The 108001-nt window shown below is 68.6% G+C and carries 107 protein-coding genes (2 of these 107 cut by a window edge); 61 read left to right on the top strand and 46 right to left on the bottom strand.

The window, feature by feature from the left end; genetic code table 11:
- The 4 genes from egtD to FHY06_RS12420 form a co-directional block, all read left to right on the top strand.
- Nucleotides 1-135, top strand: the 3' end of a protein-coding gene (gene egtD, locus FHY06_RS12435; RefSeq protein ID WP_184605336.1) for an L-histidine N(alpha)-methyltransferase. The gene continues 885 nt to the left of window position 1, outside the view; only the last 135 of its 1020 coding nucleotides appear in the window; the start codon falls outside the window, past its left edge; it ends in the stop codon at nucleotides 133-135.
- Between the two features lie 956 nt (nucleotides 136-1091).
- Entirely contained in the window at nucleotides 1092-1376 is a 285-nt protein-coding gene (locus FHY06_RS12430) for a DUF427 domain-containing protein (RefSeq protein WP_019654936.1), read from the top strand.
- Complete coding sequence (locus FHY06_RS12425) at nucleotides 1373-2128, top strand: 2OG-Fe dioxygenase family protein (protein ID WP_184605335.1); 756 nt, start codon at nucleotides 1373-1375, stop codon at nucleotides 2126-2128. The genes FHY06_RS12430 and FHY06_RS12425 overlap by 4 nt, the downstream gene beginning before the upstream one ends.
- Nucleotides 2129-2258: 130 nt before the next feature.
- Nucleotides 2259-2699: a universal stress protein gene (locus FHY06_RS12420; RefSeq protein ID WP_007833935.1), complete on the top strand. Its 441-nt coding sequence runs from the start codon at nucleotides 2259-2261 to the stop codon at nucleotides 2697-2699.
- Nucleotides 2700-2784: 85 nt separating this feature from the next.
- Here FHY06_RS12420 and FHY06_RS12415 read toward each other — a convergent pair whose 3' ends face one another.
- Nucleotides 2785-3435 carry an RluA family pseudouridine synthase gene (locus FHY06_RS12415; RefSeq protein WP_184605334.1) on the bottom strand — a complete coding sequence of 217 codons (651 nt, stop codon included), beginning with the start codon at nucleotides 3433-3435 and terminating at the stop codon, nucleotides 2785-2787.
- An 86-nt stretch (nucleotides 3436-3521) separates the two neighbouring features.
- On the opposite strand from FHY06_RS12415, the gene FHY06_RS12410 reads away from it, so the two are divergent.
- The gene (locus FHY06_RS12410; RefSeq protein ID WP_207902275.1) at nucleotides 3522-4823 is read left to right on the top strand and encodes an MFS transporter; all 1302 of its coding nucleotides are present in this window, start codon (nucleotides 3522-3524) and stop codon (nucleotides 4821-4823) included.
- A 15-nt stretch (nucleotides 4824-4838) separates the two neighbouring features.
- Here FHY06_RS12410 and FHY06_RS12405 read toward each other — a convergent pair whose 3' ends face one another.
- The 3 genes from FHY06_RS12405 to FHY06_RS12395 are packed head-to-tail and all read right to left on the bottom strand — an operon-like array spanning nucleotide 4839 to nucleotide 5559.
- Nucleotides 4839-5126, bottom strand: a complete 288-nt coding sequence (locus FHY06_RS12405) for a 2Fe-2S iron-sulfur cluster-binding protein (RefSeq protein ID WP_126186027.1) — start codon at nucleotides 5124-5126, stop codon at nucleotides 4839-4841.
- Nucleotides 5123-5410, bottom strand: a complete 288-nt coding sequence (locus tag FHY06_RS12400; protein WP_184605333.1) for a VF530 family protein — start codon at nucleotides 5408-5410, stop codon at nucleotides 5123-5125. Before FHY06_RS12400 ends, FHY06_RS12405 begins: the two co-directional genes overlap by 4 nt.
- Nucleotides 5410-5559 (bottom strand): hypothetical protein, encoded by a 150-nt coding sequence (locus FHY06_RS12395; RefSeq protein ID WP_019654943.1) that lies wholly within the window; start codon nucleotides 5557-5559, stop codon nucleotides 5410-5412. The genes FHY06_RS12400 and FHY06_RS12395 overlap by 1 nt, the downstream gene beginning before the upstream one ends.
- An 86-nt stretch (nucleotides 5560-5645) precedes the next feature.
- On the opposite strand from FHY06_RS12395, the gene FHY06_RS12390 reads away from it, so the two are divergent.
- The 3 genes from FHY06_RS12390 (at nucleotide 5646) to FHY06_RS12380 (ending at nucleotide 7885) form a co-directional block, all read left to right on the top strand.
- Entirely contained in the window at nucleotides 5646-6164 is a 519-nt protein-coding gene (locus FHY06_RS12390) for a GNAT family N-acetyltransferase (protein WP_019654944.1), read from the top strand.
- A 15-nt stretch (nucleotides 6165-6179) separates the two neighbouring features.
- On the top strand, nucleotides 6180-6872 hold the full coding sequence (locus FHY06_RS12385; protein ID WP_184605332.1) for a PepSY-associated TM helix domain-containing protein: 693 nt from the start codon (nucleotides 6180-6182) through the stop codon (nucleotides 6870-6872).
- A 104-nt stretch (nucleotides 6873-6976) separates the two neighbouring features.
- Entirely contained in the window at nucleotides 6977-7885 is a 909-nt protein-coding gene (locus FHY06_RS12380) for a DUF808 domain-containing protein (RefSeq protein ID WP_019654946.1), read from the top strand.
- Between the two features lie 49 nt (nucleotides 7886-7934).
- On the opposite strand, the gene FHY06_RS12375 is transcribed toward FHY06_RS12380, so the two are convergent.
- The 3 genes from FHY06_RS12375 to FHY06_RS12365 form a co-directional block, all read right to left on the bottom strand.
- Nucleotides 7935-8147 (bottom strand): hypothetical protein, encoded by a 213-nt coding sequence (locus FHY06_RS12375; RefSeq protein WP_145760660.1) that lies wholly within the window; start codon nucleotides 8145-8147, stop codon nucleotides 7935-7937.
- 26 nt (nucleotides 8148-8173) lie between these two features.
- Entirely contained in the window at nucleotides 8174-9652 is a 1479-nt protein-coding gene (locus FHY06_RS12370) for a PPC domain-containing protein (RefSeq protein WP_145760659.1), read from the bottom strand.
- Nucleotides 9653-9748: 96 nt separating this feature from the next.
- Nucleotides 9749-10936 carry a YncE family protein gene (locus FHY06_RS12365; protein ID WP_184605331.1) on the bottom strand — a complete coding sequence of 396 codons (1188 nt, stop codon included), beginning with the start codon at nucleotides 10934-10936 and terminating at the stop codon, nucleotides 9749-9751.
- Between the two features lie 93 nt (nucleotides 10937-11029).
- Between FHY06_RS12365 and FHY06_RS12360 the strand changes: the two genes are divergently transcribed.
- The 3 genes from FHY06_RS12360 to FHY06_RS12350 all read left to right on the top strand — a co-directional run bounded on the left by FHY06_RS12360 (nucleotide 11030) and on the right by FHY06_RS12350 (nucleotide 12638).
- Entirely contained in the window at nucleotides 11030-11302 is a 273-nt protein-coding gene (locus FHY06_RS12360; protein WP_019654949.1) for a DUF2164 domain-containing protein, read from the top strand.
- Between the two features lie 75 nt (nucleotides 11303-11377).
- On the top strand, nucleotides 11378-11800 hold the full coding sequence (locus FHY06_RS12355) for a hypothetical protein (protein WP_019654950.1): 423 nt from the start codon (nucleotides 11378-11380) through the stop codon (nucleotides 11798-11800).
- 40 nt (nucleotides 11801-11840) lie between these two features.
- The gene (locus tag FHY06_RS12350) at nucleotides 11841-12638 is read left to right on the top strand and encodes an enoyl-CoA hydratase/isomerase family protein (protein WP_184605330.1); all 798 of its coding nucleotides are present in this window, start codon (nucleotides 11841-11843) and stop codon (nucleotides 12636-12638) included.
- A gap of 107 nt (nucleotides 12639-12745) precedes the next feature.
- Here FHY06_RS12350 and FHY06_RS12345 read toward each other — a convergent pair whose 3' ends face one another.
- Nucleotides 12746-13849 (bottom strand): M14 family metallopeptidase, encoded by a 1104-nt coding sequence (locus FHY06_RS12345; protein ID WP_132755385.1) that lies wholly within the window; start codon nucleotides 13847-13849, stop codon nucleotides 12746-12748.
- A gap of 37 nt (nucleotides 13850-13886) precedes the next feature.
- Nucleotides 13887-15227 (bottom strand): MFS transporter, encoded by a 1341-nt coding sequence (locus tag FHY06_RS12340; protein ID WP_184605329.1) that lies wholly within the window; start codon nucleotides 15225-15227, stop codon nucleotides 13887-13889.
- 147 nt (nucleotides 15228-15374) lie between these two features.
- Here FHY06_RS12340 and FHY06_RS12335 point away from each other — a divergent pair, with 147 nt between their 5' ends.
- Nucleotides 15375-16277 carry a LysR family transcriptional regulator gene (locus tag FHY06_RS12335; RefSeq protein WP_019654954.1) on the top strand — a complete coding sequence of 301 codons (903 nt, stop codon included), beginning with the start codon at nucleotides 15375-15377 and terminating at the stop codon, nucleotides 16275-16277.
- Here FHY06_RS12335 and FHY06_RS12330 read toward each other — a convergent pair.
- Nucleotides 16274-16930, bottom strand: a complete 657-nt coding sequence (locus FHY06_RS12330) for a glutathione S-transferase (protein ID WP_184605328.1) — start codon at nucleotides 16928-16930, stop codon at nucleotides 16274-16276. The genes FHY06_RS12335 and FHY06_RS12330 overlap by 4 nt on opposite strands.
- A gap of 69 nt (nucleotides 16931-16999) precedes the next feature.
- Between FHY06_RS12330 and FHY06_RS12325 the strand changes: the two genes are divergently transcribed.
- Nucleotides 17000-17869, top strand: a complete 870-nt coding sequence (locus tag FHY06_RS12325; protein WP_184605327.1) for a helix-turn-helix domain-containing protein — start codon at nucleotides 17000-17002, stop codon at nucleotides 17867-17869.
- 53 nt (nucleotides 17870-17922) lie between these two features.
- The gene (locus tag FHY06_RS12320) at nucleotides 17923-18825 is read left to right on the top strand and encodes an SDR family oxidoreductase (RefSeq protein WP_184605326.1); all 903 of its coding nucleotides are present in this window, start codon (nucleotides 17923-17925) and stop codon (nucleotides 18823-18825) included.
- Between the two features lie 36 nt (nucleotides 18826-18861).
- Here FHY06_RS12320 and FHY06_RS12315 read toward each other — a convergent pair whose 3' ends face one another.
- The gene (locus tag FHY06_RS12315) at nucleotides 18862-19296 is read right to left on the bottom strand and encodes a hypothetical protein (protein ID WP_184605325.1); all 435 of its coding nucleotides are present in this window, start codon (nucleotides 19294-19296) and stop codon (nucleotides 18862-18864) included.
- Nucleotides 19297-19396: 100 nt separating this feature from the next.
- Here FHY06_RS12315 and zigA point away from each other — a divergent pair, with 100 nt between their 5' ends.
- Nucleotides 19397-20590: a zinc metallochaperone GTPase ZigA gene (zigA, locus tag FHY06_RS12310; protein ID WP_184605324.1), complete on the top strand. Its 1194-nt coding sequence runs from the start codon at nucleotides 19397-19399 to the stop codon at nucleotides 20588-20590.
- Between the two features lie 7 nt (nucleotides 20591-20597).
- Here zigA and FHY06_RS12305 read toward each other — a convergent pair whose 3' ends face one another.
- On the bottom strand, nucleotides 20598-21071 hold the full coding sequence (locus FHY06_RS12305; protein WP_020723089.1) for a Fur family transcriptional regulator: 474 nt from the start codon (nucleotides 21069-21071) through the stop codon (nucleotides 20598-20600).
- A 203-nt stretch (nucleotides 21072-21274) separates the two neighbouring features.
- Between FHY06_RS12305 and FHY06_RS12300 the strand changes: the two genes are divergently transcribed.
- From FHY06_RS12300 to FHY06_RS12270, 7 genes are all read left to right on the top strand, one after another.
- Nucleotides 21275-22285 carry a Bug family tripartite tricarboxylate transporter substrate binding protein gene (locus tag FHY06_RS12300; RefSeq protein ID WP_019654961.1) on the top strand — a complete coding sequence of 337 codons (1011 nt, stop codon included), beginning with the start codon at nucleotides 21275-21277 and terminating at the stop codon, nucleotides 22283-22285.
- A 135-nt stretch (nucleotides 22286-22420) separates the two neighbouring features.
- On the top strand, nucleotides 22421-23083 hold the full coding sequence (locus FHY06_RS12295; protein ID WP_132755368.1) for an alpha/beta hydrolase: 663 nt from the start codon (nucleotides 22421-22423) through the stop codon (nucleotides 23081-23083).
- A gap of 30 nt (nucleotides 23084-23113) precedes the next feature.
- Nucleotides 23114-23431 (top strand): putative quinol monooxygenase, encoded by a 318-nt coding sequence (locus tag FHY06_RS12290; RefSeq protein ID WP_132755366.1) that lies wholly within the window; start codon nucleotides 23114-23116, stop codon nucleotides 23429-23431.
- Nucleotides 23432-23568: 137 nt separating this feature from the next.
- Nucleotides 23569-25128, top strand: a complete 1560-nt coding sequence (gshA, locus tag FHY06_RS12285; RefSeq protein ID WP_132797635.1) for a glutamate--cysteine ligase — start codon at nucleotides 23569-23571, stop codon at nucleotides 25126-25128.
- A 150-nt stretch (nucleotides 25129-25278) separates the two neighbouring features.
- A complete protein-coding gene (locus FHY06_RS12280; RefSeq protein ID WP_184605323.1) occupies nucleotides 25279-26205 on the top strand; it encodes an SDR family NAD(P)-dependent oxidoreductase in 927 nt (308 codons plus the stop codon).
- Nucleotides 26206-26305: 100 nt separating this feature from the next.
- Nucleotides 26306-26725, top strand: coding sequence for a nuclear transport factor 2 family protein (locus tag FHY06_RS12275; protein WP_184605322.1), 420 nt, complete (start codon nucleotides 26306-26308; stop codon nucleotides 26723-26725).
- A complete protein-coding gene (locus tag FHY06_RS12270) occupies nucleotides 26715-27191 on the top strand; it encodes a MerR family transcriptional regulator (protein WP_184605321.1) in 477 nt (158 codons plus the stop codon). The genes FHY06_RS12275 and FHY06_RS12270 overlap by 11 nt, the downstream gene beginning before the upstream one ends.
- On the opposite strand, the gene FHY06_RS12265 is transcribed toward FHY06_RS12270, so the two are convergent.
- The 3 genes from FHY06_RS12265 to FHY06_RS12255 form a co-directional block, all read right to left on the bottom strand.
- Nucleotides 27178-27537: an HPF/RaiA family ribosome-associated protein gene (locus FHY06_RS12265; RefSeq protein WP_019654968.1), complete on the bottom strand. Its 360-nt coding sequence runs from the start codon at nucleotides 27535-27537 to the stop codon at nucleotides 27178-27180. The genes FHY06_RS12270 and FHY06_RS12265 overlap by 14 nt on opposite strands.
- A gap of 103 nt (nucleotides 27538-27640) precedes the next feature.
- The gene (locus FHY06_RS12260; protein ID WP_019654969.1) at nucleotides 27641-28069 is read right to left on the bottom strand and encodes a CBS domain-containing protein; all 429 of its coding nucleotides are present in this window, start codon (nucleotides 28067-28069) and stop codon (nucleotides 27641-27643) included.
- 144 nt (nucleotides 28070-28213) lie between these two features.
- Entirely contained in the window at nucleotides 28214-28837 is a 624-nt protein-coding gene (locus tag FHY06_RS12255) for a SmpA / OmlA family (protein ID WP_019654970.1), read from the bottom strand.
- A 226-nt stretch (nucleotides 28838-29063) separates the two neighbouring features.
- On the opposite strand from FHY06_RS12255, the gene ylqF reads away from it, so the two are divergent.
- The 3 genes from ylqF (at nucleotide 29064) to FHY06_RS12240 (ending at nucleotide 31314) form a co-directional block, all read left to right on the top strand.
- Entirely contained in the window at nucleotides 29064-30020 is a 957-nt protein-coding gene (gene ylqF, locus FHY06_RS12250; RefSeq protein ID WP_019654971.1) for a ribosome biogenesis GTPase YlqF, read from the top strand.
- 45 nt (nucleotides 30021-30065) lie between these two features.
- Nucleotides 30066-30647, top strand: coding sequence for a Crp/Fnr family transcriptional regulator (locus FHY06_RS12245; protein ID WP_019654972.1), 582 nt, complete (start codon nucleotides 30066-30068; stop codon nucleotides 30645-30647).
- A gap of 64 nt (nucleotides 30648-30711) precedes the next feature.
- Nucleotides 30712-31314 (top strand): anthrone oxygenase family protein, encoded by a 603-nt coding sequence (locus FHY06_RS12240; RefSeq protein ID WP_260310320.1) that lies wholly within the window; start codon nucleotides 30712-30714, stop codon nucleotides 31312-31314.
- Here the strand turns inward: FHY06_RS12240 and FHY06_RS12235 are convergent.
- Complete coding sequence (locus FHY06_RS12235; RefSeq protein ID WP_184605319.1) at nucleotides 31221-32042, bottom strand: hypothetical protein; 822 nt, start codon at nucleotides 32040-32042, stop codon at nucleotides 31221-31223. The genes FHY06_RS12240 and FHY06_RS12235 overlap by 94 nt on opposite strands.
- 218 nt (nucleotides 32043-32260) lie before the next feature.
- Between FHY06_RS12235 and FHY06_RS12230 the strand changes: the two genes are divergently transcribed.
- The 6 genes from FHY06_RS12230 (at nucleotide 32261) to FHY06_RS12205 (ending at nucleotide 39110) form a co-directional block, all read left to right on the top strand.
- Nucleotides 32261-32716: a Fur family transcriptional regulator gene (locus FHY06_RS12230; protein ID WP_126186007.1), complete on the top strand. Its 456-nt coding sequence runs from the start codon at nucleotides 32261-32263 to the stop codon at nucleotides 32714-32716.
- Nucleotides 32717-32808: 92 nt separating this feature from the next.
- Nucleotides 32809-32958, top strand: a complete 150-nt coding sequence (ykgO, locus tag FHY06_RS12225) for a type B 50S ribosomal protein L36 (protein ID WP_019654976.1) — start codon at nucleotides 32809-32811, stop codon at nucleotides 32956-32958.
- 133 nt (nucleotides 32959-33091) lie between these two features.
- Complete coding sequence (locus FHY06_RS12220; RefSeq protein ID WP_132797647.1) at nucleotides 33092-33799, top strand: ABC transporter ATP-binding protein; 708 nt, start codon at nucleotides 33092-33094, stop codon at nucleotides 33797-33799.
- 164 nt (nucleotides 33800-33963) lie between these two features.
- A complete protein-coding gene (locus tag FHY06_RS12215) occupies nucleotides 33964-35364 on the top strand; it encodes a DUF3526 domain-containing protein (protein ID WP_132755347.1) in 1401 nt (466 codons plus the stop codon).
- Nucleotides 35365-35376: 12 nt separating this feature from the next.
- A complete protein-coding gene (locus FHY06_RS12210) occupies nucleotides 35377-36882 on the top strand; it encodes an ABC transporter permease subunit (protein WP_184605317.1) in 1506 nt (501 codons plus the stop codon).
- Nucleotides 36883-36929: 47 nt separating this feature from the next.
- Complete coding sequence (locus tag FHY06_RS12205) at nucleotides 36930-39110, top strand: TonB-dependent receptor (protein ID WP_184605314.1); 2181 nt, start codon at nucleotides 36930-36932, stop codon at nucleotides 39108-39110.
- A 10-nt stretch (nucleotides 39111-39120) separates the two neighbouring features.
- Here the strand turns inward: FHY06_RS12205 and FHY06_RS12200 are convergent, their stop codons facing one another.
- Entirely contained in the window at nucleotides 39121-40764 is a 1644-nt protein-coding gene (locus FHY06_RS12200; protein ID WP_184605312.1) for a DUF4139 domain-containing protein, read from the bottom strand.
- 224 nt (nucleotides 40765-40988) lie between these two features.
- Between FHY06_RS12200 and FHY06_RS12195 the strand changes: the two genes are divergently transcribed.
- Nucleotides 40989-41444, top strand: coding sequence for a PaaI family thioesterase (locus tag FHY06_RS12195; protein ID WP_184605309.1), 456 nt, complete (start codon nucleotides 40989-40991; stop codon nucleotides 41442-41444).
- On the opposite strand, the gene FHY06_RS12190 is transcribed toward FHY06_RS12195, so the two are convergent.
- Nucleotides 41347-42603, bottom strand: coding sequence for an acyltransferase family protein (locus tag FHY06_RS12190; RefSeq protein WP_184605307.1), 1257 nt, complete (start codon nucleotides 42601-42603; stop codon nucleotides 41347-41349). The two genes, FHY06_RS12195 and FHY06_RS12190, sit on opposite strands and share 98 nt — an antisense overlap.
- A 164-nt stretch (nucleotides 42604-42767) precedes the next feature.
- Between FHY06_RS12190 and FHY06_RS12185 the strand changes: the two genes are divergently transcribed.
- From FHY06_RS12185 to FHY06_RS12170, 4 genes are all read left to right on the top strand, one after another.
- Complete coding sequence (locus tag FHY06_RS12185; RefSeq protein WP_184605306.1) at nucleotides 42768-43721, top strand: LytTR family DNA-binding domain-containing protein; 954 nt, start codon at nucleotides 42768-42770, stop codon at nucleotides 43719-43721.
- Between the two features lie 151 nt (nucleotides 43722-43872).
- Complete coding sequence (locus FHY06_RS12180; RefSeq protein ID WP_184605303.1) at nucleotides 43873-45075, top strand: ammonium transporter; 1203 nt, start codon at nucleotides 43873-43875, stop codon at nucleotides 45073-45075.
- A 67-nt stretch (nucleotides 45076-45142) separates the two neighbouring features.
- Nucleotides 45143-46120, top strand: a complete 978-nt coding sequence (locus FHY06_RS12175) for an MBL fold metallo-hydrolase (RefSeq protein WP_184605301.1) — start codon at nucleotides 45143-45145, stop codon at nucleotides 46118-46120.
- Nucleotides 46121-46231: 111 nt separating this feature from the next.
- A complete protein-coding gene (locus tag FHY06_RS12170; RefSeq protein ID WP_132755331.1) occupies nucleotides 46232-47167 on the top strand; it encodes a M14 family metallopeptidase in 936 nt (311 codons plus the stop codon).
- Nucleotides 47168-47276: 109 nt separating this feature from the next.
- On the opposite strand, the gene FHY06_RS12165 is transcribed toward FHY06_RS12170, so the two are convergent.
- The 4 genes from FHY06_RS12165 to FHY06_RS12150 are packed head-to-tail and all read right to left on the bottom strand — an operon-like array spanning nucleotide 47277 to nucleotide 49500.
- Nucleotides 47277-47633: a HepT-like ribonuclease domain-containing protein gene (locus FHY06_RS12165; RefSeq protein WP_038114782.1), complete on the bottom strand. Its 357-nt coding sequence runs from the start codon at nucleotides 47631-47633 to the stop codon at nucleotides 47277-47279.
- Nucleotides 47630-47920, bottom strand: a complete 291-nt coding sequence (locus tag FHY06_RS12160; RefSeq protein WP_126185998.1) for a nucleotidyltransferase family protein — start codon at nucleotides 47918-47920, stop codon at nucleotides 47630-47632. The genes FHY06_RS12165 and FHY06_RS12160 overlap by 4 nt, the downstream gene beginning before the upstream one ends.
- Before the next feature lie 32 nt (nucleotides 47921-47952).
- Nucleotides 47953-48864: a M23 family metallopeptidase gene (locus FHY06_RS12155; RefSeq protein ID WP_184605299.1), complete on the bottom strand. Its 912-nt coding sequence runs from the start codon at nucleotides 48862-48864 to the stop codon at nucleotides 47953-47955.
- 60 nt (nucleotides 48865-48924) lie between these two features.
- Entirely contained in the window at nucleotides 48925-49500 is a 576-nt protein-coding gene (locus tag FHY06_RS12150) for a pseudouridine synthase (RefSeq protein WP_184605296.1), read from the bottom strand.
- A 92-nt stretch (nucleotides 49501-49592) separates the two neighbouring features.
- On the opposite strand from FHY06_RS12150, the gene FHY06_RS12145 reads away from it, so the two are divergent.
- Complete coding sequence (locus FHY06_RS12145; protein ID WP_184605294.1) at nucleotides 49593-49901, top strand: hypothetical protein; 309 nt, start codon at nucleotides 49593-49595, stop codon at nucleotides 49899-49901.
- 23 nt (nucleotides 49902-49924) lie between these two features.
- Here FHY06_RS12145 and FHY06_RS12140 read toward each other — a convergent pair whose 3' ends face one another.
- Nucleotides 49925-51742 (bottom strand): glutamine--tRNA ligase/YqeY domain fusion protein, encoded by a 1818-nt coding sequence (locus FHY06_RS12140; RefSeq protein WP_184605292.1) that lies wholly within the window; start codon nucleotides 51740-51742, stop codon nucleotides 49925-49927.
- Nucleotides 51743-51893: 151 nt separating this feature from the next.
- Here FHY06_RS12140 and FHY06_RS12135 point away from each other — a divergent pair, with 151 nt between their 5' ends.
- Entirely contained in the window at nucleotides 51894-52241 is a 348-nt protein-coding gene (locus FHY06_RS12135) for a hypothetical protein (protein WP_019654994.1), read from the top strand.
- A gap of 92 nt (nucleotides 52242-52333) precedes the next feature.
- On the opposite strand, the gene FHY06_RS12130 is transcribed toward FHY06_RS12135, so the two are convergent.
- Genes FHY06_RS12130 through FHY06_RS12110 form a run of 5 tightly spaced genes read right to left on the bottom strand, consistent with a single transcriptional unit; the run spans nucleotide 52334 to nucleotide 56101 of the window.
- Nucleotides 52334-53182 (bottom strand): LytR/AlgR family response regulator transcription factor, encoded by an 849-nt coding sequence (locus FHY06_RS12130; protein WP_184605290.1) that lies wholly within the window; start codon nucleotides 53180-53182, stop codon nucleotides 52334-52336.
- A gap of 33 nt (nucleotides 53183-53215) precedes the next feature.
- Nucleotides 53216-54286, bottom strand: a complete 1071-nt coding sequence (locus tag FHY06_RS12125) for a sensor histidine kinase (protein ID WP_184605288.1) — start codon at nucleotides 54284-54286, stop codon at nucleotides 53216-53218.
- Complete coding sequence (locus tag FHY06_RS12120; RefSeq protein ID WP_019654997.1) at nucleotides 54283-54582, bottom strand: 2TM domain-containing protein; 300 nt, start codon at nucleotides 54580-54582, stop codon at nucleotides 54283-54285. Before FHY06_RS12120 ends, FHY06_RS12125 begins: the two co-directional genes overlap by 4 nt.
- Nucleotides 54579-55529 (bottom strand): sterol desaturase family protein, encoded by a 951-nt coding sequence (locus FHY06_RS12115; protein ID WP_145760630.1) that lies wholly within the window; start codon nucleotides 55527-55529, stop codon nucleotides 54579-54581. The genes FHY06_RS12120 and FHY06_RS12115 overlap by 4 nt, the downstream gene beginning before the upstream one ends.
- Before the next feature lie 50 nt (nucleotides 55530-55579).
- Nucleotides 55580-56101: a DUF6622 family protein gene (locus FHY06_RS12110; RefSeq protein ID WP_019654999.1), complete on the bottom strand. Its 522-nt coding sequence runs from the start codon at nucleotides 56099-56101 to the stop codon at nucleotides 55580-55582.
- Nucleotides 56102-56503: 402 nt separating this feature from the next.
- On the opposite strand from FHY06_RS12110, the gene FHY06_RS12105 reads away from it, so the two are divergent.
- The 4 genes from FHY06_RS12105 to FHY06_RS12090 all read left to right on the top strand — a co-directional run bounded on the left by FHY06_RS12105 (nucleotide 56504) and on the right by FHY06_RS12090 (nucleotide 66939).
- Nucleotides 56504-58129, top strand: a complete 1626-nt coding sequence (locus FHY06_RS12105) for an efflux RND transporter periplasmic adaptor subunit (protein ID WP_311733684.1) — start codon at nucleotides 56504-56506, stop codon at nucleotides 58127-58129.
- A gap of 73 nt (nucleotides 58130-58202) precedes the next feature.
- Entirely contained in the window at nucleotides 58203-61322 is a 3120-nt protein-coding gene (locus tag FHY06_RS12100) for an efflux RND transporter permease subunit (RefSeq protein WP_019655001.1), read from the top strand.
- 817 nt (nucleotides 61323-62139) lie between these two features.
- Nucleotides 62140-65445, top strand: a complete 3306-nt coding sequence (locus FHY06_RS12095; RefSeq protein WP_184605283.1) for an efflux RND transporter permease subunit — start codon at nucleotides 62140-62142, stop codon at nucleotides 65443-65445.
- 18 nt (nucleotides 65446-65463) lie between these two features.
- Nucleotides 65464-66939, top strand: coding sequence for an efflux transporter outer membrane subunit (locus FHY06_RS12090; RefSeq protein WP_126185988.1), 1476 nt, complete (start codon nucleotides 65464-65466; stop codon nucleotides 66937-66939).
- Between the two features lie 39 nt (nucleotides 66940-66978).
- Here the strand turns inward: FHY06_RS12090 and FHY06_RS12085 are convergent, their stop codons facing one another.
- Complete coding sequence (locus FHY06_RS12085) at nucleotides 66979-67344, bottom strand: SPW repeat protein (RefSeq protein ID WP_126185987.1); 366 nt, start codon at nucleotides 67342-67344, stop codon at nucleotides 66979-66981.
- A gap of 89 nt (nucleotides 67345-67433) precedes the next feature.
- Nucleotides 67434-68438 carry a phosphotransferase enzyme family protein gene (locus FHY06_RS12080; RefSeq protein ID WP_184605280.1) on the bottom strand — a complete coding sequence of 335 codons (1005 nt, stop codon included), beginning with the start codon at nucleotides 68436-68438 and terminating at the stop codon, nucleotides 67434-67436.
- A 146-nt stretch (nucleotides 68439-68584) separates the two neighbouring features.
- Here FHY06_RS12080 and FHY06_RS12075 point away from each other — a divergent pair, with 146 nt between their 5' ends.
- The 4 genes from FHY06_RS12075 (at nucleotide 68585) to FHY06_RS12060 (ending at nucleotide 72918) form a co-directional block, all read left to right on the top strand.
- Nucleotides 68585-69169 carry a TetR/AcrR family transcriptional regulator gene (locus FHY06_RS12075; RefSeq protein WP_184605278.1) on the top strand — a complete coding sequence of 195 codons (585 nt, stop codon included), beginning with the start codon at nucleotides 68585-68587 and terminating at the stop codon, nucleotides 69167-69169.
- Nucleotides 69170-69210: 41 nt separating this feature from the next.
- Nucleotides 69211-71481 (top strand): xanthine dehydrogenase family protein molybdopterin-binding subunit, encoded by a 2271-nt coding sequence (locus FHY06_RS12070; RefSeq protein ID WP_184605275.1) that lies wholly within the window; start codon nucleotides 69211-69213, stop codon nucleotides 71479-71481.
- Between the two features lie 29 nt (nucleotides 71482-71510).
- Complete coding sequence (locus tag FHY06_RS12065; RefSeq protein ID WP_132750537.1) at nucleotides 71511-71972, top strand: (2Fe-2S)-binding protein; 462 nt, start codon at nucleotides 71511-71513, stop codon at nucleotides 71970-71972.
- Nucleotides 71973-72222: 250 nt separating this feature from the next.
- On the top strand, nucleotides 72223-72918 hold the full coding sequence (locus tag FHY06_RS12060) for a GntR family transcriptional regulator (protein ID WP_164713586.1): 696 nt from the start codon (nucleotides 72223-72225) through the stop codon (nucleotides 72916-72918).
- A 28-nt stretch (nucleotides 72919-72946) separates the two neighbouring features.
- On the opposite strand, the gene FHY06_RS12055 is transcribed toward FHY06_RS12060, so the two are convergent.
- Nucleotides 72947-73825, bottom strand: coding sequence for a MurR/RpiR family transcriptional regulator (locus FHY06_RS12055; RefSeq protein ID WP_019655010.1), 879 nt, complete (start codon nucleotides 73823-73825; stop codon nucleotides 72947-72949).
- A gap of 121 nt (nucleotides 73826-73946) precedes the next feature.
- On the opposite strand from FHY06_RS12055, the gene FHY06_RS12050 reads away from it, so the two are divergent.
- Genes FHY06_RS12050 through FHY06_RS12040 form a run of 3 tightly spaced genes read left to right on the top strand, consistent with a single transcriptional unit; the run spans nucleotide 73947 to nucleotide 76926 of the window.
- Nucleotides 73947-75281, top strand: a complete 1335-nt coding sequence (locus FHY06_RS12050; protein ID WP_184605273.1) for an aspartate aminotransferase family protein — start codon at nucleotides 73947-73949, stop codon at nucleotides 75279-75281.
- Nucleotides 75282-75336: 55 nt separating this feature from the next.
- Nucleotides 75337-76239, top strand: coding sequence for a transporter substrate-binding domain-containing protein (locus FHY06_RS12045; protein WP_184605270.1), 903 nt, complete (start codon nucleotides 75337-75339; stop codon nucleotides 76237-76239).
- A gap of 27 nt (nucleotides 76240-76266) precedes the next feature.
- Complete coding sequence (locus tag FHY06_RS12040; protein ID WP_126185979.1) at nucleotides 76267-76926, top strand: aspartate/glutamate racemase family protein; 660 nt, start codon at nucleotides 76267-76269, stop codon at nucleotides 76924-76926.
- On the opposite strand, the gene FHY06_RS12035 is transcribed toward FHY06_RS12040, so the two are convergent.
- Nucleotides 76918-77799 carry a hypothetical protein gene (locus FHY06_RS12035; protein WP_019655014.1) on the bottom strand — a complete coding sequence of 294 codons (882 nt, stop codon included), beginning with the start codon at nucleotides 77797-77799 and terminating at the stop codon, nucleotides 76918-76920. The genes FHY06_RS12040 and FHY06_RS12035 overlap by 9 nt on opposite strands.
- A gap of 147 nt (nucleotides 77800-77946) precedes the next feature.
- Between FHY06_RS12035 and FHY06_RS12030 the strand changes: the two genes are divergently transcribed.
- On the top strand, nucleotides 77947-78774 hold the full coding sequence (locus tag FHY06_RS12030; RefSeq protein ID WP_019655015.1) for an undecaprenyl-diphosphate phosphatase: 828 nt from the start codon (nucleotides 77947-77949) through the stop codon (nucleotides 78772-78774).
- A gap of 7 nt (nucleotides 78775-78781) precedes the next feature.
- On the opposite strand, the gene FHY06_RS12025 is transcribed toward FHY06_RS12030, so the two are convergent.
- The gene (locus FHY06_RS12025) at nucleotides 78782-79603 is read right to left on the bottom strand and encodes an IclR family transcriptional regulator (RefSeq protein WP_184605268.1); all 822 of its coding nucleotides are present in this window, start codon (nucleotides 79601-79603) and stop codon (nucleotides 78782-78784) included.
- Nucleotides 79604-79717: 114 nt separating this feature from the next.
- Between FHY06_RS12025 and FHY06_RS12020 the strand changes: the two genes are divergently transcribed.
- Nucleotides 79718-80692 carry a Bug family tripartite tricarboxylate transporter substrate binding protein gene (locus FHY06_RS12020; RefSeq protein ID WP_019655017.1) on the top strand — a complete coding sequence of 325 codons (975 nt, stop codon included), beginning with the start codon at nucleotides 79718-79720 and terminating at the stop codon, nucleotides 80690-80692.
- Between the two features lie 10 nt (nucleotides 80693-80702).
- Nucleotides 80703-83054 (top strand): cytochrome P450/oxidoreductase, encoded by a 2352-nt coding sequence (locus tag FHY06_RS12015; protein ID WP_184605265.1) that lies wholly within the window; start codon nucleotides 80703-80705, stop codon nucleotides 83052-83054.
- A gap of 4 nt (nucleotides 83055-83058) precedes the next feature.
- Here FHY06_RS12015 and FHY06_RS12010 read toward each other — a convergent pair whose 3' ends face one another.
- From FHY06_RS12010 to FHY06_RS12000, 3 genes are all read right to left on the bottom strand, one after another.
- A complete protein-coding gene (locus FHY06_RS12010; protein ID WP_311733683.1) occupies nucleotides 83059-84786 on the bottom strand; it encodes a sensor histidine kinase in 1728 nt (575 codons plus the stop codon).
- Between the two features lie 86 nt (nucleotides 84787-84872).
- A complete protein-coding gene (locus tag FHY06_RS12005) occupies nucleotides 84873-85580 on the bottom strand; it encodes a response regulator transcription factor (RefSeq protein ID WP_126185975.1) in 708 nt (235 codons plus the stop codon).
- A 44-nt stretch (nucleotides 85581-85624) separates the two neighbouring features.
- On the bottom strand, nucleotides 85625-86299 hold the full coding sequence (locus FHY06_RS12000) for a GNAT family N-acetyltransferase (protein ID WP_260310315.1): 675 nt from the start codon (nucleotides 86297-86299) through the stop codon (nucleotides 85625-85627).
- Nucleotides 86300-86442: 143 nt separating this feature from the next.
- On the opposite strand from FHY06_RS12000, the gene FHY06_RS11995 reads away from it, so the two are divergent.
- The gene (locus tag FHY06_RS11995) at nucleotides 86443-87915 is read left to right on the top strand and encodes an amidase (protein WP_184605259.1); all 1473 of its coding nucleotides are present in this window, start codon (nucleotides 86443-86445) and stop codon (nucleotides 87913-87915) included.
- 9 nt (nucleotides 87916-87924) lie between these two features.
- Here the strand turns inward: FHY06_RS11995 and FHY06_RS11990 are convergent, their stop codons facing one another.
- The 6 genes from FHY06_RS11990 to FHY06_RS11965 all read right to left on the bottom strand — a co-directional run bounded on the left by FHY06_RS11990 (nucleotide 87925) and on the right by FHY06_RS11965 (nucleotide 96517).
- Nucleotides 87925-89325: an esterase/lipase family protein gene (locus tag FHY06_RS11990; RefSeq protein ID WP_184605257.1), complete on the bottom strand. Its 1401-nt coding sequence runs from the start codon at nucleotides 89323-89325 to the stop codon at nucleotides 87925-87927.
- A 10-nt stretch (nucleotides 89326-89335) separates the two neighbouring features.
- Entirely contained in the window at nucleotides 89336-91699 is a 2364-nt protein-coding gene (locus FHY06_RS11985; RefSeq protein ID WP_184605254.1) for a hypothetical protein, read from the bottom strand.
- 104 nt (nucleotides 91700-91803) lie between these two features.
- Complete coding sequence (locus tag FHY06_RS11980; protein ID WP_132750544.1) at nucleotides 91804-92604, bottom strand: alpha/beta fold hydrolase; 801 nt, start codon at nucleotides 92602-92604, stop codon at nucleotides 91804-91806.
- Between the two features lie 90 nt (nucleotides 92605-92694).
- Entirely contained in the window at nucleotides 92695-93534 is an 840-nt protein-coding gene (locus tag FHY06_RS11975) for a proteasome-type protease (protein WP_019655024.1), read from the bottom strand.
- Between the two features lie 34 nt (nucleotides 93535-93568).
- Nucleotides 93569-96199 carry a DNA mismatch repair protein MutS gene (gene mutS / locus FHY06_RS11970; RefSeq protein ID WP_184605252.1) on the bottom strand — a complete coding sequence of 877 codons (2631 nt, stop codon included), beginning with the start codon at nucleotides 96197-96199 and terminating at the stop codon, nucleotides 93569-93571.
- Nucleotides 96200-96283: 84 nt separating this feature from the next.
- A complete protein-coding gene (locus FHY06_RS11965) occupies nucleotides 96284-96517 on the bottom strand; it encodes a hypothetical protein (RefSeq protein ID WP_019655026.1) in 234 nt (77 codons plus the stop codon).
- 205 nt (nucleotides 96518-96722) lie between these two features.
- Between FHY06_RS11965 and FHY06_RS11960 the strand changes: the two genes are divergently transcribed.
- From FHY06_RS11960 to FHY06_RS11950, 3 genes are read left to right on the top strand one after another with little or no spacing between them, the layout of a single operon-like run.
- On the top strand, nucleotides 96723-97772 hold the full coding sequence (locus tag FHY06_RS11960) for an SAM-dependent methyltransferase (RefSeq protein ID WP_132750546.1): 1050 nt from the start codon (nucleotides 96723-96725) through the stop codon (nucleotides 97770-97772).
- Nucleotides 97772-98434, top strand: coding sequence for a DUF6134 family protein (locus tag FHY06_RS11955; protein ID WP_132750547.1), 663 nt, complete (start codon nucleotides 97772-97774; stop codon nucleotides 98432-98434). The genes FHY06_RS11960 and FHY06_RS11955 overlap by 1 nt, the downstream gene beginning before the upstream one ends.
- The gene (locus FHY06_RS11950; protein WP_184605249.1) at nucleotides 98431-98862 is read left to right on the top strand and encodes a DUF2177 family protein; all 432 of its coding nucleotides are present in this window, start codon (nucleotides 98431-98433) and stop codon (nucleotides 98860-98862) included. The genes FHY06_RS11955 and FHY06_RS11950 overlap by 4 nt, the downstream gene beginning before the upstream one ends.
- Here the strand turns inward: FHY06_RS11950 and FHY06_RS11945 are convergent.
- The gene (locus FHY06_RS11945) at nucleotides 98825-99481 is read right to left on the bottom strand and encodes a ChrR family anti-sigma-E factor (protein WP_126185968.1); all 657 of its coding nucleotides are present in this window, start codon (nucleotides 99479-99481) and stop codon (nucleotides 98825-98827) included. The genes FHY06_RS11950 and FHY06_RS11945 overlap by 38 nt on opposite strands.
- Before the next feature lie 5 nt (nucleotides 99482-99486).
- Nucleotides 99487-100071, bottom strand: a complete 585-nt coding sequence (locus tag FHY06_RS11940; protein ID WP_019655031.1) for a sigma-70 family RNA polymerase sigma factor — start codon at nucleotides 100069-100071, stop codon at nucleotides 99487-99489.
- Nucleotides 100072-100246: 175 nt separating this feature from the next.
- Here FHY06_RS11940 and FHY06_RS11935 point away from each other — a divergent pair, with 175 nt between their 5' ends.
- The 3 genes from FHY06_RS11935 to FHY06_RS11925 are packed head-to-tail and all read left to right on the top strand — an operon-like array spanning nucleotide 100247 to nucleotide 103697.
- Nucleotides 100247-101668 carry an NAD(P)/FAD-dependent oxidoreductase gene (locus FHY06_RS11935; protein ID WP_184605247.1) on the top strand — a complete coding sequence of 474 codons (1422 nt, stop codon included), beginning with the start codon at nucleotides 100247-100249 and terminating at the stop codon, nucleotides 101666-101668.
- Nucleotides 101665-102471, top strand: coding sequence for a DUF1365 domain-containing protein (locus tag FHY06_RS11930; RefSeq protein WP_184605245.1), 807 nt, complete (start codon nucleotides 101665-101667; stop codon nucleotides 102469-102471). The genes FHY06_RS11935 and FHY06_RS11930 overlap by 4 nt, the downstream gene beginning before the upstream one ends.
- Nucleotides 102468-103697 carry an SAM-dependent methyltransferase gene (locus FHY06_RS11925; protein WP_184605243.1) on the top strand — a complete coding sequence of 410 codons (1230 nt, stop codon included), beginning with the start codon at nucleotides 102468-102470 and terminating at the stop codon, nucleotides 103695-103697. The genes FHY06_RS11930 and FHY06_RS11925 overlap by 4 nt, the downstream gene beginning before the upstream one ends.
- Before the next feature lie 31 nt (nucleotides 103698-103728).
- On the opposite strand, the gene FHY06_RS11920 is transcribed toward FHY06_RS11925, so the two are convergent.
- Complete coding sequence (locus FHY06_RS11920; protein WP_184605241.1) at nucleotides 103729-105315, bottom strand: cryptochrome/photolyase family protein; 1587 nt, start codon at nucleotides 105313-105315, stop codon at nucleotides 103729-103731.
- Between the two features lie 197 nt (nucleotides 105316-105512).
- Between FHY06_RS11920 and FHY06_RS11915 the strand changes: the two genes are divergently transcribed.
- A complete protein-coding gene (locus FHY06_RS11915) occupies nucleotides 105513-106067 on the top strand; it encodes a DUF2878 domain-containing protein (protein ID WP_184605238.1) in 555 nt (184 codons plus the stop codon).
- Nucleotides 106068-106113: 46 nt separating this feature from the next.
- On the opposite strand, the gene FHY06_RS11910 is transcribed toward FHY06_RS11915, so the two are convergent.
- Nucleotides 106114-107631: a sensor domain-containing diguanylate cyclase gene (locus FHY06_RS11910; protein WP_184605236.1), complete on the bottom strand. Its 1518-nt coding sequence runs from the start codon at nucleotides 107629-107631 to the stop codon at nucleotides 106114-106116.
- A 222-nt stretch (nucleotides 107632-107853) separates the two neighbouring features.
- Between FHY06_RS11910 and FHY06_RS11905 the strand changes: the two genes are divergently transcribed.
- Nucleotides 107854-108001 carry the 5' portion of a magnesium and cobalt transport protein CorA gene (locus tag FHY06_RS11905; RefSeq protein ID WP_132750554.1) on the top strand. 830 nt of this gene lie beyond the right edge of the window, so only the first 148 of its 978 coding nucleotides appear in the window; the start codon lies at nucleotides 107854-107856; the stop codon falls past the right edge of the window.

The raw sequence follows: 108001 nt of genomic DNA, 5'->3' as shown, positions 1-108001 counted from the left end.
ACCATTCATACGGAGTACTCGCACAAGTTCACTGTCGAGGGGCTTCGGGCGTTGGCTGTGAGGGCGGGGTTTCGGGCTGGGGCGGTTTGGACTGATCCTGAGAGGCTTTTCAGCGTGCATTGGTTGGCTGCCTAGTTTGATGTTGTGGGGTGTTTGTTTTCCGGGGCCGGGACTCGCCCCGGCGGGCGACCTACTTTCTTTTGCTTCGCCAAAAGAAAGTAGGCAAAGAAAAGGCGACCCCGCTGTCTGCGACCCTTCGCTTCGCTACGGGCAACCTGCGGTGCTCGCGTTTCGCGGGGTCTCGCCCAAACTCGCTTCGCTCAGACAAGGGCGAGCCCTGATCCGCGAAACGCTGCGCTCCTCGGCGCAGCCAGAGGGGAGGGGAGACGGTCGGGCCATCGCGCTGCTCGGCCTCCAAGGCACTGCAGGCGCTGCGCGCCTGCAGTGCTTGGAATGAATTGAGAGGTCGCCGCGGGTCTTTTCGAGGGGCGCTCGCTGGCGGTACCCAGCGGTGCCGGGAACCCAGAGTCGTCTCGTGCACCGCGACTGCATCAGCATCTCACCCAAGACAACGAGCCAGAACACAGGCTCGAAATCAATCCGCGGCCCAAATCCCTGGCCGAGCAAAGCGAAGGCCAGTCCAGGCTGCTCAAGAAGCCGAGCGAAGCGATGGCACGGGGCGCTCCCTTCTGGCTGCGCCGAGGAGCGCAGACGTAGGAGGGACAAGGGCCGCAGCTGTCTGAGCGCAACGCAGTGGAGCGAGTTCTGCGGACCCCCTCCTACGTCGAGCACCGCAGGTTGCCCGTAGCGAAGCGAAGGGACGCAGACAGCAGGGTCGCCTTTCTTTTGCCTACGTTTCTTTGGCGAAGCAAAGAAAAGTAGGTCGGCCGCCGGGCCGAGACCCGGCCTCGGGAAGCAACCGTCCAGCAGCATCCAACAGAGGCAAAGCCAACGCAACGCCCGAGCTAAACCAGCCTCCGAAACCACCCCCTCAAACAGGGTAGCTACACCCCCCAACAAAGCCATCCCCCCACCAGCGGCACAATACCCCTCGAAAAGCGGCACCCGGCCGCCCCCGGAGACCCACCCCCATGAAAGCAACCTGGAACGGCGTAACCATCGCCGAAAGCGACGACACGGTCCTCGTCGAGGGCAACCACTACTTCCCGATGAGCTCGCTCAACCGCGACTTCGTCACCTTCAGCAACCACAAGACCACCTGCCCCTGGAAGGGCACGGCGAGCTACTACTCACTGCTGGTCAACGGCGAGCTCAGTGCCGACGCTGCCTGGTATTACGCCGATCCGAAGCCCGAAGCCGAAGAGATCCGCGACCGTGTCGCGTTCTGGAAGGACGTGAAGGTCAGCGAGAAGTGACCACGGCTGCATTCACTCCCCCGTTCATTTCGCCTGCCGAGTTGCCCGCCGCGCTGCGCGAGCAGGGCTATGCGGTGCTGAGCCCGCAGGGCGTAAGCGAATGGCTCGGCGTTCCCCTCACGCAGCTCGATGCGCTGCATGCCGACTGGAACGACCTTCCCGCCGACGAGTACCTGAAGGACGGCGGCCGCTACCGCACCCGCCGCCATGCCTGCTTCACCGTCGAGGCCGACGAAGAGGCCACGCTCGCGCAGGTGCCGCATCGGGCGCACTGGCAGCCGGTCGAATACAACGCGCTGCACGGCGGCATGCAGCGATGGTTCGCGCCGATGCTCGAGGCCACCGTCGCGCAGCCTGTGTGGCAGCGGCTGCTGCAGCAGCTCGGAAGGGCCAGCAGCGAGATGCGCGGCGCGGCGCAGCGCTGGTACGTGGAGGCGCATCAGTTCCGCATCGACACCGCGGGCGGCATCGGACGCCCCACGCCCGAGGGCGCGCACCGGGATGGCGTGGATCTGGTGGCTGTCGCGCTCGTGGGGCGGCGCGGCATCAAGGGCGGCGAGACGCGCGTGTTCGAGGCCAACGGGCGTCGCGGCGAGCGCTTCACGATGACCGAGCCGTGGACGCTGCTGCTGCTCGACGACGCGCGCGTGATCCACGAGTCGACGCCGATCCAGCCGCTCGAAGAGGGCGGCGAAGGCTGGCGCGACACGCTGGTGATCACCTGCCGGGCAGAGGGTTTCCAGGGGGATTGAGGCCCTGCAATATCGGGTCTTGCCCTTGCTGGTACGAGTCCTACAGCCCGCGCCGAGCAACAGCGGTTAAATTCGGGGCCCCGGTCCGTCATGGGCCGAGTCTGTCTGCGAACGAAAGCGAGGTCCCGCCATGTTCAATCACATCCTGGTTCCGATCGACGGCTCCGAAACTTCCATGCTCGCCGTCAGCAAGGCCAGCGGCCTCGCGCTGGCCTTCGGTAGCCGCATCACGCTGATCCACGTGATCGACAACTATCCCTTCATCGGCGTGGGCGCGGACTACGCGCTCGGCCAGAACGAATACCTCGCGGCGGCCACTGCCAGTGCCAATGCCGCACTCGCGCGCGGCGTGGCGGCGCTCGCGGCCGAGGGCCTGCACAGCGACCAGCGCGTGATCGACGGCCACGTGGTGCACGAAGGCATCGTCGACACGGCCATCGCCATCGCGGCCGACCTGATCGTGATGGGCTCCCACGGCCGCAGCGGCATCGAGAAACTGCTGCTGGGCAGCGTGACGCAGCGCGTGCTGCAGGACGCGAACATGCCTGTGCTGGTCGTCAAGGGCGGCTGAGCGGCAACGGCAACGACACAACAACGGAAACCGCGGCGTCTGTAGCGGCATCGAGGATCGATCGGGCGATCGGCCGGGCAGGACGTCAGGCGAATCCGGAGGGCCGCTCGAAGCGGAGCTCCTGCCCCGTCACGGGATGCACGAACCCCAGCTCGCTGGCATGCAGCATCAGGCGCGGCGCGCGTGACTGCAGTGCAGCATCGCCATACAGCGCATCGCCCAGGATCGGATGGCCGATCGACAGCAGGTGCACCCGCAGCTGATGTGAGCGGCCCGTCAGGGGCTCCAGCAGCACGTGCGTGGAGGCAGGCTCTCCGGCCAGCACCGAAATGGTCTTCCACCGGGTGAGGCTGGGCTTGCCCTCCGGGTCGATCTTCTGCAGGGGGCGGCGCGGCCAGTCGGCCATCAGGGGCGCGTCGATCACCGACCAGTCCTCCCGCAGCGGCATTTGGCCGTCGACGACGGCTTCATAGCGCTTGTGCACCCTGCGTTCGGCGAATCCGGCGCTCAGCGCGCGCTGCATCTCAATGCCCCGCGCCATCACCACCAGCCCGCTGGTGGCCATGTCGAGGCGGTGCACGATGAGTGCGTCGGGCCACTGCCGCATGGCGCGCGCGCTCAGGCAGTCCTGCTTGTCCTCGCCGCGGCCGGGCACGCAGAGCAGGCCGGCGGGCTTGTCGAGCACCAGCAGGTACGGGTCTTCGTAGACGGGTTGCAGCAGCGGCGGGGCGGTCATGGATGCGACCGAGTGTAGACAGGGGCCCGGGCGAGGCTTGCCCGGGCTCACGCCCTGCTCATGCGGGCTCGGCTATCCTCGGGCGGATGTCCGGCCCCGCCCCCGCTTCCGTCTCCTCCTCTTCCTCTCCCGACGTCCAGGCGGCTTCTCCCCCGAGCTTCTCCGACCTGACGCGCGAACGCCCCTTCATGCAGATGTGGACGGCGCGCCTCTTCGGCACGGCCGCCTCGCAGATGCTGCTGGTGGCCATCGGCTGGCACATGTACGAGCTCACCGGCAGCGCGTGGGACCTGGGGCTGGTCGGCCTCTACCAGTTCGTGCCCGCGCTGGTGCTGGCGCTGCTGGCCGGCCACATCGTCGACCGCCACCATCGCGGGCGCATCGTGGCGGCCTGTTTCGCGGTGCAGGGGCTGGTGGCGCTGGTGCTGCTGCTGGCTGTGCTGGAGAAGCACGACACGCGCGGCCTGCTGCTGGGGCTGTCGCTGGTGCTGGGCGCGGTGCGTGCCTTCCAGATGCCGGCGCAGCAGGCGCTGACGCCGCTGCTGGTGCCGCCGACCATGCTGTCGCGCGCGATGGCCTTCAGCTCGGCGGGCATGCAGGGGGCAATCATCGGCGGGCCGGCCCTCGGTGGCCTGCTGTTCGTGGCGGGCATGGCGGTGGTGTACGGCGCCAGCGTGGTGTTCTTCGCCGTCGCCTGCGCGCTGGTGCTGCGGCTTCGCTACGCCTACACGCCGGCCGCGCGCGAGCCGGTGACCCTGGCGACGGTGTTCGCGGGCGTCGATTTCATCTGGAAGCGCAAGCCGGTGCTCGGCGCCGTGTCGCTCGACCTGTTCGCGGTGCTGCTGGGCGGCGCGGTGGCGCTTCTGCCGATCTACGCCAAGGACATCCTGCACACCGGCCCCTGGGGCCTGGGCCTGCTGCGCAGCGCGCCTGCGGTGGGTGCGCTGGTGATGTCCATCGCGCTCACGCGGCGGCCGGTGGAGCGCCACGTGGGGCGCACGCTGCTGCTGGCGATCGCGGTGTTCGGGCTGTGCATGGTGGTGTTCGGCATCTCGAAGAGCTTCGTCGTCTCGCTGATCGCGCTGGCGGTCTCGGGCGGCGCCGACATGGTCAACGTGGTGATCCGCCAGACGCTGGTGCAGCTCGAAACGCCTGACGCCATGCGCGGGCGGGTGAGCGCGGTGAACTCGATCTTCATCGGCGCGAGCAACCAGCTCGGCGAGTTCGAGTCGGGCGCCACGGCTGCGCTGCTGGGGCCGGTCGGTTCGGTGGTGGTGGGCGGCGTGGGCACGATGCTGGTCGCGCTGACCTGGTTCAAGCTGTTCCCGTCGCTCGCGCAGCGCGACCGGCTGGTGGTGGCGGCGCCTTCGGTCAGGCCGCCGGCCTGAGCCGGCCAGGGCTGCTCAGTCGGCGAAGAGGGCGCGTGCGCCGGGTACCTCGAGCGTGACGTCGCCCAGCGCCTGCGCCACGCAGGGCAGGATCCAGCCCTCGGCCTTTTCCTCGGCGCTCAGGCCGGGCCATTCGATGATGTGGCGGGTTTCGCCCGCACGCCGCAGGCAGATGCAGGTGCGGCAGGTGCCGTTGCGGCACGAGCTCGGCAGTTCGATGCCGGCGGCCTCGGCGGCCTTCAGCAGGGTGGTTTCGGCGTCGGTCTCGAAGTCGAGGCCCGAAGGCTCGATCCGGACCTTCATGGCTGTCGCTGCGGTTGCTGATGCTGCTGCTCGCGGCGTTGCTCGCGCAGCATGAAGAGATAAAGGCTTTCGACCTTCTCGCGCGCCCACGGCGTCTTGCGAAGGAACTTGAGGCTGGAGCCCACGCTCGGGTCGAGCGTGAAGCAGCGGATGGGAACGAGCTCGCTCAGCCTCGGCCACCCGTAGTGGCCCGCCAGCGCCGTGACGATGGCCTCCAGCGTGACCCCGTGCAGCGGGTTGCGCGGCTGGGGTCTGGGGGCGGCGGGCGCCGGCGCTTCGCTCATCACTTGTTCTTGAGCTTGCCGCGGGGGATGACCTCGGTGGTGACGGTGCGTACCGGTTCGAAGCCGCCGGTGTTCACCGGCTTGGGCGGCGAGGAGTCCTTCTTCGGTTTCTTCGCTTCCTTGTTGCTGCGTTGCTGACCCTTGGCCATGTCGATTTCTCCGGTTGTTGCGGCAATGCGGCGTGCAGTTTAGCGGTGCGGCGACAATACGCGGTTCCATTCGATTTCCCGCATTCATGTCAGATTACGAAGTTCGCCCCGCGACCCTGCGCGACGCCAAGGCCGTCGCAGAAATCCACGCACTCTCCGTCAAGGCCGCCTACGAGGGCATCCTGCCCGAGGATGAACTGCGCGCCCTGGCTCCTGCCACGCGCGAAGCCAAGTGGCGCGAGGCCATCGAGTACGGCGAACCCCAGGTGCACGTGGTGGTGCAGGGCAGCGAGATCGTCGGCTTCGTTGGCTTCGACCGCTCGCGCGACCCCAAGACCCCGCCGACCACCGGCGAGATCTGGGCCATCTACGTCAAGCCCGAGCACTGGGGCAAGGGCGCCGGCGTGGCCCTGTGGGACGCTGCCCGCGAAGGCCTGGAGGACGAGGGCTGCACCACGGTCACCATCTGGGTGCCGATCCGCAACGATCGCGCCATGCGCTTCCACGAGCTCGCAGGCTTCAAGCGCGAGATGAAGACCGCCAAGACCACCGCCATCGGCACCGTGCGCATCGAGGAAATCCGCCTCAAGCGCAGCGTGGCCTGATCGGGCGAGGCCATCATGGACGCCGCCGGCAGCAGTTCTTCTTCCCTCGGCCACGCCGCGCGCGTGCGTTCGCACCAGCGCCGCACCGCCGCCGTGCAGTGGATACGCCGCACCCATGGCTGGTTCGGCCTCTGGGGCGCGGTGCTGGGGCTGCTGTTCGGCTTCAGCGGCATCTGGCTCAACCACCGCAACGTGCTGAAGCTGCCGCAGGCCCAGGAACGCACCCGCGCCCAGCTTGCGCTGCCCGACCCGGTGCCGCAGACGCCCGAGGCCATGAGCCGATGGCTGCAGGAGGCGCTGCGCATGAGCGGCCCGCCGAACTCCAGCCGCATCGAGCCCGCCAAGCCTGTGGCCTGGGCCGACAAGAGCGACAAGGGTGCGCCCGCGCTCACCCAGCCGGCGCACTGGATCTTCAACTTCGGCGGGCCCGACGAGATCGTGCAAGCCGAGTACTGGCAGGGCAACCGCTCGGTGGGCGTGACCACCACGCGCAACGGCTTCGTCGCCACGCTCACCAACATGCACAAGGGCGGCGGCATGCCGCTGGCGTGGATCCTCCTGGTCGACACGCTGGCCGGAAGCCTGATCTTCCTGTCGATCTCGGGCGTGGTGCTGTGGATGCTCACGCACCGGCGCCGCCGCGTCGGCCTCGCGCTGTTCGGCGCCTCGCTGGCGGCCGTGCTGGCCATTGCGCTGAGCGCGCTCTGAGGGGCTGCGGCGCCTTTTCTCCGCGGCGCCTGCGTACGGGTATTGCCGGGGCGCGACACGGCTGCGGATAAGCTCGCCGCTTCCCTTACAGCCCCAATCTGCCCATGGCCTCCAGCCTGCTCCTGCTGCTCGACGACATCGCCACCGTTCTCGACGACGTATCGGTCCTCACCAAGGTGGCCGCCAAGAAGACGGCCGGCGTCCTCGGCGACGACCTCGCGCTCAACGCGCAGCAGGTCACCGGCGTCAAGGCCGACCGCGAGATTCCGGTGGTTTGGGCCGTGTGCAAGGGCTCCTTCGTCAACAAGGCCATCCTCGTGCCTGCCGCGCTGGCCATCGGCACCTGGCTGCCCTGGCTGGTGACGCCGCTGCTGATGATCGGCGGTGCATTCCTCTGCTTCGAAGGCGCCGAGAAGCTGGCGCACAAGTTCCTGCACAAGGACGAACACGACACCGACACGCAGCGCCACGAGAAGGCCATGGCCGAAGCCTCGGTCGACGTGGTCGCGATGGAAAAGGACAAGATCAAGGGCGCGGTGCGCACCGACTTCATCCTCTCGGCCGAGATCATCGCCATCACGCTGGGCACCGTGCAGGGCCAGCCCTTCACCACGCAACTGACCGTGCTGGTGGGCATCGCGCTGATCATGACCATCGGTGTCTACGGCCTGGTGGCCGGCATCGTGAAGCTCGACGACGCGGGCCTCTACCTGAGCCAGCGCGCGAGCGCGGGCGCGCAGGCCCTGGGCCGCGGCATCCTGGCTGCGGCGCCGTGGCTCATGAAGGCGCTGTCGGTAGCCGGCACGGCCGCGATGTTCCTCGTGGGCGGCGGCATCCTCGTGCACGGCGTGCCGGCACTGGGCCACGCGGTCGAAGACTGGGCCAAGGCCACGGGCGGCGTGTTCGGCACGCTGGGTTCGATGGGCGTGAACGCCGGCGTGGGCCTCGTGGCCGGCGCGATCGTGCTGGCGGTCGTGGAACTGGTCGGCAAGATGCGCGGCAAGAAGCACTGAGGCGCCGCCGCTTCGATGGACGAAACCCGCCACGAGGCGGGTTTTCTTTTTACTGGCGCTTCCTGCCGAGCTTCAACAGCTCGACCACGATCAGCACCACCCCCAGCACCAGCGCGAACCAGCCCACCAGATAGGCCCCCGCCACCATCTCGAACCAGCGCGTGCCCTGCAGGAAGCGCGGCCCCAGCAGGACGGCGGCGCCGATCACGAGGCAGAGGATGCCGCGCTCGAGGGTGCGGAGTTGTCGAGATGGTCGTGTCATGGGAGCGGAAGTGTACCGACGACGTGTCAGTAGTAGCTCACGTTCAGGCTGACTCCCGAATAGGCGGCATATCCGTAGATGGCGATGTAGAAATCGCCAGGCGGCGGGTTGTTGATATTTGCCACTTCGTTACTGCCATTCACATACGGGCGAATGTCCCAAGCTGTCGCACTGGGCAGTCCCCCGAAGCGGATGTACATGTCCCCATCTCCTCCGGAAGGCCCGGCCATGCTGACATTCATTTGTGTCGCGCCGGGGGGGACGGTGATCTTGAAGTATTTCCAGCTTCCTGTCGTGCCGGTGACGCCTTGGGTTGGTTGGCCGTTACTGAGCGTCGTGATTGCCGGTTGAGTGTCGATCTTGTATGAACGGACTTTCACATCGAAACCGGACACAGGGTCGTAGGCATTCCAGGCAACCGTGAAATTGCCGACGAGGTCGCTCGCGATGTTGGCATAGCGCCCCGCGACGCCCGGCAGATCGACTTGGAATTCGTTGCCGATCGGCGTTCCATCGCTGGCGAATTGCTGCGCTACGACGAGGGGCCATGTGCCTGGTGTCGGGTTGTCGATATTCCAGACGGCGAAGAAACTGCCATCTTCCATCATGCTCACGTTCAGCAGTGAAAAGACCGAAGACGCGACTTTCGTAATGCGGATGGGAGTTCCTAAGGCGGCCCCCGCCGAGTTGTATCGTTGAACGTACGCGTTCTGTAGATTGTTAATCTCGTACGAATTCCACGCGATCAAGAAGTTGCCGTTCGGGTTCATTGCAAGCGAGGCGCCGTCCTGCGTGGAAGGGGCTGTGACTACCGGTGTTGCACTGATGAGAGGTGCGCCTGCATTGTTGAAGCGCTGCATCCAAATGTCGCCTGCAGTCGCGGGGTTGTCGATCGTCCATGCGACGGTAATGTTTCCCGACGCATCGGAAGCAATGCTATTTGCAACCACTACAGCCGTAGATGGGGGAGTGACCTGTACCTCGCCGCCCAGTGGCGCACCAGAGATATTGAATCTTCTCAAAGCGAGCCAACGGCTGTTGCCGGAAGAGACAGAGTAGAAAGCGGAGAGATTTCCATCGAAGTCGACGCTGATGCATCCGCCTTCAGAGCCTGGATTCGGACGGAAGGTATTTGCCCGGGGATTTCCGTTTCGGTCATAGAGTGTGATTTCCGCAAGACTGCCAATGACAGCGAAGTTTCCAACGCGATCTGTCGCGATGCAATTTCCTCGTGGCACGGGAAACTTGACGGGGGAAAGTGCGCCCGAGGAACTGATCCGCTGAACATAGGCCGTATTCGTGGGCGAGTCGCGCCACATCACAAGCTTCTCCCCATTCCTGCCCGCGGCCAGAGAGAACTGGCCCGAGAGTTCCTGCGTTCCAGCCGTGCTGGTATTAACCGCGATTGGATTGCCGAGAGGCCCTGCGGGAGCGGAAGCCGCGATTCCAAGAAACAAAGCGCTGCTCAGCGCTTTCAAAAAGCGCGTATACGAAGCTAACAACATGAATTCCCTCTTCCTATCTTTCGATTTTTTAGTCTTCGATCAACGGCTCGAAGAAAAGCCGATTCATTCGTGTGCGACAGCCCCGATCTCGTCTCGTTAGTGTGTCGTGGCGCCGCGCATGGCTGCCGGGTGGCCCTGCAGCGAAAGGGACTTCCCCGTCGGTACCAGCGTATCCCCATCCAGCCGCAGGATCGTGACATCCTTGTCGATGAAGTTGCCCACGTACAGGAACTTCCCATCGGCGCTCCACACCGCGCCCTCGGGCAGTCCGCGCACCACCACCTCGTTGGCACGCGTGACCTTCTTGCCGTCGATCTTCAGCAGCACCACCGAGCCGTTGCGGTTGTAGAAGTAGGCGTTCTTCGCCGCGTTGCTGCCGCGCAGGATCACGGCCACCGCATGCTTGCCGGTCGGACTCACGGCCAGGCCCTCGGGGCCGTCGCCGACGACCACCTTGTCGACCACGCGCGGCGGCGCCGCTTCCATGTCGATCACGCTGACCGTGTCGACCTGGCCGTCGGAAGCGCCCGAGTTGCCGTTGTCGGCGGTGAGCGCGAGCTTGCCGTCGGGCGTCACGTCGACGTTGTAGGGCCACAGGCCGGCGGCGAGGTCGACCTTGTTGTAGCTGACCTTCTCGCCGTTCACGTCCAGCAGCGCGATCTTGTGGCTCGGGAACTTGGCCGCGAGCGCGCGCCTGCCGTCGGGCGTGAAGCGCACATGCGCCACCGAGTCGCCCATGGCCACCGTTTCGACGAGCGTGACCTTCTTGCCCGCGATGCGCAGCACGCTCACCGAGTTGTCGGCGCGGTTGGCCACCAGGGCGAGATCGCCTGCGCGGTTGATCGAAAGGCCCGAAGGCTGCTTGCCCACCTGCACTGTGTCGAGCAGCTTGGGCGGCGTGGTGGTCAGGTCGATCACGAAGAGCCGGTTGTCCGGCACCTGCTTGCGTGCGCCGTTCTCCTCGACCACGTTGAGCGAGTTGGCGACCAGCGCCAGCGTCTCGCCGGGCGTGATCGCGAGGTTGGTCGGCGGGCCGGCGATGGTGTTGTCCAGCTGCAGCGTGCCGAGCACCTTGGGCGCGAGCGGATCGGTGCCGATGTCCAGAACCTGCAACGTGTCGCGGCCCATCGGGCCGAGGATCACCGCGCCGGCGTCGTTCCACGACTGCTTTTCGTCGTTGGCCACCAGCATCAGCTGGCGTTGGGGCACGGTGGGGGTGAGGTTCGTGCAGCCAGCGAGGAACGCGAGGGCAAGGGCCCCGAGCGCGGTGGAACGCAACTTCATGGGTGTCTCCGGTATGTGTTGTTGTGACGGCGCATGGTAGCGAAGGAGGCGGGCGGCACAATCGGCCGACCGATCCAACCGCCCGAAAAGCCCATGACCATCGAGATCCCGAAAGAAGCCCGCCAGCAGGCCATCACCTCCATCGAGCGCTACTTCCGCGAGAACATGGACGAGCCCATCGGCAACGTCGCTGCCGGTGCGCTGCTCGGCTTCTTTCTGGAGGAGATCGGGCCGCTGGTCTACAACCGGGCGGTGGCCGAGGTGCAGGAGCGGCTGCAGGCGCGCATCTCCGAGATCGACCTCGAGGTGCACGAGGACGAGTTCCAGTACTGGCGCAAGTTCGACAGGCAGAAGAAGGGCCGCTGACGAAGCCTTCGGGCGTGGTGCCCGCGCATCGCGGCGGGTTCAGAAATGCTTCAAAACGTTGCAGAATTCGGGGCCATGCCCTTCCACCGCACTTCCCGACACCGCGCAGCTTCCCTGGTTCTGCGCACCCTTTCGGCCCTGCCGCTCGTGCTCGCCGCCTCCCTCGCCACCGCGCAGCAGGACCCTTCCGGCTTTCCGCTCGACTCGGTCGGCTACCTCAACGAGGAGCTGCCCCGCATGGAGGCCGCCATCGCCGCGAAGGACCGCAGCTTCTTCCACGGCGCAATGGTCCGCACGGTGGCGTTCTCGGAGCGCTGGGGCTTCAAGAGCAAGGCAAATCCCGAGCTTGCTGCTTACTCGATGTGCACCGCGGCCGTGATGGACTACGCTGTGGTCGGCATGTGCAGGCTCGCGCCGTCCGAGGAGTGCGAGCCCGGGCTTGCCTCGCGCTTCGACGCGAACGTGCAGCGCTGCCGCGAAGTGGCCGCCAGGAAATAGACACCCGGAAGACGGAAGACCAACGAAAGAGACATCCGCCATGGACTACGCCCGCTACAAGACCCTCGCCATCGAGCGCCGCGGCGCGAACGGCGCGGTGCTCGACATCCGCATGCTGGCAGCCAACGGCAAGCTGCCCACGGCGGGCCATGACGGCCACCGCGAACTCGCCGAGATATGGCGCGACGTGTCCGCCGACGACAGCGTGCGCTGCGCCGTGCTGCGCGGCGAGGGGCTGGGCTTCTCGGGCGGCGGCGACCTGGGCATGGTGCAGGACATGACCACCGACGACGCGGTGCGCCAGCGCGTGTGGCGCGAGGCGAGAGACCTGGTCTACAACATCGTCAACTGCGACAAGCCGATCGTGAGCGCGATGCACGGCCCCGCGGTGGGCGCGGGCCTGGTGGCCGGGCTGCTGGCCGACATCTCCATCGCCGCGAAGAACGCGAAGATCGTCGATGGCCACACCCGCCTGGGCGTGGCGGCCGGCGACCACGCGGCCATCGTCTGGCCGCTTCTGTGCGGCATGGCCAAGGCCAAGTACCACCTGCTGCTGTGCGAGCCGGTGAGCGGCGAGGAGGCAGAGCGCATCGGCCTCGTGTCGCTCGCGGTGGAAGAGGCCGACCTGCTGCCGCGCGCCTTCGAGGTGGCCGACCGCCTCGCAGCCGGCAGCCAGAGCGCCATCCGCCTCACCAAGTACGCGCTGAACAACTGGCTGCGCCAGGCCGGCCCGACCTTCGATGCCTCCCTGGCGCTCGAATTCATGGGCTTCGCGGGAGCGGACGTGCGCGAGGGTGTCGCTTCACTGCGCGAGAAGCGGGCGCCGAACTTCGGCTGAGGTTTCGATTTTTCGCGAGACACCGGGGAACCGGCATTGCCGGGCCGCAGGTGTCGCCCCCTGAAAGGGGGTGGAGAAGCGACACGAAGGCGCGCGAAGGCTGGAGGTCAGCTCGCCTTCAACCCCTGCAGCGTCTGCAGCAGCACCACGCGCGTCTGCCCCAGGATCATTCCCTTCCACTCGTCGTTGTCGCAGTAGAAGGCGTCGCGCAGCCGCGTGCGGATCTCACGCTTCTGCGCCTCGGGGGCCTCGGGATGGCGGCGCAGCCAGGTGTCGGCGCGCAGGCGGTCCAGCACCTCGCCGTCGGGCAGGGTGCCGAACTCCAGGCCCATGGGCGCGATCTTCGCGTTCGGGCACTCGTCGTACGCGGTGGAGATCACAGGGCCTGATACATCGGCCGAGGCGGAGTCGCCTGCGAAGGGGGCGAACACGTCGGCGCCCCACCATGCGTGGGCGCGCGCCAGGTCTTCGGGGGTGTTGCGACCGGGGTAGATCTTCTCGCCGTGGCCGTAGGGGCCCAGGCCGGTGTGCACGTCGATCCAGCCCAGGTGCGTGGCCGAGGCGGCGTACTTGCGCAGGATCTTGCGGATGGTCCCGTTGCTCCACGAAGGCGCGGTGCCGCCGTAGAACAGGCCGTCGGGCGAGGTGTACTGGCCGCGCGTCACGGCGGCGCGGAAGGCGCGCATGCCGTGCTTCGCCACGTATGCGGCCACGGCCGCCTCGTCTGCGGGCGTCGGCGGCCAGGTGGCTGGCAGCACCAGGGGCTCGACCTCGGCGTACTCGGCGTTCACCGGAAGCGGCGCATTGAAGTCGATGTGGTTGCGGTTCAGGTCGATGTTGTCTTCGTTCGTGCGATGCAGGTGCGAGAAGCCGTGCGGGTTGATCGCGTGCACCAGCAGCAGCGAGACGCCGGCCTGCTCCAGCCGCGAGAGCAGGTCCGCGTCGTTGAGCGTGGCGATCTGCGTGCCCGAGCCGCAGAAGCCTTCGGGGCCGTGCGTGCCGGAGCTCACGAGCAGCACTTTCTTCGCGTCGATGGCGCCGACCAGCGCGACGTCGGTGGCCAGCTCTTCGCCGAGCGCGCCCTTGTGAGCCTCCATCACGAACGACTCGACGGCGGCGCCGCGCTGCGCGGCGGCCTCGAGGAACTTGGCGCGGGCCTCGACGTAGGTGCCCGAGAAGAACCGCGTGGCGGCAGTGGGTTGTGCTTGCATGGGGTGGGAACTCCTGTGCTTGGAATGATGAAGGCCGTCAGGCGTTTGCGTTCGCGTGGGCGCCGGCGGCGTCGATGTCGCGGCCCGTATGGTCGCGCAGCCAGAGCAGGCCCAGCAGCGAGACCACCGTCATCGCCACCAGGTACCACGCCGGCGCGAGCTTGCTGCCCGTGGCGTTGAGCAGCCAGGTGCTGATGAAGGGCGCGAAGCCGCCGAAGAGGGCCACGCCCACGCTGTAGACCAGCGACATGCCGCTGGCGCGCACCGCCTTCGGGAACATCTCGGGCAGCATCGTGATGCCCGGCACCGTCTGCACCACCAGCCCGAAGCTGAACACGCCGAGCACCACGAACAGCACCGTGGGCGTCGGCGAGGCATTGAGCCACAGGAAGCCGGGGTAGATCAGCAGCGCCAGCGCGACGCGGCTCCAGACGATCAGCGTCTTGCGGCCCACCACGTCCGACAGCTTGCCGACGAAGGGTGCGAAGGCGAACGAGATCAGGCCGGTGAGCGCCGCGCCGAAGAGCGCCACCGATGGCGTGAAGCCGAGTTCGCGCACGGCGTAGGTCGGCATGTAGAAGGTCACGACGTACGCAGCCGTGGTGCCGCCGACCAGCGAAAGAATCGCCGCGAGCACCGTCCTGCCGTGCCGCGTGCAGACGATCTTCAGGCTGCTCTCGCGCGGCGCGGCGGCCTCCTGGGGCGAGAGCTGCAGCGATTCCTCCAGGTGGCGGCGGATGTACATGCCCACGGGCGCGATCAGCATGCCGATGACGAAGGGAATGCGCCAGCCCCAGCTCTGCATCGATTCGGCCGACAGCGTGAAGGTCAGGAGGCCCACCACGACGGCTCCGAGCATCACGCCCAGGCCCTGGCTCGCGAACTGCCAGCTCGCCATGTAGCCGCGGTTGGCCGGGGTGGCGTGCTCCACCAGCAGCGTGGTCGATGCGCCCACTTCGCCGCCGGCCGAGAAGCCCTGGATGAGCCGCGCCAGCACGATGACGATGGGCGCCGCGACGCCGATCGACGCGTAGGTGGGCGTGAAGGCGATCATGGCGCAGCCCAGCGCCATCAGGAAGATGGTGAGCGTCATGGCCTTCTTGCGGCCCGCGCGGTCGGCATACGCGCCGATGACGATGCCGCCCAGCGGCCGCATGATGAAGCCGACGCCGAAGCTGGCCACCGTCAGCAGCAGCTGGCCGTAGGAACTGAACGTGGGGAAGAACAGCTTGCCGATCACGAGCGCCAGGAAGCCGTAGACGGTGAAGTCGAAGAATTCCAGCCCGTTGCCGATGGTGGTGGCCACGATGGTCTGGCGGCGGCGCGCGGGGGAGGAGGGGGACGAGGAGGGCGCGGGCCGGTTGCTTGGGGTGCTCATGTGTCTCCAGTGGTGGATTGGCTTTTTTGGAATGGGTCTTCGCGGGTATCGGTCGAAGGTCTGCGGGCCTGGCCGCGCCGGATGCTAGAGATTCGCCGCTGTCATGAAAAGACAATAATTGGGCGTCGAAGATAACTTTTGGTTTTCATGAAACCCAACCAGCTGCATGCCTTCGTGGCCGTGGTCGAGCAGTTGAGCATCCGCGCCGCCGCGCGCGTGCTGGGCATATCGCAGCCGGCCGTCACCAAGATCGTGCGCGAGCTGGAGCGCGAGGTCGGCGCGCCACTGGTGGAGCGCAGCGTCAAGGGCGTGCAGCTCACCGAGTTCGGCAAGGCCTTCGCGCCGCGCGCCCGGCTGCTGCTGGCCGACATGCAGCGCGCCCGCGACGAGATCGCGCAGATCCGCGACGGGCTGACCGGCAAGGTGGCGCTGGCCGTCAGCACCTCCTTCGCGCTCACGGTGCTGCCGGCGGCCTTCAAGGACTTCCATGCGCGCCTGCCGGCCGTCGACGTGCAGTTCAGCGAGACCGTGCTGCCCTGGATGCTGGCGCGCCTGCGCGAGGGCTCGCTCGATTTCGCGGTGGCGCACGTGGTGCCGGGGCGGCTCGACCCGCAATTCGAGGCGATGGAGCTCTTCCCGGTGAAGCTGGTGGTGGGCATGCGCGAGCGCCATCCGCTGCGCGGCAGCCGCTCGATCCGCGAGCTCTACAAGGCCGAATGGATTCTTCCGGGTGACGACCACTTCAGCGGCCGCGAGGCCGTGTCGCCCTTGCTGCCGCTGGGGCTGCCGCCGCCGGCGCGGGTGATCCAGGGGCAGTCGGTCACGGTGGCGCTGGCGCTGGTCGGGCAGATGGACCTGGTCGGCCTGTTCGTCGAGCCGCTGGCCACGCTGACCTTCAAGCGCCACGGCATCCGCCGCGTCGAGATAGAGGAAGAGCTGCCTGTGCTGAACGTCTGCGTCATCAAGCGGCGCGGACAGCTGCTGACGCCGGCCGCGCAGCATTTCGTCGAATGCATCCAGCGGGCCTCGGCGGCGGCGATGGCTGGCTAGCGCGGCGGAGGAAAGTCGACGCCGGCCTCACCCGGCTTCCAGGGCTCGTACTTGTGCATGGCGCGCTCGAAGAGCTCGCAGGCGATCCAGCTCGACAGCCAAGCCTGCAGGCGCGGCCAGGGCTGCGAGTCGAACCATGCCTGATCGACCATCGCGAACTGACGCACGAAGGGCATGACGGCGGCATCGGCCAGCGTCGCGTGCGAGGCGGCCAGTTGCGGCGATGCGCTCAGCCTGGCTTCGAGGTCGCGCAGGAAGGCGGAGCCGCGCTCGCGTGCGGTCTCGCCGCCGTCCGCGTGGCGCTCGGGATACTTGTAACGGTCGAGCTGGGACTTGAACTCGTCGTCGCACCTCGCTACCAGCGCGAGCATGTCCTGCAGGGTGCCCGTGCCGGGCTGCAGCCAGCGCAGCGGGTCGCCGCGGCGCAGGGCCCACAGCATCACGTCGAGGCTCTGCTCCAGCACCGATTCGTCTTGCGCGATCAACACCGGCACCGTGCCCTTGGGCGAGGCCGCGAGCATCTCGGCCGGCTTGTTCCGAAGCACCACCTCGCGCAGCTCGCAGCGCTGCCCTGCGGCGACCAGCGCGAGGCGCGCCCGCATTGCATAGGGGCAGCGACGGAACGAGTAGAGAACGGGCAGGGCGAAAGGCATTCGGTTCTGAGGGGCGGAGCTGGGGATTTTCGGGCATGCCGGGGCCGGTTTTCCCGACAATCGGACCCCATGGCCGATCGCCTCTTCCTCCGGCTCGACGACGACCCGCTGCATGGGCCGGAATCGGGCGCGCCTGCCGGCACGCTGCGCGCATTTCCGGTGGCGGCCGCGCTGCGCGGGCATGTCTCGCACCTCATGCTGTGCCGCGAGAACCTTGCCGAGGGCCACGAGGTGCGCGAGCGCGTGTTGCCTGACGGCGCCGTGCGGCTGATCTTCAACTTCGGCGATGCCCCCTTCGTCGGGGACGGGCAGGGGCAGGCGGTGGAGGCCGTCGGTGCCTCGACCACGCCGGTCGTGTTGCGCATGCGGCGGAAGGTGGAGGGCCTCTCCGTCACCCTCCGCCCTGGTGCCGCCGCCGCGCTGCTGGGACTGCCGGCCGGAGAGATCGGCGGTACGGCGGTGCATCTCGACGAGCTCTGGCAGGGCGAAGGCGTGGAACTGCTCGAACGCATGACCGAAGCGCGTGACGACGCGGCGCGGGTGGCGCTGCTGCAGGCCGTGCTGCTGCGCAGGCTCCGCGATGGCGATGCCGGGGGCAACGCTGCCGCCATGCGAGCGGCGCAGCTCATCGCAGAGGCCGATGGGCGGTGTCCGTTGCGCGAGGTGGCTGCCGCCGTCGGCGTGGGCGAGCGGCGCCTGCAGCAGCTCTTCCATGCCCACGTGGGGCTTTCGCCGCGCGCATGGAGCCGGCTTGCGCGCATGCACGGCTGCCTGCGCGCACTGCGGCAGCAGCCCTCGCCGGCCTGGGCCGAGGTGGCGCTGGAGGGTGGCTTCTACGACCAGTCGCACCTGGTCAACGAGTTCCGCGCGTTGTGCGGCGTCACGCCGACCGAGTTCCTCGACCAGGCGGCTTCGGGTTCTTCCAAGACGGCGGGTTGAGTGCTGGCTATCTTCATCCGCTCTCAGGCAAAAGGATCGAAGGAGCCATCAGGATGAACGACGAAGAAAAGACGCCAGGCCGACCACTGAAGGACTGCGTGGCGGTCGTGACTGGCGCGAGCCGCGGCGCGGGGCGCGGTATCGCGGTGGAGCTAGGCGCGGCCGGCGCCACCGTGTACGTCACAGGCCGCAGCACGCGCGAGCGGCCCGCGGACACCTACGGCCAGCTGATGGCCCTGTCGGACCTGGCGGCGCTGCCCGGCAGCATCGACGACACGGCGGACGAGGTCACGCGCATGGGCGGGCGCGGCATTGCGGTGCGCTGCGACCACACCAGCGAGGACGACGTGGCCGCGCTCTTCGCCCGCGTGGAGCGCGAGGCAGGCCGCATCGACCTGCTCGTGAACAACGCCTGGGGTGGCCATGAGACCTTCAACGGCGTGTTCGAGGCGCCGTTCTGGGAGCACCCGCTGTCGAACTGGGACTCGATGTTCGACCGCGGCGTGCGCAACCACCTTCTGGCCAGCCGCTGCGCCGCACCGCTGATGGTGCGGCAGAAGAAGGGCCTGATCGCCACCACCACCTTCTGGGACCGCGGCCGCTACGTGCGCGGCAGCCTCTTCTACGACCTGGCCAAGGCGTCGATGACGCGGCTGGCCTTCGGCATGGCGCAGGACCTGAAGCCGCACGGCGTGGCCTCGGTGGCGGTGTCTCCCGGCTGGATGCGCACGGAGTTCGTGCTGGCCGCCTACAAGACCGACGAGGCCCGCTGGCAGGAACGCTCCGAGCTTGCTCGCACCGAGTCCCCGCACTATCTCGGGCGGGCGATCGCTGCGCTGGCCGGCGACCCGCGCGTGATCGACAAGAGCGGCGAGGTGCTGCGCGTGGCCGACCTTGCGCGCGAATACGGCTTCACCGACATCGACGGAAGGCAGGTGGCGGCTTTCGAGATGTAGCGCCACCGGCTCCGGCCTGCGGGGCGCATCCTGCGTTCAGTACGAACGCAGCGCGATTCCCCATCGCCCGTCGATGCGCAGCACGATCCACAGGTTGACGTGCGTGCTGAGCACCGCGCCCGCCGCGTCGCGCCGGGTATAGGTGACGACGAAGTGAACCTTGTCGCTGGCGACCAGCACCGGCTCCTTCTTCTCGTACCGGGTGAGGGCCCAGCCGGTGGCCTTCAGCTTCTCGAAGAAGTCGTGCGGATGTCGGCCCGGCTCGGCCCACTCGAGCCGCTGCGCGCCCGACAGCATCACATGCGGGAAGTGCAGCTCGGCATCCATGCCGCTGGTGTCCGATGCGTTGAAGGCGGCGGTGAATCGGTCGAGGCAGGCCGAGGCGGCATCCACCTCCGCGGCACGGGGTTCGCCGGAGGGCGGTGGGGCGACGAAGGCGGAGAAGTCGGAGAAATTGGAGCGGCCGGTCATGCCGCCGATGGTAGGCCAGGGCGCTGGCGCCCCGATAAACGCAACGCAGTTGCATTGGATTTATATAATGCAATTCTGTTGCATATATGGAGCCCGCCCCATGGCCGACCGCCTCCCCGTTACCGTGCTCTCCGGCTTTCTCGGCGCCGGCAAGACCACGCTGCTGAACCACATCCTCAACAACCGCGAAGGCCGGCGTGTGGCCGTCATCGTCAACGACATGAGCGAGGTCAACATCGACGCCGCCCTGGTGCGCGAGGGCGGGGCCGCGCTCTCCCGCACCGACGAGAAGCTGGTGGAGATGAGCAACGGCTGCATCTGCTGCACGCTGCGCGAAGACCTGCTGCTTGAGGTGAGGCGCCTTGCGAAGGAGAAGCGCTTCGACCAGCTGGTGATCGAATCGACCGGCATCTCCGAGCCGCTGCCCGTGGCCGAGACCTTCACCTTCGCGGGAGAGGACGGCAAGAGCCTGTCCGACGTCGCGCGGCTCGACACCATGGTGACGGTGGTCGATGCCTTCAACTTCCTGCGCGACTACGGCTCGCCCGACAGCCTGGGCCAGCGCGGCCAGTCGCTGGGCGACGAGGACACGCGCACCGTGGTCGACCTGCTGATCGAGCAGATCGAGTTCTGCGACGTGCTGGTGGTCAACAAGACCGACCTCGTCACACCCGAGGAGCGCGAGCGGCTGATGGCGATCTTGCGCAGCCTGAACCCGCGTGCGCGCATCGAGGTGTCGGAGTTCGGCCGCGTCGCGCTCGACCGCGTGCTCGACACCGGCCTCTTTGACTTCGATCAGGCCGAGCAGGCGCCCGGCTGGTTGGCCGAGCTGCGCGGAGAGCACGTGCCCGAGAGCGAGGAATACGGCATCCGCAGCTTCGTCTACCGCTCGCGACTGCCTTTCCACCCCATGCGCTTCTGGAAGCTGGTGCAGAGCGAATGGGAGGGCGTGGTGCGCTCCAAGGGCTTCTTCTGGCTTGCCAGCCGCGCGACGCGCGCCGGCTCGTGGTCGCAGGCCGGCGGCGCCTGCCGCTACGGCGCGGCGGGCTTCTGGTGGGCGGCGGTGCCGCGCGAGCACTGGCCGACCGATCCGGAGGCCCTGGAGATCATCCACAGGAACTGGGACCCCGCCACCGGCGACGCCCGCCAGGAACTGGTGCTGATCGGCATCGGCATGGACGAGGATGCCCTGCGCGCCCGCCTGGACGCCTGCCTGCTCACTGAGCAGGAGATGCGCTTCGGCGCCTCGTGGTGGCAGAACTTCCCGGATCCGTTCCCGTCCTGGAACGTGTAGGGAGCAGCTAGCGGGCGCAGTCGCCGCAGGTGCCGTGAAGGGTGAGGGCGGTGTGGCGGGTGTCGATGCCCTGCTTGCGCAGCGCGCGGCCCAGCCGCCCCATCACCTTCGGCAGTTCCGGGTCGGAGGGCAGGGCCAGCACCTTGTGGCACTGGTCGCATTCGAAGGTGTTGCCCGACTCGGCCTCCACGTGGCGCGAGAAGCGGTTGACGCGGTCGGCGCCCACGCGGCGGTCGCACAGGCCGGCCTCGACGAGGCGGTCGAGCACGCGGTAGACCGTCACCCGGTCGGGCGCCTCGCCGGCGGCGGCGGTATAGGCGGCGGCCACTTCCTCGTGCGTCAGGGGCTGCGAGCTGTGCTCCAGCAGCTCTAGCACGGTCTGGGCGGCGCGCGTCACGCGCAGGCCGCTCTCGCGCAGCAGGGTTTCGCTGTCGAACGGGGCTGCGCGCTGGGGCTTCGGATGCGAGGTCGGGGTCTTCATGCGGTCTTCTTGCGAAACGCCATTGTGTTGCATCCCGGGGCGGCGAGGGTAGGGGCGGAGGAAATGACCTGCCTGGCGAAGTTCCGCCCGGCCCGGGCGCATATGCCGGAATGCGCCTAAGCATCTGACGAATGGGTCGTTCGCCTGCGCGCCGCGGCGCGACAGAATCGCGCCCTTTGTCTTCTGCGATCGAAAGTCCCCCCATGCGTGCCCCCCTGCGTGCCCATTCTTTCCTGTCGAAGCTGCTCAAGCCGGTCCTGCTGCTGGGGGTCTGTGCTTCCCTGGCGGTGGCGGCGCAGGCGCAACCGGCCGCGGCGGCCTATCCGTCGAAGCCCGTGCACATCACCGTGGCGAACACGCCCGGCAGCTCGCCCGACGTGCTGGCGCGCTACCTGGGACAGCGGCTGTCGGAGCAGTGGAAGCAGCCGGTGGTCGTCGACAACCGCGCGGGCGCGGGCGGCATCCTGGCGGCCGACGGGCTGGCCAAGGCGCAGCCCGACGGCTATTCGCTGCTGGTGGGCGCCGACGGGCCGATCACCATCCTCCCGAACCTCCAGCCCGGCCTTCCCTATGACGCGCGGCGCGACCTGGTGCCGGTGGTGTCGCTCGGGCAGATCGACTTCGTGCTGGTCGCCAATCCGAAGACGGGCTTCCGCACCGTGGCCGACTTCGTGCGTGCGGCCAAGGCCAGGCCGGGGCACATCAACTACGCCTCCGCCGGCAACGGCAGCCCGCAGCAGCTGAGCATGGAACTGCTCAAGCAGAAGGCGGGCATCTACGTCACCCACATCCCGTACCGCGGCGGCCCGCTGGGCATGCAGGACGTGATCGCGGGGCAGGTCGACGTGATGTTCATCGCGGTCGGGCCGGCGCTGCCGCACATCCGCAGCGGCCGGCTGGTGGCGCTGGGCACCAGCGGCGAGAAGCGCCATGCGCTGCTGCCCGAGGTGCCGACCGTGGCCGAGAGCTACAAGGGCTATCGCTCGGGCACGTGGTTCGGCCTGTTCGCGCCGGCGCGCACGCCGCAGCCGGTGCTCGACGCCATCGCCTCCGAGGCCGGGCGCATCGTGCAGGCCCCGGCCGCGCGCGCCGAACTCGCCGCGCAGGGCATCGAGGCCACGGGTTATGCGCAGCGCCAGTTCCAGACGCAGGTGGCAGCCGAGTACGAGCGCTACGCGCAGATCGTCAAGGCCGTCGGCATCAAGGCCGAATAGCAACGTTTCGCCCCCGGAGGTAACGGCGGGGCCGCACATCGAAACGATGTGCAAGTCGGCCTACCGCCCGTTTCGGAGCGCCGGACCGGGATGCGCTAAGGTCCGGGCATCCGTTCCCGAATACCCTTGCCGACCATGTCACGTCCTCCCATCGAGATCGAAACCGCCCCCAACCCCACCGCCACGGTGATCGTGATGCACGGCCTCGGCGCCGACGGCAACGACTTCGTGCCCATTGCCGGCGAACTCGACCTCTCGGCCGTGGGGCCGGTGCGCTTCGTGTTCCCCAACGCGCCCGTCATGCCCGTGACCATCAACGGCGGCTATCAGATGCCGGCCTGGTACGACATCTCGGTGGCCGACCTCCAGGTGCAGGAGGACGAAGCCGGCCTTCGCCGCTCGCAGGCGACCATCGAGGCCATCATCGCCAACGAGAAGGCCCGTGGCATCGCCGCCGGCCGCATCGTGGTGGCCGGGTTCTCGCAAGGCTGCGCGATGGCCCTGATGACCGGTCTGCGCCACACCGAGCGGCTCGCCGGCATCGTCGGCCTCTCGGGATACCTGCCGATCGCGGCCACCACCGCGGCCGAGCGGCATGCAGCCAACCACGAGACGCCGGTGTTCCTCGCCCATGGCCGGCAGGACCCGGTGGTGCCCTACGCGGCCGCCGTGCGTACGCGCGAGGCGCTCTCCGCGCTGGGCTACGCCGTCGAGTGGCACGAATACGCCATGGCGCACTCGGTGTGCATGGAAGAAATCGCCGACCTCAACCGCTTCCTGCTGCGGGTGCTCGGCTGAGCCCGAACGAGAACGAACAAGGAGCCAGCGATGATCCTCGTCATCGGCCACGCCATGGCCAAGCCCGACACCCTGCAGGCCATGCTCGCCATCAGCACCGAACACGTGCGGCGCTCGCGTGCGGAGCCCGGCTGCATCTCGCATGAAGTCTCGACCGACGCGCAGGAGCCGCTGCGCCTGACTTTCGTGGAGCGCTGGAGCGACATGGACGCGCTGCAGGCGCATTTCCGGGTCGAGGCCTCGCGCGCCTTCGCCAAGGCGCTCTCGGCGATGGCCGAGGGCACGCCGCAGATGCACGTCTATCGCGCGGACGAGATCGACCTGTCGGCCGGCCAGGCCAGGGCCTGAATCGCGCCCGCGACGCCCGCTGCTATCAAAAAAATAGCGCCCGACAGGGTAGCCAGCCCAGGGATTCCCTGCACGAGCAGTGCCCGCTTGCCCGTGCTACCTTCCAGCCCCTCAGAAGATTGATGGGTCATAACAATATGAGCAACAGATTGCAGGAGAGGTTGGGTGCACTTTCAGCCACACGACTGAAGGGCATGCGACGTGGAATCGAGAAGGAAAGCCTGCGCGCGCTGCCCGACGGCAAGCTCGCGCTGACGCCGCATCCGCTGGCGCTGGGCTCCGCGCTCACGCATCCGCACATCACCACCGACTTCAGCGAATCGCAGCTCGAACTCATCACGGGCGTGCACGCCGACGTCGATTCGGCCCTCGAGGAGCTCACGCGGGTGCACCAGTTCACCTACCGCGTGCTCGACGGCCTCGGCGACGAGCGCCTCTGGGTGTCGAGCATGCCCTGCGGCCTGCCGACCGACGAGACCATTCCGATCGGCCGCTACGGCTCCTCGAACGTGGGCCGCGCCAAGAGCGTCTACCGCATGGGCCTGAGCCACCGCTACGGCCGCCGCATGCAGACGATTTCGGGCATCCACTACAACTGGTCGCTGCCCGAGGTGTCGAGCGAAGAGTATTTCGCGCTGATCCGCAATTTCCGCCGCCACGCCTTCCTGCTGCTGTACCTTTTCGGCGCCTCGCCGGCGCTGTGTTCGAGCTTCGTGGCGGGCCGCCCGCACGAGCTGCAGCCGTTGGGCGACGGCAGCATGTTCATGCCGCACGGCACCTCGCTGCGCATGGGCCGCCTGGGCTACCAGAGCGACGCCCAGGCCTCGCTGGCCGTGAGCTACAACAGCCTCGAAGGCTATGCCGCCTCGCTGCAGGACGCGCTCACGCGCCCGTGGCCGGCCTACGAGGCCATCGGCATCCGCAACCTGGGCGGCGACTACAACCAGCTCGGCACCAGCCTGCTGCAGATCGAGAACGAGTTCTACGGCACCATCCGTCCCAAGCGGGTGATCAATCCCGGCGAGCGCCCGCTGCATGCGCTGCGCGAGCGCGGCGTGGAGTACGTCGAGGTGCGCCTGATGGACCTCGACCCCTTCGAAGCCGTCGGCATCAACGCGCAGACCATGCGCTTCATCGACGTGTTCCTGCTGCACTGCCTGCTGAGCGACAGCCCCGACGACACGCCGCAGGAAATCGCCGACCTCGCCCAGAACCAGCACCTCACCGCCGCGCGCGGCCGCGAGCCGGGCCTGAAGCTGCGGCGCAACGGAACGGAAGTGACCCTCGCCGACTGGGGCCTGGAGCTGGTCGAGCAGTGCCTGCCCATCGCCGCCGCGCTCGACGCGGCCCAGGGCAGTGGCACGGCGCATGCCGACGCGGTGCGCGCCGCCGTGGCTGCGCTGCGCAAGCCCGACAGCCTGCCTTCGGCCCGCGTGCTCGCCGCTATCGAGAACGAGCATGCCAACTCCTTCATCGGCTTCGTGCGCGACCGCTCCGAGCAGACCCGCGCCACGCTGTTGGGCCTGCCGTTCTCGGCGGCGCTGCAGGCCGAGTTCGAGCGGATGACGGCCGAGTCCATCCAGGAGCAGAAGCGCATCGAGGCGGCCGACACCATGCCGTTCGAGATCTACCGCGAGCAGTACGTCTCGCCCGCGCGCCTGGGCGTGCCGCGCAGCCGCACGGCGGTCGCTGCCTGAGCCGCCGCTGACACGCTGGTGACTGGCGCCGGCGCGCCGATGCTGCGCCGGGCCCGCTTTCTGGGGTAAAACGCCACGCTGCCGCCCGGGCGAGGCTCGCCCGGCGCGGCATCGAACAACGGCAACTCCCATGGAAGGCGACACAGAGACATGAGCAACGGCAGCAATCTCGATTTCAAGGGCCGCGTGGCCATCGTGACCGGTGCGGGCGGCGGCCTGGGCCGCCAGCATGCGCTGGCACTGGCGGCGCGCGGCGCCAAGGTGGTGGTCAACGACCTGGGCGGCGCACGCGACGGCTCCGGCGGCTCGGTGAGCGCCGCGCAGGCGGTGGTCGACGAGATCAAGGCCGCGGGCGGCGAGGCGATCGCCAACGGCGCCTCGGTCACCGACTTCGAGGCGGTGCAGGCCATGGTCAAGGAGGCGGTCGACGCCTGGGGCCGCGTCGACATCCTCGTCAACAACGCCGGCATCCTGCGCGACAAGAGCTTCGCCAAGATGGACCTGGCCGATTTCAGGCTGGTGGTCGACGTGCACCTGATGGGCGCCGTGAACTGCACCAAGGCCGTCTGGGCGCTCATGAACGAGCAGAAGTACGGCCGCATCGTGATGACCACCTCGTCGTCGGGCCTGTACGGCAACTTCGGCCAGAGCAACTACGGCGCCGCCAAGCTCGCGCTGGTGGGCCTGATGCAGACGCTGAGCATCGAGGGCGCGAAGAACGACATCCGCGTGAACTGCCTGGCGCCCACGGCCGCCACCCGCATGACCGAGGACCTGTTCCCCAAGGAAATGCTCGAGGCCTTCCGACCCGAGGCAGTGGTGCCGGCGATGCTGGTTCTGGCCGCGCAGGACGCGCCCAACCGCACCATCCTCTGCGCGGGCGCCGGCACCTTCGAGGCCGCGCACATCACGCTGACACAGGGCGCCTGGCTGGGCATCGAGGCCGACACGCCCGAGCAGCTGGCGGCGCGCCTTTCCGAAGTGACCGAGCGCGAAGGCGAGGCGGTGCCGCAAAGCGGCGCTGCGCAGGGCGCCAACGAAGTCGCCAAGGGCATGGCCAACGCCAAGCGGAACTGATCCCCGGCATCGTGTTCATGGCGCTTGACCTAGAGCGCACTCGAGCATTTCCAATGAATTCACCGGATATCCGGTTCATTCAAAAGAAGGAAATGAAGCCATGAACACGATCGAGAACAAGGCCATCGTCCAGCACATCCACGACGAGCTGGACAAGGGCAACGGCCAGCCCTTCGTCGACAGCCTCGCCGACGACGCGAGCTGGAAGCTGGAGGGCAGCACCGCGTGGTCGCGTACCTACCAGGGCAAGAAGGCGATCCGCGAGGAACTGCTGAATCCGCTCTTCGCCCAGTTCGCGGCGCCCTACAGGAGCAAGACCGAGCGCGTCATCGCCGAGGACGACCGGGTGGTGGTGCTCTTCACCGGCGACGTGCCCACCAAGGCCGGCAAGCGCTACAACAACCGCTATTGCTACGTGTACCGACTCGAAGGAGGCAAGGTGAAAGAGCTGACCGAATACTTCGACACCGCCCTCGTGCAGGAGGCGCTGCAGCCTCCGGCCGCCCTCCATGCGGACTGAGAAAGCCGTCGAGAGGGGCTCTCCCTTCCATATCGGCGAACTGGCGGCGCGAACCGGCCGCACGGTGCACGCCATCCGCTGGTACGAGACGCAGGGCCTCGTGCCCGGCGTGGCGCGCGACGAGGGCGGCCGGCGCCTCTACGTCGAGCTGCACGTCGGCTGGCTGGACCTGATGGAGCGCCTGCGAAGCACGGGCATGTCCATCGCCGAGATGCGCGAATACACCGCGCTCGCCATGAAGGGCAAAACCACGCTGCGCGAACGGCGCGACATGCTGGCCGCGCACCGCGAGCGGGTGAACGAGACCATCGCCGGGTGGAAGAGGGCGCTCTCGCTGGTCGAGCGCAAGATCGATTTCTACGACGAGTGGATGGCCAGCGGCCACCGCCCGCCGCTCGTCGACGCCAGGCCTTCGCCCGCACCAGCGCCGGCCAGGCGTGGGAGCCGCGCCGCTACTCGGCGATGAAGTTCGGATCGGTGCGGATCGAGTCCCGGTCCCGGTGGTTGTGAAGCCGGCCCAGGGTGTTCTCGATCAGGCGCTTGAGCTTGTCGGACGCCCCCCGAAAGGCCTCGTCGAGGCTGCCCGCGTGCTGCGTCACCGCCAGCGGCTGGTGATGCGCGAGGCGCGCCTCCATCACGCAGCACTTGTCGCTGCCGCCGGCCTTGTCGTGGTTCTCGTCGCTCAGGTGCACTTCCACGCGCGTCACGTCGTCGACGAAACGGCTCAGGTTCTGCTTGATCTCCGCGTCGGCCCAGCGCTCCAGCGCGTCCTTGTTGGTGATGCCGTTGCTCGTGTTGACCTGGATCTGCATGCAATTTCCTCCGCTGGATGGATGAACGAAGGGTCACTTTGCACCCCGCGGCGCCCGCCAGGGCGTAGGCCTGTTCCCTGCATGTGCGCCGGGCAGGGCCTGCTCAGCTCTGGATGTAGGTGGTGAGCTGCTCGATGGTGGCTTCCTGGTCGGAGATGATGTCGTCCATCAGGTCCTGGATGGAGATCATGCCGACCACCTTGCTGCCGTCGACCACCGGCAGGTGGCGGAACTTGCGCTGGCTCATGAGTGCCATGCACTCGCGGGTGCGGGTCTGCGGGGTCACGGTCATCACGTCGGGCGTCATGATCTCGCGGACCTTCATTTCCTTGGAGTTCTTGCCCTGCAGCGCCACCTTGCGGGTGTAGTCGCGTTCGGAGAGGAAGCCCACCAGCTTCTCGCCGTCCATCACCATCAGCGCGCCCACCTCGAAGCGCGCCAGGATGGAAAGCGCGTCGAACACGCTGGTGTCGGGGGAGGTGCGCCATGCTGCGGAATCATGGCGCTTGAGCAGTTCGGAGACGGGTTTCATCGTTGGCAACTCCATGAAGGGTTTCGATTCGACCGACGCTCGGGCGCCGCACTCGAACAAATCATAGAGGCGATGGATGACCGCGCGGCGCAAAAACTCTAAGGGAATGCGCGTGTGTGCAAGACACGCGCAATGCGCGAGAACTTAAGGCTGCGCAGCCGCCGCCGCAGGGGTGGCGACGAACACGCGGCTCAGCGAGATCGCGTCGCCCACCACCGTCTTCACCAGGCCCTTGTCGTCGAACTGCACCTGGAACTCCGACCAGCTGTCGCGCCAGTAGCGCCACACGGGCGCGTCGAGGCTGGGGTTCTCGCTGGCCACGGGGTAGGCGATGGCCATCAGCACCTGTTCGCGCGTCATGCCGGGCATCACCTTGCCGGCGAGGATGGCCTCGCGCACCGGCGCGGGGAAGGTGGCCATCTTCTGCTTCGGGTCCGCGGTCACCACGTAGCGCTGCGCGAAGGTGGGCAGCGGGATGTTGCGGCTGTAGTCGTTCTTGATGCGCTGCTGCTTGCCGGCGAGCTCCACGCCGAACCAGCGGAAGTCGTAGGTGGTGATGCGCGCCGGCGTGCCCACCGCGACGATGCTCGTGCCCTGTTCGTCGTAGTTGATGTCGCTGATCGAGTCGCCGTAGGTGCGCATGTTGCAGCACAGGTAGCCGCTGATCAACGGGCCGGGTGGCGGGGAGGGCCGCTGGGCATGGGCGACGGTCACGGTCGCGGGCATGACGATGGCTGCCAGCAAGGCGGCGGCAAGGCGCTTGGACATGTGTGGATTTCCCTCGGAGTTGTTGGTGTCGCTGCGGGAGCGCTGTCCTCGGCAGCGAAGGGATTCTAGGAGCGAACAATCCCGCACCGAAGGCAGAATGCGCGCCTGCAGCTATGGAAAACGTAGCAACCAGCTTGCGTTCAGGTTGCCGGTTCACAATGCGCGTCGGCCCTGCACGGGCTCCATTCCCCCACAGAGACAGCGCGAAAGAAAGAAGAGCCCACCGATGGCGATCCAGTGGTTCCCCGGTCACATGTATTCGACCCAGAAGGCCATCACCGAAAGGGTGAAGGACATCGACGTGGTCATCGAGCTGCTCGACGCACGCCTGCCCGGCTCCAGTGCCAACCCGATGCTGGCCGAGCTCACGGCGGGCCGGCCCACGCTCAAGGTGCTCAACAAGCAGGACCTGGCCGACCCCGAGCGCACCGCGCTCTGGCTGGCGCACTACAACGCGCTGCCGGCCACCCGCGCCATTCCGCTCGACGCGAGCCAGACCACGCCGGCCCAGCAGATCGTGAAGGCCTGCCACGAGCTTTCGCCCAACCGCGGCGGGCTGGCCAAGCCGATGCGGGTGCTGATCTGCGGCATTCCCAACGTGGGAAAGTCCACCCTCATCAACACCCTCACCGGCAGCCGCAAGGCCAAGACCGGCGACGAGGCCGGCATCACCAAGCTCGAACAGCGAATCACCCTGGCCGACGACTTCTACCTGTGGGACACGCCCGGCATGCTGTGGCCCCGCATCATCGTGCCCAAGAGCGGCTACAACCTCGCGGCCAGCGGTGCCGTCGGGCGCAACGCCTTCGACGAGGAGGAAGTGGCGCTCGAACTGCTCGGCTACCTCAAGTCGAACTACGCCGCCGGCATCGCCGCGCGCTTCAAGCTGGTGGAGCTCGACGCCGAGACCATGGCCGGCATGAAGGACGAGGCCCTGCTCGACACCATCGGCCGCAAGCGCGGCGCCCTGCTGGGCAAGGGCCGCGTCAACCTGCAGAAGGCCGCGGAGATCGTGATGCACGAGTTCCGCGCCGGCAACCTCGGGCGAATCACGCTCGAGACGCCCGAGGAGTTCGCCGCGTGGCTGGCCGAGGGCCAGCGTGCGGACGCCGAACGCGCCGCGAAGAAGGCCGCGCGCAAGCAGAAGGGCAAGCCGAAGCCCGAGGCCGGGCAGGACGACTGAGGCGGCCGCGATGCCTGCGGGCGTGACGACGATACTTCGGCCGCCATGGCTTGGCACCAGGCGCTGGCGAGGCGCTTTCCCGAACTGGCGCCGGCGTCCCTGACGACACTCGCCGGGCAGGCGCGCCGCGAGACACCGGCTGCGCAGGCGACGCTGTTGGCGGCTGGCGACGTGTGGCGGCACGCCTTCTGGGTCGAGCGCGGCATGCTGCGGCTCTGCTACATCGACAGCGAAGGGCGTGAGTCGAACAAGAACTTCCACGCCGAGGACGCATTCATCTGGCCCGTGACCGAGGCAATGCAGCGCGAGCCCGCGGCCTTCTTCATCGCCGCACTGAACCCGGCCACTGTCTGGCGCCTGCCGTACGCCGCGCTGCAGGCCGAGGTGGGCGAGTTGCCTTCGTGGACGGCGCTGCGGCTGCAGGCGCTCGCCGGCCTGCTCGACGACAAGATGCGGCGCGAGCAGACTTTTCTGCAGTGCACGGCACGCCAGCGCTACGAGGCCCTCCTGCGCGAACGCCCCGAATGGACCGGCCGTATCCCGCTGCGCCACCTGGCTTCGTACCTGGGCATGACGGACGTGTCGCTGTCGCGGCTGCGCGCGGAGATGGGACTTATCGAGGGTTAAGGCGCCGAACGCGCAGCGGCGGGACAGTGCAGGCTTTTCCTTTCCCGCAGGAGGAGCCCCCGCAATGTTCTCTCGCCGACCGGCCATGTCGCCCTCGTTAGCCTGCCACGCGCTCGCCATCTTCTGGTTGGGCGTGATGGCCGGCTTCTTCTGGACCTACAGCGCCAACGTGAATTTCGCGACCCTGGAGATGGACGGCGCCACCTACGCGCGCGTGCAGTCGGGTCTGAACCGCAACGTGCGGCACGCGATGTTCTTCGGCTTCTTCTTCGGGCCGCCGCTGCTGTGTGCGCTGGCATTGGCCACGGCATGGAGTGCGCGCCACAGGGGCTGGTGGCGCTGCCTGCTGCTGGCCGGCGTGCTCTACGGCCTGGGCATCGTGGTGTTCACGGCGCAGGTCAACCTGCCGCTCAACGCGTACACCGAATCGTGGGATCCGCGGGCCTTGCCGTCAGACTGGGCGCGCACGCGCGAGCGCTGGAACGCAGCGAACCTCTGGCGCACGATAGCCGGTGCGCTGGCTTTCGGGCTGGCGCTCGCGGCCCTGTGCGCTCGGGCAGTGGCGGCAGCGGCTCAATCCAGCGCGAACAGCGCCGCGGCAGCCTCGTCGAGCGCGGCGACCCTGCGCGAGTCGGAGCCCGGGCCCGCCGCCTGTAGCGCGCGCTGATACATGGCCACGCGCGTGGCCGACACCGGCCTGCACAGGGGCCTGCCGCGCGTCTGCGCAATGCCCCGTCCTGGCACCACGTAGCGCCCCGGGTTGAGCCGCGCGAAGCGGATGTACGCCTGCAGCGTGGGCAGGATGTCGCCGTGCAGCGCGTTCATGCGCCTTTCCGTATCCATGCCGATCTGTGCTCGGCCCTTCGCGTCCCTGGTGATCGGCAAGCCCAGGATGTCGGCCATGTCGATCTGGAAGTGCGTGAAGTCACCATAGGGGCGCTTGCAGTCGATGACGAAGCTGTTCCAGTTGGCGTGCTGCAGCAGGCGGATGTGCTCGGCCGTCACGTCGAAGGCGTTGCGCTTCTCGAAGGGCGGCTGGAAGGCGTAGTGGCCGGCCACGAAGCTCGCGTGCAGGAAGAAGGCGGCGGCCACGTTCACGAAGCGCTCGAAGACCGGCGAGTTGCCGCCGTCGAGTACCTCGCCGAACTGCTCCAGCGTCATGTCGGGCGGCACGATGGCGGGCGCGCCGGATTCGCAGCCGACCCACTCGGCATGGCTGCGGCGGAACCAGTCGATGTCGGCCTGCGTGATCTCTATGCTGCCCGGTTGGGGCGAAGCCGCCGGTGCGGCCGCAGGCGTGTCCGGCGACCGGCCGCATCCCGACGCGGCCAGCAGGGCGGCTGCGGTGCATGCGGCGGAAAGTGCCAGCGCATCCCGCCGATGGAACCATCTCACGTTGTTCTCTCCACTGAAAAAGCTGTCCATCTCTGTCTTTTCAGCGCAGGACGATGCCATGCGGGCCTGACAGCTGCCTGAGGACGGCCGGGCCGTGCGCCGGAACGCGTGGCAGAAGACAATGGGGAACCCTCAGGAAAAACGGGGCTCCCACGGCGGGCCTGCACCAGCCCGAAGCCTCGATCCAGCCAGCAAGCCAGCCAGCGACCCGAATCCAGATGCAACGTCTCACGCGTCAACGCAACGCCGTCTTCTCCGCCTTCAGCGACGCAGGTCGCGTCCTCACCGCCCCGCAGATCCTGGCGCACGCGCGCGAGATCGTTCCGGAGATCAGCCTCTCCACCGTCTATCGCCAGGTTTCGCTGCTGCTGGCCGATGGCGAGATCGCCAAGGTCGAGCTGCCCGGCGAGCCCGCCCGCTACGAGGTGGCGTGCAAGCCCGCGGCACATGGCCAGCCGGGCCACGGCGACAGCCACGCCGACCACCACCATCACTACTTCCACTGCTCCAGCTGCGGGCAGGTGTACCTGCTGCATTCCTGCCCCGGTCCGATGGACGACCTGGCGCCGAAGGGCTTCCAGGTGAAGAGCCACGAGGTGACGCTGCACGGGATCTGCGCCTCGTGCGCCGGAGCGGAAACGGCCGGCAAGGGGCGCGCAGGCAAGTCGCACTGAGCGGCGGCTTTCATCGGGCTTTCAATTTATTGAGAATGGATTCTCAATAACGTATAGTCGCGGGTCCGAATCCTCCGGCTCCGATCCCGACCATGCAAGTCCTGTCCTCGCTCAAAGAAGCAAAGAAACGCCACCGCGACTGCCAGGTGGTGACGCGGCGCGGCCGCACCTACGTCATCTGCAAGTCCAACCCGCGCTTCAAGGCAAGGCAGGGCGGGGCCAAGAACAGGCACAAGCGCTGAGCGCAGGCACCGGGCGCCGCCGCGGCTGAATCGCCGGCGTCGCGGGCTTTCCCATCACTGAACGACCGCTTTGGCGCGCATGCGCCGGCGCGCGGCTGCGCTCGTCTTTTTTCCTTCTCACCGGGTTCCTTCCATGCTCCGAGCCATCGGCCTCACCAAGCAGTACGGCGCGCACACAGCGCTCGACAGCCTCGACCTCGACATCCGCGCCGGCGAAATCTACTGCCTGCTGGGCGCGAACGGCGCCGGCAAGACCACGACCATCAACCTGTTCCTGAACTTCGTCGAGCCGACCTCCGGCACGGTCGAGATCAACGGCATCGATGTCGTGCGCCACCCGGTGGCCACCAAGCAGCACGTGGCCTACATCCCCGAGCAGGTCACGCTGTACGGATCGCTCTCGGGGCTGGAGAACCTGCGCTTCTTCGCCGGGCTCGCGCTGGGCCGCGAGCTGCCGCGCGATCGGCTGCTTCGACTGATGACCGAGGTGGGACTGGACCACGCCGTGGCCGACAGGCGCGTGTCGGCTTACTCCAAGGGCATGCGCCAGAAGGTGTGGATCGCCGTGGCGCTGGCCAAGCAGGCGAGGGCGCTGCTGCTCGACGAGCCCACCTCCGGGCTCGACCCCCAAGCCGCCAGCGAGTTCTCGGGCCTGCTGCGCCGCGCCGCCGACAGCGGCGTGGCCGTGCTCACCACCACGCATGACCTGTTCCACGCGCAGCAGACCGCCACGCGCGTCGGAATCATGAAGCGCGGCCGGCTCGTCGAGAGCCTGGACGGCGAAGCGCAGATCGCGCGCACCGACCTGCAGTCCCTCTACCTGCAGCACATGAGGACATAGGATGAAACTCACCCCCAGTCTTCGCGCACTTCGTGTCGCTCCACCAACCCCCTTTCAGGGGGCGACACCGGCAGCCCGGCAAAGCCGGTTCCGCGATGTCTCCCGAATGGATCGCGCCACTTTCATGCGTTGTGTGTCGCGCGCAGAGCGGTGGAGCAACTGACATGCTTCTTTGCTGGATCGCACGCCGCGAATTCCTCGAACGCCTGCGCGACGGGCGCCTCTACTGGGCAGGCGGACTGGTCGCCGTGCTGCTGCTGACCGCGCTGGCCGTGGGCTGGGCGCACCAGCGCGCCGCGCAGGCGGAGCAGCGCGCCGCACAGGCCATGGACTACCGCGACTGGCTGCGGCAGGACCGGCGCCATCCGCACGACGCCGCGCACCAGGGCATGCACGCCTTCAAGCCCGAGGCGGCGCTGTCGATGATCGATCCGGGCATCAACCCCTTCATCGGCAGCACCGTGTGGCTGCAGGCGCACCGCCAGAGCGAGGTGAAGTTCAACGCAGCGCAGGATGCGACCGGCCTGCAGCGCTTCGGCAATCTCTCGGTCGGCTGGATCCTGCAGGTGCTGGGGCCGCTGCTGGTGATCGTGCTGGGCTTCAACGCCTTCGCCGGCGAGCGCGAGCAGGGCATCCTGCGGCAGACGCTGAGCCTGGGCGTGTCGCCGCTGCGCCTTTTGGGCGGCAAGGCGCTCGCACTGGCCGGCTCGCTGGCCGCGCTGCTGGTGCCGGCCGCGCTCATCGCCGCCGTGGCGGTGGCCGCCGGAGCGGAAGAGGGGGAGTGTCTCGACGCGCTGCTCAGGCTGGGCGCCTGGTCGCTCGGCTATGCCGTGTACCTGGGCATCTTCGTCTTCGTGGTGCTCGGCGTGTCGGCGCTCTCGTCGACCTCGCGCATGGCGATCACGCTGCTGCTGGCGCTGTGGATCGCGCAGGCCGTGATGGCGCCGCGCGTGTTGTCGGAGCTCTCGCGCGCGTGGTTTCCCAGCCCGACGCGCCTCGAGTTCAACCAGGCGCTGGGGGCCGAACTCAAGACCGTGTCCGACGGCGTCTGGCAGAAGAACTTCGGCTCCACCGAGCGCTGGGGCCGCGACGTGCCGCTGAGCAAGTGGGGCATCGCGCTGCGCTTGGACGACCAGGCCTCCTACCCGGTGTACGACCGCCACTACGGCCGCCTGTGGGACACCTGGGAGCGCCAGCAGGCAGTGCAGGAATGGAGCGGCCTGCTGCTGCCCATCCTCGCGGTGCGCAGCTTCTCGATGGGCATGGCGGGAACCGACTTCGCGCACCACCGCAGCTTCACCACCGCGGCCGAACTGCATCGCCGCCACATCCAGGACCTGATGAGCGCAGACCTGGTGGCGCATGCCGATCCGCTTGGAGGCCAGCATTTCGCCTACCAGGCCGAGCCCGATCTGTGGGCGACCGTGCCGCCCTTCGACTACCAGCCGCCAAGCGCGGCCTGGGCGCTGACGCACCAGGTGCGCAGCTTCGCCGTGCTGTGCGCCGGCCTGCTGCTGGCCGCCGCCTTCGCGGCCTTCACCGCCTCGCGTCAGCGCGCGCTCTGAGGTAAGCAGCAGATGACGACGTCACCTTCCTCCTCCGTTTCCACTTCCTTCGTCGATCCTCCACAGGGCCGCCGCCTGCTGGCGGTGATGCGCCAGGAATGCCGCCTGATGCTCGCCGAGCGCACCCTCTGGGCCGCCGGTGCGCTGTTCCTGCTGCTCGTGGCCTATGCCCTCGGCAACGGGCTGCTGCAGACCGCGAGCCGCGACCGCGCGCAGGCCGCAGTGGCGCAGGCCGACCGCGAAGCCCGCGCGGCGCAGCGCGTCTTGCTGGAGAACATCCTCGCCGGCACCGCGCAGCCCACGCCCTTCGAGAACCCGGCCGATCCTTCGCGCATGGCCAGCGGCTATGGCGGCCACCACGCGATCCTGCCGACCGCGCCGCTGGGCCCGGTTGCGCTGGGGCAGAGCGACCTGTTCCCGAGCCAGTTCAAGGTCACCGGCCAGAGCCGCGTGGTGTTCATGAACCCGAGCGACATCGAGAGCCCCTGGCACCTGCTGAGCGGGCATTTCGACCTGGCCTTCGTCATCGTCTACCTGCTGCCGCTCCTGATCTTCGCGCTGGGCTACAACCTGCTGTCGGCCGAGCGCGAGAACGGCACGCTGAGGCTGCTGCTGTCGCAGCCGCTGCGGCTGCGCACGCTGCTCGCGGGCAAGCTCACGGTGCGCGCCGCGGTGCTGCTGGGGCCTGCCGTGCTTCTGCCGGTGGCGGTGCTCGTGGTGGCGCGCCAGGCCGGGCTGACGGGCTCGCCGGGCGCCGCGCTGTGGTGGTGGGCGCTGCTGGTGGGGGCGTACGCGCTCTTCTGGTTCGCGCTGGTGGTGGCGGTGAATGCCTTCGGGGCCTCGTCGGCGACGAACGCGATGGTGCTCGTCATCGCCTGGGTGCTGCTGGTGCTGGTGGCGCCGGTGCTGCTGAACCTCGTCGTGACGCAGGCCAGCCCCGCGCCTTCGCGCACCGAGCTGGCCACGCGCCAGCGCATCGTGACGGCAGAGGCGATGAAGCGCCACGCCGACCTGATGAGCACCGACTACCAGCACGTTGGCCGCGGCGCCATCCTCGTGCCGCGCGAGGGCAAGATCGAGATCGCCGGCCGGCTGCTGGGCAACTACCTGATCGAGAAGGAAGTCGACGAGGCCATCAGGCCGGAGCTCGACCGCTTCGATGCGCAGCAGGCCGGGCAGCAGGCGCTGCTGGCACGCTTCAGCGCGGTGTCCCCGGCGGCCGTGGCCTACGAGGGCATGACGGCGCTGGCCGGCACCGGCGCGCGGCGGCAGGCGCGCTTCGAGGCGCAGACCGTCGCCTATCACGAGGCGTGGAAAGGCTTCTTCTTCCCGCGCATCGATGCGCGCGATGCGCTTTCGCCCTCCGACTTCGACCGCATTCCCGCGTTCGCCTGGCAGGAGGAGCCCGCCAGCCTCGTGCGCGGACAGGCCGCGCTTGCCGTGCTGCAGCTGCTGGTGCCTGGCCTGCTGCTGTTCGGGCTGGCCGCATGGCGGCTGCGCCGCTTCTCGGTCGCGTAGGCGCCGCCCCGGTTTTCTTTCCTTATTGCATTCAAGCAAGCAATCCAATGACCATGTTCATCCGCACGGCCATGGCGGCGGCCGCCGTCACCGCATTCCAGGCCTCGTACGCGCAGGAAGGCGCGGAACTCGGCACCATCACCGTCGAGGGCAGCCGCGAGGCCGACGGCCTGCATCTCAGGGAGTCGAGCGGCACCGCATCGCGCCTGGGGCTCTCGGTGCGCGAGACGCCGGCCTCGGTCGAGATCCTCACGCAGGACGCCATCCAGCAGCGCGGCGCGCGCACCTTCAGCGAGGCGCTGCGCGGCATGACGGGCCTCACCGGCGGCGGCCCGCCGTCGTCGCCGACCACGCTGTCCACGCGCGGGTTCAGCAGCCTCATGTACCTGTACGACGGCGTGCGCAGCTCCGGCGCGGGCGTGACCAACCGCGTGCAGGACACCTGGAACTACGAGCGCATCGAGGTGCTGAAGGGTCCGGCCTCGGTGATCGACGGCGAGGGCGCCATCGGCGGCGTCGTCAACTTCGTGACCAAGCGTCCCGACCGCAGCAACCCGAACAAGGAGGCGCTGCTCTCGTACGGCAGCTACGGCTCGACCCGCGCCGCGTTCGGCTTCGGCGGTGCGCTCGGCGACGCCAGCGCCTACAGGCTGGACTACAGCCGCAACGACACCAAAGTGGGCACGATCGCCCGCAACGGCGAGCGCATCGACCACTTCACCAGCGGGCTGATGGTCGACTTCGGCGGCTCGGTGAAGCTCGACCTTTCCTTCGACTACCTGCGCGACGACAACCAGGCCTACTGGGGCACGCCGCTGGTGCCGGCGAGCTTCGCCACGCAGCCCACGAACGTGGTCAGCACGCCGGACGGCCGCGTGATCGACCGCCGCCTGACGCGCAGCAACTACAACGTGCCCGACGACAGGAACTCGTCCGAAACCTACTGGCTGCGCGCGCGCCTCACGGGCCGGCTCGACGGCGGCTGGTCTTGGCGCAACGAGCTATCGGCCAACAAGGCGGACCGTGTGTTCCGCAACTCCGAGAGCGCGGTGTTCGTGGCGCCCGCCAGCATCGCGCGCGACCAGACGCTGATCACGCACGACCAGGACTTCTGGCTCGACCGATTCGACCTGACGCACAAGGGCAGGCTCGGCGGCATGGACAACCGCTTCGTCGTCGGCGGCGAGTACAGCGAGACGCGCTTCGGCAGCCGGCGCCGCTTCTCCGACAGCAGCGCCGCCACCGCCAGCCTGCTGCGCGTGCCGGTGTTCGATCCGTACCTTGCGCCCTTCGACGAGAACCCCGCGCTCAGCACCGGCGCGGGCAACCGCACCAACACCAGCGCGAAGGTGAAGGTGAGCTCGGTCTTCGTGGAAGACGCGCTGAAGCCCTTGAGCAACCTCACGCTGGTGGGTGGCCTGCGCCACGACCGCACCGAGGTCGACCGCGGCATCGCCGACCTGAACCTGGGCAGCTACACGCGCTTCGGCGCCAGCTACCGCGCCACCTCGGGCCGCATCGGCGCGGTGTACGACATCACGCCGCAGTCGAGCGTGTATGCGCAGTACACCAATGCCACGCTGCCGGTGAATTCGCTGTTCCTGCTGTCCGCGTCGAACGCGGCCTTTCCGATGTCGCGCGGCAAGCAGGCCGAGGTGGGCTTCAAGCAGAGCATTCCCGAGGCGAAGCTGGAGTGGACGGCCGCGCTCTACAAGATCGCGCTCGACAACGTGCTCTCGCGCGACCCCAACGACGCCCGCAACACGGTGAACAACGGGCGCCAGTCGTCGCGCGGCATCGAGCTGTCGACCGTGTGGCGCCCGACGCGCGAATGGACGCTGGCCGGCAACCTCGCCGCGCTCGACGCGCGCTACGACACGCTGATCGAGGCCGGCGGCGTCTCGCGCGTGGGCAAGACGCCGCCCAATGTGCCCGAGCGCGTGGCCAACCTGTTCGCCACCTACCGGCCCGATGGATCGAAGTTCGAGTATTTCGCCTCGCTCAACCACACGGGCCGCATGTACACCGACAACGCCAACCAGATCCGCATCAACGGCTTCACCACGCTCGATGCGGCGGTGAGCTACCGCATGCAGAACGTGCTGCTGAGCTTCCGCGTGCGCAACCTGACCGACAAGCTCTACGCCACCTGGGCCGGCCGCGCGACGAGCCAGGTGCTGCTGGCGCCGCGGCGCACCTTCGAGCTGTCGGCCAAGTTCGACTTCTGACAGGGCGCGTTCAGCGCATCTGCAGCCGCGCGTCCTTCGGGTAGCCGATGGTGTAGTCGGCCGTCACGCGCGCGGTCTGGCCGGCCGCAAGGTCGAGCTGCCACATCGCCAGGCCGGGCTGCCTGTTCCAGGCCAGCTCGGCGGGCTGCGGCGAGAACTCCGAGGCCACGCGCACCTTCTCGTCGACCGACACCGGTGCGGCCTCCAGCACCTGCACCGCGATCGGCGTGCGGTGGCGGTTCTCGACGACGTAGGCGCGCTGCACCTTGCGCTCGGCGCGCGAGCCGGCGAAGCCGCCAGAGCCCTGGTTGTCGCGCTCGGGCTCGGCCTGCACGCGCACCAGTTCGTCGCGGCCGAAGGAGAGCGTCAGGCGCGCGTCGCTCGGCGCATTCCAGCGTCCGCTGCCCACGAAGGCGCCGTCGCGGTACAGCTGCATCGGGCCGGCCGGCCACACGCCCGCGGGCTGGTCGAGTTCGGCGACGAGGAAAGCGCTGGCGTCGACGCGCGGGCTGGTGCGGGCTGCAAGCCTGGCCGTGTCTTCGTGCTGTCCCAGCGCCATGGTCACGCGCTGGCCGTTGGAGGGCACGTCGATGGGCTGCGCTACGGAGAATTCGGTGGCGAAGCTGTTGTCGAACACGCTCACGTCGAACAGCGGCTCCTGGCGTTCGCGGCCGTCCGTCGCCTTGCGCGCCATCAGCGGCGCGGGGGCGATGGCTGCTGCCGGCGCGGCGGGGTAGGCCATCTCGGCCTGCGGGCGTGGCGGCGGCTCGATGCCGATGCGCCACGCCGAGGGCAGGCGGCCGGTGGTCTCGCGGCGCGGCTGGCCGGTGGACAGCACCAGCTTCACGCCGCGCCAGTCCTCACCCGTGGCCTGTGCCACCAGGGCCTGGCGCTCGATGCGGACCTTTCGCGTGGCGGTGTCGAGCAGCGCGCGGTAGGTGGGCGTCCAGCCCGGGCCGTTGACTTGGTAGCTCAGCTTCACGTCGGCATCGGCGCCAGCGGCCAGCGTCACCGTGACGGCCGTCACCTGGCCGCCGTTGCCCTGGGTGCGGGTGCGTTCGGCCAGCAGCGGGTTGAGCTGGCGGTCGATCTCGGCCTGTCTGCGCTGGATCTGGTGCTGCTTGAGCAGCGAGTCCTGCCCGGTGCGGCGCATGGCCTCGGTCATCGCGGCGAGGTTGCGCGCGTCCATCGGTGCGCGGGCGCCTGAAGTGTTGTCGCTCCCGCCGGCCAGCCCCTTGAGGTAGCCGGTGACCATGCCGAGTGCATCGGTCTCCGCCTGCAGGGCGGCTTTCTGGTCCTCGAGCTCGCGGATGCGGCCGTCGAGCGGGCTGGTCGAACAGCGTGCCGAGAGCTCGCGCTGCTCGCTGAGCACCGAGGTCTCTCCGATGCGCACCGAGGCATCGGCCGATACCTGCAGGCTCTGTACATCAAGCCCGGCCGGCAGGCAGGCGAAGGTGACCGAGCGCGCGCCGGCCGCGACGCGCGCCACGCGCTCCACGGTGGCGCTGCCCGGGTAGACCTTGACCTGCGTGATGCGCGAGTCGGCCGCCACGGCCGGCGGCGTTGCAGCCTGCCCCTGGGCACTGATGCTCAGGACCAGAAGCAAGGCGGCGCCTGCGGTGGCGCGGAGGAGGGCGGAAGTCGATGCTTTCATGGGATGCCTTTGGAGCGGAAGTGATGAATGACCCCGGCTCATACGGACGGCCCCGGCGAACGGGGTTAAGGCATCGTCGAAAAATTTCTGCGCAGCCCGGCGGCGCTGTCGCCAATGCAACCGCCGCGGCGTTTCCGGTCGCACGCGCGACGGCCGATGTCCGGGCTGCTTCCTAGAGTGGGTGCACCGTCTTTCCACCCAACCCCGGACAAGGACCCACCGCCATGCTCGACACCATCCAGGCCATCAACAGGACCGCCGCCTTCAACCGCTGGGCCGGCTTCGAAGTGACCAGCGCCGGCAATGGGGAAGCCGAACTGCGCATGGACTGGCGCGAGGAGGACATGGGCCAGTACGCCGGCTTCCTGCACGCCGGAATGATCGGCGCGATGCTCGATACCGTGAGCGGCTACGCGGCCGCCACCGTGGCGGGCCGCGTGCTGGCCTCGCATTTCTCGGTCAACTGCATCTCGCCCGCCGTCGGCCGCGCCTTCATCGCACGCGGTCGGGTGGTGAAAGCCGGCCGCAAGCAGGTGTTCGCGGCGGCCGAACTCTATGCGCAGGGCGACAGTGCCGATTCGCTCAAGCTCGTGGCGACGGGGAACGCCATCCTGGTTCCTGTCGAAGAGCCTCCTCCCGCACCGCAGGAGACGCAGAAGAAATCGCAGCCCGCCGCCTGAGCTTCAGTCCGAAGAGCGGCCGCAGCAGGTTGGTGCGGCGGATCAGCCCGTCCGTCAGGAGCCAGCAGCCGAGCAGCGTCAGCGCGATGAGCAGCGCGGGCTCGACGACCGGGCCGAGCGCTAGCGGTGCCAGCAGGGTCACGCCGACGATGATCAGCGTCTGGTGAAGCACGTACCACGGGTATACCGACTCGTTCGCCCAGCGCAGCCAGGGCCAGGGGCGGTTCAGGTAGCGGTGGCCGTGGCCGAGGATGGTCGCGACGGCCAGCCAGAGGTAGAGCATGCGCAGGGTGTCCACCAGCAGCCCCGGAAGCGGGCTCTTCATGCCGGCGCGCAGCAAGATGAAGGTGCCGATCACCGCGACGGCCAGCGCGAGCGACACGCGGCGCAGCCGCTCCAGTTCCTTCCAGACGCCGGTGTCCACGCCCATCCAGTAGCCGTAGAGGAACATCGTGAAGTAGATGCTGTGCAGGTGGAAGTCGCGCACCAGGTTGTGCGTGGCCGGGAAGCGCGAGGCCAGCAGCATCGTGAATATCAGCAGCGGCACCACCGGCAACAGCAGCAGCCTCCAGCCGCGCAGGCCGTTGAAGGCGCCGCGCATCCACTGGCCGGCAGCCGACCGCCACAGCGGCAGCGTCAGGGCGATCAGCGCCGTGTAGGTGAACAGATAGGGCAGGTACCAGAGGTGGTTCCAGGTGATGCCGAACTCCGCGCCGTCGAAAGCCTGCTTCGGCCACGGCTGCGCCATCGACAGGTAGCGCAGCAGGAAGGCGCCGAAGCCCGGTGCCACCAGGCCGTTGGCCACGCCCTGGGCGTAGGCCTGGTAGGGCACGACCACCGCCATGCCGAAGGCCAGCGGCAGCATCAGCCGCAGGCCCCGGCTGCGCAGCAGGGCCCATGTGCCCTGGCCCCGGCTTAGGATGCCGAGCGACACGCCCGAGATCAGAAAGACCAGGTCCATGCGCCACAGGTTCAGGATGCGCATCGGCCATTGCAGCCATTCGGCCGCGTCCGGGCTCTTGAGGTGCCAGGGCCAGTCGGCCACGTAGTACATGCCCACGTGGTAGAGGATGACGAAGAGGAAGGCCAGCGCGCGCAGGGCGTCGATGTCGTGGCGGCGGTGGTCGGGCGGTGTTGCGGCAATGTGGTCGGCGGTCATGGAAGGTTCCTCGAAGCGGAAAGGCCGCCATGCTCGGCCGGGCCGCTTCCGCGAGGTGCGGCCGGGGGACGGATCACCCCCGCTTTGTGACGAGCGGTGGCCGGCAGGGACGAAATCCGGCCCAGACCGGCCGTCCCTGCGGCCTTTTCGCGAGAATTCCCCGCATGGGAGACCCCCGCAGGAACCTCTACGAACGCTACGCGCCGATCCGCCGTCGGCTGGAGGTGGCCTTCTGGATCGTGCTGCTGACGCTGCAGGCCGTGTTCAGCACCATGGTGGCGATCGTCGACATGCGCACGCGCGCCGTGCCCCGGCCCCACTGGGAGGTCGCGACCTGGGAGGTGTCCAGCCACCTGATGCTGCTGTTCCTGGTGCCGGCGCTGGTGATGGTGGAGCGCCGGCTGTCGCCGCTGGTGCGCAGCCATCTGCTGCGCTTCCTGGCCTGGCATGCGGTGGCGAGCGCGGCGTTCAGCGTGGTCCACGTGGTGGGCATGTTCGGGCTGCGGGCGCTGGTCTATGCCATGGCGGGCGAGCACTACGACTTTCGCGGCTGGGTGAGCCAGTGGGGCTACGAGTACCTCAAGGACGTGCGGGTGTACGTCAGCATCGTCTTCGGCATCTGGGCGTACCGGCTGTTCCTGCTGCGGCTGCAGGGGGAGGCGCGGGTGCTGGATGTGCCGGAGGAGGGAGCGGTGGCCGCACCGGTTGTTGCCCCGAGCCCGGATTCGGCAGGGGCGGGGGGATTTGAACCCCCGGCTGCAGACGCGCTCCCGCCGCCTCCCGCCCGCCCCGAGCGCTTCCTGGTCCGCAAGCTGCGCCGCGAATTCCTCATCGCCGCCACCGATATCGACTGGCTCCAGGCCGAGGGCAACTACGTCGGCCTGCACGTCAATGGCCACGACTACCTGCTGCGCTCCACCCTGACCGACTTCCTGACCCAGCTCGACCCCGCGCTCTTCGTGCGCGTGCACCGCAGCCACGCGGTGAATCTCGCGCGCATCAGGGAAATCGAGCCACTGGATGGCGGCGACGCCCGGCTGCACATGCATGACGGCACAACCGTGCCCTGCAGCCGACGCTACCGTGACGCGCTGCGGGCGGGCGCGGGCTCGAGCTGAAGCGGTGCGTGGCGGGCTTGATCAGCCCGTTATTGGTTCATTTCGCACCATCGAAGAGCTTATAGGCACCATTTTTGCTTCATTGGCCGGCCGTGCTGGTTGATTCCGGTGCGGCGCACCAATTCAAACCAAAAATCCGCAAGAAGCTCCAATGGACGCACTCAAACAGGGCGCAGACGCGCTGTTCATCCTTCTCGGCGCCATCATGGTCTTGGCCATGCACGCCGGATTTGCATTTCTCGAGCTGGGCACCGTGCGCAAGAAGAACCAGGTCAATGCGCTGGTGAAGATCCTGGTCGACTTCTCGGTCTCGACCATCGTGTATTTCCTGGTGGGCTACGGCGTGGCCTACGGCACGCATTTCTTCGTGAGCGCCACCGAACTGTCGGCAAAGAGCGGCTACGAGCTGGTGAAGTTCTTCTTCCTGCTGACCTTCGCGGCGGCCATTCCGGCCATCATCTCGGGCGGCATCGCCGAGCGGGCCAAGTTCTGGCCGCAGCTCATTGCCACGGCGGTCATCGTCGGCTTCGTCTATCCGCTCTTCGAGGGCATCGCCTGGAACAAGCACTTCGGCATCCAGGAATGGATCGCCTCGCGCACCGGCCACGAGTTCCATGACTTCGCCGGCTCGGTGGTGGTGCATGCGGTGGGCGGCTGGCTCGCTCTGCCGGCAGTGCTGCTGCTGGGCGCGCGCCGCAACCGCTACCGCGGCGACGGGTCGCTGAGCGCGCATCCGCCGTCGAACATCCCCTTCCTGGCCCTTGGTGCCTGGGTGCTGTGCGTGGGCTGGTTCGGCTTCAACGTGATGAGCGCGCAGAGCATCGACAAGATCTCGGGCCTGGTGGCCGTCAACTCGCTGATGGCGATGGTGGGCGGCACGCTGGTGGCGCTGGCCATGGGCAAGAACGACCCCGGCTTCGTCTACAACGGCCCGCTCGCCGGCCTGGTGGCGGTGTGCGCCGGCTCCGACCTGATGCATCCGCTGGGCGCGCTGGTGGTGGGCGGCGTGGCGGGCGGCATCTTCGTCAAGCTGTTCACGCTCACGCAGAACAAGTGGAAGATCGACGACGTGCTGGGTGTGTGGCCGCTGCATGGCCTGTGCGGCACCTGGGGCGGCATCGCGGCCGGCATCTTCGGCACGCAGGCGCTCGGCGGCATCGGCGGCGTGAACGTGTGGGCGCAGCTCATCGGCACGGTGATGGGCGTGGCCTGGGCCGCGCTGGCGGGTGCGGCGGTGTACGGCGCGCTCAAGGCAGTGGCGGGGCTGCGGCTGTCGCAGGAAGAGGAGTACGACGGTGCCGACCTGTCGATCCACCACATCTCTGCGACGCCCGAGCGCGAGGTCAACTGGTAGGCAGGCTGCAGGGACGGGCTGCCTCGGCTATTCTCGGCGCCCCTTCAAACCACCGAGGAGCCGAACCATGACAACAACACCCGCTCGCTGGCTGCGCCAGGGCATGGCCGCGCTGGCCTGCAGCCTGCTGATGCTTTCGTTTTCTCCGATGGCGCAAGCCGCCGCGCCGCAGGTCAAGACCCAGGCGCCGGGCTTCTACCGGATGATGCTCGGTGACTTCGAGGTGACGGCGCTCTTCGACGGCACCCTCGACCTCGAGCCCAAGAAGCTGCTCACCAACACCACCCAGGAGCAGGTCGGCAAGCTGCTCGACCGGGGCTTCGAGAAAGACGCCGTGCCCACCTCTGTGAACGGCTACCTCATCAACACCGGCAGCAAGCTCGTGCTGGTCGACACCGGCGCCGGCGGCCTCTTCGGCCCCACGCTCGGCAACCTGCAGGCCAACCTCAAGGCCGCGGGCTACCAGCCCGAGCAGGTCGACGACGTGCTCCTCACACACATGCACGGCGACCACGTCGGCGGCCTCGTGCAGGACGGCAAGCTGGTGTTCCCCAACGCCACCATCCACGCCGGGCAGGAAGACGCCGACTTCTGGCTGAAAAAGGCCAACCTCGAGAAGGCTTCGGCCGAGATGAAGGGCTTCTTCCAGGGTGCGATGGCCTCGCTGAACCCGTACGTGGAAGCCGGCAAGTTCAAGGGCATGAAGGGCGGCACCGAGCTGGCACCCGGCATCAAGGCCGTGCCCGCCCATGGCCACACGCCCGGCCACAACATCTACGTCGTCGAGTCCAAGGGCCAGAAGCTGGTGGTGTGGGGCGACCTGATGCACGTGGCCGCGGTGCAGTTCGCGCAGCCGCAGGTCACCATCTCCTTCGACGTCGACTCGAAGCCGGCGGCGGTGGAGCGCAAGAAGGCCTACGCCGACGCGGCCAAGGGCCGCTACCTCGTGGGCAGCGCGCACCTGCCTTTCCCGGGTCTGGGCCACGTGCGGGCCGAGGGCAAGGGCTACGTCTGGGTGCCGGTCGACTACCAGCAGGTGCGATGAGCGACCGATGAAGGTTGAGCGGCGCGGGCCGGTGTCGCGGCGCCCGCGGGCACGAATGCGCGCTCTGTAGCAAACTGGCCGGCCGCTTCGCTTTCATCATCCATCCGCCCCATGACCCAAGCTCCACCCGCCCTCGAAGTCCTCCCCCGCGACCTCTCCGCCTACCGCAAGGGCAACGTCGGCGTCGACTACGTGCACCGCTTCGAGTCCGGCAAGCCCGGCCCGCACGTGCTGATCAATGCGCTCACGCACGGCAACGAGATCTGCGGGATGACGGCCGCCACGCACCTGCTCGACAACAACGTGCGCCCGAAGATCGGCACGCTCACCGTGAGCTTCGCCAACGTGGCCGCGTACGAATCCTTCAACGAGGCGCTGCCCTTCGACAGCCGGCAGCTCGTGCACAACCTCAACCGCATCTGGTCGCCCGAATGGCTCGACGGCACAGAAGACAGCCCCGAGCTGAGCCGCGCGCGCATCCTGCGCCCGGTGGTGGATGCGGCCGACCACATCCTCGACATCCACTCGACCAGCCAGCCCGTCGTGCCGTTCTGGGTGTACCCGGGCTTCGAGCGCAACGCCAAGGTCGCGCAGGCCATCGGCCGCCCCTCGGTGCACCTCGTGATGCCCGACGGCCTGGGCTCGGGCACGCCGCTCATCCAGTACGGCAGCCACGGCGGCCCCGACGGCAAGGGCGTGGCGATGGTGGTCGAGTGCGGCCAGCACTTCCTGCGCTCGGCCTCCGACCTCGCCACCGCCGTCACCTACGACTTCCTCGCCTATTTCGGCCTCGTCGACAAGGACCCGGCGAGCCCGCCGCCCGAGCCGCAGCGCCGCTTCCAGCTGCTGCAGACCTACGTCATCAAGTCGCCCGACTTCGCCTTCGTGCGCCCGCTCATCGGCTTCGAGACCTTCGCCAAGGGCGAGCTGATCGCCACCAACGGCGACGAGGAAATCCGCGCGCTGTGCGACGACTGCACGATCTTCATGCCCGCCCAGCGCGCGATCGTGGGGCGCGAGGCGGTGTACCTGACCAAGCCGATCTGAAGCTGGACGGCAGAAACGACCGCCGCGCCCGCAATGAACCGCTGGTGCGGGCGTTGATTGCGTGGCGCAGCGACGTCCTCAGACGTCTCGGCTCATGGAGCGGCAAGGCTCAGGATTTCAACAGCTTCGCAATCTGCTCGCGAAGCGATGGCAAATCGTGCTGGATGGTTTGCCAGACGATGGTGTGGTCGATGGTGAAGTAGCCGTGGGAAAGCGCGTTGCGCATCTCGTAGGCAAAACGCCAGGGAACGGCGGGGTGGGCAGCGGCGAATTCCGCATGGTGCTTCACGATGTTGTTGCTGGCTTCCCCGATCACTTCCAGGTTGCGTACCACTGCATCCTGTGTTTTCCGGTCGACGAGATAACTGTCGGCGGTAGCGCCGTTCGTGTAGTCGTGAATACTGTCGATCGCTTGCAGGATATGACCCAAGTAATCCGCCACACGTTGCGGATCTCGTCGACTCATACCGGTACAGCCTCGCGCAGCACCTGATCGCGAAACTTTAGAGGCAGGCCGTTGGGCGTGAGCACGTCTACTTCCATGCCCAGAAGGCTCTTCAGTTCGTACCTGATGGCTCCGATGTCCATCAGGGTGGTTTGCGCCGTGGGCTCCACCAGCAGATCGAGATCGCTGTCGGGCCCGTCTTCGCCACGCAAAGCGGAACCGAACACTCGCACGCTGCTGACGTGGTGACTCAGCGCGATCTCCCGAATGCGATCGCGATGCTGGAGCAGAGCTTCAGAGGGGCGCATGAGGCCGAGTTTAATGTGACTCCTCGTTGGACTCAGGCCGCAATGAACAACGCCGGGTCCACCATCGCCCGATTCAGCATCACCGACCAGTGCAGGTGCGGCCCCGTCACCCGCCCCGTCGCGCCCACGGCGGCCAGCTGCTCGCCAGTTTTCATCACGTCGCCGACCTTCACGTCGATGCGGCTCAGGTGGCAGTACATGGTCAGCAGGCCGCCGCCGTGGTCGAGCCAGACGGTGCCGCCGTTGAAGAAATAGTCGCCCGTGTCGATCACCTTGCCGGGCAGCGGCGCGAGGACCGGGGTGCCGGTGCCGGCTGCGATGTCCATGCCACTGTGCGGGTTGCGCGACTGGCCGTTGAACACGCGGCGCAGGCCGAAGGAGCTCGAGCGGCGGCCGGGCACCGGCACGCGCATCTTCAGCACGGTGTCGGGACGCATGTCGCTGAGGGTGGCCGTCACGCCGGCGAGGTGGTCGCGCTCCTTGACGTAGCGGGCCTCGTCCTCGGGCGAGAGGTCGACGGTGCGAGGGGCCACGGTGAGGCGCTGTTCGCGGTATTGCTTCGGGGCGATGGTGTAGGCGATCTGGCGCTCGGGCTTGCCTTCGGCGCGCACCGTGATACTGGCTTCGCCGGGTTCGGCCGCCAGGGGGATGCCGACGACGGCGGTCCATTCGATGGTGTCGCCGAGCACCAGCACGGGGATGTCGCCCGAGAAGGCCTGAGGCCGCTTGGCCGAGGGGCCCAGCGACAGGCGGGCGACGCCGCCCGGCACCTGTGATGCGTGGGGCCACACCTCGGGTGCCGACGCCGCTTGCTTCTTCGCCTTGGCCTGGGTCGCGGCGCCGGCATGCATCGCGGCGAGGAGGCCGATGGTGCCGAGGACGGCGCTGCGGCGGTTCAGTGCGAAAGGGGCGAGGTCGAGGGGAGCAATGGGTGTGTGCTTCATTGAGAAAAAGGCTAGTTTTCGTTTGGATGAGGGGAGGGCGCCGGCTTGTTCGATGCGGCGCTAGTCGATCCAGGTTCCCGGCGCCAGTCCTTCGAGCGTGTGCGGCCCGATCGCGGCGCGGATCAACCGCAGCGTCGGCAGCCCCACGGCCGCCGTCATGCGCCGCACCTGCCGGTTGCGGCCCTCGCGGATGGCCAGTTCGATCCACGCGGTGGGAATGCTCTTGCGCTCGCGGATCGGCGGCGTGCGCTCCCACACCTCGGGCGGCGGGTCGAGCAGGCGGGCGCGCGCGGGGCGGGTGGGGCCGTCGTTGAGCATCACGCCATTGCGCAGCGCGGCGAGCGCCTCTTCGCCGGGCACGCCTTCGACCTGCACCCAGTAGACCTTCTCCATCTTGAAGCGCGGATCGGCGATGCGCGCCTGCAGCCTGCCGTCGTCGGTGAGCAGCAGAAGGCCCTCGCTGTCGGCATCGAGCCGGCCGGCGACGTAGACGCCGGGGATGTCGATGAACTCCTTCAGTCCGCGCCAGCGGCCCTCGGGCGTGAACTGGCTGAGCACCCCATAGGGCTTGTTGAAGCGGATCAGCCGGGAGGACGAGGACGATGAGCGGGAAGAAGAAGGGCTCGAACGATTCATGTGCCGACAGGATAGCCCGGGCCCGTCCTGCAACCTCCGGCGGCCGGCACGGCTCCAATGGGCTTGTTCATTCGAGACACAGGGAATCCGGTATGACGACCAAGATGCGAAGCTCCATCCCGCTTGCCTGCACGGCGATGGCCAGCCTGCTGCTGGCGGCGTGCAACAGCACGGCCATCCGCGTGGGCGGCGCGCCCGAGGCCAGCGTCAAGAACTGCGTGGCCGCGGCTGCGCGCGAACTCAGGGTGCCACCGGCCAGCATCGCGGCCGACAAGGGCAGCACGCCGCGCGATGGCGTCTACACGGTCAACCTGAAGGTCGGGCCGCAGGGAAGATCCGCCGTGTGCACCACCGACGAGAACAGCGCGGTGATCGGCGTGGTCTACAAGCGGCCCGAGTAGCGACGGGCCGCTTGCCTGCCTGCCTACTTGCCCCAGCTGTCCCGCATCCCGGCCGCGCGATTGAACACCGGCTTGCCGACGGCGCCGCTGGCCTTCGCGTCGAGCACGAAGTAGCCGTGCCGCTCGAACTGGATGCCGACGCCCGGCTCGGCCTTGGCCAGCGAGGGCTCGACGAAGGCCGAGCACACTTCCAGGCTGTTCTTGTTCAGTTCTTCCAGCAGCTCTCCGCTGCCCGGGTGCGCCGCAGCGAAGAGGCGCTCGTAGAGCCGCACCTCGGCCTGCACCGCGTCGGCGGCGGCCACCCAGGTGATGTTGCCCTTCACCTTGATCGCGTCGGCGCCGGGCGTTCCGCTCTTGGTGTCGGGCACCAGCTTCGCCTGCACTTCGACGAGCCTGCCGTCGGCGTCCTTCGTGCCGCCGATGCACTCGATGACGTGGCCGTACTTCAGCCGCACCTTGTTGCCGGGGAACAGGCGGAAGAAGCCCTTGGGCTGCACTTCCTCATAGTCGGTGCGCTCGATCCAGACCTCGCGGCCCAGCTTGAATTCGCGCTGGCCCATCTCGGGATGGTGCGGGTGCACGGGGGCCGAGCAAGCGTCCAGAGCGTCGTCGCCGCCCATCAGCTCGCCCCAGTTGGTGATGACCAGCTTGACCGGGTCGAGCACGGCCATGGCGCGGGGTGCGACGGGGTCTAGCGTGTCGCGCAGCGCGGCTTCGAGGCTGGCGTAGTCGATCCAGCCGCCCGACTTGGTGGTGCCGCTGCGTTCGCAGAACAGGCGCAGCGCCTCGGGCGTGTAGCCGCGGCGGCGCAGGCCGGCGATGGTGGGCATGCGCGGGTCGTCCCAGCCGTCGACGTATTTCTCTTCGACCAGCTGGCGCAGCTTGCGCTTGCTGGTGAGCACGTGGGTCACGTTGAGGCGGGCGAATTCGTACTGGCGCGGGTGCGGACTGGCGATGAGGCCGCCCTCGGCGAGGCGGTCGAGCAGCCAGTCGTAGAAGGGGCGCTGGTCTTCGAATTCCAGCGTGCAGATGCTGTGGGTGATCTGCTCCAGCGCGTCCTCGATGGGGTGCGCGTAGGTGTACATCGGGTAGATGCACCACTTGTCGCCGGTGTTGTGGTGGTGGGCCCGGCGCACGCGGTACAGCGCGGGGTCGCGCATGTTGATGTTGGTGCTGGCCATGTCGATCTTGGCGCGCAGGATGGCGGCGCCATCGGCCACCTGGCCGTCGCGCATGGCGCGGAATCGCGCGAGGTTCTCCTCGGGCGTGCGGGTGCGGAAGGGGCTGTCGGTGCCGGGCGTGTTGAAGTCGCCGCGGTTCGCCCGCACTTCATCGGCGGTCTGCTCGTCCACGTAGGCGAGGCCGGCGCCGATCAGGTATTCGGCGGCCTCGTACATGAAGTCGAAGTAGTCGCTCGCGAAATACTCGTGCGGCTGCATCGTGCCGGGCGCGCCGGGGCGGTCGGCGAGATAGGTCTCGTAGCCCAGCCACTTCACGGCGTCGCGGATGGAGTCGACGTATTCTTGGTCTTCCTTCTCGGGGTTGGTGTCGTCGAAGCGCAGGTGGCTCACGCCGCCGTATTCCTTGGCCAGCTCGAAATTGAGCCAGATGCTCTTGGCGTGGCCGATGTGCAGGTAGCCGTTGGGCTCGGGCGGAAAGCGCATGCGCACCTTGGCCGGATCGGCCATGCCCTGTGCATGATGAGCGGCGTTGCCGGGCGAACCGCCCCACTTGCGGCCAGAATAGGCACCCTGTGCGAGGTCGCTCTCGATCACGTGGCGCAGGAAATTGCTCGGTGCAGCTGTCGTCTTGGTGCCGCTTTTGTCGGTCGGGGAGGTCATTGCGGCATTTTAGGGGGCACCCCCTATGGGTTACCTTTGGCAACGTTCTTCACATTGGCCCGTGCACCCCGTTTGCATTTGCCGCGTTCAATACACCACATGGGCGGTCCCGATCCGGACAGTGCCCACCCCAAACAAGGAGAGCAGGATCATGAGCTTCACACGTTCAACCTTTTTCAAGTGGGCCGCCGCGGGCGTCGTGGCAGCCGGTGCATTGTTCGCCGCCACCTCGGCCAGCGCCCGCAGCGACGTGAGCTGGTCGATTGGCGTCGGCGTACCAGGCGTGGCGGTGGGGGTGGGCAGCCCGGCCTACTACCCGGCTCCGGCCCCGGTCTATGTGCCGCCGGCACCCGTCTACTACGCGCCGCCGCCGCCGGTCTACTACCGCCCCCCGCCGGTGTATTACCGCCCGGCCCCGGTCTATTACGGCCCGCCGGCCTATTACGGTCCGCGCTACTACGGTCGCGGCTACTACCGCGGCCATGGCCACTGGCGCTAAAAAGCCACGGCAATCGTGACTGAATGAAAAAAGCCGGCTCCGAAAGGGCCGGCTTTTTCTTTGGGCGTTTCCGGGCTCCTGTTCGCCCAGTTTCACATCGCGCGGAAGAGATGGGCGTACAGCCGGCTGACCGGGATCTTCTCGGCCCGCCCGCGCAACGTCAGGTGCAGCTTGCCGGCCTCGTCGCGGTGAACCGATTCGATGGCCGAGCTGCGCACCACCACCGCCCGGTGCACCTGCCAGAAGGTGTCGGCATCGAGCTGCGGCAGCAGCTGCTTGAGAGGCGTGCGGATCAGGTATTCGTGCGTGGCGGTCAGCACGCGCAGGTATTTGTCGGCCGCCTCGAAATAGAGAACCTCGTCAATCGGCACCATGCGCACGGTGCTGCCGCCCGCGTCGCTGGCAGCGATCATGCGAAGCGGGGCGGGAGCCGGCGTGGTGGCCGCGACCCCGGCTGCCCCCAGCACCTGCCGCCACTGGGCGAGCGTCTGCTCCAGCGCCGCATCCGCCAGTGCGGGCGTGGCCGCCGGCTGCCTTGCGGCCAGCGCCTGCTGCAGCCGGCCGACGGTCTTGCGCAGGCGGTCGGGCTGCACCGGCTTGAGCACGTAGTCGATGGCCTGCGCCTCGAAGGCGCGGGCGGCGTATTCGTCGTAGGCCGTCACGAACACCAGCTGGGGCATGGGCGTCTCGTCGGCGGGCCAGCTGTCGGCCAGCTCGGCAGCAGCCCCGAGGCCGTCGAGGCCGGGCATGCGGATGTCGAAGAAAAGCACCTGCGGCAGCAGCCGCAGCGCCTCGCGCACGGCGCTGCGGCCGTCGCCGGCGGTGGCGACGATCTCCAGCTCGGGCCATGCGGCGGCCAGCTCGGCCTTGAGCGCCTGCGCGAGGAGGGGTTCATCCTCGGCGATGAGTGCGGTGGGGGCGGTGGGGGATGCAGTGGTCATCTTGTCGTTGTTGTCCTGTCGTGTGGCGTGCGTTCAGGCTAGTGCCGGAATGTTCAACCTCGCCAGCGTGCCGCCCGAAGGGGAGGGCGCCATGCTCATGGTGCCGCGCTCGCCGTACACCGTGGCCAGCCGCTCGCGCACCTGCTCGAGCCCGAAGCCGCTGCCCTGCGACGGCGGCGCCGCACCCAGGCCCACGCCGGTGTCGCTGACCTCGATCACGAGCGAGCCGCCTTGCTCGTCCCTGCGGGCGCGCACCACGATCTCGCCGCCTTCCACCTTGGGCTCCAGGCCGTGGCGGATGCTGTTCTCCACCAGCGGCTGCAGCAGCAGCGGCGGCACCGGCGCGTCGCGCAGGTCCTGCGGCAGGTCGAGCGTGTAGCGCAGCCGGTCGCCCATGCGCACCGACATCAGCTCCAGGTAGTCGCCCAGCCGCTCGAACTCCGCCGACAGCGGATGCGAGAGCGCGCGCGAGCCGCTCAGTGTCATGCGCAGGTAGCTGTTGAGCCGGTCGAGCATGGCCACGGCGCGCGGCGGATCGACCGTGATCAGCACCCGCAGGTTGGCCAGCGTGTTGAACAGCATGTGCGGCTCCAGCTGCGTCTCCAGCAGCTTCAGCCGGGCCTCGGTGGCGTTGCGCTGGGCCAGCTCGATCTGGCTCTGCATGTGCTTGCTCTTGCCGAGGCTGTAGAAGAAGAAGCACATGCCGACCGTCGCGATGATGGTGATCGTGACGCCGGTGGCCAGCTTGTGGCCCCTGATGTCGAGAAAGTCGAACCGCGGCGCGTCGAACACGGCGTCGCCGATGACGTTGCCCACGAAGAAGCCGACCGCCACGCCCAGCGCGACGAGTGCGAAGCCCCAGGGCCAGTTCGGCCAGTGGGTCTCGCGGTGCCCGCTGAGCAGCAGTCGCCCGGTGTCGATGAACAGCCAGCTGACCATGCCGATCGCCAGCGAATAGACGAGGTGGCCCGCCCAGTTGTCCCCGCCGGTGATGGTCATCGCGATGGCGATGAGGCAGCAGAAGACGGCCGTGATCAGGCCATGCCGAAGCATGTCCCGGAAGTTCTCCGCGCGGAAGCGGCTCTGCGGCGCGGTGCTGCTCATCCGCGGTCCCGGCCTCCCAGGGCGCGGCGCTCGCGCTCGACCAGCCTGTCGTAGAAGCCGCCGCCGGGCGCGACGAACCAGACCACGGCGCCATGGATCAGCAGCCCCAGCCCCCAGCCCATGAGCGGATACATCGCCCAGTTGCGGCCGTTGGCGGCCGAGATGGCGACCAGCCCCAGGTTGACCAGCACGTAGACGAAGGCGTGGACGTACCAGCCCATCTTGGCGCCGGCGCGGCGGCGGGCGAGGCGCTCGATCTCGGAGCGGGAGGAATCGGAGGAGGCGTAGGAAGTCATGACAGCTCCTTGTATTGGACAGGAATGAAATCGGCCGCCATTGCGGTCTGCGGCGACGGCTGCAGGGCCGCGCGCTGGCGCAGCTCCTCGGTGGTGTCGCCGGGGCCCTCGGGCTTCCAGCCGGGCGGCTTCACGAGGTAGCCGACGAAGGCGCGCACGGAACGGGCCGAGGCGAGGTCGCGAAAGAGCGCGCGCCACTGGCCGAACTCGATCTCCAGGATGTTGTGGGTGGTGACCGGGTTGACGAGGCCGTAGCGGCAGGGCACGTCGGCGCGCTCGGGGATGTAGGTGCCGAACAGGCGGTCGAACACGATCAGCACGCCGCCGTAGTTGCCGTCCAGGTATTCCAGGTTCGAGGCGTGGTGCACGCGGTGGGCCGAGGGGGTGTTGAGCACCCATTCCAGCGGGCCGAGGCGCGGAATCCAGGTCGCGTGGATCCAGAACTGGTACAGCAGGTTCAGCGTGAGCATCAGCAGGACCACCCGCGGCGGCATGCCCAGCAGCGGCGCCAGCATGAAGAAGGCCAGGGTGCCGGTGAGGCGGCCGGTCCAGCCGAAGCGGTAGGCGGCCGACAGGTTCAGCTGGTTCGGCGAATGGTGGATGGCGTGGGTGCACCAGAACCAGCGCACCCGGTGCGCCGCGCGGTGATACCAGTAGTAGCAGAACTCCTGCCCGATGAAGCAGGCCGCCCAGCCGGTCCAGTGGTCCATCGGCAGGGTGAAGAGGCGGTGGGCGTAGAACCAGTCCATCGCGCCGGTCCAGAAGGCCAGGGGCAGCAGCCAGCGCAGGGGGTATTCGCGCACCAGGAAGTCGAACACGGAGACGCCGGCGGCCTTCCAGTCGTAGCTGCGCCAGCCGTTGCGCCAAGAGAGCACCAGGGCCTCGGCGATGGAGGCGGCCAGCACCACCGTGACGGAGATCTTGAGGATCAGCAGGAGCGCGTTCATGGCGGCGTTTCTTCCGTGAGTGGTTGCCCGGGAATCGAGGCCCGGGAATATTAGGCCGCGCGGGCCGCGGCGGCCATGGCGTCGGTACGGATGGCCAGCTTCCAAAGGCGCGCGGCGCGGGCAGCGAACACCCCGGTGAAGGCGCCGTACAGCACGGGCACGACGATGGCGAGGGTCGGCTGGTGGCGCAGTTCGGGGTGCATGGCCAGGGCGGCGCCCACCACGTACTTGGTCAGGAAGATGCCCATCATGAGCATCAGCGGCACCGGGCTGCCGGCCACCTCGAACTGGCGCGCGGCTGCGTCGTAGCGGGTGGCGGCGTGCAGCGGGCGCTGCAGCACCAGCGCCGCCATCACGGCCGCGGCGGCGGCCCAGCCCAGCAGGGCGCCGAAGGAATCGCCGAACACCGAAACCACGCCGTAGATCGACAGGCCGCCCATGGCGACGGGCATCAGCGTGACGCGGGTCAGGCTCACCTGGTTGGCCAGCAGCTGCCGGGCGCCGAGCCACAGCAGCACGAAGAACACGGCGAACACCCACTTGGGCGTGTGAAGGACGATCTGCATCAGCATGGCGGCACTCCGTGGAAGGTGAAGGTTGAAGAAAAGCTGAAAAAAGCGGTGCAAGGAAATCGATGGGTTGGACTGTGCCGATGCCCGCGCGCCCCGGCCACCGCCGTGCGACGGAATGCGCGCAGGCGGCGCGAATTGCAGCCTGGCCGCGCGAATTGCAGGGTTCCGGGGGGGCAATCCGGGAGACATGGAGGAGGTTTTGAGGAAGCTTGTAGGAGGCTCCCGCGAGCTTTACCGACGCTTTACGGCCCAGCAAAGAGCCGGACTACCATCCGCGCTGTACTACGCTGGTCCGCACCCTTGCACCTTTCGCACGCACCGTCCATGGAACAAGAAAAACCAACCGAGCCTCTGCCTTCCGCCGTTTCTCCCAACCATCCGACGGTCCGCAGGCGCCGTTGGATGGGCAGCCTTCTGGCCCTGCTGCTGCTGGCGGTGCTGGGCGGTGGCGCGTGGTACCTGGTCCAGCGCTCGAAGACGCCGGTGGCCGGCCCAGGCGCCGGCCCGGGACCGGGCGCGGGCAGGCAGGGCGGACCCGGCGGCCCTGGCGGCCCCGGGCGCGGAGGCGGCGGCGGCCCGGCCTCCAGCACGGTCGGCATCGCGACCGCCAGGCAGGCCGACATTCCGGTGCAGCTGGAAGCCCTGGGCACGGTCACGCCGCTGGCCAACGTGATCGTGCAGCCGCAGGTTTCGGGCGTGCTCACGGCGGTGCTCTTCCAGGAAGGTCAGATGGTCAAGAAGGGCGACGTGCTCGCCACCATCGATCCGCAGCCGTTCCAGAACGCCCTGGCGCAGGCCACCGGCGCCCGCCAGCGCGACGAGGCGCAGCTCGCGGCGGCGCGGGTTACGCTGCAGCGCTACCAGACCCTGCTGGGCCAGGATTCCATCGCCCGCCAGGACGTCGACACCCAGGCCGCGCTGGTCAAGCAGCTCGAAGGCACGGTGGCCATCGACCGCGCCAACGAAAACACCGCCAAGCTCAACCTCGCCTGGAGCCGCATCACCGCGCCGGTGAGCGGGCGCATCGGCCTGCGGCCGGTGGACGCGGGCAACTACATCTCCACCGGCACCACCAACGGCATCGCGACCATCACGCAGATCGCGCCGATCGACGTCGAATTCGCCATTCCGCAGGACCGCGTGCCCGAAGTGCAGGAGCGCCTCGCCCAGGGGGCGAAGCTCGACGCCACCGCCTTCGACCGCACCCGCACGCGCCGGCTCGCGAACGGCAGCTTCTCCACGCTGGACAACCTGGTCGACACCGCCACCGGCACCGTCAAGGCCAAGGCCCGCTTCGCCAACGCCGACAACGCGCTATTCCCGAACCAGTTCGTCAACCTGCGGCTGCTGCTGCGCACCGTGAACAGCGCGGTGGTGGTGCCCGTCACGGCGCTGCGCCACGGCCCCAACGGCGACTACGTGTATGTGCTGAACGAAGACAACACCGTGTCGCAGCGCACGGTGACGCGCGGCGAATCGAGCGTGGACAACGTGGCGATCACCTCGGGCCTGCAGGCCGGCGAGCAGGTCGTGACCGAAGGCGGCGACCGGTTGAAGGACGGCGCGCGCGTGCAGACCCAGGCCGACCGGCCCGCGGGCGCCGCATCGGCCCCGGCAGGTGGCACGCATCGCGGCCGCCGGCAGGGCGGCGGCGCAGGCGGTCCCGGCGCGGCCAGGGGCGCCGAGGGCGCATCGGCAGCCGGGACTTCCGCGGCGCCGGCCACCTCGACCGCCCCCGGCGCTGCGGCAGCCCCTGCCGCGGCCTCCCCCGTGCCCTCCGTGCCCTCCGCGCCCTCCGCGCCCTCCGCGGAGACGGCCCCCGCCACGCCGGCGACGCCGGCCAAGCTCCCGACCGCCGAGCAGCGCCAGCGCATGCTCGATTCCGTCAAGGACAACCCCGAGCAGCTCGAGCGCCGCAAGCGTTTCCTCGAGGCGCTGGACCGCGGCGACCCGGCCGCGCTGGAGCGCTGGCAGCGCATGTCCGAACGCGGCGGCGAAGGCGGGCAGGGCGACAGGCGCGGCCAATGACGAACGGTCTTCGCATCACCAGCTGCTGCCGTCGCAGCAGTGACAGCAGTAGCAGCAGCACGGAGGCCTGCCAGTGAGTCCGTCCCGTCCGTTCATCCTGCGGCCGGTGGCGACCTCGCTGCTGATGGTCGCGATCGTGCTGGCCGGCCTGGTGGCATTCCGCTTCCTGCCGCTGTCGGCGCTGCCGCAGGTCGACTACCCGACCATCCAGGTGCAGACGCTCTACCCCGGGGCCAGCCCCGAGGTCATGAGCAACACCGTCACCGCGCCGCTGGAGCGCCAGTTCGGCCAGATGTCGGGGCTCGACCGCATGAGCTCGACCAGCGCCGCGGGCGTGTCGATCATCACGCTGCAGTTCTCGCTCGGCCAGACGCTGGACGTGGCCGAGCAGGAAGTGCAGGCCGCCATCAACGCCGGCGGCTCGCTGCTGCCGGCCGACCTGCCGGCGCCGCCTGTGTACGCCAAGGTCAACCCGGCCGATGCGCCGGTGCTCACGCTGTCCATCACCTCCGACACGCTGCCGCTGACCGACGTGCAGAACCTGGTCAACACCCGGCTCGCGCAGAAGATCAGCCAGGTCTCGGGCGTGGGGCTGGTGTCGCTCAGCGGCGGGCAGCGCCCCGCGATGCGCATCCAGGCCAACACCCAGGCGCTGGCGGCCAACGGCATCGGGCTGGACACGCTGCGCACGGCCATCTCGGCGGCCAACTCCAACGGCGCCAAGGGCAGCTTCGACGGGCCCAAGCGCGCCTACACGATCAATTCGAACGACCAGCTGATGACGGTCGACGACTACAAGAACCTGATCGTCTCGTACAAGAACGGCGCGCCGATCCGCATGGTCGACGTGGCGCAGGTGGTCAGCAGCGCCGAGAACAACCAGCTCGCCGCCTGGGCCGGCAACAAGGTTGACGGCACCAGCAGGCTGTCGCCCGCGATCATCATGAACGTGCAGCGCCAGCCCGGCGCGAACGTGATCGCCACCGTCGACGCCATCAAGAAGCAGCTGCCCGAGCTGCAGGCCGGCATGCCTGCCGGCCTGAAGATCGAGGTGCTCAGCGACCGCACGGCCGGCATCCGCGCCTCGGTGCAGCACGTCGAGATGGAGCTGGTGCTGGCCGTGGTGCTCGTGGTGCTGGTGATCTTCGCCTTCCTGGGCAGCCTGCGCGCCACCGTCATCGCCAGCATCGCGGTGCCCATCTCGCTGATCGGCACCTTTGGGCTGATGTACCTGCTGGGCTACAGCCTCAACAACCTCAGCCTCATGGCGCTGACCATCGCCACCGGCTTCGTGGTGGACGACGCGATCGTCATGATCGAGAACATTGCGCGCTACATCGAGGAGGGCGAGAAGCCCCTGCAGGCCGCGTTCAAGGGCGCCACGCAGATCGGCTTCACCATCATCTCGCTGACCGTGTCGCTCATCGCGGTGCTGATCCCGCTGCTGTTCATGGGCGACGTGGTGGGCCGCCTGTTCCGCGAGTTCGCGGTGACGCTGGCCATCACCATCCTGATCTCCGCCGTGGTGTCGCTCACGCTGGTGCCGATGATGTCGGCGCGCTGGCTCAGGCACGAACAGAAGAAGGAGGCCTCGAACAAGGGCTTCGGCGCGCGCGCACAGCGATTCTTCGACGGCGTGATGGTGCGCTACGACCGCTCGCTGCACTGGGTGATCGAGCACCAGGCGCTCACGCTGCTGGTCGCGCTGCTGACCATGGTGCTGACGGTGCTGCTCTACCTCACCATTCCCAAGGGCCTGTTCCCCACGCAGGACACCGGCCAGCTGCAGGCCCGCGTGCAGGCCGCGCAGGACGTGTCGTTCGAGCGCATGTCGCAGCTGCAGATGCAGGCGGCGCAGGCGATCCTCGAAGACCCGGCGGTCGAGAACCTCAGCTCCTTCGTCGGCGTCGATGCCGCCAACAACACCATGCTGCACACCGGCAGCATGCTCATCAACCTGGTGAAGGACCGCGACAGCCAGCAGGTCGTGATGGACCGCCTGCGCGAGCGCGTGCGGCAGGTGGCTGGCGTCACGCTCTACCTGCAGCCCACGCAGGACCTCACCATCGACGCCGAGACCGGCCCGACCGAATACCGCATGTCGCTCGAAGGCGTGGACAGCACCGCCATCACCGAGTGGATGAAGAAGCTCGTCGCCAAGCTGCAGGAATCGGACAAGGTGCGCAACGTCAGCAGCGACGCCGGTGCCCAGGGCCTCGCGGCTTTCGTGAACGTCAACCGCGACACCGCGGCGCGGCTGTCGATCACCGCGAGCACCGTGGACGACGCCCTCTACAGCGCCTTCGGCCAGCGCATCGTCTCCACCATCTTCACCGAGACCAACCAGTACCGCGTGATCCTCGAGGCCCAGCCCGGCATGGTGAACACGCCGCAGACGCTGGGGCAGCTGAGCCTGATCGCGGGTTCGGGCACCGCCACGCCGCTGTCGGCGATCGCGCAGATCTCCGAGCAGCAGGCGCCGCTGCAGATCACGCACGTGGCGCAGTACCCGGCGAGCACGCTGAACTTCGACACCGCACCCGGCGTTTCGCTCGGCGCCTCGGTCGACGCCATTCGAGCAGCCGCGAAGGAGATCGGGCTGCCGAGCAGCGTGACGATGACCTTCCTCGGAGCTTCAGGGGCTTACGAGAAGTCGCTGTCGAACCAGCTGTGGCTGATTCTTGCCGCCGTGGTGTGCGTGTACATCGTGCTGGGGGTGCTGTACGAGAGCTATGTGCATCCGCTGACCATCCTGTCCACGCTGCCTTCGGCCGGGGTGGGGGCGCTGCTGGCGCTGATGATCACGGGCAACGACCTGGGGGTGATCGGCATCATCGGGATCATCCTGCTGATCGGCATCGTGAAGAAGAACGCGATCATGATGATCGACTTCGCCATCGATGCCGAGAGAACACAGGGGAAGTCTCCTCGGGAGGCCATTCACCAGGCTGCCTTGTTGCGGTTTAGGCCCATCTTGATGACCACGCTGGCGGCTTTGTTTGCTGCTGTGCCGTTGATGTTCAGCTTCGGGGATGGGGCTGAATTGCGGCGGCCGCTGGGGTTGGCGATCTTCGGGGGGTTGATCGTCAGTCAGTTGCTTACCCTGTTCACTACGCCTGTTATTTATCTGGCGTTTGATCGGTTGGGTGGGGGGAGTGCCCGGAGGGTTGAGATTGAGGAGGAGGCGGTTTGAGTCGTCTTTTCTTCCGTCGTGGATTTGTTTTCCGGGGCCGGGTCTCGCCCCGGCGGGCGACCTGCTTTCTTTTGCTTCGCCAAAAGAAAGTAGGCAAAGAAAAGGCGACCCTGCTGTCTGTGTCCCTTCGCTTCGCTACGGGCAACCTGCGGTGCTCGGCGCAGGAGGGGGTCCGCAGAACTCGCTTCGCTCAAACAGCTGCGGCCCTTATCCCTCCTGCGCCTGCGCTCCTCGGCACAGCCAGAAGGGAGTGGGGCGTGCCATCGCTTCGCTCGGCCCTTGGGTTGCCTGGATGGGCCTTTGCTTCGCTCGGCGGGGGAGGGTGGGGCGGAGCTGATATCGATTGGGCCAACGGCATCAACGACACCACGGGCACGAACGCTACGAACGCAGCCCACGGCAAGAGCACCATCCACAGCACCAGTGCGCCCAGCACCACTGGCAGTGCCGGCAGCACACGCAATCCAAACCACTGCCCCCCCTCATTCCAAGCACTGCAGGCACGCAGCGCCCGCAGTGCCTTGGAGGCCGAGCGCAGCGATGGCCCGCAGTTCTGCAATCCCCTCTGGCTGCGCCGAGGAGCGCAGCGTTTCGCGGATAAGGGCCGTAGCTGTTTGAGCGAAGCGAGTTCTGCGGACCCCGCGAAACGCGAGCACCGCAGGTTGCCCCGTAGCGCAGCGAAGGGGTCGCAGACAGCGGGGTCGCCTTTTCTTTGCTTACTTTCTTTTGGCGAAGCAAAAGAAAGTGAGTCGGCCGCCGGGCCGAGACCCGGCCCCGGGAAACAAGCGCTCAGCATGCTCCCAGAAGGAGCAGCGAGATGAATCTATCCCTGCCGTTCGTCCGCCGCCCCATAGGCACAGTCCTCCTGACCATAGGCATAGCCCTGGCCGGCATAGCCGCCTTCTTCGTCCTCCCGGTCTCCCCCCTGCCACAGGTCGACTACCCCGTCATCTCCGTCAGAGCCTCGATCCCCGGGGCCAGCCCCGAGACGATGGCCACCAGCGTCGCAACACCGCTGGAACGCCACCTGGGCACCATCGCAGGCGTCAACGAAATGACGTCCACCAGCTCGGTGGGCTCCACCCGCGTCACGCTGCAGTTCGACCTCAGCCGCAACATCGACGGCGCGGCCCGCGAGGTGCAGGCCGCGATCAACGCGAGCCGCATCGACCTGCCGGCCACGCTGCGCAGCAATCCGACCTATCGCAAGGCCAACCCGGCGGCGTCGCCGGTGATCATCCTGGCGCTCACGTCGAAGACGAAGACGCCGGGCCAGATCTACGACGCGGTGTCGAACATCGTGAGCCAGCGCCTGTCGCAGGTCGATGGCGTCGGCGACGTGGAGATCGGCGGCGGCTCGCTGCCGGCGGTGCGCATCGAGCTGCTGCCGTTCGCGCTGAACCGCTACGGCATCAGCACCGAGGACGTACGCGCCGCGATCCAGGCCTCGAACGCCAACCGGCCCAAGGGCATGGTGCAGGGCGAGGGGCGCAAGCTGCAGATCTATACGCAGACGCCGGCACTGCGCGCGAGCGACTACGCGCCGATGGTCATCGCCTGGCGCAACGGCGCTGCGGTGCGACTGCAGGAAGTGGCGGAGGTGGTCGACGGCGTGGAGGACACGCGCACCCTGGGCCTGTTCAACGGCGAGCCGGCGATCATCGTGCTGATCACGCGGCAGCCTTCGGCCAACATCATCGAGACGGTCGACAGCGTGCGCGCGCTGCTGCCCGAGCTGCAGGCGCAGCTGCCGCCGGACGTGACGCTGCAGGTCGCATCGGACAGCACCAATTCCATCCGCGGCTCGCTGCGGGAGGTGGAGTTCACGCTGGTCATCTCCGTGATCCTGGTGGTGCTGGTGGTGAGCCTGTTCCTGCGCAGCGCGCGCGCGACGGTGGTGCCGGCGGTGGCGACGGTGGCGGCGCTGCTGGGCACCTTCGGGGTGATGTACCTGCTGGGCTTCAGCCTGAACAACCTGAGCCTGATGGCGCTCACGGTGGCCACCGGCTTCGTCGTGGACGACGCGATCGTGGTGCTGGAGAACACGAGCCGGCACATCGAGTCGGGCATGACGCGCATGAAGGCCGCGCTGCTTGGCGCGAAGGAAGTGGGCTTCACCGTGCTGTCGATCAGCGTGTCGCTGGTGGCGGTGTTCATCCCGCTGCTGTTCATGGGCGGGCAGGTGGGGCGGCTGTTCCGCGAGTTCGCGGTGACGCTGTCTGCGGCGGTGCTGATCTCGCTGGTGATCTCGCTGACCACCACGCCGATGATGTGCGCCTGGCTGCTCAAGCCCGGCGGCGAGCACGACAGGAACAAGCCGCAGGGCAGGCTGGGCCGCATGGCCGCGCGCAGCTACGACTGGGTGCTCAAGCGCTACGAGCACAGCCTCGACTGGGCGCTCGACAGCAAGGCGCTGGTGATGCTGATCCTGGTGGCGGTGGTCGGGCTCAACGTGTACCTGTTCAGCGCGGCGCCCAAGGGCTTCTTCCCGCAGCAGGACAGCGGCCAGCTCAACGGCGGCCTGCGCGCCGACCAGAGCATCTCGTCGCAGGCGCTCGCCGAGAAGCTGCGGCAGGTGGTCGACATCATCCGCAAGGACGAGGCGGTCGACACCGTGGTGGGCTTCACCGGCGCGGGCCGGGCGGGCGGCGGCTTCATGTTCGTGAACCTCAAGCCCGCCAACCAGCGCAAGGACAGCGGCCTGGCGGTGATCGCGCGGCTGCGCCCGCAGCTCAACCAGGTGACCGGCCTGCGCGTGTTCCTGGGCACGGTGCAGGACGTGCGATCCGGCGGCCGCGCCAGCAACTCGACCTACCAGTACACGCTCAAGAGCGACAACGTCGCCGACCTTCGCACCTGGGCCGTGAAGCTGGCCGACGAACTGAAGCTGCAGCCTTCGCTGACCGACATCGACACCGACCAGGACCAGAACGGCGTGGAGACGGTGGCCAAGGTCGACCCCGACAGCGCGCGGCGGCTGGGCCTGACGTCGACGGCCATCGACAACGCGCTCTACAACGCCTTCGGCCAGCGGCAGGTCGCGACCATCTACACGGAGTTGAACCAGTACCACGTGGTGATGGAATGGGCGCCGCGCTACACGCGCAGCCCCAACTCGCTGGCCGACGTGTACGTGCCGGCCACCAAGACGTCGGTGGTGGGCGGGCAGACTGTGACCACGCAGGTGGCGGCCAGCGGCACGTCGAGTGCTTCTTCTTCGTCGTCGACGGCATCGAAGTCGTCTTCGTCCGCGGCGTCCTCTTCGTCTGCTTCCTCGAGCACGGCCACCGTGCCGGTCTCGGCCAACGCGGCGCTGCGCAATGCATCGACCGGCAACGTGCTGAGCAACACGGCCACCGCGCTCGTGCCGCTGTCGGCGGTCGCGAAGTTCGAGGAGCAGTCGGTGGCCACCTCGGTGAGCCATGAAGATGGCGAGCTGGCCACGACCATCTCGTTCAACCTCGCCGAAGGCGCCAACCTGGGCGACGCGCGCGAGGCCATCGCCAAGGCCGAGGCCAACATCGCCATGCCCACCAACGTGCGCGGCGCGTTCGCAGGCACGGCGGCGAGCGCGCAGCAGTCGCAGGGGCAGCAGGCGATGCTGATCCTGGCGGCGCTGATCGTGATCTACATCGTGCTGGGCATCCTGTACGAGAGCCTGGTGCATCCGATCACGGTGCTCTCGACGCTGCCTTCGGCCGGCGTGGGCGCGGTGCTGGCGCTGCTGATGTTCCGCATGGAGTTTTCCATCATCGCGCTGATCGGCGTGTTCCTGCTGATCGGCATCGTGAAGAAGAACGCGATCCTGATCATCGACTTCGCGCTCGAAGCCGAGCGCTCACGCGGCCTCACGCCGATGGAGGCGGTGCGCGAGGCCTGCCTGCTGCGCTTCCGTCCGATCCTGATGACGACCCTGGCGGCCGCGCTGGGCGCGCTGCCGCTGGCCATCGGCTTCGGCGAGGGCGCCGAGCTGCGCCGGCCGCTGGGCGTGGCCATCATCGGCGGGCTGATCGCGAGCCAGCTGCTGACCCTGCTGACGACGCCGGTGGTCTACCTGCTGCTCGACAAACTGCGCCGCCGCGGCACCAACGAGCGCGAGCTGAGCCGCGTGACGCCCGCCTGAGCGAGAAACGACAACGACATGAACGCACTGTTTTCTTCCACCTCCCGCTTTTCGCTTTCGGCGCTCGCGCTGGCCGCCTTGCTCGCGGGCTGCGCTGTCGGCCCGCGCTACCAGCAGCCGGCCACCGCCGCTTCGGCCAACTGGAAAGAGCAGAAGGCCGCCGAAGGCTGGCTGCCCGCGGCCCCGGCCGACGCGCTCGACCGCGGCGAGTGGTGGAAGCTCTTCGGCGATGCCACGCTCGACGACCTGGCCGGCCGCGTGCAGGTTTCGAACCAGAACATCGCCGCCGCGGTGGCCAACTACACGCAGGCCCAGGCGCTGGTGCGCGGCGAGCGCGCGGCGCTGTTCCCGTCGGTGTCGCTCACCGGCAGCGGCAGGCGCTCTGGCACGGTGGGAGGCAGCAGCACCTCGAGCCCGTCGAACAGCTTCACGGCGTCGCTGGGCGCGAGCTGGACGCCCGATGTCTGGGGCCGGCTGCGCGAGGCGGTGAGCAGCGCGCAGGCCAACGCACAGGCCAGCGAGGCCGACCTGGCCGCGGCGCGGCTCTCGGCCATCGGCGACCTGGCGACCAGCTATTTCTCGCTGCGCGAGGCCGACGCCGAGATCGTGCTGCTCGACGAGACCATCCAGGGCTACCAGCGCGCCTTCGAGATCACGAGCAACCGCTATGCCGCCGGAATCGCCGCGCAGACCGACGTGCTGCAGGCGCAGACGCAGCTTGTGAACGCCAAGGCCGACCTCGTGGGGCTGCAGCGCACGCGCGCCACCTACGAGCACGCGATCGCGGCGCTCATCGGCGTGGCGCCGGCCGACTTCAGCCTGCCTGCCGCCAAGTGGACGCCCACGGTGCCGGGCGTGCCGCTGGGCGTGCCTTCGACGCTGCTGCAGCGCCGGCCCGACATCGCCGCGGCCGAGCGTTCGGTGGCGGCGGCCAACGCGCAGATCGGCATCGCGCGCGCGGCCTACTTCCCCAACATCGGGCTGACCGCGTCGGTCGGCAGCAGCAACGTCAGCCGCGTGAAAGACCTCTTCAGCTCTTCCAACACGCTGTGGGGACTGGGGCTTTCGGTGGCGCAGGTGGTGTTCGATGCGGGCGCGATCGCGGCCAATGTCGATTCGGCGAAGGCGAGCTACGAATCCAGCGTGGCGCGCTACCGCCAGACGGTGCTCACCGCCTTCCAGGCGGTGGAAGACCAGCTGACCGCGAGCGCCACGCTCGCGCAGCAGGAAGGCCTGCGCCGCGAGGCCTCGGCCGCGGCGGACAAGACCGAGCAGCAGCTGCTCAACCGCTACCGCGCCGGGCAGGTGAGCTACACCGACGTGGTCACGGCCCAGGCCGCCGCGCTCAGCGCGCGCCGCACGCTGGTGCAGTTGCAGGTCAACCGCCAGACCACCGCCATCGCGCTGATCCAGGCGATGGGCGGCGGCTGGCAGGCCGGGTGGATGGATGGCGCCGCGCAGGCGCAGCCGGTCACCTCACCCGCCACGCAGTGAGCGCGGCGAGCATCGGTGCCCGGCCGGCGCGGGCCGTCGTCAATGCGCCGGGCGGTCGATGGTGTGGCCCAGGTAATCCTTGTCGGTCACCAGGACCCACAGCGCCAGCACCAGGATCACCGCGGCCACGAGCACCGCGTTGACCATCGCCGTCTCGTTGCTGCGGAACCCGAGCACCCAGGGCGACACCGCGAGACAGGCTGCCAGCGCGACCTCGGTCCATTCTTCCCACTGTCGGGGCACGAAGGTCGCACCCAGCGCCACCGCGCCGAGCACGATGCCGGTCGCCACCATCGTCCACATGGCGGCGGTCATGCCCGAAAAGCCCAGGACCCAGGGCGAGACGATCAGCCAGGCGCCGGCGGCGGCGTTGACGGGGTCTTGCCAATGCTTCACTTGCTTCATGGTCATTGCCTCCTGTCGCGACAAGGCGCCGCGACAGTTTTTTTGACCCGCGCCGCCGGTGCAGGGTTCCTGCCGGTGTGGCGTCGCGCCTAGAGTGGCAACTCCAATGTTTCCCACTTGCGCAGCATGGCCAGCTGACGGCGGAGGTAGTCGGTGGGCATCGCCTGGGAGCCCCAGACGGGGATGCGGCCGGCGTATTCGCCGAGCAGCCAGAACTGGCGCGCCGCCATGAAGCGGGGAATGGCGGCGAGGTCTGCGTCGGGCACCGGGCGGGCCTCGCGATAGGCGTGAATGAAATGGCGCCATTGCTGGGCGGCCTTGTCGCCCAGGACGCCATCCGCCGTGCGGGGATGAAGTATCCACGGATAGACGGCGAGCTCGTAGGCAAGGTAGCCCGGGCCTGCCTCGTCGAAGTCGAAGAACACGGCTTGGCGCCGCCCATGCGCATCGTCTTCGACGATGAAGTTGTTGCTGCCATGCGCGTCGCCATGGCAGAGCACATCGCCGAGTTCCCCCAGGCCCAGGATGGCGGCACGCAGGCGCTCGCCGAGCTCCTCGAACTGCGGGCGGAGCTCGGCCGTCATGGTCGGCGCGCGCAGCAGGCCTTGCAGCGGCCGCAGCAGCAAATAGTCGAGGTCCAGGCGATAGAGGCTTGCCGGACCTCGGTAGCTTTCGCCTGCGGTGTGCAACGAGGCCAGTCCGTGGGCGAAGGCTTCGATGTCGGGGGCGGCGTCGCCGGTGAATTCGCCGCTCAGGTGCTCGAACAGCATCAGCGCGCGCGGGCCTTCGGGCAGCGGCGCCTCGATGGCGATCTGGCCATCGGCGGTCGGCACGCAGCGCGAGACACGGCAGCCCGTACGGGACAGGTGGTCGAGCGCAGCCGCCTCGAACTGCAGGTTGGGGCCGCCGCGAGGCCGGTCGGCGCTCAGCCGCGCCACCACGCGGCGTCCGTCGACAAAGCCCAGCCGGTAGACCTGGTTGAAGCTGCGCCGCAGGAACTCGCTCTCGACCACCTTGCCGAGGCCGTAGCGTTCCTCCACGAGCATCGCGATGCTGGCGGCGGTCGGCGTGGATTGCGCGATTTCGAGTTCCATCCCCGGCTCCCCTCGGAAAAAAGGGCGCGATTATGCAGGCCCCCAGCCACCTTCCGGCCCCGGGATTCCACACCCATTGCCAGGCGTCGCGACGCATTTCTATAATTGAGTACGTACTCAATCAATAAAGAACGCCGTCCCAACCCATGGCCAGACCCAGAAGCGAAGACAAGCGCAATGCGATCCTCGATGCGGCCATCGCGGAGTTCGCCAGCCGGGGTGCGTGGAGCACGCCCACCTCCGCCATCTCGCGCGCAGCCGGCGTGGCCGAAGGCACGCTCTTCACCTATTTCGCGAACAAGGAAGTGCTGGTCAACGAGCTCTACCGGCAGCTGAAGACCGAGCTCGCCGAGGTGATGCTCCAAGACTGGCCCGAGCAGGCCGACCCCAAGACCAAATACCGCCACATCTGGGACCGCTACGTTTACTGGGGCGTCGACAACCCCGAGAAGTTCAAGGTGGTCTCGCAGCTCAAGGTGTCGGACCAGGTGAGCGAAGAGAGCAAGGCCGCGGGCATGGCGCCGTTCCTGCGGCTTGAGGTGCTTGCCAGGGAGTGCATCAGCAACGGGTTGATACGCGACCAGCCGCTGCCGTTCCTCGGCGCGATGCTGGGCGCGATGGCCGAGACCACGATGGCCTTCGTCGCGCAGGCGAAGAGCAGGAAAGGCCGCGCCGGCTACTGCGAGGCCGGCTTCGAGACCTTCTGGCGCGGCATCGTCGCCGACGCCTGATTCCATCCTCCACTCACGCATCCCCACGAAGGAACCACGCCATGCCCAAGCTCAAGCGCCGCCATTTCGTCCTCGGCACGGCGGGCGCCGCCGGTGCCCTCGTCGTCGGATGGGCTGCCACGCCGGTCGCGTCGCGGCTGACAGGGTCGCAGCCCTTGCCCGCGGCGCCGGGCCAGGTCGCGCTCAACGGCTGGGTCAAGGTGGGCAGCGACAACACGGTCACGCTGATGATGTCGCAGTCGGAAATGGGGCAGGGCACGCACACCGGCCTGTCGATGCTGCTGGCCGAGGAGATGGGCGCCTCGCTCGGGCAGATCCGGCTGGAGACGGCCGGCTCGGACGCCATCTACAACAACCAGGCGGCGATCCTCGATGCGCTGCCTTTCCGGCCCGGCGACGAGGGCGCGATGAAGCGCTCGACCGAGCACGTGATGGGCAAGCTGCTGCGCGCGATCCCGGGGCTCTCGGGCACGGGCGGCTCCTCGAGCATCACCGACCAGTGGGTACCGCTGCGCGAAGCCGGCGCGTCGGCGCGGACCATGCTGCTCGGCGCGGCCGCTGCGCTGTGGCAGGTGCCTGCTGCCGAATGCCGTGCCGAGGCCGGGCGTGTGCTGCACCAGGCCAGCGGCAGGAGCGCCACTTTCGGCGAACTGGCTCCCAAGGCCGCGCAGCAGCCCCTGCCGACGCAGGTGGCGCTGAAGAAGCCGGCCGATTTCAAGCTCATCGGCCAGCCCGCGCGGCGACTGGACGGCGCCGCCAAGCTCGACGGCTCCGCCACCTTCGGCCTCGACGTGCTGCCGCCGGGCCTGCTGTACGCGAGCATCGCGATGTGCCCGACCACCGGCGGCCGCGTCGCGAGCTTCGACGCCACGGCCGCGCAGAAGCTGCCGGGCGTGCGCAAGGTGATGGCGCTGGAGCCGGTCGGCGCCACGCTCATCGGCACCGGCGCCACGCCGGGCGGGGTGGCCGTCATCGCCGACACCCCGTACCACGCGATGCGCGCCGTGAAGGCGCTCGCCATCGAATGGGACCACGGCCCGGCCGCCAGCCTGTCGAGCGCCGAGATGATCGAGCGCCTCTCGCAGACTCTGCGCACCAGGCCCGGCAACGCCCGGCTGGACGACGGCGACGTGGCCGGTGCGTTCCGCTCGGCCGCCAAGACCATCGAGGCCGAGTACCGTGTGCCCTTCCTGGCCCACGCGACCATGGAGCCGATGAATTGCACCGTGCAGTTCAAGGACGGCAAGGCGACCGTGTGGGCGCCCACCCAGGCGCCGGGTTTCACGCGCGGTGCGGCGGCCAAGGCGCTGGGCATCGACGCGGACAAGGTCGAGCTGCACGTGACCTACCTCGGCGGCGGCTTCGGCCGGCGCTACAGCACCGACTTCGTCACCCAGGCCGCCACGCTGGCGCGCGAGACCGGCGGCGCGCCGGTGCAGCTCTTCTGGTCGCGCGAGGAAGACATGGCGCACGACTTCTACCGCCCCGCCTACGTGGCGCGTTGCAGGGCGGGCTTCGACGCGGCCGGCGCGCTGGTCGCGTGGCAGACCGTCACGGCCGGATCGAGCATGGGCGCCCCCTCGCTCATGGACACCGCCACCGACGGCGCCTGGAACACGGCCTATGCCTTCCCCAACGCGCGCGTCGCCCACGTGCCGGTGGAGTCGGCCATGCCCACGGGCGTTTGGCGATCGGTCGCGCATTCGCAGAACGGCTTCTTCGTCGAGAGCTTCATCGACGAGTGCGCCGCCGCCGCGGGCAAGGACCCGGTGGCGTTCCGCGCCGCGCTGCTCGCGAAGGACGAGCGCCACCTGCGCGTGCTCAGGCGCGTGGCCGAACTCTCGAACTGGAGCCTGCCGCCGGCACCGGGGCCCGACGGCGCGAAGCGGGCGCGCGGCCTCGCGATCCACCGTTCCTTCGGCAGCATCGTCGCGCAGGTGGCAGAGGTGTCCGTCTCGCCGGACCGGCAGGTGCGGGTGCACCGGGTGACCTGCGTCGTCGACTGCGGCGTGGCCGTCAACCCGAACCTGATCCGCCAGCAGATGGAAGGCGCCATCGTCTATGGCCTCTCCGCCGCGCTGCATGGCGAGATCACGGTGGAGAAGGGCCGGGTGCAGCAGAGCAACTTCCACGACTACATGCCGCTGCGCATGAACGAGTGCCCGGCCATCGAGGTCGAGATCGCCGCCAGCGGCGAAGCGCCCGGCGGCGTGGGCGAGCCCGGTACGCCGCCGATCGCGCCGGCGGTGGCGAACGCGGTGTTCGCCCTCACGGGCCAGCGGCTGCGCAGCCTGCCGCTCCGGCTCGCCTGAACAGGGAAAAAGGAAAGAAGGAGCACCCCATGACCACCACGCTCACAGTCAACGGCAAGGCCGTCACCGTCAACGCCGAGCCCGACACGCCGCTGCTGTGGGTGCTGCGCGGCGAGATGCAGCTCGTCGGCACCAAGTTCGGCTGCGGCAAGGCGCTGTGCGGCGCCTGCACCGTGCACCTCGACGGCGAGCCGGTGCGCTCCTGCGTCACGCCGCTGGAGGCGGTCGGCAGCCGCGAGGTCACCACCATCGAAGGCCTCAAGGGCAGGGAGGCCGACGCCCTGCGCAACGCCTGGACCGAAGTCGACGTGGTGCAGTGCGGCTACTGCCAGAGCGGCCAGCTCATGTCGGCCTGCGCGCTGCTCAAAAAGACGCCGAATCCGAGCGATGACGACATTTCTGGCGCCATGAGCGGAAACATTTGTCGCTGTGGCACCTATCCGCGCATCCGCGCCGCGATCCATGTGGCTGCCCGGAAAGCTGCGGGCTGACAGCGAATGCAAAGGTTCTCGTCTTGACGGTCGGGGTGGGACGAGGTAAGGCCTAAGGCCCCAACTGGTTCACACAGGTTAATAAATTCTCCGCAATCATCGAAAAAGTCCAGGAATAAAAATTTTTACGGAAACTGGGGATATGAAGCTTTTGTACGCGGCCGTACCATCCGCGCGGCCCGCTTCCGGCCGTCCCCAGTTTCCACTTTCGATGACCCCCCCAGATCCTTCACGGACCCGAGCGTTGTCCGTGGCCGATACCCTGCGTGACCGCATCTTCGACGGCGAGATCGCACCCGGCTCCCACCTGATGGAAATCTCGCTGGCCAACGAGCTCGGCGTGTCGCGCACGCCCGTTCGCGGCGCCATGGCACGGCTGGCGGACGAGGGGCTGCTCGTCTACCTGCCCAACAAGGGTTTCCAGGTGCGCCGCTTCAACGCCAAGGACGTGTACGACGCCTTCAGCGTGCGCGCCACGCTGGAGGGCATGTGCTGCCGGCTGATCGCCGAGGTCGGGCTCGACGGCAAGGCGCTGTCGGAACTGACGGCCATGCTCGACGAGCAGCACGAGCTGCTGCACCACACCGGCGAATGGTCCGACGGCCGCGCCGCGCGCTGGCAGGACCTCGACGTGGCCTTCCACCAGAAGCTGCTGGCGCTGGCGGACAACCGCTGGCTCACCGAGGCGGTGCAGCGCGCCAGCCAGCTGCCGATCATCTTCGACAGCAAGCTGCGCCCCCACAACCGGGATGCCTCGATGCTGCTGCACAAGCACGAGCAGGCCCTGCAGGCGTTCGCGGACCATTGCCGCATCGTCGAGGCGCTCGGCCGGCAGGAAGCCGGCGTCGCCGAGGCCGCCATGCGCGACCACATCAACGCCAACCGCGATCTCCTGGTGCTCTACCTGAGCCAGAAGAATCCGAGCCGCACCCGGGCGCTGGCCTGAGGATCCGAACGCCTGATCGCCCGGGCGGTCAGGCCTGCCCCTGTCCTCCGCGCGCGGCGGGCGCCGTGAGGTACGCCCCCGATTCGAAGAGCTGCGCCTCGGTCTCGTCGATGCGCCGGATCACCGGCTTGCCGGCGCGGCTGGCGAGCAGCTCGACCAGCGCCTCGGTCACCGCCACCCCGGCCGCGATCGACGGAAAGAACGACGGGCTGTGGATCGTGAAGAGCAGCGTCTCGTCCGCCAGCAGCGACAGCGGCGAGGCCACGCTGTCGGTGATCGCGACGATGCGGCAGCCCGCCGCCTTGGCTGCCTTCGCCACCTGCAGCGCCTCGCGCGAATAGGGCGCGAAGCTCGCCACCACCACCGCGTCCCCCTTGGAGAAGGCGCGCTGCTGCATCTCCAGCGAGCCGCCCTGGCCATCGACCAGGTGCACACTGGCGCGGAAGAGCCGGTACACGTACACGAACGAGAACGCGATCGGAAAGCAGGCCCTGAAGCCTGCCGCGTGCACGGCGGGCGCCTTCTCGATCAGTGCGCAGGCCTTCTGCAGCGCATAGCCGCTTTGCTGGTGCGTGGCTTCGAGGTTGCGGCGCTGCACCTCGAACATCTCGCCGGTCAGCGTCTGGTCGCTGGCACGGCCGACGAGCTGCTTGGCGCGGCCGCCGTAGGTTTCGGAGCCCAGGCCCATCTCCGCGGCGAAGGCCTCCTTGAGCTGCGGCCAGCCTTCGAAACCCATGTGCTGCGCGAAACGCACGAGCGTGGCGGGCGTGCTCTGCGAGCGAATGCCGACGCTGCGCATCGAGCCTGTGACCACCGCGTTGGGGTGGTCGAGCACGTAGCGCGCCACCTCTTGCAGTGCGGGGCTCAGTTCGTTGAAACGCTGGCGGATCTGCTCTTTGGCGCCCATGGCGGTGTGTCTCCTTGGCTGAGTTGGAACAAATGTACCGGAGCAGATGGAACACGGCAGTTGACGGAACAAATGTTCCAAACAATAATTCGCCGGAAACGTTAGTTCCAACCACCGAGCCATGACGCACGTCTTCCACCGCCACCTCCGCCAGACCCCGCCCGTTGCCGCGAGCTCCCAGGGCATGTTCATCCGCGACGCCGAAGGCCGCGAGTACCTCGACGCCTCCGGCGGGGCCGCCGTGTCCTCGCTGGGCCATGCGCATCCCGAAGTCATGGCCGCCATGCATGCGCAGATCGACAGGCTGGCCTATGCCCACACCAGCTTCTTCACGAGCGAGGTGGCCGAGCAGCTGGCCGACGAGCTGATCGGCTCCGCGCCCGAGGGCATGAGCCACGTCTATCTGGTGAGCGGCGGCTCCGAGGCGGTGGAGGCGGCGCTGAAGATGGCGCGGCAGTACTTCGTCGAGATCGGCCAGCCGCAGCGCACGCGCTTCATCGCGCGCCGCCAGAGCTACCACGGCAACACGCTGGGCGCGCTGGCCGTGGGCGGCAACGCCTGGCGCCGCGAGCCCTTCGCGCCCATCCTCGTGCCGGCCACGCACGTGTCGCCGTGCTATCCCTACCGGGAGCAGCGCACCGACGAGAGCGCCGAGCAGTACGGCCAGCGCCTCGCAGCCGAGCTGGAGGCCGCCATCCTTGCGCAGGGCGCCGACCGCGTGATCGCCTTCGTCGCCGAGACCGTCGGCGGCGCCACGGCCGGCGTGCTCACGCCGGTGCCGGGCTACTTCAAGGCGGTGCGCGCGGTGTGCGACAAGTACGGCGTGCTGCTGATCCTCGACGAGGTGATGTGCGGCATGGGCCGCACCGGCTCGCTGCACGCCTGCGAGCAGGAGGGCGTGGTGCCCGACCTGATGACCGTCGCCAAGGGCCTGGGCGGCGGCTACCAGCCGGTGGGCGCGGTGTTGGCGCAGCGCCGCATCGTCGATGCGATGTCCCGGGGCAGCGGCTTCTTCCAGCACGGCCACACCTACCTCGGCCACCCCATGGCCTGCGCCGCAGCGCTCGCGGTGCAGCAGGTGATCCGCCGCGACGGCCTGGTCGCCAAGGTGCGGGAAGACGGCATCGCCTTCGGCGCGATGCTGGCCGAGGCGCTGGGCTCGCATCCGCACGTGGGCGACATCCGCGGGCGCGGCTTCTTCTGGGGCATCGAACTGGTGGCCGACCGGGCGAGCAAGGCGCCCTTCGATCCGGCGCTGAAGGTCAACGCCGCCATCAAGAAGGACGCCATGTCGCGCGGCCTGTTGTGCTACCCCTTCGGCGGCACGGTCGATGGCCGCCAGGGCGACCACGTGCTGCTGGCGCCGCCTTTCATCGCCACCCGGCAAGACCTGCAGGAGATCGCCGCGCGGCTCGCGGCCTCCATCGACGCGGTCACGCGTGCCGCGGCGCGCTGAGCGCTCCTTTTTCCCCGCTCGTTTTCCCCCCAACCATCGTTCCGAGGAGCGTTCCATGCCCAAGCTTCGTCCGCTGTTTTCCTTCGCCGCCGTGCTCGTGGCCGCGTTCATGCCCTTCGCCGCGGCGCAGGCGCAGGAGAACGACACGCTCGCCAAGATCAAGGCCAGCGGCTCCATCACCTTCGGCTACCGGGAGTCGTCCTTCGGCTTCTCGTACCTCGACGGCAATCTCAAGCCCATCGGCTACAGCCTCGACATCTGCAACCGCATCGTCGAGGCGGTGAAGAGCGAGCTGAAGATGCCGGCCGTCGAGATCAAGTACCAGGCCGTCACCTCGGCCAACCGCATTCCGCTGGTTCAGAACGGCACGGTCGACATCGAGTGCGGCTCCACCACCAACCTCGTCGAGCGGCAGAAGCTGGTGGCGTTTTCGCCGGACATCTTCCGCTACAACGTGCGCATGCTGGTGAAGGCCGATTCGGGCATCAGGAGCATCGCCGACCTGCAGGGCAAGACGGTGGCCACCACCAGCGGCACCACGTCGTTCCGCCTGCTGCGCGAGGCCGACCGCGGCCGCAGCCTGGAGGTGACCAACCTCGCGGGCAAGGACCACAGCGATTCCTTCCTGCTGGTGGAAAGCGGACGCGCCCAGGCCTTCGTGCTCGACGACATCCTGCTGGCCGGGCAGATCGCGAATGCGCGCAACCCCAAGGACTTCATCATCACCGGCGAGAGCCTGCGCACCGAGAACCAGTCGCTGATGTTCCGCAAGGACGACCCGGCCTTCAAGGCGCTGGTGGATCGCGTGGTCTCAGGCATGATGAAGTCGGGCGAGATGGAGAAGCTCTATGCGAAGTGGTTCATGTCGCCCATTCCGCCCAAGAACATCAACATCAACTACCCGCTGAATGCCGAGACGAAGGAGGCCTTCGCCAACCCTTCCTCCAAGGGCATCTGAGCGCTTGCCGCCGAGTCCATGACCCTCATGCCACGCCTTGCCCTGATCCACGCGCTCTCGCACTCCGTCGCGCCCATCAACGAAGCCTTCGCGCGCGACTGGCCCGAGGCCGTGCGCATGAACCTGCTCGACGACAGCCTCTCGGCCGACCTGGCGCGCAACGGCAGGGGGCTCGACGACGCCATGCACGAGCGCTTCCAGCGCCTCGCGCAGTACGCGGTCGACACCGGCGCGCAGGGCATTCTCTTCACCTGCTCGGCCTTCGGGCCCTGCATCGAGGCGGTGGCGCGGCGGCACGCGGGCATCCCGGTGCTCAAGCCGAACGAGGCCATGATCGACGAGGCGCTGCAGGGGCTGCAGGGCCGGCTCGGCCTCATCGCCACCTTCGCGCCCACGCTGGCGTCGATGCCGCCGGAGTTTCCGCAGGGCACGGCGCTGGAGACCGCGCTGGCGGAGGGCGCGCTCGACGCGCTGAACGCCGGCGACACGCAGCGCCACGATGCGCTCATCGCCGATCAGGCCGCGGCATTGCGCGATCGCGGCTGCACGCGCATCGCGCTGGCGCAGTTCAGCATGGCGCGGGCGCGCGACGCCTGCGAGGCGGCCAGCGGGCTGCCGGTGCTCACCACGGTCGACAGTGCGGTGCGCGCGCTGCGCCGGCGCACTGGTGGCGGCGCTTCAGCGTAGGCGAGAGAACTCGATCACCGAGAACAGCGCGGTCATCGCGATCTGCGCCGCGTCGCTGCGCCCGAGGGTGCGGGTGAGGCCGGTTTCGCGGTCGGTGGCCTCCAGCCCCTGCGCCAGGCGGCGGTAGATGTCCGCCGAGGGCATGCTCGCCGAGGTGCCCAGCGCGTCGCAATACGTGTCGGCGAGCACGGCCGCGAGCTGCTCGCTCTGCGCGTTCGACAGCTTCATCGGATCGCCGGTGAACACCGAGGCGATGCAGTGCATGAGGTAGGCCTGCGTCTCGAGCGAGAACGACTGTTGCCGCACGTAGCACTCCACGGCCGACCAGAAGAGCGGCTCGGAGGTGCGGCGCCAGCTTTCGAGAACCTTTCGCGCCTTGGCCACGAGATCGGCGTGGGTGTCGCCGGGCTCGGTGGGGCGCAGCGCCAGCCCCTGCAGGGTGAGCGCGGCCTCGGCGTCGGCCGCGCCGAGGATGAAGCTCCAGAACTTCCAGCGGGCGTACCACTTCTTGTCGTGCGCGGGGTCCAGCGGTTCGAGCAGCCAGAAGTCGATGCTCTGCACCGCGTCGCCGCGCTGCTCGGCCACGTTGCCGTCGCCCAGGTCGAGCGCTGACATGCCCGACTGCATGCGGTCGGCCTCGATGTGGCCCTGCGCCACGATGCCCGCGCTCGAGCCCGAGCGGTCGATGTCGAGCAGCCGCTGCATCAGCTGCTGCAGCTCATGGGCCGATGCGCCGGTGGCCTGCGAGACGCGGCGCATCGAGGCGTGCTGTTCGCGCTCCAGGTCCTGCGCGTTCTTGCGGCGGTCCTGGCCGTGATCGTCGAAAGTCGAGGCGTGTTCTTCGAGTCTGTCGCCGGGCGTGAACGTTCGCATTACCAATGACTCCTTCGGCATCGAATGCCTTCGCACACCCTCGACTGTGTGTCAACGCAATGCATCTGAACATCACCGGAACAGGGGAGGCTGAGCCCGAGCTGACCAGCCCCCTCGCGATAATGACTGCACTTGAAAGGAGTCCGCGTGGATATTGTTTTGCTGGCCAAGGCCGCCGTCATGGGCATCGTCGAAGGTCTCACCGAATTTCTCCCCATCTCTTCGACGGGCCACCTGATCCTTGCGGGCTCCCTGCTCGGCGGCTTCGGCGACAACCGGGGCAAGGTCTTCGAGATCGCCATCCAGACCGGCGCGATCTTCGCGGTGATCCTGGTGTACTGGCAGAAGATCCGCTCGACCGTCGTCGCGCTGCCCCGCCAGCCCAAGGCGCAGCGCCTGGCGCTGAACATCTTCATCGGCTTCCTGCCCGCGGTGGTGCTGGGCCTGCTGTTCGGCAAGGTCATCAAGGAGCACCTGTTCATCCCGACCGTGGTGGCCAGCACCTTCATCATCGGCGGCTTCATCATCCTGTGGGCCGAGAAGCGTCCGCCCGGATCGGTGCGCGTCGAGCACGTCGACGACATGACGCCGTGGGACGCGCTCAAGGTCGGCCTGGTGCAGTGCTTCGCGATGATCCCGGGCACCAGCCGCAGCGGCTCGACCATCATCGGCGGCATGCTGCTGGGCCTGTCGCGCCAGGCGGCGACCGATTTCTCCTTCTTCCTCGCCATTCCCACGCTGATCGGCGCGGGCGTCTACAGCATCTACAAGGAGCGCGCGGCGCTGTCGATGGCCGATGTGCCGCTGTTCGCCGTGGGCCTGGTGTTCTCGTTCATCAGCGCCTGGCTGTGCGTGCGCTGGCTGCTGAAGTACATCAGCAGCCACAGCTTCATTCCCTTCGCCTGGTACCGCATCGCCTTCGGCATCCTGGTGCTGGCCACGGCGTGGACCGGCACGGTGGTCTGGGCCGACTGACCCTGCTTCAGCTCGCGGCGCCCAGCAGGGCGCTCGCGGCCCTGGCTTCCTGCCGCACCGCAGCGGCAATGGGTCCGTCGATCGACGGATCGAAGCCGCCCGTGGCACCCAGCGCGGTGATCACGGCGCAGACCCTTCCCGCATAGTCGTACACCGGCGCCGCCACGGCGCTGATGCCGCGCAGGTAGGTGTCCTTCACGCTCGCGCAGCGCGCCTGGCGCACCTCTCGGCGCAACTCGCCGATCGGGTCCTTCGCGTCGAGCTGCGCGCGCATCTCCGGCGTGGCCTCGCCCAGCTCCTGTTCGGCCAGCGCGACCACGCGCGATTCGTCGAGCAGACCCAGGAAGGCGCGTCCGGTGGCCGACCAGAGCATCGACATCACCGAGCCGGCGCGCACGTTCACCGTGACCGGCAGGCCCGGCTCCTCGAAGCGCACGATGGTCGGGCCCTTGTTGCCCATCACGGCCACGAAGCAGGTCACCTCCAGAGATTCGCGCAGGCGGATCAGGCAGGGCTCGGCCGCGCGGATCGGGTCGGCCTGGCGCATGGCTGCAAGGCCGATCTGGATCGCCTCGGTGCCCAGGTAGTAGTGCTGCGAGGCGGCGTCCTGCAGCACCAGGCCCGCTTCCATCAGGCTCGCGAGGTAGCGGTGCACCTTTGCCGGACTCTCGGCGACGTGCGCCGACAGCGCGGTCAGGCTGCTGCGCCCGCCCAGGTGCGCCAGCCCCTTGAGCACCGACATGCCGGTCTCGGCGGACTGCACCCGCTGGCGGCGTTCGCGGGCGGGGGCGGCGGAGGAGACAGGCTCGGATTCGTTGTGCTGGGTCATGACGGCTGGATGTTAGGTGCTCGCCCGGTGAGTCCGGGTAAACCCGCGATCTGAGAATTACGCTATGCGTATGATAATTACGCAATACACAAAATCCCTCACGGAGACTCCCTCATGAAGAAGCACATCGCCCGCTGCCTCGCGGTCCTTTCGCTCGCTGCCGTCGCCGCAGGTGCCGGCGCACAGCAGGCCTATCCCGCCAAGCCGATCCGCTGGATCGTTCCTTACGCGGCCGGCGGCGGCTCCGACTTCCTGGCCCGCACGGTGGCGCAGACGCTGTCGACACAGGTCGCTCAGCCCGTGCTGGTGGACAACAAGCCCGGCGGCAACACCGCGCTGGCGGCGGCCGAGACCGCACGCGCGCCGGCCGACGGCTACACGGTGCTGTCGGCCGACAACGGCACGCTGGTGTTCAACCCCGCGCTCTACAAGTCGCTGAGCTACAACCCCACGAAGGACCTGGCGCCCGTCACGCTGATGGGCAAGTTCCCGATGATCCTGGTGGTCGGCGCCAACTCGGGCTTCAACTCGGCCAAGGACTTCATCGCCCAGGCCCGCGCCAAGCCGGGCGGCATCAACTACGCCTCGGCCGGCGCGGGCAGTCCGCACCACCTGGCGATGGAGCTGCTGAAGGTGGAGGCCAAGCTCTTCATGGTCCACGTGCCGTACCGCGGCGCGGCGCCCGCGCTGTCCGACGTGGTCGGCGGGCAGCTGCCGGCCATGATGGTCGACCTGGCCGCGGGCTCCGGCTTCATCAAGGGCGGCAAGGTCAAGGCGCTGGCGGTGGCCAACCCCACGCGCCTGCCGCAGCTGCCCGACGTGCCCACCTTCGCCGAGCTCGGCTACAAGAACGTCGAGGCCGCCGCGCTGGTCGGCGTGGTGGTGCCCTCGGCCACGCCGGCCGACGTGGTGAACACGCTCAACCGCCAGCTGGTCGCGGCCATCAACGAGCCCTCGGTGCGCACGCGCATGGTCGACTTCGGCGTGGAGCCGGTCGGCAACACGCCCGCGCAGTACGCCGCGCTGCTCAAGAGCGAGACCGAGCGCTGGCACAAGCTGATCCGCGACCTGAAGATCACCCTCGACTGAGCGCGCCGCCATGTCCGCAGACACCGCCTTGCCTCCACGAACCTCCGGCTGCCCCGTCGCGCACGGCCCGCTGTCCTCCGAGCGCACGCCCACCGGCTGCCCGGTGAGCCGGCGCGCCGCCGACTTCGACCCCTTCGAGGACGGCTACCAGCAAGACCCGCCCGAATACGTGCGCTGGGCGCGCGAGCAGGAGCCCATCTTCTACAGCCCCAAGCTGGGCTACTGGGTGCTCACGCGCTACGAGGACATCAAGGCGGTGTTCCGCGACAACATCACCTTCAGCCCGTCGATCGCGCTCGAGAAGATCACGCCCACCGGCGAGGAGGCCAACGCGGTGCTCGCCTCCTACGGCTTCGCGCTCAACCGCACGCTGGTCAACGAGGACGAGCCCGCCCACATGCCGCGCCGCCGTGCGCTGATGGACCCCTTCACCCCCGAGGCGCTGAAGCACCACGAGCCCATGGTGCGCGAGCTGGCGCGCGAGTACGTCGACCGCTTCATCGACGACGGCCGCGCCGACCTCGTCGACCAGATGCTGTGGGAGATCCCGCTCACCGTGGCGCTGCACTTCCTCGGCGTGCCCGAGGAAGACATGGACACGCTGCGCAAGTACTCCATCGCGCACACCGTCAACACCTGGGGCCGCCCGAAGCCCGAGGAGCAGGTGGCGGTGGCGCATGCGGTGGGCAACTTCTGGCAGTACGCCGGCAAGGTGCTCGACAAGATGCGGCAGGACCCGGACGCGCCCGGCTGGATGCAGTACGGCATCCGCAAGCAGATGCAGCATCCCGAGGTGGTGACCGACTCGTACCTGCACTCGATGATGATGGCCGGCATCGTCGCCGCCCACGAGACCACCGCCAACGCCACCGCCAACGCGGTGAAACTGCTGCTGCAGCACCCGCAGGTGTGGCGCGAGCTGTGCGAAGACCCGGGGCTCATTCCCAACGCGGTGGAGGAGTGCCTGCGCCACAACGGCTCGGTGGCCGCATGGCGCCGCATGGTCACGAAAGACACGCAGGTCGGCGGCGTCGACCTGCCGGCGGGTTCGCGCCTGCTGATCGTCACCTCGTCGGCCAACCACGACGAGGGGCATTTCTCCGATGCCGACCTGTTCGACATCCGCCGCGACAACGCCAGCGACCATCTCACCTTCGGCTACGGCTCGCACCAGTGCATGGGCAAGAACCTGGCGCGCATGGAGATGCAGATCTTCCTGGAGGAGTTCACGCGTCGGCTGCCGCACATGCGGCTTGCGCAGCAGCGCTTCACCTACGTGCCGAACACCTCCTTCCGCGGGCCCGAGCACCTGTGGGTGGAATGGGACCCGGCGGCCAATCCCGAGCGCGCGAACCCCGGCCTGCGCGACGTGCGCGTGCCGGTGCGCATCGGCGAGCCCTCGGCGCATTCCATCGCGCGGCCGGTGGTGGTGCAGGGCGTGACGCAGGTGGCCGAGGGCATCGCCAAGCTGCGCCTCGTGTCGCCCGATGGCAAGCCGCTGCCGCGCTGGACGGCCGGCGCGCACATCGACGTCGAATGCGGCACGCCCGAACTCTCGCGCCAGTACTCGCTGTGCGGCGACCCCGACGACGCGGGCGCCTTCGAGATCGCCGTGCTCCACGAGCCCGAAGGCCGCGGCGGCTCCGCATGGGTGCATGCGAACGTGAAGGCCGGCGACCGGCTGCGCATCCGCGGACCGCGCAACCACTTCAGGCTCGACGAGTCGCTGCAGAAGGCGATCTTCATCGCCGGCGGCATCGGCATCACGCCGGTGAGCGCGATGGCGCGGCGCGCGAAGGCGCTGGGCATGGACTACGAGCTGCACTACAGCGGCCGAAGCCGCGCGAGCATGGCCTTCGTCGACGAACTGGCCGCGCTGCATGGCGAGCGCCTGCATGTGCACGCCGCCGACGAAGGCCGGCGCAACGACCTGCAGGCGCTGCTCGCGCTGCCGGTGCCCGGCGCGCAGGTCTACGCCTGCGGCCCGCTGCGCATGCTCGAAGCGCTGGAAGACTGCTGCGCCGTATGGCCCGAGGGCGCGCTGCGCGTGGAGCATTTCGAATCCACGCTGGCCACGCTCGATCCTTCGAAGGAGCATGCCTTCGAGGTGGAGCTGAAGGATTCGGGCCTCGTGCTCACCGTGCCGCCCGATCAGACCCTGCTGACCGCGCTGCGCGCCGCCAACGTCGACGTGCAGAGCGACTGCGAGGAGGGCCTGTGCGGCTCGTGCGAGGTGCGCGTGCTCGCCGGCAAGGTCGACCACCGCGACGTGGTGCTCACGCGCATGGAGCGCGACGCCAACACCAAGATGATGGCCTGCTGCTCGCGAGCCTGCGAGGGGCGGCTGGTGCTCGAGCTCTGAAGTCTCAGCCGGCGAGCGGCATCCGCAGTGCTACCCGGGTCTCGCCGGGGCGCGACTGCAGGTGCAGCTCGGCGCCGAGTCGGCGGGCCCGCGTGCGCAGGCTGCGCAGCCCCGCGCCGGCCGTCTGGTCCTCGACCGCGAAGCCGCGCCCGTCGTCGCGCACGCTGAGCTGGAGTTCGGCGCCCGCGCGCGCCACCTTCACGTCCACGCGCCGGCTCGCGCTGTGCTTGAGCGCGTTGGTCAGCGCCTCCTGCAGGAAGCGCATCAGGTCCAGGCTCTGCGAGGGCGGCAGCTCCAGCGTGTCGATGCCCGACACCTCCCAGCGGCAGTCGATGCCGTTGGCGTCCAGCAGCTGCGCGCTGCGGTGGCGCATCGGCACCAGCAGCTCGCCGAGCGCGCGGGCGCCGTGGTCGTCGCCGGTGGCGTCGATGATCAGCCGCAGGTCGTCGCGCAGGCGCTTGAGCATGGCGAGCAGTTCCGGCGCGCCGAGGTTGTCGGGCTTGTGTTCCAGCGTCGCGATGCTGCCCACCAGCATGCCGCCCAGCCCGTCGTGCAGGTCGCTCACCAGGTTCACGCGCTCGCCGATGCGTGCGTGCGCCAGCTCCAGCGCGTGCTGCTGGGCCAGCGTTGCGGCGAGTTCGGCCTTGGCCGCGTTCACCTCCTCGATCAGCTCGGTGTTGAAGTTCTCGATGCGCTTGAGGCTCTTCACGAATTGCGCGGCCAGCGTCAGCGCCATGCCCAGCAGCAGCACGTAGGACGACATCGTCGTGTAGTAGGTGTTGCTGTCGATCACCTGCGTGAACACCAGCAGGTCGTGCGCGCCCGTCAGGGCCGAGATGGCCATGAACGGCGCGAGCGGGCGCATCGGGCTGTCGCGGTGGCGCAGCGCATGAACGATGGAGATGCCGTTCACCGCGATGACGGTGAGGCCGCCCAGCATCGTCCAGATGGCGCGATGCTCGATGAGGTCCGCCACTGGCGCCAGCCACAGGTCGAGCACGCCCGCTGCCGCCAGCAGCAGCGCCGCAAGTTCCAGCCGGGGCATGCGCCGCCCGCAGAAGCGCAGCGCGAAGACGACGTACGACACGCTGAAGACCAGCAGGGTGGAGGTGTTCAGCGCCTGCCACGCGTGGTTGCTCGCAAAGGGCCAGGGGCTGGTCGCGATCTGGTTGTAGCCGAAGACCAGCCACAGCACCGACATCAGCGCGAACCAGCCATAGGCCGTCTCGCGCCGGCGCAGCAGCCACAGCGCGGCGAAGAAGGCCGAGGCCGCTGCGCTCACCGCGAGGCCCAGCACCTGCAGGTCGCGGCGCACCAGGCGCTCGCCGTCGAACTCCGCCTGCATCGCGGCCGGCGTGCCCAGGCTCACCGGCCCCAGCCCCGCCTGGTAGGCGAAGAGGCCGGAGACGCGCACCAGCAGCGTGTTGGTGCCGGGCTTCAGCATGGGCGGCGCCAGCAGCCAGTAGCGCGGCGTGTTCCAGGCGCGCGTGAGCGGCTCCACCAGGCTCTCGTCGCGCGAGATCGTCGTGCCGTTGAGCGAGACCTCGCCGGCCATGTTCAGGTAGTGCAGCAGCAGGCCGGCTTCACGCGCCTGTTCGGGCTGCTCCCATGTCAGGCGATACCAGACCACGCCGTCGAAGCCGGGCCAGCGGGTGGCCCAGCTGTCGGGCAGGGCGACGGGCGTCCAGCCCTCGGCGGGCGGGGCGGTGTCGTTCCAGCCGGTGCCGCGCACGGCCTCCGCGCGCAGCGTGGGAGGGGCGCTGCCTTCTGCGGCGAGGGCCGGGCAGGCCGCCAGGAGAAGCAGGGCGACTGCGCAGCTCAGCGCAGCAAGCCATGCCTGCGCGCCTCGAAGACTGCTTCGGTGCGCGAACTGACGGCGAGCTTGCGGTAGATGTTCTTGGTGTGGCATTCCACGGTCAGTTTCGAGATCGAGAGCGATTCGGCCATGTCGCGGTTGCTCAGGCCCTGCGAGACGAGCTCCAGTATCTTGCGCTCCCGCGGCGTGAGCGCTGCCGGTGCTTCCGCGGAGGACTGCGCCTGCGCGGGCGCATCGGCGGGCGCCTGGTGCGACGACAGCCAGGCGAGGATGTGGCGCGCGATGCTCGGATCGATCGGCGCGCCGCCCTGTTCGATGCTGCGCAGCGCGATGCCCAGTTCGACGTCGTCGCGCTCCTTCAGCAGGTAGCCGATGGCGCCGGCGCGCAGTGCCGCGAAGATGATCTCCTCGGTGCGCCAGGCCGAGATCACCACCGCAGGGATGGCCGGCCGGTTGGCCTGCAGCCAGCCGATGAGCTCGACCCCGCTGCCGTCGGGCAGGCCGATGTCCACCAGCACCACGCCGTAGCCGTGCCCCTCGAGCAGCTGCCGGGCGCCGGCGACGCTGTCGGTCACCGCGATGCGGTTCCTGTCGCAGCCGAGGGTGGACAGTACGTGGCGCAGGCGCTCCTGCATGGCCGGGTCGTCCTCGACGATCAGCGTGGGGCTCAGCGATACGGGTTCGGCGTCTTCGACGGGGAGGGAGGGCATGCGGCGGATTCTTCCGCCGACCTGACGCGGCGAGTGGAACGTATCTATTTATTTTCCCCGTTTGCCGCCGACTGCTGCCGCGCCGGCCGGCACATGATCAGATAGCCCGAATTCGTGACCGGCTCCAGGTGCTCCGCCTCGCCGCGGAAGCCCAGGCGCTCGTAGAACGCCACGCTGCGCGGCGTGAAGGTTTCCAGGAAGCAGGGCACGCCCGCTGCGTCGGCCTCGGCCAGCGTGGGCGCCAGCAGCCGGGCGCCCAGCCCGCGCCCCTGCGCGGCGGGCGAGATGCCGAGGATCGACAGGTACCACGCATGCGCCGGCACCACGGCCGGCGAACGCGCGGCCATGAAATCGACGATGCGGCGGTAGTTGTCGTGGCCCCTCGGGCCCAGCGTGGCGGCGAGGTATTCGCTCTTCGCGGCCGACTCGGCAGCGTCGATGGCCTCGCTGCGCGGCAGCAGCCAGGCCGCGGCGCCGAGCCGGACGTCCTCGGCGGCAAGGAAGCGGCCGGTGCGCGCGGCTTCGCCCAGCGAGTAGGCGAAGTAGTCGGCGAGCACCGCCTTGCGCCGCGGCATGTCGTGCGCGTGGTCGACGGAGATCGCGAGGTAGAACGGATCGACGATCAGTGCGTCGGCCAGCGCGGGCGCTGACGGGAAGTCGGGCTGCATGCGGAATCGGCGGGGTTCGAGGACGGTGCGGGCGATTCTAGGCAGCCGCATCGCACCCGGCTCTCGTCACGGGCCCGGCCGCCTGCTTGTCCTTCGCTCCCGCTCAGCCAAGCCGACCCCGCAGGCGCCGCGACTGCGCGCTCGGCAAAATCGGACGCACTTTCCTCGACGAACAAAGAAACGGAGCAATGCGAATGACGCTGGCAATGAGCTGGAGCGAATGGGCCGAGCACGACGGAATCGCCCTGGCCGAACGGGTGCGCAAGGGTGACGTGACCGCGGCCGAGCTGGCTGCGCAGGCGGCCGAGGGCATCGCGAAACTCGATCCGAAGCTCGACGCGGTGGTCGAGGTCTTCGACGACGTGGTGGCCGATCCGCTGAAGGACGGCATGAGCCCCGAAGGCGTCTTCGCCGGGCTGCCCTACCTGATGAAGGACCTTGGCCCCACGCTGAAGGGGCGGCTGCAGGAGTTCGGCTCGATGATGATGCAGGGCCACCGCCCGGCGGCCGACAGCTTCCTCACGCAGCAGCTGCGCAAGGCGGGCCTCAACATCATGGGCCGCAGCACCACGCCGGAGTTCGGCGTGTGCAGCTCGGCCGAGAACGCCTTCCACGTCACGCGCAACCCCTGGGACCTCGAATACACCACCTGCGGCTCGTCGGCCGGCACCGCGGCGATCGTGGCCGCGGGCGTGCTGCCCATGTCGCACGCCACCGACGGCGGCGGCTCGATCCGCATTCCGGCGGGCGTGAACGGCAACATCGGGCTGAAGGTGTCGCGCGGCGTGTTCTCGCTGGCGCCGGGGCTGTCGGACCTTTCGGGGCTGGTGTCGATCCAGGGCTGCCACAGCCGCACGGTGCGCGACACGGCCGCCTTCGTCGACCACTGCCGCGGCGGCGCGCCCGGCGAGTTCATGCCCTTCTGGTCGCCGGCCGAGCCGTACAGCGAGCTCATCAAGCGCGACCCGGGCCGCCTGCGCATCGCGCTGTCGCACGAGTGGGGCGATTTCCGCGCCACGCCGCATTTCGTGGCCGAGCTGGAGCGCGCGGGCAGATTCCTCGAAGGGCTGGGCCATCACGTCGAATGGGCGCTGCCGGAGGTGGACTTCCGCACCGCCTTCGACGCCCAGACCACCTGCTACATCAGCAACTTCGCGCAGGTGATCGACGGCCACCTGCACCGGCTGGGCCTGGAGCGACCGCCGGCCGAGCTGCTGGAGCCGATCAACATCAAGATCTGGGAAGCCGGGCTGCACACCTCGTACACCGAGCGCGCCAAGATGCAGGCGGTGTTCAACACCACCTCGCGCGCCTTCGGCGACTTCTTCCAGCGCTGGGACATCATCCTCACGCCCATCACCGCGCTGCCCACGCCCAAGGTGGGCACCAGCGAGTACCTCACGACCAGCACGAACCCCTCGGTCCACGACTGGTTCGCCAACCTCTGGCAGAACTTCGCCTACACGCCGCTGGCCAACCTCTGCGGCATGCCGGGCATCTCGCTGCCGATGGCGGCGCAGGAAAACGGCCTGCCGCTGGGCATCCAGGCGCAGGCGGCCCAGGCCAACGACGGCCTCCTGCTGCAGCTGGCCGCGCAGATCGAGCGGGCGCTGGGCGGCAAGTGGAACGCCGGGCGCCGGCCCGGGGTGCACGTCACGCAGGCGTGACGGGATCGTTCACGGCAACTGCAGCCACTGGTACAGGCGATCCACCGTCTCCCGGTGGGTGAAATAGGCGCAGTGATGCACGCCGTCGTTCTCTCCATTGCGAAGGCCGAATGACAGCGTGTCCGTTGGCGCAATCGACACGTGGCTCATTGATGGGGTGTCCACGACAAGATCGTTGCCACCCTCCGGAAACAGTTTGTCTGCGACCCCGTTGGCGGCGATCCAGGGCAACTGTTTGAGCTGCGCGAGGATGTCCCGCCAAGGATCCTTGCGCTCAGGTTGATAGTCAGAACTAAGCACATAGCACGCCGGATTGCCTGCTGCCGAGGTCCAGCGTGAATCCGCCCAGAGCCGGCTCAATTCGGCGTTGTTGGTCACACGCGACTGGCCGTTGAGTCCCGGGACCAGTGCTATGGCTGCGTCGGCGACGGGTAGCGAAGAAAGCGCGCCCGAGATGCCGCCGAGGATGCCCACCAGCCCGCCCGCGCCAGCGAGGAAACCGCTTGCGAAAGTTGGAAATGCCGCGCTGGCCTTGAAGCCACCGCTGAGCATCCGTGCGTAGTTTGCGAAGTAGTCGAGCAGATGTCTGATGCGGTAGGGTGATGCGAGGCTAGTGCCCTTCAGCGGTGCGCCCGCGGCCACCAGTTTTTCCACTCGGTATCGGGTCGACCGAATCCACCAAGCCGCCACCAGCCCGCCCCTGCTGTGGCAGACCACGTCCACTGATGCGGCGTCGGGCAGCCCGGCCAATCGCAGCGCGTTCTCCAGATCAATGGCATTGAGGACGGGGCTCACGCTCAACGTCGGGTGGTCGAAGCTCGCAACGTGGCTGTAGCGCTGCGCCATTGCATCGGCGAAGAAGGTCTTGGGCAGCGATTCCACGTACACATCGCCCTTGCTGAAGGTGCCATGCACGAATAGCAGGAGTCTGGTGGCAGCAGTTAGCGGACGATGTCCTCCGGCGGGATCGAGCGGCTCCGACAGCTTGCCACCTGTGATCATCCGCAGCCCTTGCTGTGGAGTCAGCTTTTGATCGAGCTTCTGAAGTGCGGCAGTGATCTCGTTGGGGCCCACCTCGGCGACGTCTGTGCTGACGAGTGTCTCCCCGATCGAAAACAGGCCGCGGTAACGTCCGCCGAAGGTCGCGCGCCGCAGGCTGGGTGAGCCGCCGGTGGTGACGCCGGGGCGGTAGTCCCACCGGAGCACGCCACGGCCGTCCTCGATCAGCATCACTTTTCCGCTGGGCACGCCTGCGCCGCGAAGGTCGCGTCGCGGCCCCGGTCCGGCTGGTCGTCGCTTCGCGTCGGGTGAGGCGGTTGCCTCGAAAGTTGCAGCGGCGGCTCGTGCGATCTGTTCGGCCGCCAGCCGTTGGAAGTCGTTTCTAGCCTTGGCCGGATATACGGTATTCATGTCACGCTCCTCATGCGAAGTTGAGCGGCAGCGGCGTGATCTGCGCGGTACGCGCGCTCATCAGGTCGATCATGTAGTCGAAGTCCCGCGGATCGCTGAGGTTGTCTTTCCCGTGTGCGATCGCTTCGTCGAAACCGCCCATCATGGTCAGCAGCGTGGCCTCCAGCGTCACCAACTCACCGGTGTCGATGTAGTGCTGTATCTCGCGCAGCGAGGTGCTCAGGAACATGCCGTAGATCGGCCGGCGTGGAAGGAAGGTCCAGGTCTTGCCCGCGTCCGCGCTGTCGGTCATCTGCAGGAAGCGGTCGCGGCCTTCCATGCTGCGCCAGTACCCGACGAAGGCATGGGTCTTCAGCACCATGATGACCGGCTGGATGTCCACCAGCTCCAGCGCTGCGGCCAGCAGCAGGGCCAGATCGATGCAGGTGCCCCAGCCGCCCTTCAGGACCATGGTCGGCGTCCGCAGCCGCTGGCTGTCGGTGTCCCTGCTGTAGGCCGGTGGGGGATTGATGTAGCCCAGCCGGTATTCGTGGACCAGCGTGGACCACAGCGCACGCACCTGCAGGTCGACGGCTGCCGGAGAGCCTGCCTGGTAGCCCTCGAAGCCCGCGGTGGCATCATCACGCAGCACCCGCACATATTTCTGCGCCTTCAGCACGAGGGCTTCGATCTCCGTGTCGCGCGGAAAGATGAAGGAGGCCAGCGTGTGCGCGCTTTGCGCAGAGAAGCGCCACTGGTCGGCAGGCAGCAGCCGCGTGGGGTACGTTTCGCTCAGCAGGACCTGGCTGCCGTAGCTCAGCTTGACGTAGAGAGTGGTCACCACGCTCTCGCCGCAGGATCGCGCCAGCGGCGAGGTGAGCGGGAACTCGATCTCGTTGCGCAGGTCGACGAAAGGCGCCTTCAGGTCGAACTGTTTGCGAAACACCAGTTCGCGGTCCTCGCCGTTGAGCCTGACTTCCAGGTTCACGTCGCGAAGGATCAGCGGCTCGTTCATGAAGATGCGGAAGCTCTCGAACGGGTACTGCTTCTGATGCAGCTGTGCGTAGTTGAGTCCCGGCGGCACCTTGATGAAGGTCTGGTATTGCTCCGCGGTGAGTTGGCCGCTGTGCTCTTCGTTGGGCGTGGGTTGGAGTTCTTCCGCATCCGGACGCACGTTCTCGAATTCCTCGAGCCTGGATTCGTGGGTCCAAAGGACGATGCCGGCGCCACGCAGGCTCCCGGGCAGTCTCCATAGCCCCTTGAGCGCACGGACGTGGGCCACCGCCAGGCTTCCGCGGCTGAAAACCAAGCCTTTGTAGAACTCCTTGAAATATTCCTCGGCCAGTTCGTCGTCGATGAAGTCCTGGAACCCGATCGAGGCGCCGGCGCCGCCCTCGGCAACAGCCAGCGCCGCGATGCGGTTGCCCGAGTTGTAGAGGTTCCAGCAGACCAGCGCGGGCTTGTGCCGCTTGAACAGGCCCGGCAGTTTCATGTAGGACACGCAGTCGATGCGGGCCGAGGTGCCGTGCATCAGGGCGGAGCCCTTGTGCAGCATCGCGTAACCGTCGACTTCCTTTGTGCCGCCGCCTGCACCATCGGGCACAGGGTCTTCGAGCTGACGGAGGATGACCTCGCTTTCCTTCACTGTCCATTCGTCGCTTTCGGCCATGGCGCGAGCTTGGTGGGTGTCGCAACCCGCGAGGTGGACGATGTGGGGCTTGAACTCGGCGATCCTCTCCTCCAGCGCCGCCTCGGTCGGTGTCCACAGCGACTCCACCTTCGCACCCTTCAGCCGCTCCTCGATCGCCTTCAGTTCCGACTGCAGGGTGTACTTGCGGCTGATGAAGCCCGGTGCCGACAGCACCACGAGCACGCGCCATTTGCTCACGTCCCTGGGCAGTTCTGGCGCGCTCGGCTTGCCGCCCACGTCGAGCCGGCGGATCACAGGCACACGGTAGAGGTCGCTGAGCTCATACGGCTGATGGGCTCGGATCGCCGAATTGATCACGAACTCCCAGGGCATGACGCGGTACTGCCAGTCCTTGCCTTCCGATTCGTACCTGATGCTCACCTCCGTCGCCAGGGTGTCCATATCGGGCATGGCTGCGGACTTGGCGCCCCTGTTCCTCGGAAACAGCTGCTCCCAGACCTCGACCGCGCGGGTTTGCTGAGCAACGTTGAGCACCTGCGTGCCGCGCCACCTGTCGCGGTTGAGCAGCGCATAGTTCCACCATGGGGCCTGGCGCTCGATAGCGCTGTCGTCGACTTCGAAACCGCCTTGCAGGGCCTTCTCCGCATTGGTCCATCCGACTGTGATTGCCGGCTCGTCGACCGGCGCTGCGGATCCCGCTGATGTGAGCGGGCTTTGCTTCTTCTGTTTCCTGGCTGTGACCATGGTTCCCTCCTTGCTCGAGGGCACTGTAGTCACGCGGCCGCGGCCGGGCATCCCTCAAACAAGGGAGGCGGAAACCCGGTCCGAGCGTGCAGCGGGCCGAACTGTCAGAGCAGATTGCGCAGCGCGGCCTCGATGGCCGCTGCGGTGGCCAGCGGCTTTTCCATCGGGAAGAGGTGCGTGCCGTCCAGCATGGCGATGCGGCCGCGGGTGACCTTCTGCGTCATCGCCATGCCCACGCGCTTCATCTCGGCCGACTGGCGCCCGCCGATGAAGGCCGCCTTGCACTTGAGCGGGTGCGCGCGCAGCAGGGCGCCCAGGTTGTGGGGCAGGGTGTTGTAGATGGCGGTCTCGACGTCGCGGTCGAAGCTCAGCGCGCGGGCGTCGTCTGCGTCGAAGGTGCCGTGGTCGATGTAGTCGTGCAGCACCTGCTCGTCCCACTTCGCGAAGGCCTTCTTGCTGCGGAAGTGCTCGAACACGGCCTCGCGGTGCTCCCAGCTGTTCCTGCGCTTGCGGCTGATGGCGCCGGGCGACACGCTCTTCATGAGCGGCGTGCGCTTGACCACGTTGAGCGTGTTCGCGCGCCAGCCGCCGAGGATGGGCGAGTCGATCAGCACCACGCCGCGCGCCAGCTCGGGGTGCAGCGCTGCGCACATCAGGCTCAGGAAGCCGCCGAGCGAATGGCCGATCAGGAACACCGGAGCGCCGGCACGCTCGGCGCGCGGCTTGGCGAAGTCGGCCAGCTGCTGCACCAGGTGCGGCCAGTTGTCGGTGACGGGGTACTTCGGGTCGTGCCCGAATTTCTCGATGGCGTCGACCTCGAAGCCGCGGTTGCGCAGGCTGTCGAGGACGACGCGGTAGGTGCTCGCGGGAAAGCTGTTGCCGTGCGAGAAGACGACGGGGGGCATCACGGCCGTCGCCGGGCCGCCCCAAGGCGGTCGAGCCTCCCCCTCGGGGGGTGGAGGAGCACACGAAGTGGCAAGCCGGGGGGCATCATTTCAGATCAGCTTTTCGTCGGGGGTCGAGATCTTGCGCAGCGGGCTGTGGCGCGTGGCCGGCATCTTCAGCGGATGCTCGGTCTGGCTGTCGTCCCACACCGGGTCCTCGATGCTGTCGAACACCTCGCGCAGCTTCTGGCCCCAGCTGTTGTGCACCATGCGGTAGTAGGGGTTGTCGGCGTCGATGCAGATCACGCGGTCGGTCTCGAGCTTGTTGGCCTCGTACACCACCAGGTCGAGCGGCAGGCCGACCGACAGGTTCGACTTCATGGTCGAGTCCATCGACACCAGCGCGCACTTGGCGGCCTCGTCCAGCGGGGTCTCGGGGGTGAGCACGCGGTCGAGCACGGGCTTGCCGTACTTCGATTCGCCGACCTGGAAGTAGGGCGTCTCGGTGGTGGCCTCGATGAAGTTGCCGGCCGCGTAGACCAGGAAGAGGCGCATGCCCTCGCCCTTGACCTGCCCGCCGAAGATGAAGGACACGTTGAAGTCGAGCCCCGCATGCTTGAGCGCCTCGGCGTCGCGGTCGTAGACGTGGCGCACCGCCGAGCCCAGCACGCGCGCGGCGTCGAACATGCTCTTGGCGTTCCAGATGGTGATGGGGGCGCCCTGGCTGCCGTCCTCGCGGGTTTCGCGCAGCTCCTCGATCTGGAGGATCTCGCGCACCGACTGCGAGATGCTCAGGTTGCCCGACGACAGCAGCACCATGACGCGGTCGCCCGGCTGCTCGTAGACGATCATCTTGCGGAAAGTGCTGATGTGGTCGACGCCCGCGTTGGTGCGCGAGTCGGACAGGAACACCAGGCCGGCGTTGAGTTTGATGCCTACGCAGTAAGTCATGGGTGCAGGTTCATCTCGCATGAACTGTGCCGGGTCATGCGGCGCCGAGTTCACGTTTGTTCAGTTTTTGAAGGGCATACAAGGCATCGAGGGCCTCGCGCGGACTCATCGTGTCGGGGTCGAGCGCGGCCAGCGCGGATTCTACGGCGCTGGCCATGGGCGTTTCGGCCACCGGGGGCGGTGCGAACAGGTCGACCTGTGCACGAGTTTGCGCATGCTGCGATTCAAGTGCCTCCAGCGCCTGCCGGGCATGGTTGACCACCGCCGCGGGCATGCCGGCCAGCCGCGCCACCTGGATGCCGTAGCTCTTGCTGGCCGGGCCGGGCTGCATCTCGTGCAGGAACACGATGTCGCGGCCCGCCTCGGTGGCGCTCACGTGCATGTTCACCGCACAGTGGTGCGTGGCCGGGAACTCGGTCAGCTCGAAGTAGTGCGTGGCGAACAGCGTGAAGGCCTTGCTGCGGTCGTGCAGCTGCGCCGCGATGCCGGCGGCCAGCGCCAGACCGTCGAAGGTGCTGGTGCCACGGCCGATCTCGTCCATCAGTACCAGCGACTGCGCCGTGGCGCTGTGCAGGATCTGCGCCGCCTCCGTCATCTCGAGCATGAAGGTCGACTGCGCGTTGGCCAGGTCGTCCGCCGCGCCGATGCGGGTGTGGATCGCGTCGATCGGCCCGAGCCGGCAGGCGGCCGCCGGCACGTGCGAGCCGATGGAGGCCAGCAGCACGATGATCGCCACCTGCCGCATGTACGTCGACTTGCCGCCCATGTTGGGGCCGGTGATGACCTGCATGCGCTGCTGCGGCCCCAGCTGCGTGTCGTTGGCGATGAAGCCGCCCGACGATTTCTCGGCCAGCCGCGCCTCCACCACCGGATGGCGGCCCTGCTGGATCTCGATGCAGGGGTGCGACACGAAGCTGGGCGCGCGCCAGTGCAGCGTGTGCGAGCGCTCGGCCAGCGCGCACAGCGCATCGAGCGTCGCGAGGCCGCCGGCCAGCTGCGTGAGCGCGGGCACCGAGGGCTGCAGCGCGTCGAGCAGCTGCTCGTAGAGCCACTTCTCGCGGGCCAGGGCGCGGTCCTGTGCGCTCAGGGCCTTGTCCTCGAAGGCCTTCAGCTCGGGCGTGATGAAGCGCTCGGCGTTCTTCAGCGTCTGGCGGCGGCGGTAGTTGTCGGGCACCTTCGACAGGGCGCTCTGCGTCACCTCGATGTAGAAGCCGTGCACGCGGTTGAACTGCACCCGCAGGTTGCCGATGCCGGTGCGCTCGCGCTCGCTGATCTCCAGCTTCAGCAGGAAGTCGTCGCAGTTCTCGCTGATGGCGCGCAGCTCGTCGAGCTCGGCGTCGTGGCCGGTGGCGATCACGCCGCCGTCGCGCACCAGTGCGGACGGGTCGGGCTTGATGGCGCTGGTCAGCAGGGCGGCGCAGCCCGGCGGCGGCGCGAGCCGCTCGGCGATCTGGCCGAGCAGCGCGGACGAGCCCGGCAGCAGCGGCGCGAGCTGTTCCGCCTTCGAAAGCGCCAGCTGCAGCGCCAGCAGTTCGCGCGGGCGCACCTGGCGCAGCGCGATGCGCGCGGCGATGCGCTCCACGTCGCTGGTGTTCTTGAGCTGCTCGCGCAGCGTGCGCCAGGGCGCGGCGGTGGCGCCGAGCATGGTGGCCTGCAGCGCGGCGATGGCCTCGAGCCGGCCCTGCGCCTCGGAGCGGTCGCGCCGCGGCGAGAGCAGCCAGCGCTTGAGCAGGCGGCTGCCCATGCCGGTCATGCAGGTGTCGAGCAGCGAGAACAGCGTGGGCGAGTCTTCGCCGCGCAGCGTCTGCACCAGCTCGAGGTTGCGCCGCGTGGTGGGCGGCAGCTCGATCAGGTCGCCATCGCGCTCCACCGACAGGCGCTGCACGTGCGAGAGCGCGCGGCCCTGGGTGTGTTCGGCATAGCCCAGCAGGGCGGCAGCCGCAGCATGCGCGTTGGAGAGCGATTCGGCGCTCCAGGCGGCCAGGCTGTTGCTGCCCATCTGCTCGGCCAGCTTGCGCTCGCCCAGTCCGCCGTCGAACTGCCATGCCGGGCGCACCGACAGCGTGAAGGGCGTGGCGGCGCGTGCGGCCTTCAGGCGCTGCTCGAAGGCGGGCGTGACTTCGGCGCTGTAGAGCAGCTCGCTGGGGCCGATGCGGGCGATCCAGGCTTCGAGCGCGTCGGCGGGGCACTCGGCCAGCCGCAGCTCGGCGCCGGTCACGCTGAGCCAGGCCAGGCCGCAGGGGTTGCGCGTGCCGGCGTGCACCGCGAGCAGCAGCGAATCGGCCTTGTCGTTCAGCAGCTCGGAGTCGGTCAGCGTGCCGGGCGTGACCACGCGCACCACCTTGCGTTCGACCGGTCCCTTGGCCGCGCCCACTTCGCCCACCTGCTCGCAGATGGCGACCGATTCGCCCAGCTTGATGAGCCGGGCCAGGTAGGTGTCGACCGAGTGGAAGGGCACGCCGCACATCACCACCGGCTGGCCGGCCGACTGGCCGCGCTGGGTGAGCGTGATGTCGAGCAGGCGCGCGGCCTTCTCGGCATCGGCCCAGAACAGTTCGTAGAAATCGCCCATCCGGTAGAACAGCAGGGTGTCCGGATGGTCGGCTTTCAGGCCTAAATATTGGGCCATCATGGGAGTGTGCCCAGAGGCGTCGATCTTGGTCATTTCAGTCAGTGGCTTGCGATCCGTGCCCCGGGCGTGCGGGGCAGGTGGGGGATGTTCCTCGGCATTTTCCGCGCGGCCCGCCGTTCATCCGGCGCGCCGGCCGCCCTCGAGCGGCCATTGCCTGGTCTTGAGCATGAACAGCTCGAAAAGTCCCGGCGCCATCGAGCGGTCGCCGGCCTCCCACTGCTGCCAGCCGCGCAGCGAGGCCTGCACCGTCTGAGCGGCTTCGGTCTGCGTGAGGCCGGCGGCAATGCGCGCGTCGCGGACGGCGGCGGGCGAGGGGCTCGAGGGCTTGTTCGGGGAGGGCATGGGAGACATGGCGCCTGGAGGTTGCGCGCACGGGTGGAAGTGCCGCGGGCATTCTACGTTCAATGCGCGTATCGCCGGCCCGCGCGCGACGACGGGACGGCCGGGCTTCGGATGGCGGAAATCCGTTGAGCAGCGGCCGGGCAGCGCCCGCCGAGTGATCCGTCGCGCCCCGTCTTGCGTACGAGGGGATCAACCACATCCGACGACGACCGCCATGCCACGAGCCTCCAGCACCTCCGCAGCCATCCACTGGGTCGAACAGGGTCTGGTGCCCGATGCCGCCGTCCGCGTGGGTGTGCGCAGGCTGCTGCGGCAGCGCCTGGTCGAGCTCGACAGCGGCAATCCCGAGGCCGTGGCGCGCCACTCGCAGGCATTCTTCGAGGAGCTGTGCAAGGCGCCGCTGGCCCTGTTGCCCGAGAAGGCCAACGAGCAGCACTACGAACTGCCGGCCGCCTTCTTCGCCGCCGTGCTGGGGCCTCACCGCAAGTACAGCTGCTGCTGGTGGCCCGAAGGAGTCGAGACGCTGGAGCAGGCCGAGGCGGCCGCCCTGGCCGAAACCTGCGCCCGTGCGGGGCTGGCGGACGGGCAGCGCATCCTCGAACTCGGCTGCGGCTGGGGTTCGCTGAGCCTGTGGATGGCCGAGCGCTTTCCGGGCTCGCGCATCACGGCGGTATCGAACTCGAATTCGCAGCGCATGTTCATCACCGCCCAGGCCGCGGCGCGCGGCCTGCGCAACCTGGAAGTGATCACCTGCGACTTCAACGATTTCGAGACGACCGAGCGCTTCGACAGGGTGGTGTCGGTGGAGATGTTCGAACACCTGCGCAACTGGCCGCGCGCCTTCTCGAACGTCGCGCGTTGGCTCAATCCGCAGGGCCGCTTCTTCATGCACGTGTTCGTCCACCGCGAGGCGCCATATCCCTTCGAGGTGCGCGATGCGAGCGACTGGATGAGCCGCTACTTCTTCTCGGGCGGCATGATGCCCAGCGACGATCTGGCACTGCGCTGCCAGGACGACCTGCGCCTGCTGAACCAGTGGCGCTGGAACGGCCGCCACTACGCGAAGACCTCCGCCGCCTGGCTGTCGCGCATGGACGCCCGGCGCGAAGAACTCATGCCGCTGCTCGAATCCGTCTACGGCGAGCGCGACGCATCGATCTGGTGGACCCGCTGGCGCCTGTTCTTCATCTCGGTGGAGGAGCTGTTCGCCTACGCCGAGGGCGGCCAGTGGTGGGTCGGCCACTACCTGTTCGAGAAGCGCTGATGCCCGCGCGCGCCCCGGCCTTCGCCCTGGCGCCCGTGCTGGCGCCTCTCCTGGCGATCATGGCCTTCACGGCGGGCACGGCCTCGGCGCAGGGCAGCGGGAGCGAAGGTGCGATCGAGGAGGGCGAGTGGAACTTCACCGCCACGCTCGACGGCAAGCCGATCGGCACGCACCGCTTCGTGGTCGGCGGCAGCCCTGCGGCGCGCAGCGTCGACAGCCGCGCCGACTTCGTCGTGCGCATGCTCGGCGTGTCCCTCTACCGCTACCGCCATCACGCCGAGGAGCGCTGGGCCGGCGACTGCCTGCGCGAGTTGCGAGCCGACACCGACGACGACGGCACCCGCCAGCAGGTCTCGCGCCGCTACGACGATGAATGCCTGATGAGCTTCGCCTACTGGAATCCCAGGCTGGTGAAGCAGCAGCGCCTGATCGATCCGCAGACCGGCAAGTCGGAGTCGGTGCGCTTCGAGCCGCTGCCCGCCGCCAACATCGAGGTTCGCGGCCAGGCGGTGCGCGCGCGCGGCTGGCGCCTGCAGGCCGCGCAGCAGCGCATCCGCATCTGGTATGCCGCCGACAGCGGCCGCTGGATCGGGCTCGACGCCGAGACCAAGGGCGATCGCCAGCTCAGCTACCGTTTGACTTCCCCCACCGGCGCACCATGAAACCTTCCGCCCGCACATTGTCCATCGCCTACCTGTGGGCGCTCGTGAGCTTTCTGCTGCTCGATGCCGTGTGGCTGTCGCTCATGGGGCCGCGCCTGTACAAGCCGGCGCTCGGCGACCTGATGGCGCCCGACGTCGACTGGCTCGCGGCGGTGCTGTTCTATGCCATCTACCTGGCCGGCCTGCTGGTCTTTGCCATCGCACCAGCTCTGGCCGAAGGAGCCGCGGGCGCGGCGCTGCGGCGGGGCGCCTTCTTCGGGCTGGTGGCCTATGCCACCTACGACCTCACCAACCAGGCCACGCTGCGCGGCTGGCCCTGGGCCATCACCGCTGCCGACCTGGTGTGGGGCAGCTTCGTGAGCGGCGCGGCGGCCTGGGTGTCGACCCGCCTCACATCCCGACGAGCGAACCCAGCACGCGCGCGATAGCGCTGTCGAAGCGCAGGCGGCCGTCCAGCGAAGCGAGGCAGATGCACTCGCTGCCGTCCTGGACCACCGGCTGGTGGTGGATCTCGCCGTCGGCCGCATCGAAATCCCCGGGCCCGAACAGGGCGCGGCCGTCGTGGAAGCGGCCGTGCAGCACCTGGGTGAGCTCCAGCCCCTTGTGCGTGTGCTGCGGCAGGTACTTGCCGGCCGCGATGCGCAGCAGGAAGACGTTGGCCTCGGGCGCCTCGGGCACGCTCACGCGGCTCCAGCGCATGCCGGGGCCGATCCAGCGCCAGGGCGTGGCGCTGCAGTGGGCGAGCGCGCGCGGCCAGCGTGCGCCGGGCGGCAGCGGCGGCGGCGCGCTCACGCGGACGGTCTCCGCAGGCGCGCTTTCGAGCGCATCGATAGCGGCCCAGGTGCGCGCCAGCGCGTCGTCGGCCATCGGCACGGGTTCCAGTTCGTCGAGCAGGATGCCGCCCAGGGCATCGAGCGTGCGCGCGCGCTCGCGGCACAGCGGGCACAGTTCCAGGTGGCTGGCCAGTACCAGCCGCGTGCCGGTCGGCAGCTGGCCGGAGGCCCGGGCCAGCAGCAGGCCATCGTCGGGGTGATGTCGGATGTCCATCGTCGTCAGCGTTCCATCAGGCGGCGCAGTTGCGCGACCGCCAGGCGCACGCGCGATTTCACCGTGCCCAGCGGAATGCTCAGCTGGGCTGCGATGCGGGCATGCGGCTCGTCTTCGAAATAGGAAAGGTGCAGCACCTGCTGCTGCTCGGGCGGCAGCAGCCGGAAGGCGCTGCGCAGGCGTTCGTTCAGGCGCGAGGCGTGCAGACCCTCGTCGAGTGCGGCGTCGTCGGCCTGGATCAGGTCGAAATCGAACTCCTCCTCGCCCGACTCCGCGCCCTGGCGGCGCCGAAGCGAGTCCACGCGCAGGTTCCGCGCAATGGTGAATATCCAGGTGGAGACGGCAGCTTGCGCCGGGTCGAACAGCGCGGCCTTGCGCCACACGCTCACCAGGGCTTCCTGGGCCAGTTCCTCGGCCTGCAGCTCCGGGCTGCCGATGTGCATCAGGTAGTGCTTGACGCGCGGCGCGAAATGCGAGAACAGCCGCGCGAACGCTTCCCGGTCCTGCCGCTCGGCCACGGCCGCAAGGGCCTGCGCCCAGAGGTCTTCGGAGCGGCGCGGCTGCTTGAAATCGGTGGCAACAACGGTCAAGTTGGGCGCTCGGCGACCGCGGGGCAGGGGAATACCCGCAGGGTGGGTGGATGGGTCGGGTACGGCGGCCATGCTAACCCTTACGCAATCCGGCCGCGATCGGATCATCGCCGCAACGCGCCATGGTCCAAACGGTAGTTTCCTGCGTACAAGCTCCAAGACTTCGAGACGCACCATGCCGCCCTTCGACCCCCAGCCCGCCCAGCCCGCCGTCCCCGCGACACCCGACTCGCCGAGCCAGGGCCTGCGCATCGCCGTCGTCGGCACCGGCATCGCGGGCCTTTCCTGTGCCTGGCTGCTCTGCCAGGGCTCCCAAGGCCACGAGGTGACCGTGTTCGAGAGCGAGTCTCGCCTCGGCGGCCACAGCAACACGGTCGACGCGCCGGTGCGCGCAGGCTCTGTGCCGGTGGACACCGGCTTCATCGTCTACAACGAGCCCGCCTATCCGAACCTGACAGCGCTGTTCCGGCACCTGGAGGTGCCGACCGCGGCTTCCGACATGTCCTTCGCCGTCAGCCTCGATGCCGGCCGGCTCGAATACGCCGGCACCGACCTGCGCGGCCTGTTCGCGCAGAAGCGCAACCTGGCGAGCCCGAGGTTCTGGTCGATGCTGCGCGAGCTGCTGCGCTTCTACCGCGAGGCGCCGCGCGACGCCCGCAAGGCCGGCGACCAGGCGCTGGACGACTACCTCGACGCCCGCGGCTACGGCCGCGCATTCCGCGACGACCATCTCTATCCGATGGCCGCCGCCATCTGGTCCACGCCGGCGGCGCGGGTGGGGCGCTATCCCGTGGCGGCCTTCGTGCGCTTCTGCGAGAACCACGGCCTGCTCCAGATCAGCGACCGGCCGGTCTGGCGCACCGTGGCCGGCGGCAGCCGCGAATACGTGCGGCGCCTGAGCCAGCCTTTCGCCGACCGCGTCCACCTCGACCAGGCCGTGCTCGAGCTGCATCGCGAGCCCGACGGCGTGCGCATCCGCACCACCAGTGGCTGGTGGCCGCAGCGCTTCGACCACGTCGTGCTGGCGACCCACGCCGACCGGTCGCTGGCCCTGCTGCCCGACGCCTCCACCGCCGAGCGGGCCCTGCTGGGCGCCTTTCCCTACAGCCGCAACCTGGCCGTGCTGCACCGCGACCCGGCACTGATGCCCACGCGCCGCTCCGTCTGGTCGAGCTGGAACTACCTCGGAACGCGCGGCAGCGGCGCCGCGCCGATGGTGACCTACTGGATGAACCGGCTGCAGTCCCACCTGCCGCAGGGGCAGGGGGCCGAGCCGCTGTTCCTGACGCTCAACCCGGTCACCGGCCCGCGGCCCGAGCACCTGATCCGCACCGAGGTCTACGACCATCCGTTGTTCGACGGCGCCGCCATGGCCGCGCAGCGCCATCTCTGGAACCTGCAGGGCCAGCGCCGCACCTGGTTCTGCGGCGCCTACTTCGGCTCCGGCTTCCACGAGGACGGCCTGCAGGCCGGCCTGGCGGTGGCCGAGGCGCTGGGCGGCGTGCGCCGGCCCTGGAGCGTGCCGCAGGAGTCCGGGCGCATCCACCTGCCGCAGGCCGCACAGGCAGTGCAGGCAGCGAGGGCGGTCGCCCCATGAACGGGCAGGGCGGCTCGGCGCTCTATGTCGGGCGCGTCATGCACCAGCGGCTGCGGCCCAGGCGCCACCGGCTGGCCTACCGCATCTACAGCGTGTTGGTCGACATCGATGAGCTGCCGCAGTTGCACGATCGGCTGCGCCTGTTCTCGGTGGACCACTTCAACCTCTTCGGCTTCCACGCCGCCGACTACGGCGACGGCTCGGGCCGCGACCTGCGCGCCCAGGTCGAGGCGCGGCTGCGCGAGGCGGGGCTGCCCACCGGCGGCGCGATCCGGCTGCTGACCATGCCGCGGCTGCTCGGCCACGTCTTCAACCCGCTCAGCGTGTGGTTCTGCCATGCACCGGACGGCGCGCTGCAGGCGATGGTCTACGAGGTCAACAACACCTTCGGGCAGCGGCACAGCTACCTGATTCCGGTGGACCCGGCGGACCCGATGGAAGACGGGGCCGCCGCGGTCATCGACCAGCGCTGCGACAAGCAGATGTACGTCTCGCCGTTCAACGGCATGGACCTGCGCTACCGCTTCCGCATCGCGCCGCCGGGCGAGTCGGTGTCGATCGGCGTGAGCGTGCACGATGCCGACGGCGCCGTGCTCAACGCGCGCCAGGACGGCCAGCGCACTCCGCTGAGCGACCTCGCGCTGCTGCGCGTGTTCCTGACCCATCCGCTGCTGACCCTCAAGGTCGTCGCGGCCATCCACTGGCAGGCGCTGCGCCTGTGGATCAAGCGCGTGCCCCTGCATCCGCGTCCGGCGGCCCCGGAGCGCGACATCACCATCGTTTCCACGAGCAAGACTCCATGAGCCTGACCACGCCCTCCGCCCCAGTCACCGAACCCACGCTCGATGCGGTCCCGTCCTTCTCGCCGCTGCGGCGGCTGCTCGCCCGCACGCGCTTCGGCCGGCTGGCGCTGACGCTGCCCGGCGGGCGCAGCATCGAGGTGGCCGGCCGCGAGCCCGGCCCGCATGCCAGCCTGCGCCTGCTGAGCTGGCGGCCGATCGCGCGGCTGCTCATGCAGGGCGATCTCGGCCTGGCCCTGAGCTTCCGCGACGGCGAATGGGAAAGCCCCGACCTGCTGGCCCTGTTCGAGTTCGGCCTGGCCAACGAGGCCGCCTGGGGCTCGCTGCTCAAGGGCCGCGGCCCCTCGCGCTGGCTGGCCCGGCTGCTGCACCTGGCGCGCAGGAACAGCCGGCGCGGCAGCCGGCACAACATCTCTTTCCACTACGACCTGGGCAACGAGTTCTACCGGCTCTGGCTCGACGACAGCATGCTGTATTCGAGCGCGCTCTTCAGCGAGGAGGCCGACGACACGCTGGAGGCCGCCCAGGCGCGCCGCCTGGAGGCCATCCACCGCATGCTCGACACCCCGCAGGGCGGCGACGTGCTCGAGATCGGCTGCGGCTGGGGAACCCTGGCCGCGAGCCTGGCCCGCCGGCACGATGCGCGCGTGACCGGGCTCACGCTGTCCGCCGAGCAGCTGGCCTTCGCCCGCGAGCGCGGCCAGGAATGGGGCGTGGCCGACAAGCTCGACCTGCGGCTGCAGGACTACCGCGACGTGCAGGGCCGGTTCGACCGCATCGTCTCCATCGAAATGATCGAGGCCGTCGGCGAGGCCTACTGGCCCGCCTACTTCACGACCCTGCGCGACCGCCTCAAGCCCGGCGGCACGGTGGTGCTTCAGGCGATCACCATCGCCGACGAGCATTTCGAGAGCTACCGCCAGGGCGCCGATTTCATCCAGCACTGCATCTTCCCGGGCGGCATGCTGCCGAGCCCTGGCGTGCTGCAGGAGCAGGCGCGGCGCGCGGGGCTGGTGATCGAGTCCTCGCTCTGCTTCGGGCCGGACTACGGACGCACGCTCGCCGAGTGGCGCAAGCGCTTCCTCGCGGCGTGGCCGCAGATCGAGCCGCTGGGCTTCGACGCGGCCTTCAAGCGGCTGTGGACCTACTACCTGTCGTATTGCGAGGCCGGCTTTCGCTCCGGGCGCATCGATGTGGGTCTGTACCGGCTGCGCGCTGCCGATGCCTGAACCGGGCGAAGGCGGCGGGCAGCCCGGCGCCTCAGGGCGTGTAGCCGCCCGCCTGTTCGAGCTCGGCCCTGATCGCAGCCGCCTGCGTCCTGATCGCCTCGGCCTGCTGCTCGGACAGCCGCGACAGATTTCTGACCTGCGCGCCGATGCGCTGGTGGTTCGCGAAGCGCTCGCGGTGCCTGAGCAGGAAGTCCCAGTACAGCGTCGTGAAGGGGCAGGCCTCGGGCCCCTGGCCGAGGTCGGGCCGGTAGCGGCACCGGGCGCAATACTGTCCGCCGCTCATGCGCTCGATGTACTTGCCGCTGGCGATGTAGGGCTTGCTCGTCATCACGCCGCCGTCCGCGTACTGGCTCATGCCCGCGGTGTTGGGCAGCTCCACCCATTCCACCGCGTCGACGTAGATGGCGAGGTACCACTCGTGGACCTCGCGGGGCCGCACGCCGAGCAGCAGCGCGAACAGGCCCGTGACCATCAGCCGCTGGATGTGGTGGGCGTAGCCCAGGCGCAGCGTCTGCCGGATCGCATCAGACAGGCAGGCCATGGGCGTCTCGCCGGTCCAGTAGAAGGCCGGCAGCGGCGCCTGCGCATCGAGCGCGTTCGACTCCGCCAGGCCCGGCATGGAAGTCCAATAGACGCCGCGGACATATTCGCGCCAGCCCAGCACCTGGCGGATGAACCCTTCGGCGCTCGCCAGCGGAACGCGGCCCTCCCGCCAGGCGCGTTCCGCCCGGGCGACAACTTCGCGCGGCTCGATCAGCTTGAGGTTCATCGCCGCCGAGAGATGGGCGTGCCAGAGCCAGGGCTGGCCGGGCCAGATCGCGTCCTGCCAGGGGCCGAAGCTGGGCAGCCGCTCGTCGATGAAGCGCTCCAGCGCCAGAAGCGCCTGCTCGCGCGTCACCGGCCAGGCGAAGCCGTCGAGGTCGCCCGGATGGCGCGCGAACTCCCCGGCCACCAGGGCGAGCACCTCCTGCGTGATCGCATCGGGCTCGAAGCGGGCGGGCTCGGGCACGATGCCCGGTCCGTCGGCGCCGAAGGACTGGCGGTTGTCGGCATCGAAATTCCAGCGCCCTCCCGCGGGCCCGTAGCCTTGCGTTCCTTCCTCGCCTTCCATCAGCACGCGGTGCTGGCGGCGCATCTGCCGGTAGAAGTTTTCCATGCGCAGGGTGCGATGGCCGCGGGCATGGTCGGCGAACTCGCGCACGGTGCAGAAGAAGTGGCGGTCGTCGCGCAGCTCCAGCGCGAGGCCGGCCTCGGCGGCGGCGCGACGCAGCGCGCGCAGCACGCGCCAGTCGCCCGGCGCGGTCATCACCAGCCGCTCGGGCCGCAGCAGCCGGATCGCGCGCGCCAGTTCGCCGGCCAGGCTGCCGGTGTTCGCGGGATCGTCGAGGCGCACGTAGTGCAGCGGCCAGCCGCGCTCGCGCAGCAGCTGCGCGTGGTGGCGCATGGCCGACAGGAAGAGGGCGGTGCGGATGCGGCTGGAGGCGACGTGCGTGGACTCCTCGCGCACCTCGGCCATCCAGATGCCGTCCTGCGCGGGATCGAAGCCGTCGAAGGCCGAGGCCCGGCCGTCCAGCTGGTCGCCCAGCACCAGCACCAGCTGGCGGATCGGCGGCGTCATGAACGGCTCGCCCGCGCCGCGGCGCTGGCACGAGGCACACGAGACGCGCGAGACGCACGGGGCGTGATCGAAGCTGGCATGGTTGTTCCCGGAAGCGCGGCGATCCGGACTGCACACCGCCGACCCCGCCACTTCCGTACGCCGATGGGCCGCGCCCGGATCACTGCCGCCGCCTTCGTCGGACAGGGCCGATCCGCATGAAGACCCTGGTGCGCCAGTACGGCCCGACCGTTCTCAACCTCGTGGTCTTCCAGGCGGCCTGGTTCGCCTGCGTGCTGGGCGCCGCACGCGGCGCGCCCGGCTGGGGCGTGGCGGCCTGCATCGGCGCCGTGCTGCTGAACCTGTGGTTCAGCGATGCGCGCCGGGACGAACTGCTGCTGGCGCTGTGCGCAGTGCTTCTCGGACTGGCGTGGGACACCGGCATGGCGCGCGGCGGCGTGCTCGTCTATGCCTCGCCCGGATCCTGGCCCGGCCTGGCGCCGGTGTGGATCCTGGGGCTGTGGGCCCTGTTCTCGACGACGTTGCGCGGACCGCTGCGCTGGCTGCACGGGCGCTGGCTGCTGTCGGCGGTGATCGGCGGGGTGGGCGGTGCCTTGTCCTATGCGGCCGCGGTGCGGATGGGGGCCGGACAGTTTCCCGACCCCACGCGGGCGATGCTGGTGCTGGGCGCCGGTTGGGCCGTGATGACGCCGCTGCTGGTGGAGCTGGCGCGCTGGCTGGGGCAGCGAGCGACCCGCCGCGTGGCGCGCTGACTCTGCCGGTCTTGCAGAGTCCTTGGGCTTTCGAGCGGCGCGAGGCTCAGCCGGCCACCCATTCCTCCTGGCTGACCCAGCAGTTGCGTCCGTTCTCCTTGGCCTTGTAGAGCGCGGCATCCGCCGCCTCGACGAGCTGCAGCTCCGGCGCGTGCGACTGCGAGCCGCGAAAGGTCGCCACGCCGATGCTGACGGTGACCTGCCCATGGGGGCTCTCGCTGTGCGTGATGCCGAGCGAGCGCACCTGTTCGAGCATGAGTTCCGCGACCTTGCAGGCGCCCTGAAGGCCGGTGCTGGGCAGGACGATCGCCAGTTCCTCTCCGCCGTAGCGCGCCACAAGGTCACCCGGGCGCCTGATGCTGCGCCTGAGCGCCATGGCGACGGCCCTCAGGCACTGGTCGCCGGCGACGTGGCCGTAGGCATCGTTGAAGCCCTTGAAGTAGTCCAGGTCCAGCAGCAGCAGCGACAGGGCCGTGTTTTCTCTGGCTGCGCGGCGCGATTCCTGCGCCAGCACTTCGTCGAAGCTGCGGCGGTTGGCCAGCCCGGTCAGCTGGTCCTGCGTCGCCAGGATCTCCAGGCGGCGGTTGGCCTGCAGCAGGTCTTCGCGCGCGGCCATCAGCGAAGCCTCCGCCCTGATCCGCCGGCCGATGTTGATGATCAGCCTCCAGCCCACCGCGGCCATGGCGGCCAGCAGGGCGCCGACGACGGCGAGCGTCAGCAGCGCCTGGCGCCTCCAGGCCTGCAGCGCCTGTTCGCGGCCTACCGCTACCGAGGTCAGCACCGGATAGCGGTCGCTCTTTCTGAAGGCATAGAGCCGCTTCATTCCGTCCACGCTGGAGCGGAACGACGCGGTGCCCGAGGTGCCCGAGAAGTGCCGCTGGAAATTGGCCGACTTCGAGAAGTCGAGGCCGATGTTCTTCTCGCTGTAGGGATAGAGCACCAGCATCTGCCCCGTATTGGTGCTCAGGCCGATGGTGCCGGTGTCGGGGAGTGCGATGGTGCCGAATGCGCGCAGGAAGTTCTGCAGGCCCAGGCCGATGACGACCACACCTGCGAACTCGCTCTTCTCGTCCTCGAGGCGGCGGCTGACCGTGATCCCCCATTCGCCGGAGAACGGGTTGCGGATTGGCGGGCTGATGTGGACTTCGTTGGAGCGCGTGTCGCGGTGGTGGATGAAGTAGGCCCGCTTGGCGCTGTTGGTGCCCCGTGGGATCTCGCCCTTGGAGTAGATAAGCCAGTTGCCCCGGGCATCGAGGACCGCGACGCCGTCGAGAGGGTCGAGCAGGCGTTTCTGCCGTTCGACCAGCGACTGCACGCGCTGCATTTGCTCGCGCGCACTGTCTTCGGCTTTCAGCGTCTCGGCCACGCCCTGCAGCAGCATGTCGCTCTGGGTGAAGATGCCTTCGGTGTAGATGTTCAGCGCCTGGGCAAGGTTGAGGTTGTTGGTGTCTGCCGCGGCCAGCGTCTGGCCGTGCGATGCCCAGAGCTGCCAACTTGTGGCCGCCGATACCGAAACCATGACGGCCGCGAGCAGGGCTTTCGCAAGGCGAACGACCCGCTTCACTTGAGAAGCTCCTCGAACGAGCCGGTTTCCATCCCTTTCCCCCTTTTCATCTTCTGCGTTGCGGCGTCTGTTTTTGCGCCGCTGTGCCGTCGGCCGGTCCTCGTGTAGGCCAGGCCACTGCGAACTCTATACGACCTGCCTGAAATGTTGGCGGCAGGCGCTGCGGAAGTCTCGTGGCACCATCGATGGTTTCCACGCATGTGAACTTCCCGGGGGGCATCGATGCTGATCAACTGCGTCGCCTACGAAAACGGCTCCAAGCTCGCCGACATATCGGTCGAGGACATCAGCGACTACATCGGCCGGCCCGGCTGCTTCGTCTGGGTGGCGCTCAGCGACGCCTCCGACGACGAGCTCAGCGAGATGCAGA

It is taken from the genome of Variovorax atrisoli (genome assembly GCF_014195185.1).
Classification (GTDB): Bacteria; Pseudomonadota; Gammaproteobacteria; order Burkholderiales; family Burkholderiaceae_C; genus Variovorax; species Variovorax atrisoli.
This window is presented reverse-complemented; position numbering and strand designations above follow the sequence as displayed.

What these genes read in the sequence shown, in the direction of transcription:
- FHY06_RS12035 (WP_019655014.1), bottom strand. Translation starts at nt 77,799, where the DNA reads ATGCGAACGTTCACGCCCGGCGACAGACTCGAAGAACACGCCTCGACT.
- FHY06_RS12305 (WP_020723089.1), bottom strand. Translation starts at nt 21,071, where the DNA reads ATGAAGACCCCGACCTCGCATCCGAAGCCCCAGCGCGCAGCCCCGTTC.
- FHY06_RS12275 (WP_184605322.1), top strand. Translation starts at nt 26,306, where the DNA reads ATGAACACGATCGAGAACAAGGCCATCGTCCAGCACATCCACGACGAG.
- FHY06_RS11965 (WP_019655026.1), bottom strand. Translation starts at nt 96,517, where the DNA reads ATGTCTCCCATGCCCTCCCCGAACAAGCCCTCGAGCCCCTCGCCCGCC.
- FHY06_RS12345 (WP_132755385.1), bottom strand. Translation starts at nt 13,849, where the DNA reads ATGCAAGCACAACCCACTGCCGCCACGCGGTTCTTCTCGGGCACCTAC.
- FHY06_RS12075 (WP_184605278.1), top strand. Translation starts at nt 68,585, where the DNA reads ATGGCCAGACCCAGAAGCGAAGACAAGCGCAATGCGATCCTCGATGCG.
- FHY06_RS12005 (WP_126185975.1), bottom strand. Translation starts at nt 85,580, where the DNA reads ATGCCCTCCCTCCCCGTCGAAGACGCCGAACCCGTATCGCTGAGCCCC.
- zigA (WP_184605324.1), top strand. Translation starts at nt 19,397, where the DNA reads ATGGCCGACCGCCTCCCCGTTACCGTGCTCTCCGGCTTTCTCGGCGCC.
- FHY06_RS11930 (WP_184605245.1), top strand. Translation starts at nt 101,665, where the DNA reads ATGAACGGGCAGGGCGGCTCGGCGCTCTATGTCGGGCGCGTCATGCAC.
- FHY06_RS12265 (WP_019654968.1), bottom strand. Translation starts at nt 27,537, where the DNA reads ATGCAGATCCAGGTCAACACGAGCAACGGCATCACCAACAAGGACGCG.
- FHY06_RS12320 (WP_184605326.1), top strand. Translation starts at nt 17,923, where the DNA reads ATGAACGACGAAGAAAAGACGCCAGGCCGACCACTGAAGGACTGCGTG.
- FHY06_RS12130 (WP_184605290.1), bottom strand. Translation starts at nt 53,182, where the DNA reads ATGACCACTGCATCCCCCACCGCCCCCACCGCACTCATCGCCGAGGAT.
- FHY06_RS11990 (WP_184605257.1), bottom strand. Translation starts at nt 89,325, where the DNA reads ATGAATACCGTATATCCGGCCAAGGCTAGAAACGACTTCCAACGGCTG.
- FHY06_RS12330 (WP_184605328.1), bottom strand. Translation starts at nt 16,930, where the DNA reads ATGCCTTTCGCCCTGCCCGTTCTCTACTCGTTCCGTCGCTGCCCCTAT.
- ykgO (WP_019654976.1), top strand. Translation starts at nt 32,809, where the DNA reads ATGCAAGTCCTGTCCTCGCTCAAAGAAGCAAAGAAACGCCACCGCGAC.
- FHY06_RS12350 (WP_184605330.1), top strand. Translation starts at nt 11,841, where the DNA reads ATGGACTACGCCCGCTACAAGACCCTCGCCATCGAGCGCCGCGGCGCG.
- FHY06_RS12090 (WP_126185988.1), top strand. Translation starts at nt 65,464, where the DNA reads ATGAACGCACTGTTTTCTTCCACCTCCCGCTTTTCGCTTTCGGCGCTC.
- FHY06_RS12240 (WP_260310320.1), top strand. Translation starts at nt 30,712, where the DNA reads ATGTTCTCTCGCCGACCGGCCATGTCGCCCTCGTTAGCCTGCCACGCG.
- FHY06_RS12150 (WP_184605296.1), bottom strand. Translation starts at nt 49,500, where the DNA reads ATGAATCGTTCGAGCCCTTCTTCTTCCCGCTCATCGTCCTCGTCCTCC.
- FHY06_RS12355 (WP_019654950.1), top strand. Translation starts at nt 11,378, where the DNA reads ATGCCCTTCCACCGCACTTCCCGACACCGCGCAGCTTCCCTGGTTCTG.
- FHY06_RS12205 (WP_184605314.1), top strand. Translation starts at nt 36,930, where the DNA reads ATGACCATGTTCATCCGCACGGCCATGGCGGCGGCCGCCGTCACCGCA.
- FHY06_RS11920 (WP_184605241.1), bottom strand. Translation starts at nt 105,315, where the DNA reads ATGACGCCGCCGATCCGCCAGCTGGTGCTGGTGCTGGGCGACCAGCTG.
- FHY06_RS12360 (WP_019654949.1), top strand. Translation starts at nt 11,030, where the DNA reads ATGACCATCGAGATCCCGAAAGAAGCCCGCCAGCAGGCCATCACCTCC.
- FHY06_RS12230 (WP_126186007.1), top strand. Translation starts at nt 32,261, where the DNA reads ATGCAACGTCTCACGCGTCAACGCAACGCCGTCTTCTCCGCCTTCAGC.
- FHY06_RS12380 (WP_019654946.1), top strand. Translation starts at nt 6,977, where the DNA reads ATGGCCTCCAGCCTGCTCCTGCTGCTCGACGACATCGCCACCGTTCTC.
- FHY06_RS11985 (WP_184605254.1), bottom strand. Translation starts at nt 91,699, where the DNA reads ATGGTCACAGCCAGGAAACAGAAGAAGCAAAGCCCGCTCACATCAGCG.
- FHY06_RS12140 (WP_184605292.1), bottom strand. Translation starts at nt 51,742, where the DNA reads ATGACCTCCCCGACCGACAAAAGCGGCACCAAGACGACAGCTGCACCG.
- FHY06_RS12385 (WP_184605332.1), top strand. Translation starts at nt 6,180, where the DNA reads ATGGACGCCGCCGGCAGCAGTTCTTCTTCCCTCGGCCACGCCGCGCGC.
- FHY06_RS12040 (WP_126185979.1), top strand. Translation starts at nt 76,267, where the DNA reads ATGCCACGCCTTGCCCTGATCCACGCGCTCTCGCACTCCGTCGCGCCC.
- FHY06_RS12170 (WP_132755331.1), top strand. Translation starts at nt 46,232, where the DNA reads ATGACCCAAGCTCCACCCGCCCTCGAAGTCCTCCCCCGCGACCTCTCC.
- gshA (WP_132797635.1), top strand. Translation starts at nt 23,569, where the DNA reads ATGAGCAACAGATTGCAGGAGAGGTTGGGTGCACTTTCAGCCACACGA.
- FHY06_RS12000 (WP_260310315.1), bottom strand. Translation starts at nt 86,299, where the DNA reads ATGCGGCTGCCTAGAATCGCCCGCACCGTCCTCGAACCCCGCCGATTC.
- FHY06_RS12430 (WP_019654936.1), top strand. Translation starts at nt 1,092, where the DNA reads ATGAAAGCAACCTGGAACGGCGTAACCATCGCCGAAAGCGACGACACG.
- FHY06_RS12400 (WP_184605333.1), bottom strand. Translation starts at nt 5,410, where the DNA reads ATGAGCGAAGCGCCGGCGCCCGCCGCCCCCAGACCCCAGCCGCGCAAC.
- FHY06_RS12315 (WP_184605325.1), bottom strand. Translation starts at nt 19,296, where the DNA reads ATGACCGGCCGCTCCAATTTCTCCGACTTCTCCGCCTTCGTCGCCCCA.
- FHY06_RS12195 (WP_184605309.1), top strand. Translation starts at nt 40,989, where the DNA reads ATGCTCGACACCATCCAGGCCATCAACAGGACCGCCGCCTTCAACCGC.
- FHY06_RS12085 (WP_126185987.1), bottom strand. Translation starts at nt 67,344, where the DNA reads ATGAAGCAAGTGAAGCATTGGCAAGACCCCGTCAACGCCGCCGCCGGC.
- ylqF (WP_019654971.1), top strand. Translation starts at nt 29,064, where the DNA reads ATGGCGATCCAGTGGTTCCCCGGTCACATGTATTCGACCCAGAAGGCC.
- mutS (WP_184605252.1), bottom strand. Translation starts at nt 96,199, where the DNA reads ATGACCAAGATCGACGCCTCTGGGCACACTCCCATGATGGCCCAATAT.
- FHY06_RS12185 (WP_184605306.1), top strand. Translation starts at nt 42,768, where the DNA reads ATGGGAGACCCCCGCAGGAACCTCTACGAACGCTACGCGCCGATCCGC.
- FHY06_RS12095 (WP_184605283.1), top strand. Translation starts at nt 62,140, where the DNA reads ATGAATCTATCCCTGCCGTTCGTCCGCCGCCCCATAGGCACAGTCCTC.
- FHY06_RS11945 (WP_126185968.1), bottom strand. Translation starts at nt 99,481, where the DNA reads ATGGACATCCGACATCACCCCGACGATGGCCTGCTGCTGGCCCGGGCC.
- FHY06_RS12070 (WP_184605275.1), top strand. Translation starts at nt 69,211, where the DNA reads ATGCCCAAGCTCAAGCGCCGCCATTTCGTCCTCGGCACGGCGGGCGCC.
- FHY06_RS12190 (WP_184605307.1), bottom strand. Translation starts at nt 42,603, where the DNA reads ATGACCGCCGACCACATTGCCGCAACACCGCCCGACCACCGCCGCCAC.
- FHY06_RS12395 (WP_019654943.1), bottom strand. Translation starts at nt 5,559, where the DNA reads ATGGCCAAGGGTCAGCAACGCAGCAACAAGGAAGCGAAGAAACCGAAG.
- FHY06_RS12410 (WP_207902275.1), top strand. Translation starts at nt 3,522, where the DNA reads ATGTCCGGCCCCGCCCCCGCTTCCGTCTCCTCCTCTTCCTCTCCCGAC.
- FHY06_RS12180 (WP_184605303.1), top strand. Translation starts at nt 43,873, where the DNA reads ATGGACGCACTCAAACAGGGCGCAGACGCGCTGTTCATCCTTCTCGGC.
- FHY06_RS12160 (WP_126185998.1), bottom strand. Translation starts at nt 47,920, where the DNA reads ATGCGCCCCTCTGAAGCTCTGCTCCAGCATCGCGATCGCATTCGGGAG.
- FHY06_RS12290 (WP_132755366.1), top strand. Translation starts at nt 23,114, where the DNA reads ATGATCCTCGTCATCGGCCACGCCATGGCCAAGCCCGACACCCTGCAG.
- FHY06_RS11925 (WP_184605243.1), top strand. Translation starts at nt 102,468, where the DNA reads ATGAGCCTGACCACGCCCTCCGCCCCAGTCACCGAACCCACGCTCGAT.
- FHY06_RS12080 (WP_184605280.1), bottom strand. Translation starts at nt 68,438, where the DNA reads ATGGAACTCGAAATCGCGCAATCCACGCCGACCGCCGCCAGCATCGCG.
- FHY06_RS11915 (WP_184605238.1), top strand. Translation starts at nt 105,513, where the DNA reads ATGAAGACCCTGGTGCGCCAGTACGGCCCGACCGTTCTCAACCTCGTG.
- FHY06_RS12270 (WP_184605321.1), top strand. Translation starts at nt 26,715, where the DNA reads ATGCGGACTGAGAAAGCCGTCGAGAGGGGCTCTCCCTTCCATATCGGC.
- FHY06_RS12260 (WP_019654969.1), bottom strand. Translation starts at nt 28,069, where the DNA reads ATGAAACCCGTCTCCGAACTGCTCAAGCGCCATGATTCCGCAGCATGG.
- FHY06_RS12220 (WP_132797647.1), top strand. Translation starts at nt 33,092, where the DNA reads ATGCTCCGAGCCATCGGCCTCACCAAGCAGTACGGCGCGCACACAGCG.
- FHY06_RS12415 (WP_184605334.1), bottom strand. Translation starts at nt 3,435, where the DNA reads ATGACCGCCCCGCCGCTGCTGCAACCCGTCTACGAAGACCCGTACCTG.
- FHY06_RS11935 (WP_184605247.1), top strand. Translation starts at nt 100,247, where the DNA reads ATGCCGCCCTTCGACCCCCAGCCCGCCCAGCCCGCCGTCCCCGCGACA.
- FHY06_RS12340 (WP_184605329.1), bottom strand. Translation starts at nt 15,227, where the DNA reads ATGAGCACCCCAAGCAACCGGCCCGCGCCCTCCTCGTCCCCCTCCTCC.
- FHY06_RS12155 (WP_184605299.1), bottom strand. Translation starts at nt 48,864, where the DNA reads ATGAAGCACACACCCATTGCTCCCCTCGACCTCGCCCCTTTCGCACTG.
- FHY06_RS12245 (WP_019654972.1), top strand. Translation starts at nt 30,066, where the DNA reads ATGGCTTGGCACCAGGCGCTGGCGAGGCGCTTTCCCGAACTGGCGCCG.
- FHY06_RS11960 (WP_132750546.1), top strand. Translation starts at nt 96,723, where the DNA reads ATGCCACGAGCCTCCAGCACCTCCGCAGCCATCCACTGGGTCGAACAG.
- FHY06_RS12325 (WP_184605327.1), top strand. Translation starts at nt 17,000, where the DNA reads ATGGCCGATCGCCTCTTCCTCCGGCTCGACGACGACCCGCTGCATGGG.
- FHY06_RS12020 (WP_019655017.1), top strand. Translation starts at nt 79,718, where the DNA reads ATGAAGAAGCACATCGCCCGCTGCCTCGCGGTCCTTTCGCTCGCTGCC.
- FHY06_RS12295 (WP_132755368.1), top strand. Translation starts at nt 22,421, where the DNA reads ATGTCACGTCCTCCCATCGAGATCGAAACCGCCCCCAACCCCACCGCC.
- FHY06_RS12390 (WP_019654944.1), top strand. Translation starts at nt 5,646, where the DNA reads ATGTCAGATTACGAAGTTCGCCCCGCGACCCTGCGCGACGCCAAGGCC.
- FHY06_RS12145 (WP_184605294.1), top strand. Translation starts at nt 49,593, where the DNA reads ATGACGACCAAGATGCGAAGCTCCATCCCGCTTGCCTGCACGGCGATG.
- FHY06_RS12135 (WP_019654994.1), top strand. Translation starts at nt 51,894, where the DNA reads ATGAGCTTCACACGTTCAACCTTTTTCAAGTGGGCCGCCGCGGGCGTC.
- FHY06_RS12405 (WP_126186027.1), bottom strand. Translation starts at nt 5,126, where the DNA reads ATGAAGGTCCGGATCGAGCCTTCGGGCCTCGACTTCGAGACCGACGCC.
- FHY06_RS12165 (WP_038114782.1), bottom strand. Translation starts at nt 47,633, where the DNA reads ATGAGTCGACGAGATCCGCAACGTGTGGCGGATTACTTGGGTCATATC.
- FHY06_RS12065 (WP_132750537.1), top strand. Translation starts at nt 71,511, where the DNA reads ATGACCACCACGCTCACAGTCAACGGCAAGGCCGTCACCGTCAACGCC.
- FHY06_RS12210 (WP_184605317.1), top strand. Translation starts at nt 35,377, where the DNA reads ATGACGACGTCACCTTCCTCCTCCGTTTCCACTTCCTTCGTCGATCCT.
- FHY06_RS11995 (WP_184605259.1), top strand. Translation starts at nt 86,443, where the DNA reads ATGACGCTGGCAATGAGCTGGAGCGAATGGGCCGAGCACGACGGAATC.
- FHY06_RS11980 (WP_132750544.1), bottom strand. Translation starts at nt 92,604, where the DNA reads ATGCCCCCCGTCGTCTTCTCGCACGGCAACAGCTTTCCCGCGAGCACC.
- FHY06_RS12015 (WP_184605265.1), top strand. Translation starts at nt 80,703, where the DNA reads ATGTCCGCAGACACCGCCTTGCCTCCACGAACCTCCGGCTGCCCCGTC.
- FHY06_RS12045 (WP_184605270.1), top strand. Translation starts at nt 75,337, where the DNA reads ATGCCCAAGCTTCGTCCGCTGTTTTCCTTCGCCGCCGTGCTCGTGGCC.
- FHY06_RS12365 (WP_184605331.1), bottom strand. Translation starts at nt 10,936, where the DNA reads ATGAAGTTGCGTTCCACCGCGCTCGGGGCCCTTGCCCTCGCGTTCCTC.
- FHY06_RS12110 (WP_019654999.1), bottom strand. Translation starts at nt 56,101, where the DNA reads ATGCTGATGCAGATCGTCCTTCACACGCCCAAGTGGGTGTTCGCCGTG.
- FHY06_RS12255 (WP_019654970.1), bottom strand. Translation starts at nt 28,837, where the DNA reads ATGTCCAAGCGCCTTGCCGCCGCCTTGCTGGCAGCCATCGTCATGCCC.
- FHY06_RS12420 (WP_007833935.1), top strand. Translation starts at nt 2,259, where the DNA reads ATGTTCAATCACATCCTGGTTCCGATCGACGGCTCCGAAACTTCCATG.
- FHY06_RS11975 (WP_019655024.1), bottom strand. Translation starts at nt 93,534, where the DNA reads ATGACTTACTGCGTAGGCATCAAACTCAACGCCGGCCTGGTGTTCCTG.
- FHY06_RS12025 (WP_184605268.1), bottom strand. Translation starts at nt 79,603, where the DNA reads ATGACCCAGCACAACGAATCCGAGCCTGTCTCCTCCGCCGCCCCCGCC.
- FHY06_RS12120 (WP_019654997.1), bottom strand. Translation starts at nt 54,582, where the DNA reads ATGACTTCCTACGCCTCCTCCGATTCCTCCCGCTCCGAGATCGAGCGC.
- FHY06_RS12370 (WP_145760659.1), bottom strand. Translation starts at nt 9,652, where the DNA reads ATGTTGTTAGCTTCGTATACGCGCTTTTTGAAAGCGCTGAGCAGCGCT.
- FHY06_RS12055 (WP_019655010.1), bottom strand. Translation starts at nt 73,825, where the DNA reads ATGGGCGCCAAAGAGCAGATCCGCCAGCGTTTCAACGAACTGAGCCCC.
- FHY06_RS12215 (WP_132755347.1), top strand. Translation starts at nt 33,964, where the DNA reads ATGCTTCTTTGCTGGATCGCACGCCGCGAATTCCTCGAACGCCTGCGC.
- FHY06_RS12115 (WP_145760630.1), bottom strand. Translation starts at nt 55,529, where the DNA reads ATGAACGCGCTCCTGCTGATCCTCAAGATCTCCGTCACGGTGGTGCTG.
- FHY06_RS12175 (WP_184605301.1), top strand. Translation starts at nt 45,143, where the DNA reads ATGACAACAACACCCGCTCGCTGGCTGCGCCAGGGCATGGCCGCGCTG.
- FHY06_RS12105 (WP_311733684.1), top strand. Translation starts at nt 56,504, where the DNA reads ATGGGCAGCCTTCTGGCCCTGCTGCTGCTGGCGGTGCTGGGCGGTGGC.
- FHY06_RS11955 (WP_132750547.1), top strand. Translation starts at nt 97,772, where the DNA reads ATGCCCGCGCGCGCCCCGGCCTTCGCCCTGGCGCCCGTGCTGGCGCCT.
- FHY06_RS12375 (WP_145760660.1), bottom strand. Translation starts at nt 8,147, where the DNA reads ATGACACGACCATCTCGACAACTCCGCACCCTCGAGCGCGGCATCCTC.
- FHY06_RS12300 (WP_019654961.1), top strand. Translation starts at nt 21,275, where the DNA reads ATGCGTGCCCCCCTGCGTGCCCATTCTTTCCTGTCGAAGCTGCTCAAG.
- FHY06_RS12335 (WP_019654954.1), top strand. Translation starts at nt 15,375, where the DNA reads ATGAAACCCAACCAGCTGCATGCCTTCGTGGCCGTGGTCGAGCAGTTG.
- FHY06_RS12050 (WP_184605273.1), top strand. Translation starts at nt 73,947, where the DNA reads ATGACGCACGTCTTCCACCGCCACCTCCGCCAGACCCCGCCCGTTGCC.
- FHY06_RS12125 (WP_184605288.1), bottom strand. Translation starts at nt 54,286, where the DNA reads ATGAGCAGCACCGCGCCGCAGAGCCGCTTCCGCGCGGAGAACTTCCGG.
- FHY06_RS12280 (WP_184605323.1), top strand. Translation starts at nt 25,279, where the DNA reads ATGAGCAACGGCAGCAATCTCGATTTCAAGGGCCGCGTGGCCATCGTG.
- FHY06_RS11950 (WP_184605249.1), top strand. Translation starts at nt 98,431, where the DNA reads ATGAAACCTTCCGCCCGCACATTGTCCATCGCCTACCTGTGGGCGCTC.
- FHY06_RS12200 (WP_184605312.1), bottom strand. Translation starts at nt 40,764, where the DNA reads ATGAAAGCATCGACTTCCGCCCTCCTCCGCGCCACCGCAGGCGCCGCC.